This is a genomic window from Pseudomonas sp. NBRC 111119, assembly GCF_001320125.1.
Classification (GTDB): Bacteria; Pseudomonadota; Gammaproteobacteria; order Pseudomonadales; family Pseudomonadaceae; genus Aquipseudomonas; species Aquipseudomonas parafulva.
Window position 1 is genome coordinate 171190 of sequence record NZ_BCAV01000007.1, and the last position, 114714, is coordinate 285903.

The window sequence follows — 114714 nt, forward strand, 5'->3', positions numbered from 1 at the left end:
GGCTGTGCTGTGGGACCTGAGCAACAGCAAGTTCCATATCTTTGGTGCGACCTTCTGGCCACAGGACTTCATCCTGCTGTCCGCATTGTTGATCATCTGCGCGTTCGGGCTGTTTGCCATTACGGTTTACGCAGGGCGCGTGTGGTGCGGCTACAGTTGCCCGCAAAGCACGTGGACCTGGCTGTTCATGTGGTGCGAAAAGGTCACCGAGGGTGACCGTAACCAGCGCATCAAACTGGCTGCAGCGCCGTGGAGCGCCAACAAGCTGGTACGCCGGTTGGCCAAGCACAGCCTGTGGCTTGCGATCGGCCTGGTCACCGGCCTGACCTTCGTTGGCTACTTCACCCCGATACGCCCACTGGCGGCAGAGCTGCTGACCCTGCAACTGGGCGGCGTGGCGCTGTTCTGGGTGCTGTTCTTCACCGCGGCCACCTACATCAATGCCGGCCTGCTGCGCGAGGCGGTGTGCCTGCACATGTGCCCGTACGCGCGGTTCCAGAGCGTGATGTTCGACAAGGACACGCTGGCGGTGGCCTACGACCCGCGCCGTGGGGAACGCCGTGGCCCGCGCAAGAAAGGCAGCAACGCCCACGCCCAGGGCCTGGGTGATTGCATCGATTGCACCCTGTGCGTGCAGGTGTGCCCCACCGGCATCGATATCCGTGACGGCCTGCAAATGGCCTGCATCGGCTGCGCCGCGTGCATTGATGCCTGCGACGGCGTCATGGACAAGATGGGCTATGAGCGCGGGCTGATCGGCTACAAGTCCGAACACAGCCTGCAAGGCGGCACCACCCATTGGCTGCGCCCACGCCTGGCCGGTTATGCGCTGGCACTGCTGGTCATGTTCGGTGCGCTGGGGATGGCCTTGTATCTGCGGCCAATGGTGTCGCTGGATGTGATCAAGGACCGTGGCCTGTTCCGCGAAAACGCCTTGGGCCAGATCGAGAACATCTACCTGTTGAAGATCATCAACAAGACCGAACGCACCGGGCACTACCGCTTGCGGCTGCTGGACGCCGATGGTTTCAGCCTGCAGGGCAAAACCCTGTTCACGGTCGCTGCGGGGGACATGAGCGAGCTGCCGGTGTCGGTGGCGATGCTCGCCGACCGCCCCGTCAGCAGCTCGCAGCCGCTGGCGTTCGAAATCAGCGACCAGGACGACCCCGCCATCAACAGCGTGGCCCACAGCCGCTTCGTCGCCCCCATGAACCGTTGATCCCTTAAACTGATATCACCTTGCCTGCCAGGCTTCGACAGAAGGCCAGAATGAAACGTTACGAACGCTTCGCCGACGACATTGCCGAACTGATCCGCTCCGGGGTGTTGGGCCCCGGCCAGCGCGTCCCGTCGGTACGCTATGCCAGCCAGACCCATGGTGTGAGCCCTTCCACGGTGTTCCAAGCTTATTACCTGCTGGAGCGCCGCGGGCTGATTCGTGCCCGGCCGCGCTCCGGTTACTTCGTCAATGCCCACGCTCCACGGCAGTTCAACGAGCCGCAGGCATTGCAACCGGCCAGCGAGTCCACCGATGTGGACGTCAGTGCGCTGGTGTTCTCGATCCTCGATTCGATCAAGGACCCGCACACCGTGCCGTTCGGGTCGGCGTTCCCAAGCCCCGAACTGTTCCCGCTGCAACGCCTGTCACGCTCACTGGCCAGCGCCAGCCGCAGCATGGACCCGCGCATGGTGGTGACCGACCTGTCACCGGGCAACCCGCAATTGCGCCGGCAGATCGCCCTGCGCTACATGGTCGGCGGCCTGATGCTGCCCATGGAAGAGCTGTTGATCACCAACGGCGCCCTGGAAGCCCTGAATTTGTGCCTGCAGGCAGTCACCCAGCCGGGTGACCTGGTCGCCATCGAAGCCCCCGCCTTCTACGCCTGCCTGCAGGTGCTGGAGCGGCTAAAGCTCAAAGCGGTGGAGATCCCGGTGCACCCGCGTGAAGGCATGGACCTCGGGACCCTGGCCCAGACCTTGGAAAAACACCCGGTCAAGGCGGTGTGGTGCATGACCACCTTCCAGAACCCGGTGGGTGCCAGCATGCCGGAGGCCAAGAAGCAGGCGTTGGTGGAATTGATTACCCGCCACCAGGTGCCGCTGATCGAGGACGATGTCTACGCAGAACTCTACTACGCACAGCAGGCACCGAAGCCGGCCAAGGCCTTCGACACCCAGGGCCTGGTCATGCACTGCGGGTCGTTCGCCAAAAGCCTGGCCCCGGGCTACCGCATCGGCTGGGTGACAGCCGGCCGCTTCGCGCAGAAGATCGAGCGCCTGAAACTGATGACCTCGCTGTGCGCCTCGATGCCCGCCCAGGCGGCGATTGCCGATTACCTGCAGCACGGCGGCTACGACCGCCACCTGCGCAAGCTGCGCTACGCACTGGAGGGCCAGCAAGCCAACATGCTGGCAGCCATCGGGCGCTACTTCCCGGCCCAGACGCGGGTCAGCCAGCCGGCAGGGGGGTATTTCCTGTGGCTGGAACTGCCTGAGCAGATAGACGCACTGAAGCTGTTCCACATGGCCCTGGCCCAAGGCATCAGTATTGCGCCAGGGCCGATATTCTCGCCCACACGGCGCTTCGGCAACTGCATCCGCCTGAACTACGGCAGCCCCTGGGGTGACGATGCCGAGCAGGCCATGGCCACCCTGGGCCGCATCATCGCCTCGTTTTGATACAGGCAGCCCATGGTGGGGTGGCGGCCAGCTATAGTTGTCTGACTTAACCGGCCGGACACTTAGCATGCCAGCAGATAACGCCATGGGCTGTATGGAGCAGCTGCAAGCAAGGTTGCAGGCGCTTGAGGCCGAAAATCACCAACTCAGGCTCAAGGCCGCCAGCTTCGACGCCCTTGCCAAGAACATGAACGAGGGCCTTTGTGTGCTCGAGCTGCTGGAGGATGAATGCGGTCAGTACTACGACTACCGGCACGTGCTGGCCAATGAAGCGTGCGTGCGCCACACCAATCACCCCAAGCACCTTGGCCTGACCGCCCGCGAAACCATCCCCGACGAGGTAGAAAGTTGGCTACCCCATTTTGCAGAAGTGGCCCGGTCCGGCCAGTCTGTGCGCTTTGTGGAGCGGCTTGCCGTGTCGGACCGATGGCTCAACCTGTCGGTGCACCGCCTGGAGCCTGCCTGCAGCAAGCGCGTGCTGGTGATTTTCACTGGCACACCAGGCGAGCAGATGGCGGTTGATCAATTACAGGCGCTTAACAAGGAGCTGGCACAGAAAGTCGGCAGGGCGCAGGCCAACAGTAAATTGCTGGGTGAGTTGGTGGACCATAGTGTCGCCAACGTGTTTGCTGCGGACCGGACCTTCCGCCTGCTGGCCATCAACCGCACGGCGCAGGAGACCTTCATGCGCTGGCGCGGCGTGGTGCCCAAGGTCGGTGAACATATCCCGCGCTTTCTTGCCCATCAGCCTGACATCATCAGCCGGTTGAAACTGTTGTGGCCGAGGATTCTTGCCGGGGAGTCGTTCGTCGACACGGTGGCCATAGGGCAGCCCGACGCCCAGCGCCATTACGAGGTGCGCTACAACCCGCTGCGTGACGCCGACAACGCCATCCAGGGCGGTTTTTTGTTTGACGATGACTCCAGCCCGGTAGTTCGCTGGACTGCGCAGCAGCTCGATACAGCAGGTTTATCAATAGCTTACGCGCGTCCATCATATGCCGGTGCTTTCTGAAATCTGACCCGGTTTGCCCTCGCGCCGCTCCTATCTGGCTCTTGGAATCCGGGTCGTTCCAAGGAGTCATCATGGCAAAAATCAAGCTCACCAAGACCGCCGTAGAGTCTGCGCAACCCCAGGCGAAGGACATCGAACTACGGGATACCGTTGTGCCCGGCTTCCTCTGCAAGATTACCCCGAAGGGCCGCCGGGTGTTCATGCTCCAGTACCGCACGAACTCCGGGCAGCCTCGCAAGCCCTCGCTGGGCCTGTTCGGGGAACTGACCGTGGAGCAGGCCCGCGTCATGGCGCAAGACTGGCTGGCCGAGGTTCGCCGGGGCGGCGATCCCGGCGGTGCCAAGGCCGAGGCGCGCAAGGCACCCACGGTCGAAGCGTTGTGCAAGAAGTTCATGGAGGACTACTCCAAAAAGCGCAACAAGCCCAGCACGCAGCGCGGCTATCAGGCGGTCATCGACCGCTGTATCGTCCCGCTGATCGGCCCTAAGAAGGTGCAGGACGTGAAGCGGCCCGACATTGCCGGGCTGATGGAGAAGCTGGCCTACAAGCCGGCCGAGGCGAACAATGCCTTTGGCGTGCTGCGCAAGATGTTCAACCTGGCCGAAGTGTGGGGCTTCCGCCCGGACGGCACGAACCCGTGCCGCCACGTCCCGATGTATCCGCCCGGCGAGGAAACCCGGCTCATCGTGGACGACGAGCTGGCGCTGATCTTCCGCCAACTGGAGAAGCTGGAGGCGGAAGGGCTGGAGAACTACGTCATCCCGCTGGCGATCCGCCTGCAATTCGAGTTTGCCGGTCGTCGCTCCGAAATCTGCACGCTCGAATGGAGCTGGATCGACCTGGAGAATCGGCGCGTGGTGTGGCCGGACAGCAAGACCGGCGGCCTTTCCAAGCCCATGAGCGCGGAAGCCTATCGGCTGTTCTCGACCGCACCGCGCCGGGACGGTTGCCCCTACGTCCTGCCGTCGCCCAACGACCCGACCAAGCACCTGACCTTTGGCGAGCACTATGGCGGCTGGTGCCGCGTGCTCAAGGCCGCCGGTGTTCCGCATGTCGGTACGCACGGCATCCGCCATCGCTCGACTACCGACATTGCCAATTCGGGCGTGCCGACCAAGGTAGGTATGAAGCTGACGGGCCACAAGACCGTGGCAATGTTCATGCACTACGTTCACACCGAGGACAAGCCGGTGCGTGATGCGGCCGAACTGGTGGCGAGCCGGCGGCAGGCCATCACGGGCGCGCGGCAGCCCCAGGAGGCCATCGCATGAACAGGCGCAAAGCATCTGTTCCTTCGCCCGCAGCGCCGACGGCGCTGCTGGGCGACATTCGGACATTGATCGAAGCGGCGCGCAAGCGCGCCGCTTCGGCGGTGAATAGCGAGCTGTCGATGCTCTACTGGCGCATCGGCCAGCGCATCCATACGCAGGTCTTGGAAGGTCGGCGGGCCGACTACGGCGAGGAAGTCGTGCTGACCTTGGCAGCGCAACTGGTGAAGGAGTACGGCAGCAGTTTTTCGGTCAAGAATCTGCGTCGGATGGTGCAGTTCGCCGTCGCTTACCCGGACGAGCGAATTGTCGTATCACTGATACGACAATTGAGCTGGACGCACTTCATCGCCCTGATCCCGCTGAAAGACCCGCTCCAGCGGGACTACTACGCGCAGATGGCGAGCGCCGAACGCTGGAGCGTGCGGACGTTGCGCGAGCGCATCGACTCGATGCTGTACGAGCGCACGGCGCTGTCCCAAAAGACGGAAGCAACCATCGCGCAGGAACTGGCGACCCTGCGCGATGCGCAGCGCATGACCCCGGCGCTGGTCATGCGCGATCCGTACATCCTCGACTTCTTGGGCCTGCGGGATAGCTGGCAGGAAGGCGACTTGGAAGCCGCGATCATCCGCGAAATGGAAGCCTTCCTGCTGGAGCTTGGCGCGGGCTTTTCCTTCGTTGCCCGGCAGAAGCGCATCCCGATTGACGACGAGGATTTTCACCTTGACCTGCTTTTTTACAACCGCAAGCTGCGGCGGCTGGTGGCCGTCGAATTGAAGATCGGCGAGTTCAAGGCAGCGTACAAGGGGCAGATGGAGCTTTATCTGCGCTGGCTGGACAAGCACGAGCGGGAGCCGGAAGAAGCCTCGCCGCTGGGAATCATCCTCTGCACGGGCAAGAAGCGCGAGCAAATCGAACTACTGGAATTGGACAAGTCGGGCATCCACGTCGCCGAGTACCTGACCACCTTGCCGCCGCGTGCGGTGTTGGGCGAACGATTGCAGCAGGCGACCGAGCGGGCGCGCTTACAGATCGAACAGCGCACGCAGGACACGGAGTAGGCCAAGCAGCATTTGTGCGTCCTGTCGTGCCGCCGTCGGGTTCGCGGGCTGCACCCCGCGTTTCGCTCCGAATCACACTCATCCCGTTTGCCTACCCGCATGCGCCTGATGCCCAGCACACCCAGGTGCATGACGTAGCGCCCTCCTGATTCTGCGCAGGATCAGGCAGACAGGATTTGCCCCGCTATGGCGGCCAGCACAACCACCAGCACCGGCGGCAAGCGTCCATAGACCAGCAGGCCGAAGGCGGCCAAGGCCAGAGCGAAATCGGTGCGTCCGTGGATGGCGCTTGTCCATACGGGGTCGTAGAGCGCGGACAGCAGGATGCCGACCACCCCTGCGTTAATGCCCGCCATTGCAGCCTGGATGCTCGGCCGGTGGCGCAACCGCTGCCAGAACGGTAGCGTGCCGATCAGCACGAGGAAGGCTGGCACGAAGATCACGATCAGCAGCACCAGCCCGCCAAGCCAGCCGTGCAAGGGCCAGTCGGCCACAGTGCCGAGATAGGCCGCGAAGGTGAACAGCGGCCCCGGTACGGCCTGCGCCGCACCGTAGCCGGCCAGGAAATCGGCATTGCCGACCGCGCCGGTCGAGCCGGTGACTGCTTGCAGCAGCGGCAACACGACATGGCCGCCACCGAACACCAGTGCGCCGGCGCGGAAGAAGCCGTCGATCAGCGCAGCCATCGTCGAGCCGCTGGCCGCCGCCCACAACGGCAGACCGAGCAGCAACGCGGCCAGCAAGCCCAACGCTATCGCGCCAGTACGGCGCGACACCGCATACGAGGCCAGATGCGCTGCCGGCAGCGGCGGCAGTTGCAGCCACCAGCGACCGATCAGGCCCGTCATGACGATGGCCGCGACTTGCACCCAGGCCGACGGCAGCAATAGTGTCAGCAACGCGGCCAGGATCGCTAGCGCGGCGCGGGGCCGGTCGGGGCACAGCGTTTTCGCCATGCCCCACACCGCTTGCGCCACCACGGCGACGGCAACCACTTTCAAGCCATGCACCCAACCGGCTTCAGCGAGCGGGTGGTATTCGGAAATGCCGTAGGCGAACAGGATCAGTACGAGCGCTGAGGGCAACGTGAATCCGACCCAAGCCGCCAGTGCGCCCCACCCACCAGCACGGCCCAAGCCAAGCGCCATGCCGACCTGGCTGCTGGCCGGCCCCGGCAGGAACTGGCACAGCGCGACCAGATCGGCGTAGCTGCGATCGTCCAGCCAGCGGCGACGCTCGACGAACTCCGTGCGGAAGTAGCCCAAGTGCGCGATTGGCCCGCCGAAGGAGGTCAGCCCCAGCCGCAGAAAGACCAGAAAAACGCGCCCGGCGTTGTCGCGCTCTGCGGTGGCTGGCTCTGGCATCAAATCGACTCCTGTTTCATGCGCTTGGACAACGCTTCGGCGCTTTCCTTGCGCTCGCTGTACCGATCCACCAGATACGGTGCCGCGTCGCGCGTGAGCAGCGTGAACTTCATCAGTTCTTCCATCACGTCCACAATGCGGTCGTAATAGGCCGAGGGCTTCATGCGCCCGGTTTCATCGAACTCCTGATATGCCTTGGCGACCGAAGACTGGTTCGGGATGGTCAGCATCCGCATCCAGCGACCCAGCACGCGCATCTGGTTGACCGCATTGAATGACTGCGAGCCGCCTGATACCTGCATCACCGCCAGCGTCTTGCCCTGGGTCGGGCGCACCGCTCCGGAGGACAGCGGAATCCAGTCGATCTGCGTCTTCATCAGGCCGGTCATCGCGCCGTGGCGCTCCGGCGAGCACCACACCATGCCTTCCATCCATTGCGCCAGTTCGCGCAGTTCCTTTACCTTCGAATGATCGTCGCCGGCATCGTCCACCAACGGCAGGCCCGACGGGTTGAAGAACCGTGTTTCGCCGCCGAGCGCACGCAGGATGCGCGCCGCTTCTTCGGCGGCAAGGCGGCTGTACGAGCGGTCGCGCAGCGAGCCGTAGAGCAGCAGGAAGCGCGGCGCGTGCGTGGCGCGTTCGGGTGTCAGGAGCCGTTCCTTGTCCGGCTGCTGGAACAGCGTGGCATCGAGGTTCGGCAGGCCGATACGGGTATCAGACACGCTGCCCCTTTGCATCCACTACCGCCTCGCCGTCTTCCTTGTTGAACGCGCCGCGCTGCGGATTCGGCAGAATGTCCAGCACGGTTTCCGAGGGGCGGCACAGCTTCGTGCCCAGCGGCGTGACCACGATGGGCCGGTTCATCAGGATCGGATGTTGCCCGATGGCATCGAGCAACTGATCATCCGTCCATTTTGGGTTGGCCAAGCCCAACTCCGCATAGGGCGTGCCTTTCTCGCGCAGCACCTCGCGCGCGCTCAGGCCCACGTCCGCCAGCAGCTTGACCAGCGTTTCCCGCGTCGGTGGCGTCTTCAGGTACTCAATGACCGTGGGTTCCTCGCCGCTGTTGCGGATCAGGGCCAGCACATTGCGCGAGGTGCCGCAGTTCGGGTTGTGATAGATCGTGATGTTGCTCATGGGTTTCTCTCAGTTCGTTGCGTGGCCGCGCTCGTACCAGCGGCGCGAGCGGTTGACCACGCGCACCACCAGCAGCATCACCGGCACCTCGATCAGCACACCCACCACGGTGGCCAGCGCCGCGCCGGAATGGAAACCGAACAGGCTGATGGCCGCGGCCACGGCCAACTCGAAGAAGTTGCTCGCGCCGATCAGGGCCGACGGGCCGGCGACGCAGTGTTGCTCGCCTGTCTTGCGGTTGAGCCAATAGGCCAAGCCGGAATTGAAGAACACCTGGATCAGGATCGGCACCGCCAGCATGGCAATGATCAGTGGTTGTTGCAGGATGGCTTGGCCCTGGAAGGCGAACAGCAGCACCAGCGTCAGCAGCAGCGCGGCGATGGACAGCGGGCCGATGCGTTCAAGGGCGCGGTCAAATGCGGCCTGGCCCCGGCGCAGCAGCGCCCGCCGCCAGAGCTGCGCGACGATGACCGGGATGACGATGTAAAGCGCCACCGAGATCAGTAGCGTGTCCCACGGTACGCTGATGGCCGACAGGCCGAGCAGCAGGCCAACGATGGGCGCGAAGGCGAACACCATGATGGTGTCGTTGAGTGCGACTTGCGAGAGCGTGAATACGGGGTCGCCGCCGGTCAGCCGGCTCCAGACGAACACCATCGCCGTGCAGGGCGCGGCGGCCAGCAGGATCAGGCCGGCCACGTAGCTGTCGAGTTGGTCGGCCGGCAGCCACTCGGCGAAGACGTGCCGAATGAAGATCCACGCCAGCAGTGCCATTGAGAACGGCTTGACTGCCCAGTTGACGAATAACGTCACACCGATGCCGCGCCAGTGCTGTTTGACCTGGCCGAGCGCACCGAAATCCACCTTGAGCAGCATTGGGATCACCATGACCCAGATCAGCACGCCGACCGGCAGATTGACTTGGGCGACTTCTATGCGGCCGATGGCCTGAAACATGCCGGGCGCGAACTGGCCGAGCGCGATGCCGGCGACGATGCACAGCAGCACCCACACGGTCAGGTATCGCTCGAACACGCTCATGGCGGAAACAGTCGGTGCGCGGCTGGCGGATGCACTGGCGGTCATGGTTGCCTCACTTGCGTCCAATGTCGTGCAGCTCACGCTGCAAGGACATGGCATCGAGGCGCTGGAGCGGCAGCGACAGGAACAGTTCTATGCGCCGGCGCAGCGTGATGGCCGCGTCCATGAACGCCTTGCGCTGTTGTTCCTCGGTGCCTTCGACGGCGGCCGGGTCGGGCACGCCCCAATGCGCCGAGACGGGCTGGCCCGGCCACAGCGGACACGCCTCGCCGGCGGCGTTGTCGCAGACGGTGAAGATGAAGTCGAACACCGGCGCACCGGGAACCACGAATTCGTCCCAGCTCTTGCTGCGGTAGCCCGTGGTCGGCAGGCGCAGGCGTTCCAGCGTGGCGAGTGCCAGCGGATTCACTTCGCCTTTCGGGTGGCTGCCGGCCGACCAGGCACGGAAGCGGCCTTGGCCCAGCTCATTGAGCAAGCCTTCGGCGAGGATGGAACGGGCCGAATTTCCCGTGCAGATGAACAGTGCGTTGTAGGTGGTGTCGGTCATGGCGTCAGCAGTTGCAGTTAGGGGATTCGGAAACCTCGCAGACGCCGCCCTGGCAGCAATGCTCGGTCAGGTAGCCGATCAGGCCGTTCATGTGACCGTACTCGGCGCGGTAGATCAGGTTGCGGCCCTGCTGCTCGATGGAAACGAGGCCAGCGTGGGCCAGTTCCTTCAAGTGGAAGGACAAGGTATTGCGGGCCACGTCGAGCTGATCGGCGAGGACGCTGGGCGTGCGTCCTTCCGGCCCGGCGACGACCAGGGCGCGGAATACACGCAGTCGTTGCGTGTGGGCCAGCGCACTCAGGGCGGAAACGGCTTGATCTTCATTCATTATTCGATGATACAACAATTATAGAATTAATAGAAAGAAGAAAGGAAAACACCGCTTGGTGGCGTCCCGGCGTACCGCCGTCGGGTTCGCGGGCTGCGCCCCGCGCTTCGTGCCGAATCGCGGCCATCCGGCTTTGACCCCTGACGCCTTCGGCCCTGGCGGGCCTGCGCGCTCCGCTTGCACAAAGGCGAGTGTGTGCATTGGGCGGGTGTGGGCGGTCTTGCTGTTCCCTTCACCGTATCACGGCGTTTTCGCCGTCAAGGGCTGCGCGTGCTTGCACGCTTGCGGCCTGGCAGCCGTCCTCGACCCCTGACTGCTTGCGCTGCGCCGTGCTCTCCACGGTTCCGGGCAATTCCGCCCGAGCAACCGGAGCACGATCATGTCGCAACTGTCCTTTTCCTCGTTCGATTCCTCGCTGATGGTGCGTGACGCACAGGGCCGCTACCTGCTGGCGACTGCCGAGCAGATTCTGGAGGCCGCGCGCCAGGCCATCGAGCGCAAGATGCAACGCGGTACGTCGTTCACGTCGCCGGCGGCGGTCAAGGAGTACCTGCGCGCCAAGCTGGCCGGCTTCGAGCATGAGGTGTTCGCGGTGCTGTTCATGGACACGCAACATCGGCTGATCGAATACGCCGAAATGTTCCGCGGCACCATCGACGGCGCATCGGTGTATCCGCGCGAGCTGGTCAAGGAGGCGCTGCGGCTCAATGCGGCGGCGGTCATCATTTCGCACAACCATCCGAGCGGCAATCCCGAGCCGAGCGGTGCCGACCGGGCGCTGACCCAGCGGCTCAAGGAGGCGCTGGGGCTGGTGGACGTGCGCGTGCTGGATCACGTCATCGTGGCGGGCACCGACACCACATCGTTTGCCGAATGCGGCTTGATCTGACCAAGGGGCTTCGGCCCCTTTTTGCTGCGCCCGGCGCGGGCCGGGCGAAAACGCTGCCTCGGATTTCCGAGACAGCGTTTCGGAAATTCATGGCCTGCATGGAGGTATGGGGCGGTCTTGCTGTCCCCTTCATCGTGCCACGGCGTTCTCGCCGTCAAGGGCTGCGCGCGATGGCGCTTGCGTCCTGGCGGCCGTCTGCGACCCCTGACTGCTTGCGCTGCGCCGTGCCCCGGAAGGGTCGGGCAATTCCGCCCGGCAACCTTTCAGGAGTTCACCATGAACAACGCACTCATCACTGCCGAGCAGCGCATCGTGCTGCAGGCCAACGGCCGCGCATCGCTGGAGAACCCGGACTTCGATCCGGCCCCGGTGGTCAAGCTGTTCACGCCGGACGGTGGCGCGACCTGGCTGCTGACCGAGATTGATCCCGACAACCATGACCACGCCTTTGGTCTTTTCGACCTGGGCCTGGGCGAGCCGGAAATCGGCTGGGTCAGCTTGAACGAGCTGGCGACCGTGCGCGGCGGGCTGGGCCTGCCGATCGAGCGTGACCTGTATTTCCGGGCCGAGAAGCGGTTGAGCGGCTATGCGCGCGATGCGCGGCTGGCTGGGCGGATCGTTCTCTGACCTCGCACCTGGAGCGCCGCAAGGCGCTCCTTGCGCTTTCTCGACCATCACAGGAGATCAATGCCATGAGCAGCCATCACGACTACATCATCGAAATCACCGCGCAGCACGATGCGCTCAAGCCGTTCGCGCCGGAAAACGGCCAGCCGCTGCGCTTCAAGATCGGCGACGCGGTGATCTTCACCAACGAGTACGGCGCACAGTTCCGGCTCCGCGTCACCGGGTTCTATCAGCCCACCGGGCTTTCAGGTATGTACGCCCGCGGTGCGCGCTACCTGCTGGACTCGGCATCGCCGTGGATGCCGGTTGCGGAATCCAGCCTGCGTCCTGATGGCTCGGCCTGATGCCTTCGCGCCCCTTCCGGGGCGCTGCGCGCTTCGCTTGCCTCTAGGGGAAAGCCCTGCGGGCTATCCCCACCGCGCGATGCTTGGCACCCCTAAAGACCGCCGAACCGGCTGCGTCGGCTCGGCCAGAAATCCGCAGCCACAGCAGAACCCGCTTCCCGATGCGTGGGGCGTAGTGCGCCTGGTGCTCATCGAACCTTGAAGGCTGGGCGTCCCCGGCCAAGAAACATGGCCGGTCGCGCTGTCGTGCGCGTAGCGCATCGAGCCGCCTGCGGCGTCTCGCCCCTGTCGGGCTTCCATCGTTCCCTCGCTCCGCTCGGCTGACGCCTTCGGCCCGGCTTCCAGATCCGGGCCTGCGCGCTTCGCTTGCCGTGCAGTCAGCGCAAGGGGAAGGCCGTTGCCATGTCCAGCCGTCTCCCCTGACTTCATCACCTTGTCCGCGACTGTAGCCCGCTCCCGCGTGCCATCAAGGCGCGCAGGGCCGTGTCCTCGGCTACGCCTGCGGGCCGCACCACCCCCTGCGCTTGTTTCCTTGACGGCCCCCGTCCGCGCGCTCCTGACCGTCGCGGGCGATGAACTCAGGAAGACGGTGGCAACAGGGCCAACCGGGTTCCTCTCGCCGACCGCACCAAACAGCCGAAAGGCTGGGCTCCGAATCTAGGAATCCGGTGTGCGGTGAACAGCAAACCCTTTTTTCTTTGTCAGGAGAAATGAAATGCAACTCGCATCCCGCTTCGCTTCCCGCTCCCCCTCGCTGCGCAGCGACTACCCGCTGTCCGATGACCAGATTCACCGCGTAGCGCCGTCCATCTTCGCGGACGCGCCGCATGAAAGCCGTTCGCAGCGGTACGCCTATATCCCCACCGCCGCCGTGCTGGCCGAGCTTCGCAAAGAAGGGTTCCAGCCCTTCTTGGTGACGCAAACCCGCGTGCGCGATGAAGGCAAGCGCGAGCATACGAAACACATGCTGCGCCTGCGCCACGCCAGCCAGATCAACGGCGCGGAGGCCAATGAAATCGTGTTGTTGAACTCGCACGATGGCACGAGCAGCTATCAGATGCTCGCGGGCATGTTCCGGTTCGTGTGCAGCAATGGGCTGGTGTGTGGCGACACCGTGGCCGATGTGCGCGTACCCCACAAGGGCGACGTTTCCGGGCATGTCATCGAAGGCGCTTACGAAGTCTTGCGCGGCTTCGACCGGGTGAAGGATTCCCGCGATGCCATGCGTGCGATCACGCTGGACGAAGGCGAGGCCGAAGTATTCGCCCGCGCCGCGCTGGCCCTCAAGTACGACCCCACCGACAACAAGCCCGCGCCCATCACCGAATCGCAAATCCTGATGCCGCGCCGGTTCGACGACCGCCGCCCGGACTTGTGGAGCGTGTTCAACCGCACGCAAGAAAACCTGACCAAAGGCGGATTGCATGGCCGCAGCGCCAACGGACGCCGCCAGCAGACCCGCCCCGTGCAGGGCATTGATTCCGATGTGCGCCTCAATCGCGCCCTCTGGATGCTGGCCGATGGCCTGCGCCAGTTGAAAGCCTGATTCCCCACGCGGCAGGGGCAGGCAGCAGCCCTTGCCGCTTCTTTCGCTGCTGCATCCCTGAACCGTTAGGAGTTATCACCATGAACGCAACCACCTACACCGAAGCCCGCGCCGTCAATGCCGCCGCCGCTATCCCGCTGGAAGCCGCCGACCCGACCAAGAACCTGATTCTGGTTCCGCTGTCGCGGCTGGTGCTGCGCCCCACGGGCCGCAACGTGCGCAAGACCCCGCGCATGTCCATCCCCGAACTGGCCGCGAGCATCCAGCGCGTGGGCCTGCTGCAAAACTTGATCGTGATTGCCGCCGCCGATGGCGAACATTACGAAGTCGTGGCCGGTGGCCGCAGGCTGGCCGCGTTGAAGCTGCTGGCGAAGAAGCACCGCATCAGCAAGGAATGGGAGGTGCCTTGCCTGCTGGTGGCCGATGGCACGGCGCGCACCGCCAGCCTGACCGAGAACGTGCAGCGCGAAGCCATGCACCCCGCAGACCAGTTCGAGGCATTCGCCGCGCTGGTGGCCGAAGGCCGACCCATCGAGGACATAGCCGCCGATTTCAGCGTGTCCCCGCTGGTGGTGCAGCGCCGCTTGAAGCTGGCGAACGTCTCGCCCCGGCTGCTGGCCGACTACCGCGCCGAAGCCGTAAGCCTTGACCAGTTGATGGCCCTTGCCATCACCGACGACCACGCCGCGCAGGAAGCCGCCTTCTACGATGCGCCGACGTGGCAGCGCCAGCCGTCCGCGCTGCGCGACCGCCTCACCGAGCGGGAAATCGACGCCTACCGGCATCCGCTGGTGCACTTCGTCGGGCTGGACACCTATGAAGCCGCAGGCGGTGGCGTGCGCCGTGATCTGTTCGCCGAAGGTGACGCGGGCGTGTATCTGACCGATGCCGCGCTGCTGGACAGGCTGGCGCAAGACCGGCTGGCGGGCATGGCCGCCCAGGTGAAGGCCGAAGGCTGGGCATGGGTGGATGCCACGCCGGGCGTGACCCATGCTGACCTGCACGCTTTCCAACGTGCGCCGAGGGAGCGGCGCGAGCCGACCAAGCGCGAAGCGCAGCGCATCGAGAAGCTGCAATCCAAGATGCAGGAACTGGCCGCAGCCGTGGATGACGCGCTGGACGCCGAGGACGAGGACAAGGCCGATGCACTGCAAGAGGAAGGCGAAGCCGTGGGCGAGCAGTTGCAGGCGCTGGAAGATGGCTTGCAGGACTACAGCCCGACCGCGAAGGCCGCAGCCGGTGCCATCGTCACCATCGACCGCAACGGGCAGGCCGTGATTCATCGCGGGCTGATGCGCGAGGCCGAGGCCAAGGCGCTGCGCACGCTGGAACGCCTGCGCCAAGGTTTCAGCGGCGAGGATGCCGGGAACGACGACGAAGGCGAGGACGGAGACGGCGACGGCGACGGGCAGCCAAAGACCGCCGCCATGTCCGACCGGCTGGCGCAACGGTTGAGCGCCCACCGCACCGCCGCGCTGCAAATCGAAGTCGCCCGGCATCCGCAAGTGGCGCTGGCCGCGCTGGTGCATGGCATGGTGCAGACCGTCTTGCAGGAAAGCCGCTACGGCCACGACTTGCCGCTGGGCGTGAGCCTGAAAATGCAAGACCGGCTGGAAGGCATGGCCCCGGACTGGCCGGAATCGCCCGCCGCCGTGGCGCTGCGCGAACTGCAACAAGTGGCCGGTGAAGGCTTGCCGCAGGACAGCGCCGAACTGTTCGCCGCGCTGCTGGCAAAGCCGCAAGACGAACTGGTGCGGCTGCTGGCCGTGTGCGTGGCTTCCACGGTGGACGTGGTGACGCCTCGCGCCATGCTGCGCCAGCCCGGCGAGGAACTGGCGCAGGCCGTGGGCCTCGACATGGCAGCATGGTGGCAGCCGAGCGCGGAAGGCTACTTCCAGCACGTTCCCAAGGCCGCCATCCTGCAAGCCGTGGGCGAGTACGCGCCAGAGCAGGTTTCCCGGCTGGCGAAGTTGAAGAAGGCCGACATTGCCAGCGAAGCCGAGCGGCTGGCGAACGGCACAGGCTGGATGCCTGCCATCTTCAAGGCCGAAGGCACGCAGGCAGCCACGCAGGCAGAACCGCAGGCAGAACCGCAGGAGCAGGACGACGCCCCGGAGGATTCCGAGGCAATGGCGGATGAACCCGCCGTGGCGCTGGCCGCTTGACCCGCGCCGACAGCAAGCGCCCCGGCCTCGACCGGGGCGCTTCGCTGGAAGGAAAACGCCCCATGACCCGCACTACCACCAGCCGCCCACGCATGGCGGCGATCTATGCCCCCGGCGTGGTACGCGCCCGCCGCTGGCACGGCGACGGCGACGTGCGCGGCTACCGTCCGCCCTCGGGCTGGTCAGCCCGCGCCGACCTCACCGACATTCACCCCATCACGGGCCGCGCCTTGCCGCGTGCCGTGTGGTGGCTCATCGAGACGAAGGAATAACCCGAACAGCACCGCGCCCAGGCCGTTCCGCCCTGGGCGCGGTGAAAAGAAAATCCGGGCGCGGCGGTGGCCGCGCCCGGTGTTCAAGGCCAACAGCCGAATCAGAACGCCGCCGCCTTCGCGGTGGCTCAGGCGGCGGCGTTAGAGCAGCCGAGCATTCGCCCGGCCCATACCTGCGCGCTACGCTTATGTCCAGGGGAAAGCCCTGCGGGCTATCCCCCGCCGCGCAATGCTTGGCGCCCCTTGATGCCGCCGAACCGGCTGCGCCGGATCGGCTCGGCCAGCGCCCCGCCGCGATGGACGGCGTGCCGGCGAACACGCTGGCGCTTGCTGCGGCGGGTTGTGCAAATGCGTGCGGTCCTCAACGCTGGCGGTTCCTGCCTGTCACGTCACGAAGGACGGTTCACGGACAACCCGCCCGACATCGCTATGGAGCTTCCACACCACGCCTCAAGACCGGCACCGCAAGGTGCGGCAGGGGCGTTCTCGCCTGTCGTCGGGTGGTTGACCTGGCCCGCGTCAGCGGGCGAGCCGGAGCAGCCTTCATGCGGGGATGCCGAGCCGGCCCCATCTCCTTTCGGAGCGGTTCGGCCCAAGGCGTCCTTGTCTCGTTGTGAATCCTGGCGGTGGCGCGGCTGCGCCTCGGGCTTCATGACTGCAACCGTCCGGCGAAAACAATTTCCCCGCCGCTGCGCGGCTTCCTCGCGCAGCAAATTCTTTTCGCCTTCCGGTTCTCCACTGCGTTTCGACCGCAAGCGGTGCAGCCAGCCCGTCTCCCGCCAGCCGGATCACAACAAGGACGCGATGGGCGCGAACCTTGTTCAACCGACAGGAGAAAACATCATGGCCAACATCGGCACCTTCACCGCAGACAAAGACGGCTTCACCGGCACGCTTCGCACCCTGACGCTCAATGTCAAGGTCAAACTGGTTCCCAACGACAAGGGCAGCAGCGAGAACGCTCCCGACTTCCGGCTCCAGGCCGCCGGTCACGACATCGGCGCGGCATGGAACAAGAAAAGCGAGGCCGGGCGGGATTACAAGTCCGTGAGCATTGACGATCCTTCGTTCCCGGCGCCGGTCTATGCCCGCCTGATCGAAGGCGAGGACGGCACGCACGACCTGATCTGGTCGCGCAGCAAGCCCCAGGCGGCGTGACCGCCACAGCGCCCCGCCCATCGCGGCGGGGCGCTGTGCTGCTGATCGCAGCACATCACCGCATCACGCACGCGGCTTCGCCGCGTCGCGTTCGCTCAACACCGCCTCTAGCTCCTGGCGCACCTGCGCCAGCAGCTCGTCGGCCTTGCTCGGGCTGTTGCCCGCATAGGCCAGCGTCAGCAGCGTGAGCGGGTGGATCTCCATCACCTCGCACAACTCCGCCAGCTTGTAGAAGGTCGGGCTTTTCAGATCGCGTTCGAGGGTACTCATATAGGTGCGGCTGGACACGTCAGAGAAGGCTTCCTGGCTCAAGCCACGCGCCTTTCTGACCGTCTTCAACGCCTTTGCCAATGAATACCCAGCCGCCACCTATGGTTTCCCTCAAAAAACCAAGATGACAGCCCATTGCGCCCTATAGGACTACAATCTATAGTGTTCATTTGGTGTTGCTATCCGTTTTTGTGCCTTTACGGAAATCCGCATCGGCGGGTTCCAGCAAAGCCACGGAACCGCGTCCGTGCTTGCGCACGAAGGCACAAATCCGGCTCGGCAGTTCTGCGCTTTGGCGCGAAACCGCATCCGTGCATCATTGGATTCGTGGGATTACCGACCATGCCCCAGCCACTCGCCACCGACCCAGAGCGCGCGCAACTGCTCGCCAACGGCGAGGCCCGTGCCGCTGGCCGGGCCATCGACCCGGTGCCCGTGGTGCGGCTGTTCACGCCCGACGCGCATGTGACTTGGCTGCTGGCGGCGCTCGATCCCGCCGATGGCGACACCGCTTGGGGCCTTATCGACCTGGGGATCGGGATGCCCGCGCAGGGCACCGTCAAGCTGTCCGAGCTGGCCGGCATCGTCGGGCCGCGCCAGCAGCCCGTACTGCGCGACCTCTATTTCCGGCCCACGCGCACGCTGTCGGAGTACACCCGCCTAGCCGAGCGAGACGGGGCCATTCCAGATTGACCACCGCCGACTGTGACTTTTTCAGTCTTTTGTCATACCGGGCAAGTCTCAATCGGGATTATTGCGGCATACCCACGCCAGTCTGATCCAAATAGACATGATGCCCCGCGCGGGCTGCGGCAGGCTGGACGATACGGCGTCCCACGGCTGGGGCGCCGCTGCCCCGCCATTGAGACGACTACCGCAACGCGTCGGAGCCAATCGGTCTTGACAGGTCCATCCATCTTTTTTAACCCATGACGTTCTGACGATACCGATGTAGCGCGTAGTTCTTCCGTGGCGGCCAGTCCTGTTCGCAGGGAGGTTGCGTCATGGTCGATCGCAGCGCCGAGCCTTGGTATCCGACTGCCGCGTACCTGTACGCGCTGCATTTGGACGACCTCGCGCTCGCCTGGGAATACCTGCGCAGGCATCCCGACTACCGGCTCGACTGGCTGCGCCGTCATCGCCGGCCGCAGGCGGCACAGGACGCGGCGCATCGCTGGGGCTTGCGCCTTCTGGAAGACCCGGTGCTGGATGTGCGCGACGCGCATCCAGCCTGGCTGCCCGGCCACGCTGCCGTGGTGCAGCTCTATCCCGACGCCGACCCGCCGCTCGATGCGGCGGTCTTTGCGTTCTGGCACATCCCTGGGCACAAGCAACTGCTGCATGACGGCAAAGGGCTGGCGCTGATCGCGCGCAGCCCTGGCCGATGCGTGCGCTTCGTGCTGGCGCCCGGCCTGGAGGACGGCATGGCTGTCGCCTATGCCCACCGCGGCGGCGCTGCCGCGCCGGTGCATGGGCATCTGCCCAGCTCCGACATGGCCGATACGAAGCCCCGGCCGACACTCGCCGCGCTGCTGGAACTGCACACCTTGCAGGCGCTCGACGCAGCCCTGGCGGGCGCGTCCTTGCGCGAAATCGCCGAAGGGCTGTTCGGCGCCGATGCCGTGGCGGCCGACTGGCACGCCGACGGTGATCTGCGCGCCCGCGTGCGCCGTCTGGTACGGCGCGGCGATGCGCTGATGCGCGGCGGCTATCGCCGCCTAGCACAGCTTGCGCCGCTTGAGAAGGGACGTTTTGCAGCCGACGCAAAACGTCCCTGATCGAAAACCCCTCGCTTCTTGAGACTGCCTCCATCCGGTCGCGCTGTGTGGCTGGTCGTTTTCAACCGATGGAGGTTCACACCATGCGTCCCGCTCCCTTGCGGCCTGCCGCCACTGTCTCGACCGCTGCCGCGCAGCCGCAGCGTTACCTCACCAACGACGAAGCCGCCGAGTACCTGCGCCTGTCGCCGCGCACGCTGGAAAAGCAGCGCGTGATCGGCGGCGGCCCACGCTTTCGCAAGTTCGGCCGGCGCGTCATGTACGCCGTGGCCGACCTCGATGCTTGGGCCGCCGACCGCAGCTTCGAGACGACTTCCGATCCCGAGTACGCCGAGCACCACTCGGCGGACAGCCGTGCGCGCTGATCGCTGGCGCGCGTCAGGCCATCGTCATGTCCAGCCCCGCGCTGCCCGTGCGGCAGCGGCCGATGCAAGAGCGCGAACAGCTCGACCTGTTCCGCGCCTTGCCGGGCGACATGGCGCCGCGCGACAGCCAGGACTTGATGGCCTTTCCGTTCTTCTCGCTGGCGAAGTCTCGGCGCGTTGCGCCAATCGACTTCCGGGCCGGCAACGTCACGATCCGCGTGGAGGGCACAGCCGAGCACGGCATCGCCACGATTTGGGATGCCGACATTCTGATCTGGGCCGCCAGCCAGATCGTGGAAGCGCGCGACGCGGGCCTGCGCCCGTCGCGGCTGATGCAGGCCACGCCCTACGAGATCCTGCGCTTCATCGGGCGCGGCACGTCGCTGCGCGACTACCAGCGCCTCAAAGCGGCCTTGGATCGCCTGCAATCGACCACCGTGGCCACGTCCATCCGCGAGACGACAGGCCGGCGCCTGCATCGGTTCTCATGGATCAACGAATGGAAGGAACTGGCCGATGCCAGCGGCACGCCGCTGGGCATCGAGCTGATCCTGCCGGACTGGTTCTATGCGGGCGTGATCGACGCCGCCCTGGTGCTGACCATCGACCCGGCGTATTTCCGATTGACCGGCGGCATCGAGCGGTGGCTGTACCGCCTGGTGCGCAAGCACGGCGGCAGGCAGGAACACGGCTGGCAGTTCGACTTTCAGCACCTGTACCGCAAATCGGGCAGCGTGGCGCGCTACTACGACTTCGCCGCCGACCTGCGGGCATTGGTCGCGCGGCAGTCCTTGCCCGGCTACCACTTGGGCATCGAGCACGTATCCGGGCTTTCGTCGCCGCTGCTCACGTTCCGGCCCGTGCCGTCCACGGCACGGGGATAAGTGCGGGAGAGCCTGTGGACGGACTCGTGCTATCAGGCAACAGAAGTATCGTGCTATCAGGCAACGAACTATCGTGCTATCAGGCAACAAAATCGGCCGCAAACCCGCGCCAGCACTGGGTTTGCGCGCCCTCTAACTTCCCTAACTTAATTTCTCTAACTTTTAGTAGGGAAACGCCGCTGCGGTGGATAACCGCCACGCGGCCATCAACGCAGCAGCAACAGCCGGGCTTTCCAACATGGAGGGCCAAGCCATGATCGTCGCGCTACTCAACCAGAAAGGCGGCGTGGGCAAGACCACGCTCGCCACCCACATCGCTGGCGAACTGGCAATGCGCGGCCAGCACGTCGTGCTGCTGGACGCCGACCCGCAGGGTTCATCACTGGACTGGACGCAACGCAGAAGCCAGCAAGGCTTGCCACGGCTGTTCAGCGCCGTGGGCCTCGCACGCGAGACGCTGCATCAGGAAGCGCCAGAGCTGGCACGCCGCGCCGATCACGTCGTCATCGACGGCCCGCCGCGCATCGCCGCCTTGGCGCGCTCCGCGCTGCTGGCGGCCGAGCGCGTGCTGATCCCGGTGCAACCCAGCCCCTACGACTTGTGGGCCAGCGCCGAGATGGTGGCGCTGATCCGCGAGGCGCAAGTCTTTCGGCCTGCGCTGCGCGCGGCCTTCGTCATCAACCGGCGTGTCAGTACCACCGTGATCGGGCGCGAAGCACGCCAGGCGCTCGCCGACCAGCCGCTTCCTGCGCTGCGCGCGGAAGTGCATCAGCGCATCGTGTTCGCCGACAGCGTGGCCGCTGGCCGGCTTGCACGCGAGACGGCACCGGACAGCGCCGCCGCCCGTGAAATCACCGTCCTGGTGGACGAACTGCTGCGGTGGACGACATGACAGCGAAGCCACCACCGAACGGCAAGCGCGCAGCAAAGCGCGTCGGCATAGGCGCGCGTCCGCCCGCGAATCCGCACGCTGAAGCGTGGATTCGGCAAGGCGACGCCGATGCGCTGGGCAAGGGCGACCTCTACACCGCCCGCCTCACGCTCGACATCACGCCCGCCATGCGGGCGCGCATCAAGGTATCGGCCTTCACGCAAGGCGTGACCGTGGCCGACCTGCTGCGCGGCCTGCTGGAGCGGGAGTTTTCCGAGAACCGCAGGGAGAACACACCATGACCGCATCCACTGCACCTGCTGCCGCGCCTGCCGCTGGCGCGGCCACGGCTGCGCCACAGCCATCATTCAGCGCGCCTTCCGGCCAGCCCGCCAGCGCGCCGCTGACGCGCGTGGCGCTGGCCTACATCGAGGCCCGTTTCAAGCTCTACCTGCGCTTCGGCGAACCCGCGCGCACGCACCAGCTCGACCGCTGGCGGCGTAGCGCGGTGTTCCTGCCGGGTGCGGTGTTCTGCCGCGTGCGCTGGCAGTCCAACGATTTCGGCACCGTGCGCTGGCAGCTCATGGTGATGCAGGCTTGCACGCCGCTGGACGGCGCGCAGCGCATCCCCGGCGTGCAGCCGGGCGCGCGCCTGCTGCTGCACGCCGAGGGCGACGGGCAAGTGCGCGCCGTGCTGGAGCGCATCGACGCCATCGAGGCGCTGGGCATCGCAGCCATCGCCGTCTCGCCCGCGTACTGGCGCACGCTCGCCAACCGGCTTGCTGCGCGCCTGCCGCTGCCCGAATACACCACCGAGCGGCACGCCGCCTGGCTGACCGGGAGGGCGCTGCCATGACCGCCGTTTCCACTGGCGGCACTGCGCCGCGTCCTCGCTCGCACACCCGCTCACGCTTGCGCGCTCGCATCGTGCTCGCGGGCCTCGCCGCCTGCGGCCTCGCTGCGCTGGCCTGGGCGTCCTTCGTTCATCCGCTGCCGCGCCTGATCTACAACCCGTCCGACAGCGTGGCGGTCGGCTGGTATCGCATCGACCCGTTCGACCCACGCACCGCCTCGCTGCCACGTCCCTTGTCCGTGGACAGCATCGTGCTGGTGCCGCTGCCGACCACGGCCGCCGCACTCGCTGCGCAGCGCGGCTATCTGCCGGTGCGCGTGCCGCTGCTCAAACGTGTAGGCGCAGTCGCGCCGCAGCACGTTTGCGTTTTCGATGCGCTGGTGTGGATCGACGGCGTGCCGGTGGCTGCCGTTCGGCCCGCCGACCGGCTGGGCCGCCCGCTGCCATCCTGGCCGCAGTGCCGGCAGCTTCGGCCTGGCGAACTGTTCCTTCTCAGTGTGACCAATCCGGCGTCGTTCGACAGCCGGTATTTCGGGCCGGTCAGCGCATCTGCCGTGATCGGCGTCGCGCGCCCGATCTGGCTGGAGGCCCACCCATGATGGCCGCCGACTCACTGCACGTTGCCGTGCATCTTGTCGTGCCATCGGGCGTGCCGATCCCGTGGCTTTCCTCATGTCGTCGCGCGTGCCGTGCGAGCGCCGATCCTACGTATCGGGCGCCGCACTTCGCGCTGCCTTCCCATGTGCAGGCGTCTTGCCTCGAATGCGCCCGGCCTTTGGCCGTCGCTGCGTTCGCCGGCGCGCTGGCTGCTCGCGCAGCAACGCCGCCGGGCCGCCGCTGCCCGGAGCGTCAGCGAGGGGCAAAGGCGGAAGGCAAGACAAAAGGACGCGGCACCGGGCCGCGTCGAAAGCCAGTCTGCACGTGGGGGTGGTGCGGCACGCAGCGGCTTTGCCGCCGTGCCGCTTGGGGCGCGAGGGTCGCGCCAATGCAGGCATGTCCGCGTGCTTTGCACGACAGGACACGCCGTAGCTTGCGAGGAGCGCAGCCATGACCGACCGCCGCGACGACGATTTCCGCGTGCGCCCCAGAGCCCCGAAGAACCGGGGCAAGGGCCAGGGCCAGAGCTTCGTTTCCAAGGTGCTCAAGCAGGCGGGCAAGGCCAGCGGCGGCAAGTCCTCGATGCGTCATTCCGCAGCCGGCGGCGGCGCACGCGCCGGCCAGCGGCCTGGTTCACGCCTGGGGCGCGGCCACACGGCGGCGCGTTTCGCGGGCGCGAAGCTGACGCCCATGTCGCGGCGCGTGACCATCAAGACGCTGCTGGTCAATCACCAGCGTGCCAGCCCGCAATCGCTCGCCAAGCACCTGCGCTACATCGAGCGCGACGGCGCGGGCCGCGACGGCGAACCGGGCCGGGCCTACGGGCCGCAGACCGACGAAGCCGACCTTGACGCCTTCAAGGAGCGGGCCGCCGACGACCGGCACCATTTCCGCTTCATCGTCTCGCCCGAGGACGGCGCCGAACTGGACGACCTTCGCACCTACACCCGGCATCTGGTGGACCGCATGGAAGCCGACCTGGGCACGCGGCTGGATTGGGTGGCGGTCGATCACTGGAACACCGATAACCCGCACACCCACCTGATCGTGCTCGGACGTGACGACACCGGCAAAGACCTCATCATCGCCGGCGACTACATCGCCCACGGCTTCCGCCATCGCGCCGCCGAACTGGCGACCGAATGGCTGGGGCCGCGCACCGAACTGGAGATCCAGCAGACCTTGCAGCGCGAGGTGGAACAGGAGCGCTGGACGAGCCTCGACCGCACCCTGCAACGCGAGGCCGGCGAGGATGGCCGGGTGCAGATCGAACGCTTCAACGAACCCCGGCTGCAACGCCAGCGCCTGCTGCTGATCGGCCGCCTGCAACGCTTGCAGCGCCTGGGCCTGGCCGACGATACGCAGCCCGGCACCTGGGCCGTCCATGCGGATGCGGAAAAGACCCTGCGCGCCCTTGGCGAACGTGGCGACATCATCCGCACCATGCAGCGGGCCATGCGCGGCGAGCCGCGCGAACTGGCGGTGTTCGAGCCGGGAGACGATGGCCGAACCATCCTCGGGCGCGTTGCAGCGAAGGGGCTGGCCGACGAGCTGCGCGACCGAGGCTATCTGGTCATCGACGGCGTGGACGGCAAGGCCCATTACGTCGCGCTCAACACCCGCGACGAGCTGGCGAACTACCCGGCCGGGGCCGTGGTGGAGGTGAAGGGATCGGCCGACGTGCGCGCGGCCGACAGGAACATCGCCGCGCTGGCGAGCGATGGCCTGTACCGCACCGATCACCACCTGGCGGTGGCACAGGGCCCGGCCGTCCCCGGCCGTGACCCGCAAGAGGTCGTGACAGCTCATGTCCGCAGGTTGGAAGCCCTGCGCCGGGCCGGCATCGTGGAGCGCATGGCCGAGGGGTTATGGAAGGTGCCTGGCGACCTTCCCGAGCAGGGCCGGCGCTACGACGCGCAGCGTCTGGGCGGCGTGGCCGTGGAGTTGAAATCGCACCTGCCCATCGAGCGACAGGTGCGCGTCATCGGGGCCACCTGGCTCGACCAGCAGTTGATTGGCGGCTCGGGCCTGGGTGATCTGGGCTTTGGTGCAGAGGCCAAACAGGCGATGCAGCAGCGCGCCGACTTCCTGGCCGAACAGGGTCTGGCCGAGCGACGCGGACAGCGCGTGATTCTGGCGCGCAACCTGTTGGACACGCTGCGCAGCCGGGAGCTGTCACAGGTCGCCAAGGACATTGCCGCTGAAACCGGCCTGGAGCACCGGCCCGTGACAGACGGCCAGCGTGTGGCCGGCATCTATCGCCGCAACGTCATGCTCGCCAGTGGGCGGTACGCGATGCTCGATGATGGCTTGGGCTTCTCGCTGGTGCCGTGGAAACCCGTGATTGAACAGCGACTGGGGCAGCAACTTGCCGCGACGGTGAGCGGTGGCGGCGTGGCGTGGGAAATCGGACGGCAGCGGGGAATGGGCATTGGCTAATGCTCGAAGAGTCTCAGCCACATAACCCGGCAGGCTGTCTAGAGATATGCCGAGGCAGTTGTGAAATTCTTCGCTGCATATCTTCAACGGGTTGGATCTATGGCCCGGAAGCGGCCATCCAGATAGACGAGTGGATCGGCATATGCAGATGTGAGCACACGCTCGACACTGGCCAGCATTACCGAGTGGGTGCCGACTGCATGGTGTTCAATCAGCTCACAGAACAGCGAAGCCTGCGCCCCTTGCAGATAGGGCAACCCATTGACTTCATCAAATCGCCAGGCTTCATGATCGAAACGGTCGGTCCCCGTGGCGCTACGGCAGTGCACCGCAAGTACCTCCTGTTCTGCGCGGAGTACATTGATGCAGAATCGTCGAGCAGCCAGCAGCGGCCCATGGATACGGGTTTGCTGACCAATGCACACTAGAACCGTGGGCGGCTCCAGTGAGACTGATGTGAATGAACTGGCGATCATTACGTGTCCGTGGCCATCGGGAGCGATCGACGTGATTAGCGTCACCGTGGAGGCCACGCCGCGCATCGCCTGCCTCAATTGGGCAGCAATCAAAGGGTGTTGGGACATGTAGGTGTGCTCAATCATAGGTTACGGGTGCGTTTCACGCTTGGCCCAACCAGGGTGCTTTGTCAGCAAACCCAACATCTCGTCCATCGCGTCATAGGAGCGTTTGAGCGTGCTGTATGGATTCCCCCCGACCAATGTGCCGTCATAGCCGACGGGGCCGGTATAACCGAACGACTTGGCAAGTCCAAGAAGTGCGAAGTTGTCGAGTTCTCCTGCATCGAGCGCCTCGAAAGTGGCAATACGACTCCAGCCAAGTGGGCTGCGGGTTGCGCCGCTGAGAGTCAATTCCCGCATGAAGGGTGTTGACGCCATTAACGCTGGCGTCGGGTCTACTGCCTGATAGCCCTCCGTCGGGCTGCCTGCATTGGTTTCGTAGCCATACCAGTGATAGCTTGGAAACACGATGCCGAGATTCGGATGGTTCACGACCGAGCAGATCTGTGCCGCAATGGAGTAATGATCCATCCAGAAGCCCAGATGAAAATACAGCAGGATGTCAATTCCGCGCCGTGCGCAAATCTCAAGTGCCCGACCAAGGAAGTCCTGCAATACCTTGTCGTCCGGTGCCTTTCGATGATTTGAACCGTGGCCTGCCGTCCTGATTCCAAGATTGACAGCCTTCACGCCTTCCATCTCCTCAAGCATCCGCAAGAGTCCTGCGTTGATGGGATGCTGTGGGCCCTGATCCAGGTCGATCACCACATACACGCTAAAGACCTCCAAACCGAAACGATCTTTCACGGTGGATAGACGCTTTGCGGTTTCCCATCGGCTCCCTGACCAGACGGCATAGGTCAGGCCGTCATAACCGATGTCAGCCAGCATTTCGCATTGGACATCGAAGGCATAGGTACCAGCCGAAGAAGTAAAAGCGAGATCCCAGGCAAAAATTTTATGACCGTGCAGCATCCTGCGCCTCCTCCAAATGGGCAGTAGCGTGCGCCGGAAAGTGCGGTACGACATGCTCGCCAAGTTCCTGAACAATCTCATGCGCCGGACGTGTCGCGTATTTCAGGTTGAGGCCAATATGATTAACCCCAATATCGCGCAAGCGGCTGAAGTAGTCAGTAAAGAATCGGTGACCAGCCCGAAACCCGAGGAAGATGGGCGACGGGGGTTCATCGGGATTCTCCGACAGGTCAATATAGAAGGATTGCGTGAAGGGTTTGAATCTTGGTGTCAGCGACCGCCAATTCTTGATTGTCATGGCTTGCTGCGCGATATTTTGGGGATAGTAAAGCCAGCCATCCCCATGCTCGGCAATCCATTCGACCGACTGGCGTGAATGACCAGTCACCATCACGGGAATGTCTCTCAACGCCGGTTTCGGCAGCGTATCTGCACCCGACAAGTTCACTCGGGGCGTGGAGATTTCCGGGAAGTCCTCACGCCAGGCTTGACGCAACACAGTCAATGCTTCTTGGAACAACGTGGCTCGCGCATCCATTGTCTGACCGAAGGCCGGGAACTCTGTTGGCCGATCACCCGTGGCGATACCTAGCACCAGGCGCTGATTTGACAAGCGGTCGATCGAGGCTGCTGCTTTGGCCACAAGCAAGGGATGACGCAGAGTGGTGATGACGCTGCCAGTTGCGAGCGCGATGCGCGACGTCTGTGCCGTGACGTAGCCCATGAATGGCCACAGGTCATGGATGTGACCCACGTCGCCAAAAGACGGGACATTGAGAAATACGGGTATACGGATTTAATGGTTGGGGTATACGGATTTAATGGTTGATGGGGCACCTTCACCCCATCAATCTGATACCACCCTCAGATGGTTGATAGATCGACTCCGTAGTTGAGTTCCTCTGCGAAGTCCGGCAGTCCGTAACCGATGGTTTTCTTGTAGAAAGGAGAGACCTTCGCAGTCGGTGCCTTCTTCTTGTGCTTCGTGGTGTAGAGCATTCGTGCCCGCATCACCTCGAAGGAGTAACCGCGCCCTTCACGGTTCTTGTCCTTGGCCAGTCGGTTGATGGACTCCGTGTAAGCGTTGGTGACGGGCATGTCCGTCTCGAAGTAGGTCATGGTCTCTTCGCGCCAGTTTCCCACTGCCCTGACCAGATCGCTCCAGACTTCCTTTTGGCCCTTCGGGATGGTGGCTATCCACTCGTCCAGGGCGGCTTCTGCCTGGAGCCGTGTGGTGGCGTCCCAGATGCCGTAGAAGCGCTCCTTGTGCTCGTAGGCGGCCAGCAGTTGCGGGAACGCGCCTGTCCAGGTCTCCATGATGAGGCGCTCCCGGTCTGAGACTTCGTGAGCGCGTTTCAGCAGGATTTTCCGGTCTCCCTTGAGAGTCCGGCTCTGGGACGGTTTCGGCTCCTTTCTGAGGCCCTTGCGCACTCTCTCTAGGGCATCGTTGGCCATGCGCACCACATGGAACTTATCGACCACGATACGGGCCTGGGGCAGCACAGCCTTGACCGCTGCCCGGTAGGGGTTCCACATGTCCATGCTGACGATCTCGACCTTCTGCCGGTCTTTCAGCTTCATCAGGTAGTTGGTCACCACGTCCTGGCGGCGGGTGGCCAGCAGGTCGAGCAGGGTTCGCTCCTCAATGTTGGTCAGAATGCAGCGGTAGCGCTTGTTCAGGTATAGCTCGTCAATGCCCAGGATGCGGGGCGTCTCGAAGCGGTGCCAGCGCCCCAGGAACTCGGCGCGGGCGTTGAAGATGTCGCGCACCGTCTTCTCGTCCAGGCCGGTCTGTGCCGCCACAAAGGTGTAGGGGTGGTTGAAGGATTCCTTCTCCACGTACTCATGCAGCCGCAGTGTCATACGGAATCCGTCCACCATCTCCGGTAGCTGGGGCCTGAATGTTGTCTTGCAGGCCCGGCAGGTGTATCGGCGGCGGACCACCCAGAGAGTGACCCGCTTGCCGTGGATGGGCAGATCACGATAGGGAACGTCACGCTTGCCGAACCGCACGAACTCACCCTGCACGCCGCACCCCTCGCAGGCTACTGGTGTAGGTGCTTCAAGCCGAAAATGTATGTCTTCATTCTGCTCATCAGAATCCACCAACTGGTACCCAGGAAGGCTTAACGAATTAATCATCTCCCGCCTTGATCAGAAAAACAGGTAGGTGGCGTAACCGGCAATCATCGCCATAGCAAAAATGACTGCTAAAAACGCCGCTAAAAGCTTCAGCGTGAACAAAGAGCGCAACAGAATGAGCTCAGTCAGGCTGGCTCCGGCACTGCCGATGATAAACGCTAGCACCGTCCCGGCACCCACGCCTTTGGCCATCAGAGCCGCTGCCAGAGGTATGACGGCTTCAGCGCGAATATACAACGGCACGCCGATGACAGCGGCAACTGGAATGGCAAAGGGATTATCTGGGCCTGCATACTGCTCCAATAAGTCAGTGGGCATGAAACCATAGATCACGCTGCCAATCGCAATACCGATGAGCAGGTAAGGCAACACATCGATAAAGTCCGACCAAGCTTCCCGCCACACACCACTGTACTTCCCTTCTTTCTTAACCGTGACAGTGGGTTGACTGTCACAGCATTCGCTAGACGTAGAGACTGTTGTCTTCCTATCAGCCCCGCAAGAAGCCGTCTTCGGAGTGGTGTCGCAGCTGTTGGTGCCGCAACTCGATGCGGTCGATGTAGCACTGCACGGGCTTGCTGATGAACTACATCCACTGCTCTCTTGTGTCGCCGTCCGGCGCACATAACGCTCGAAGCCAAGCGTGTGAAGCAGCCATCCGGCACCTACCGCGACCACCAAAGCGGCGAGCACATAGATAGCAGTAAGTGTCCATCCAAACGTGGCAACCAGCAGGCCGACGACGATAGGATTCAGCAACGGAGATGAGAAAAGAAACACCATCATCGGCCCAAAACCGGCCCGTGCCCGAATCAACCCTTTCAACATGGGGATAGTCGAGCAACTACAGAAGGGCGTTATAGCTCCTAAACCAGCAGCAAGAAAATAGCCTCGCTTCCCACTGGAAGTCAGTAACGCTTCCACCTTGGATGGTGGGATGTGACGTTGAAGAACTCCGACCAGCAAGCTAATGCCAATGAATAAAACCGATAGCTCGATAGCGAGAAAGGCGAACATGCCTAGAGCGTCTTGGAGTTGAGATGACATTCAATATTACTCCTATATTTCTGGGTCAAAGAGTCCGGCCTGCCGGTCGGCACCTTTGGGTTGTTACGGCTGCGCGGGAGAGGTGTCCCGCCGCAAGCCCGCCACCAGTACAAGAAATCCCTGCACGGCTTTTTCGGAAGCGGCGCGTGGGTCGTCTGCGCTGGCGATCCACAGCGATGCGCCCAGCAGCGCCCCGTTTATCAGGCGGGCCGTCGCCAGGGGATCGACGGGGCGTATGACTGCCTCCTCGATCAACTTCTGGAGGCTGCGGCGCGTGTTCACGATGCACACGTTCTGGCAGAGCCACTGGGAGGGATCGCCCAGAACCGCTGGCCCGTCCAGCAGGACGATCCGCTGGACTTCGGGCTCGACGGCCATCTTGATGTAGCCAATGCACTCCTGAACGAAGCCGTCCCAGGTGGACTCCGCCTCCTCGACGATGACGGCCAGTCGGCCAGATATCTCTGCATCAATCTGGGCGATGACCGCCTCCAGCAGCCCTTTCTTTCCACCGAAGTGGTGATAGAGCGCTCCGCGCGTCAGTCCGGCTTGGGCCGTCAGCTCATCCATTGAACTGTCCGCATATCCCACGGTTGCGAACGCAGCGCGGGCGGCACTGATGAGCTTGGCCCGCGTTTCCTCAATCATCTCTGCACGCTTTTGTGCCATTAGGTCGTCCTCCGATTTTTCACATAAGAAGTGTATGTAAATGATTGACATACGTTGCGTATGAGTGGATGATAAATGGCATACGTCACGTATGTCAAATTTTATCAACCGGGTTTCGCCATCCCTTCGAGACTGAAAACAATGAGCACATTGCCTTACCTTGCGGTCCTGCCTTCCTGGCGCCGCGCCTTGCCGTTAGCTGCGGCGAGCTTGCTGGCGCTGTCCCTAGCTGGCTGCAATAGCGACGCCGCCGACGCGGTCGCCGCCCCTCCACCCACGGTCAGCGTGGCACCTGTGTCGGTGCGCAAGATCGTCCTATGGGATGAGTTCAATGGCCGCGTCGAGGCGGTGGAAAGCGTTGCGCTGCGGCCACGTGTGAGTGGCTACATCGACAGGGTCAATTACGAAGAGGGCCAGATCGTCAAACGTGGCGACGTGCTGTTCGAGATTGACGCTCGCAGTTACCGTGCTGCTCTGGCTCGCGCGGAAGCAGACTTGGCCCGCGCCCGCACGCAGGCCGCACTGGCACGTAGCGAAGCGGCCCGTGCTCAAAAGCTGGCTTCGTTGCAAGCAGCCTCCACCGAGGAGTTGGAGCAGCGCCACGCCGCCGCCGATCAGGCCCAAGCCAACGTGCAGTTCGCCCAAGCCGCAGTCGAGACCGCCAAGTTGGATCTGTCGTTCACCCAGGTACGTTCGCCCATCACAGGCCGCGCCGGACGTGCACTGGTCACGGCAGGCAACTTGGTGAGTGCTGACGGCCAGGCCAGCATCCTGACCACCGTAGTCTCGCTGAACCCGGTGCACGTGCATTTTGATAGCGACGAGCGTACCTATCTGCGCTACGCCCACATGGCTCGCAACGGAGAGCGCCCCGACCAGCGCAGCGAAAGTATCCCGGTGCAGGTGGGCCTGGTCGGCGAGAACGGCTATCCACACGCCGGAAACGTGGACTTCGTGGACAACCGTGTCGATGCGGCCACCGGCACCATCCGCGCACGCGCCACCCTGGTCAATCCCGACGGCCTGCTTACGCCGGGCCTCTATGCCCGAGTGCGCCTGCCGGGTAGCGGCAGTTTCGAGGCCATGCTGATCGACGACAAGGCCATCCTGACCGACCAGAGCCGCAAGTACGTGTATGTGATCGATGAGAACAACACCGCCCAGCGCCGCGACATCACGCTGGGACGCAAGGCCGAAGGCCTGCGCATCGTCGAGGAAGGTCTAAATCCCGGCGACCGCGTGATCGTCAACGGCATCCAGAAGGTTTCTGTCGGCATGCCAGTGACGGCCCAGGACATTGAAATGGCGCCTGCAGGCCGACAAATCGCCCAGGCGAGCGAATGAGCGCGGAGAGCCAGCCATCATGAACTTTGCCCGCTTTTTCGTGGACAGGCCGATTTTTGCGGCCGTGCTGTCCATCATCATTTTCGTGGTTGGGTTGATCGCGATCCCGCTCTTGCCCGTCAGCGAGTACCCGGAAGTCGTGCCACCCAGCGTACAGGTTCGCGCCACGTATCCTGGCGCAAATCCGCGCGAAATCGCCGACACGGTAGCCGCACCACTGGAGGCATCCATCACCGGCGTGGAAAACATGCTCTACATGAAGTCCGTGGCCGGTAGTGATGGCGTGTTGGTGCTGACCGTCACCTTCCGTCCTGGCACCGATCCCGACGACGCCCAGGTCAAGGTACAGAACCGTGTCGCCCAGGCAGAGCCGCGTCTTCCCGAAGCGGTGCGCCAGCAAGGTGTGGTGACCGTCAAACAGTCCCACAACGAAACGCTGGTCGTGCAGTTGCGCTCGCCGGGCGATCGCTATGACGCGCTGTACCTGCGCAACTATGCCGTGCTCCATGTACGCGACGAGTTGGCACGCATCCAGGGGGTGGGCGATGCCAAGATCTACGGCTCTGGCGACTACGCCATGCGCTTATGGCTGGACCCCGACAAAATTGCGGCGCTGGGTATGACCGCCGGCGATGTGGTCGAAGCCGTGCGCGAACAGAACGTCCAGGTCTCGGCCGGTCAACTAGGTGCGCCGCCCAACCCCTCGGGAAGCGACTTCCTCCTGTCCATCAATGCGCAGGGCCGGCTGGTGACGGAAGAAGAGTTCGGCGACGTCATCGTCAAGACCGGATCGCAGGGTCAGGTCACCCGGCTGCGAGATGTGGCGCGCGTGGAAATGGACGCATCCAGCTACTCGCTGATGTCGTTGCTCAACAACAAGCCTGCTGTCGCGATCTCTGTCCTTGAAGCCCCGGGCGCCAATGCCATCGAAATCTCGGATCAAGTCCGCGCGAAGATGGACGAGTTGGCCAAGCGCTTTCCCGAGGGAGTGGAATGGTCGGTGGAGTATGACTCAACTGTCTTCGTGCGTCAGTCGATCAAGGCGGTCGTCAACACTCTGCTGGAAGCCATCGGACTGGTGGTGCTGGTGGTGATCTTGTTCCTTCAGACTTGGCGTGCCTCCATCATCCCACTGCTAGCCGTGCCGGTGTCGGTGGTAGGCACCTTCGCCGTGCTGCTGATGCTGGGCTTTTCCATCAATACGCTCACGCTTTTTGGACTCGTGCTTGCCATCGGGATCGTGGTGGACGACGCGATCGTGGTGGTGGAAAACGTCGAGCGCAACATCGCCGAAGGGCTGGCGCCGCTGGCTGCGGCCCATCAGGCCATGCGCGAAGTCAGTGGCCCCATCGTCGCCATCTCGCTGGTGCTGTGCTCGGTATTCGTGCCTATGGCATTCCTGTCCGGCGTGACAGGGCAGTTCTACAAACAGTTCGCCGTCACCATTGCGATCTCCACGGTAATTTCGGCCATCAACTCGCTGACGCTGTCGCCTGCGCTGGCCGCGCGCCTGCTTCGCCCGCATGGTGCCGCGCCAGACCTGCCCACGCGGGTGCTGGATCGCAGTCTGGGCTGGATATTCCGGCCGTTCAACCGTTTCTTCCTGCGCAGCGCGGATGGCTATGGAAACAGCGTGTCGCGCATCCTCGGGCGGCGTGGTGCGGTGTTTCTCGTCTACATCGCGCTACTGGTGGCGACGGGAGCTGTGTTCAAGGCCGTCCCTGGCGGATTCATCCCCATGCAGGACAAGCTGTATCTCATCGGTGTCATCCAGCTACCCGAGGGTGCATCCCTGGAGCGCACGGAAGCGCTGGTCCGCCGTGTGAGCGACATCGCGCTCAAGACCGATGGCGTCTACAACGCCGTGCAGTTCCCGGGCATGAACGGCTTGCAGTCGACCAACACGTCCAATAGCGGCCTAGTGTATTTCGTACTCAAGCCCATCAATGAGCGCAAGCACACTGCAACCGAGATTGCGGAACAGTTGAACGAGCGCTTCGCTCAGGAGCAGGACGGTCTGGCCTTTGCCATCATGCCGCCCCCTGTCATGGGGCTGGGCGCGGGTTCCGGGTTCTCTCTTTACGTGCAGGATCGCAACCGTGAGGGCTATGCCGCATTGCAGACGGCGACCACCGAGCTGGCGACGGCCATCTCGCAAGAACCGGGATTCCAATATCCGATCAGTTCCTATCAGGCCAATGTGCCGCAGCTTGACGCCGTAGTGGACCGCACCAAGGCGAAGGCACAGGGCGTGGCCGTGACCGATCTTTTCGATACGCTGCAAGTGTACCTGGGTTCGGCGTATGTCAACGACTTCACGCGCTTTGGCCGCACCTTCCGGGTGATGGCTCAGGCGGACGCACCGTTCCGCAGTTCTGTCGAGGACGTGGTCAAACTGCGCACCCGCAACGCCAATGGCGACATGGTGCCCATCGGCAGCATGGTGGACGTGCGCAAGACATTCGGCCCCGATCCCGTCATCCGCTTCAACGGCTATCCATCTGCCGACCTGATTGGTGAGTCAGATCCGCGTCTGGTGTCGTCATCGCAGGCATTGCAGCAAGTGCAATCCATTGCAGACAAGGTGCTGCCGCCAGGCATGCAACTGGAGTGGACCGACCTCAGCTACCAGCAGGTCACGCAAAGCAATACCGCGCTGGTGGTGTTCCCGCTGGCGGTACTGTTGGTCTTCCTGGTGCTGGCGGCACTGTACGAAAGCTGGACGTTGCCGCTGGCCGTCATCCTGATCGTGCCCATGAGCCTGTTGTCGGCCATGACGGGCGTGTGGCTCGCGGGTGGTGACAGCAACATTTTCGTGCAGATTGGCTTGATAGTGCTGATTGGTCTGGCCTCCAAGAATGCCATTCTGATCGTGGAGTTCGCCCGTGAACTTGAGCGCAAGGGGCACAGCATCCTCGATGCCGCGCTGGAGGCATCACGCCTTCGTCTGCGCCCGATCATCATGACTTCCATCGCCTTCATCGCTGGCGTGGTGCCGCTGATGGTCGGTTCCGGCGCAGGCGCGGAGATTCGCCAGGTTATGGGAGTGACTGTGTTCGCCGGCATGCTCGGCGTGACCTTGTTCGGTTTATTCCTGACTCCTGTTTTCTACGTCGCGTTACGCAGGCTCGCGACGCGCAAGCCACGTCGCCAGGCAAATGTCGCCATGGAGGCCACCCATGTCTGACTCCACAAGGACTGATTCCGTCATGCTTCAAACGCCATCCCGCATCCGACCATGCCTACGTCGGATGCCACATCTGGTACTGCTCCCTTTGGTGGCGTTGACGCTGGCAGCTTGCGCAGTAGGGCCGAATTACAAGGCACCTGCCGCGCCCCAGGCAGTGACGTATGCCCGCCAAGACCCCGTTGCCGTGTCCCAGCTTGTACCGGAGGCCGATGCGCAATTCTGGCGGGAACTGGATGACCCGGTGCTGCACTCTTTGGTGGAGAATGCTCTTCACGCCAATCACGACATCCGCATAGCACTGTCGCGCTACGAGCAAGCCAGCGCACTGTCGCGCGAACGTCGCCAAGACTACTATCCGACGCTGGGCGCGTCCGGTGAAATCAGTACCCAGCGCGCCAGTGCTGCACAAGCACCGGATGCGTCCCGCTCCGACCGGGATAACGATCTGCATTCGGCTGGCCTATCCGTGATCTGGGAATTGGACTTCTTTGGCCGAGTGCGGCGCAGCGTGGAATCGCAGCGCGCCGAGACCGAGGCCAGCGCAGCCGACCTGGCGGGCGTACAAGTGGCTATGGTGGCCGAGTTGACCGACGCCTATTTCCGCTTGCGCGGCTTGCAAGTGCAATTACAGGTCGCGCGGGACAACGAAATCAACCAAGCCGATACGCTGCGGCTGATCGAGGTCTTGTTCGAGAACGGCCGGGGCACGTCGTTCGATGCCGACCGCGCCCGCACGCAATTGGCGCTGACACGCTCGCGCATTCCGCCGCTTGAAGCTGAGGCTGCTGTGGCCGCCCACCGCATTGCCGTGCTCACTGGCCGCACGCCTGCGGCGATGGCCGAAGTGCTGGATCACCCCGCAGCCTTGCCTGAGCTGCCCGCCCAGATCAACGCCGGTGCACCGGGCGATCTACTGCGTCGCCGTCCCGATGTGGCTGCGGCAGAACGTAGGCTGGCTGCGGCCACTGCGCGTATCGGCGTAGCCATGGCAGACCTGTTCCCTCGCTTTACGTTGGGAGGGCTGATCGGCACGCAGGCGTTGGGCTTTGGTTCGTTGTTCGAGCGTGATAGTGAAACGCGAATGATCTCGCTCGGTGTGGGTGGTTCCTTCCTAGACGTGGGCCGGGTGCGGTCGCGCATCGCGGCGGCCAATTCAGCCACTGCCGAAAACTTGGCGGTATACGAGCGCACGGTGCTGCGCGCCATGGAAGAAACCGAGAACGCGCTGGTACGCCTATCGCGCGCGCAGACCGAGTACGCCATGCTGGTACAGGCGACCGAGGCCAGCCGCCGGGCAGCCAAGACGGCTCGCCTGCAATTTGAGGGCGGCGCCATCCATGTTTTGGATGTGCTGGAGGCCGAACGTTCACGCTTGGAGTCCGAAGACTTGCTGGCACAAAGCGCCACCCGCAGGGCGACGGCGTTGGTGGCGGTCTACAAGACGCTGGCCGGCGGCTGGTCACACGCCTTGCCCGGACCGCAGGGCGAGGCAGTCGCGCAGCGCCACAAAAGCGGCGACAGGCCTGAACTGGATGAACTCGGTGAGATGAGCGGCTACAACGCTGCGACTCTCAAACGGCCTTTGTACTGACAACAGGAGGCGAAATGGAGATTCGACACTTACGCTGCTTTCTCGCTGTCGCCGAAGAACTACATTTCGCCCGCGCGGCGGAGAGGCTGCACATCGAGCAGTCACCGCTGTCGCGCACTATCAAGGAGCTGGAGGAGAGCCTGGGCGAACAGTTGTTCATTCGTACCAGCCGCAGCACGCGGCTGACACGGGCGGGCAAGCTGTTTCTGGAGCATGTGCCGCGCATCTTCACCGCCTTGCAGCAGGCGCGCGATAGCGTGAATGCAGCCACCAACGGCTTCCACGGTCAGTTGCGTATCGCACTGTCCGACGGCATCACGCCCTCGCGCCTGCCGTCCTTGCTGGCGCTGTGTCGGCAGGAAGAACCCGAAGTCGAGATTCGCCTGTTCGAGGTACCCTTGTCGCAGCAGATCAAGGGACTGCATGACGACCTTTACGACGTGGGCTTTGCCCAGTCCGATGAAGTTGGAGAAGGCATCACTGCCGAAGCCGTTTGGAGCGATGCGCTGATGGTGGCGGTTCCTGCACGTCATCCGCTTTTGAAGCACAAGCGCATCCCGCTGGAAGAAGTGCTGCGCTATCCGCTGGTGTTGTGCGATCCGCACGTATGCGAAGGCCATGCTCGCCAAGTCGAGCGCGTACTGCGCCGGATAGATATGGAGCCGCTGATTGCCGAACGTGTGGCTTCGTGCGATTTGATGATGGCGTTAGTGTCGGCGGGCTTTGCGCTGGGCCTAGCCGGAGCGCCGCATATCGCAGGCAGCCGTGAGCCTGGGATTGTGGCTCGGCCGCTGGCGGGTCGCTCACCCATGCTGACCACTTATGTGCTGCACCGGGAAGGTGGATCCTCGGACGTGCTGTCACGCTTTATCGAGCGTGTGCAGGCCATCGAATCGCCGGACGGCATCAGAGCCACGCCCCCCCTTGAACCCGATTCCCAAGAGGAAGTCGAGTCATGACCATGAAGCAGATCGCCCCATTCCTGTTGGTCGCCGCGCTGTCCGCTTGCGGCCAGTCCGAAACACCGAAACAGGCAACCAATGTACCGACCGTGGAAGAGCTGGTCGCAGATCCTGCGCGCCTGAGGGAGCTGCGCCGCCAGTGCAAGACCGAACGCCCGACGATGGGAGACGTGCTGTGCAACCGGGTGGCCGAGGCGACGAACAAGCGCTTCTTTGGCTATGGAAACACGCCCTACACGCCGCCGAAGTTCTGATTGTTGGCTTTCTGCCGCGAATCTTGATTTTTCTTTCTCGACACGCCGCCGCGCGCTCACGCCTGCGGCGTTTTTACTGGTTTCGCCTCTGCATGACACCATGCTTTTTGCATCACCTTGCTGCCGATAACGGTCTTTGACCGGCACTGAACCGGCACCGATCCTGACGCCTGCGGCACGCCTTTGTGCCGCGTTTTCCACGGGGAATCAGCGCAGGAGAAATCGGAGGCCAGGGTATGCAAGCTCAGGGCGTGTTGTTCGGGCAGATCGCCGCCGTCTTCGGCATCGTGATCGCCGGTGTGTGGGGTGCCACGCAATGGACCGCCGCCGCCTTGGGCTACCAGCTACGCCTGGGCGCGCCCTGGTTCGACTTCCACGGCACGCCGGTCTATTACCCGTGGAAGCTGTTCGAGTGGTGGTTCTTCTTCGACGCCTACGCGCCGCAGGTGTTCGACACCGGCGGCATGATCGCGGCGAGCAGCGGCCTGCTGGCCGTGGTGGTCGCCATCGCCATGTCGGTGTGGCGCTCGCGCCAGGCGCGCAAAGTGACGACCTATGGCTCGGCCCGCTGGGCCGATGTCGCCGACATTCGCAAGGCCGGGCTGACGCAGCCCGCCGGCGTCTTTCTCGGCCAGCATGACGGCCACTACCTGCGGCACGAAGGGCCGGAACACGTCCTGACCTTTGCGCCCACGCGCTCGGGCAAGGGTGTGGGCCTGGTGGTGCCGACGCTGCTGTCCTGGCCGGCATCCGCCGTCATCCACGACATCAAGGGCGAGAACTGGCAGATCACCGCTGGCTGGCGCAGTCGATTTAGCCACTGCCTGCTGTTCAACCCGACCGATGCCAGTTCGGCGGCCTACAACCCGTTGCTGGAAGTGAGGCGCGGCGCGCACGAGGTGCGCGACGTGCAGAACATCGCCGATATCCTGGTCGATCCCGAAGGGGCGCTGGAGAAGCGCAACCACTGGGAGAAGACCAGTCATGCGCTGCTGGTCGGCGCGATCCTGCATGTGCTCTACGCGGGAGAGGACAAGACGCTGCGCGGCGTGGCGAACTTCCTCAGTGACCCGGCTTGCCCGTTCGAGCTGACGCTGCATCGGATGATGACCACGCGGCATCTTGGAGATGTACCGCATCCCGTTGTCGCGTCCGCCGCCCGCGAAGTGCTCAACAAGTCGGACAACGAGCGTTCCGGCGTGTTGAGCACCGCCATGTCGTTCCTCGGCCTGTACCGTGATCCGACCGTGGCCGCAGTCACGTCGCGCTGCGACTGGCGCATCGCCGATCTGATCGCGTCTGCATCCCCTGTGTCGTTGTATCTGGTGGTGCCGCCTTCGGACATCAGCCGCACCAAGCCGCTGATCCGGTTGATCCTCAACCAGATCGGGCGACGGCTCACCGAGTCGCTCGATGGCAGCGACGGCATTGAGCGCCGCCACAAGCTGTTGCTGATGCTCGACGAGTTCTCGGCTCTGGGGCGCCTGGACTTCTTCGAGACGGCGCTGGCCTTCATGGCCGGCTACGGCATCCGCAGTTTCCTGATCGCGCAGTCGCTCAACCAGATCGACAAGGCGTATGGGCAGAACCATTCGATTCTGGACAACTGCCATGTGCGCGTGACCTTCGCCACGAATGACGAACGCACGGCGAAACGGATCTCCGAAACGCTGGGCACGGCTACCGAACTGCGTGCGCAGCGGAACTACGCAGGCCATCGACTTGCGCCGTGGCTCGGCCACCTGATGGTGTCCCGCCAAGAGACGGCGCGGCCGCTACTGACGCCCGGCGAAGTCATGCAGCTTGCGCCAGACGAATCAGTGGTGATGGTGTCCAGCGTCGCGCCGATCAAGGCCAAGAAGTTGCGCTACTACGCTGATGCCAATTTCAAGCAGCGGGTACTGCCGCCGCCTGCGCTAACGGCAGGCCGCTATGCCGATGTGCCGCCTGCACGTCCCGATGACTGGAGCGGTTTGGCGATCCCGGCCGTGCCTGCGGCACAGGCCACGGCATCTGCCGATGACCTGGGTGGCTCCGACGACGGCGGCCCCCGCCGTCAGCCCGAGCTGTCCGAAACCGTCGCCTACGACCCCGAACCCGATTACACGCCCAGCGACTTGGCGCTGCTCGATGACGACGACATGCCCCCGCTGCTTCCCGGCCAGTTCGACCCCGCCCTGCAACGCACGGCGCGGCTGGCATCTCTCGACCCCAACGACGGAATCGACATATGAGCCAATACCGATTGAACCTGTTCATCCAGCACGAGCACGCCAAGCGTCTGGACGAGCTGGCCGCGAAGAAAGGCGTGTCAAAGTCCAGCATCGTCGCCGCTGCCTTGGCGTCCTGGCTGTCACCCGATGCCGGCGACCAGCGTGAGGCCGCCATCGCCAAACGACTGGATCGCCTGTCGCGGCAGGCCGAGCGCCTGGAGCGTGACCAGAACATCCAGATCGAGACGCTGGCGCTATTCGTCCGCTACTACCTGACCGTCAGCACGCCGGTGCCGGAGGCCCATCAGGATGCGGCTCGCGCGCAGGGCAAGGCGCGCTTCGAGCAGTTCGTCGAACAGTTAGGCCGCCACCTGCTGCGTGGCCGCAGCCTGGTACGGGACGTGGTGGAAGAACTGCATCCCCAGGATCGTGAGTTCGAGATGCGCATGGATGACGCGGCCGCGATGGCCGCCGCCCATGAACGCACTGCGGAGCGTGCGTCATGAGTGCCGTTCCTCAAATCCCGCCCGAACCGCGCTCATCCGCTGCAGCATCCCAGGATCGCCGCATCCAGATGCTGCGCACGGCGATGGGGCCGGTGATCGCCGCTGCGCTGGAAGACCCGGACGTGGTGGAAGTGATGCTCAACCCCGACCGGACATTGTGGGTGGATCGGCTGTCGTCTGGCCGTGCGCCGCTCGGCGTCGAACTGCCCGAAGCCGATGGCGAACGCATCATCCGCCTGGTCGCCGCCCATGTCGGTGCGGAGGTGCATCGCGGCCAACCGCTCTTGACCGCCGAACTGCCTGAAACCGGCGAACGCTTCGAGGGCATCCTGCCGCCCGCCGCACCCGGCCCGGCCTTTGCGCTGCGCAAGCGTGCCGTGAGCATCATCGGTCTGGATCGCTATGTGGCTGATGGCATCCTGACCACTGGGCAGGCCGAGTTTCTGCGTCATGCCGTGCGCGAGCGGCACAACATCCTGATCGCCGGAGGCACCAGCACCGGCAAGACCACGCTGGCCAATGCCTTGCTGGCCGAGATCGCCGCCACCGGCGACCGCGTGCTGGTGCTCGAAGACACCATCGAACTGCAATGCGCGGCCCGCGACCATGTGCCGCTGCGCACCCGCGCCGGCGTCGTGTCCATGACCGAGCTGGTGCGGGCCACGATGCGCCTGCGGCCCGACCGCGTGATCGTCGGCGAAGTGCGCGGCGGCGAAGCGCTGGATCTGGTGAAGGTCTGGGGCACCGGCCACCCCGGCGGCATCGCCACCATTCATGCCGGCTCCGCGTTGGGCGCGCTGCTGCGCCTGGAGCAACTGATCCTCGAAGTGGCGGTGAATCCGCCCCGCGCCCTGATCGCCGAGGCGGTCAATGTCGTGATCCACATCGCAGGCCGCGGCCGCAAGCGCCACGTCGAAACCATTTCCCGCGTCGTCGGTTTCGACGGCGCGGGCTACCGCCTGGCGGATGCGCTGGAAGCGACGCTTCCCGAGCTGCCGCCGGTTCCTCTTACAGCCGCTGCCGCTACGCCTTCCTCGATCCCTGAACAACCTGGAGAACTGCCATGACGCACGTTGATGCTTTCCGTCTTTCTGTAAACCCGCTTTCCCCGCTGCCCATGCTGGCGCGTTTGCATCGCCTGGCCCGACCCGCAGGACAAGGGTTGCTGCTCGCGGTGTTGATGCTGTTGCTGGCGGGCACGGCGCAGGCCGCCGGTTCCTCAATGCCGTGGGAAGGCCCGCTGCAATCCATTCTCGAATCCATCCAGGGGCCGGTAGCCCGCATCGTCGCAGTGATCATCATCATCGCCACCGGCCTGGCGTTGGCCTTCGGCGATACCAGCGGCGGCTTTCGCAAGCTGATCCAGATCGTCTTCGGCCTGTCCATCGCCTTCGCGGCTTCGAACTTCTTCCTGTCGTTCTTCAGCTTCTCCGGCGGGGCCGTCGTATGAGCACGGCCAACGATCTTCCGGGCTTCGAGGTGCCGCTGCATCGCTCGCTGACGGAACCGATCCTCATGGGCGGCGCGCCGCGCACCGTGGCGATCGCCAACGGCACGCTGGCCGCCGCCGTCGGGCTGGGCCTGCAACTGTGGATTCCCGGCGTGGTGCTGTGGATCACCGGCCATTCGCTGGCGGTCTGGGGTGCGCGCGTCGATCCGCAGTTCATGCAGGTCTTCGCCCGGCACATCAAGCACAAGCCGCTGCTGGACGCATAGGGAGAAGCCGACATGTTGAACCTTGCCGAATACCGCCAGCGGCCCGCGCTGCTGGCCGACTGGTTGCCCTGGGCCGGGCTGATCGCGCCGGGCGTGGTGCTGAACAAGGATGGCTCGTTCCAGCGCACGGCACGCTTTCGTGGGCCGGATCTGGACAGCGCCACGCAAGGCGAGCTGATTGCCACGTCGGCGCGGCTGAACAACGCACTGCGCCGCCTGGGATCGGGCTGGGCCTTGTTCATCGAAGCCGAGCGCTGCGCAGCGGCGGGCTATCCACGTTCCGATTTCCCCGAGCCGTTGTCCTGGCTGGTGGAGGAAGAACGCCGTGCAGCCTTCGAGGAATCCGGCCACCACTACGAGAGCGCCTATCACCTGACGCTGGCCTACCTGCCACCAGAAGAATCCCGCGCCCGCGCAGCCAAGATGCTCTACGAGAACGCGCCGGGCGACGGCGTGGACTGGCAGGGTCGGCTGGAAGCCTTCGTAGCTGAAACGGATCGCGTGTTCGACCTGCTCGACGGCGTGATGCCGGAGATTGCCTGGCTGGATGACGCGCAGACACTGACCTACCTGCACGCCACGGTGTCCACGCGGCGCTACCGCGTCGGCGTGCCCGATGTGCCATTCCACATCGACGCGTTGCTAACTGACTCGCCGTTGGTCGGTGGTCTGGCACCCATGCTGGGCGACCAGCACCTGCGCGTGGTGTCGGTGCGGGGCTTTCCGACTTCGACTTGGCCGGGGATTCTGGACGACCTAAACCGCCTGGGCTTTGGCTACCGCTGGAGCACGCGCTTTCTATGCCTGGACAAAGCCGAGGCAGAAAAGGAACTGGGCCGCCTGCGCCGCCAGTGGTTCGCCAAGCGCAAGAACGTCGTCGCGCTGCTGCGCGAAACCATCTTCCAGCAGGAAAGCCCGCTGGTCGATACCGACGCCAACAACAAGGCGGCCGACGCCGATGCGGCCTTGCAGGAGCTGGGCAGCGATCAGGTGGCTTTCGGCTACCTGACGGCCACCGTCACCGTCATGGATGCCGATTCCGCTGTGGCCGACGAGAAGCTGCGCATGGTGGAGCGCGTCATCCAGGGGCGCGGCTTCGTCACCATCCCCGAGACCTTGAACGCAGTGGATGCCTGGCTGTCGTCGATCCCTGGCAACGCCTATGCCAACGTGCGCCAGCCCATCGTCTCGACGCTGAACCTGGCGCACATGATGCCACTGTCCGCCGTGTGGGCCGGTCCGGAGAGGAACGCGCATCTGGATGGCCCGCCGCTGATCGTCACCCGCACCGATGGCGCGACGCCGTTCCGGCTGGTGACGCACATCGGCGATGTGGGCCACACGCTGGTGGCCGGGCCGACCGGCATGGGCAAGTCGGTGTTGCTCGCGACGCTGGCAATGCAGTTTCGCCGCTATCCCGGCTCGCGCATCTTCGCCTTCGACATGGGCCGCTCGATGCGCGCCACCATCCTCGGGCTGGGCGGTGAGCACTACGACCTGGGCAACGATGGCGCAATTGCTTTCCAGCCGCTGGCCCGCATCAATCAGGAGGGCTACCGCACCTGGGCCGCCGAATGGCTGGAAGGCCGCTTGCTGCACGAAGGCGTCGCCATCGGCCCGGACGAGAAGGCGGCGATCTGGTCGGCACTCGGCAGCCTTGCCGGTGCGCCCGTCGAACAGCGCTCGATGACGGGCCTGTCGGTGCTGTTGCAATCGAACGCACTGCGCCAGGCGCTCGCGCCCTATGTGCTGGGCGGCGCCCACGGCAAGCTGCTGGACGCGGATTCGGATCGCCTTGGCTCGGGTTCCGTGCAGTGCTTCGAGATGGAAGAACTCATGCACAGCAAGGCGGCGGTGCTGGCCGTGCTGGGCTACCTGTTCGCCCGCTTCGATGAACGCTTCGACGGCGCGCCCACGCTGCTGATCCTCGATGAAGCCTGGTTGTTTCTTGATGACCCGGTGTTCGCCGCCCGCATCCGCCAATGGCTCAAGACACTGCGCAAGAAGAATGTCGGCGTCATCTTCGCCACGCAGTCGCTGGCCGACATCAAGGATTCGAGCATTGCCCCGGCGGTGATCGAAAGCTGCGCCAGTCGGATTTTTTTGCCCAACCCGCAGGCGGCCGAGCCGCAGATCCGCACGATCTACGAGGGCTTCGGGCTGAACGCGCGCCAGATCGAGATCGTGGCGACCGCGCAGCCCAAGCGCGACTACTACTACCAATCTCGCCTGGGCAATCGCCTGTTCGACCTCGACCTGGGGCCAGCCACGCTGGCCTTTGCCGGGGCTTCCACCCCGCAAGACCAACGCGACATGGATCGCGTGCTGCTGGACGCAGGCACACCGGGCTTCGCCGGTGCCTGGTTGCGCCATCGTGGCCTCGATTGGGCCGCTGATCTGCTGCCGTCCTCGCCGGCGGCAGCGTCCTTCCTCGCTTCTCAACCCCTGGAGGTTTGACCATGAAGACCCAACCCCGTTTGCTGTCCGTCTCACTCGCCGCCGTGCTGTCGGCATCGCTGCTAGCCGTTCAGCCTGCGTCCGCGCTGACGGTGTTCGATCCGTCGAACTTCGTGCAAAACACGCTGACCGCCGTGCGCACGCTGGAGCAGATCAACAACCAGATCAACCAGCTTCAGAACGAAGCACAGATGCTGATGAACCAGGCCCGCAATCTGGAGAAGCTGGACTTCAACATCGTCAATCGCCTGCGCTCGACGCTCGCCACGACCGAACGCCTGATCGCCGAGGCTCGCGGCCTGGCCTACGACGTGCAGAGCATGGATGCCACCTTCGCCCGGCTGTACCCGGAGCAGTACGCCGCGACCGTCAGCGGCGACCAGATGCTGCGCGATGCGCAGGAGCGCTGGAAGAACACCTTGAATGGCCTGCATACCGCAATGCGGATGCAGGCGCAGGTGTCGCAGAACCTGGCGCAAGACGAAAGCGCACTCTCAGATCTGGTCAGCCAGAGTCAGTCCGCCACCGGCGCGCTGCAAGCCATGCAGGCGACCAACCAGCTTCTGGCCTTACAGGCCAAGCAGTCGATCCAGGCGCAGCAGCTCCAGATCACGCAGGAACGCGCCGCCGCGCTGGAACTGGCACGCCAAGCAGCGGCTGTCGAGCGCGGCCGTGAAGTAACGCGCCGATTCCTGGGCGATGGCACGCCATACACGCCGCAGCGCGTGGATTTCTACGGCAACTGACAGGGGCTGCCATGAACGACGTGACGGTCATCGACCGCTTCCTCGACACCTTCTCGCGCTACATCGACTCGGGTTTTGGGCTGCTGCAGGGCGAAGTCGCGTTCCTCACCGCCACGCTGATCGTCATCGACATGACCATCGCCGGGCTGTACTGGGCGATGAGCCATGCCACCGGCCAGGGCGATGAAGTGATCGCCAAGCTGCTGCGCAAGGTGCTGTACGTCGGTGCCTTCGCCTACATCATCAATAACTTCAACTGGCTGGCCAGCATCGTCTTCCGCTCGTTCGCGGGCCTGGGCCTGACGGCCAGCGGCTCGACGATGAGCATGGGCGAATTCCTGCAACCGGGACGCCTGGCCAAGACCGGCATCGACGCGGCAGCGCCGATCCTTGAGCAGATCAGTGACATGGCGGGCTTCCCCGAGGTGTTCGTGAACATGACGCCCATCGTGGTCATGTTCCTGGCCTGGGCGGTGGTGATCCTGTGTTTCTTCGTGCTGGCGATCCAGCTTTTCATCACCTTGATCGAGTTCAAGCTGACCACGCTCGCGGGCTTCGTACTGGTGCCGTTCGCGCTGTGGAACAAGACCAGCTTTCTCGCCGAAAAGGTGCTGGGCAACGTAGTGTCCTCGGGCATCAAGGTGCTGGTGCTGGCCGTTATCGTCGGCATTGGCTCGGGCCTGTTTGCCGAGTTCCAGGTACATCCGGCCGAGCCGTCCATCGACCATGCGGTGGTCATCATGCTGGCCTCGCTCACGCTGCTGGCGCTGGGAATCTTCGGGCCGGGTATCGCCACCGGGCTGGTCTCCGGCGCACCGCAGCTTGGCGCAGGCGCGATGGCCGGTGCTGCGATTGGTGCCGCAGGCGCGGCGGTTGCCGTAGGTGCTGCGGCCACCGGCGTGGGCGGTGCGGTGATGGCCGGGGCGCGCATGGCACCGGCTGCCGCCAAGCTCGCCGGGGCTGGCGCGCGGGCCGCAACCTCGGCGGCTGGCAGCGCGAAGTCGGCCTTTCAGGCCGGTTCCGCCGCTGCGGGCGGCGGAGCCAAAGGCGCGATGGCAGGGCTGGGCAATGTCGCCAAGGGCGGCGCACAGACCGCTGGTCAGCGCGCTGGTGCAGGCATCAAAGCGGCGGCAGCCAAGGCGGCCGCGCCATTCAAAGCAGGCTGGCAAGGCTCTGGCGCCGATGGCGGCGCAGGCGGTAGCACTGCCGGTTCCGGGCAAACCGCCGCTGGCGATGCCAACGCGCAGAAGCAGGAACAACCCGGCTGGGCCAAGCGCCTGCAACGTCGCCAACAACTCACCCAGGCCACCACCACGGCCGCGCACACGCTGCGCGGTGGCGACGGCGGCGGTTCGGGCCAAGGCCCGAGCCTGCGCCCCGATGAATGACCCGATAGCTGACTTTCAAGGAGAACTCCATGCGATTCAAACGACCGCAGGTGCGCTATGCCGATACGCCGCAGCCTGCCACTCCGTATCAAGCCGCTGCCCAGGTGTGGGACGAGCGCATCGGCTCGGCCCGCGTGCAGGCCAAGAACTGGCGGCTGATGGCCTTTGGCTGCCTGGTGCTCGCGCTGCTGATGGCCGGTGGCCTGGTGTGGCGCTCAGCACAATCCATCGTCACGCCCTATGTCATCGAGGTCGATCAGTCCGGCCAAGTGCGCACCGTGGGCGAAGCGGCCACGCCGTACCGACCCACCGATGCGCAGACGGCGCACCACATCGCGCGCTTCGTGACGCTGGTGCGCTCGCTGTCCATCGACCCCATCGTCGTGCGCCAGAACTGGCTCGATGCCTACGACTACACCACCGATCGGGGCGCGGCGGTGCTCAACGACTATGCGCGGGTGAATGACCCGTTTGCCCGTATCGGCAAGGAGTCGGTGACGGTGCAGATCACCAGTGTGGTTCGCGCCAGTGAGGCGTCGTTCAACGTGCGCTGGACGGAACGCCGCTACGTCAATGGCGCGGCTGCCGGGCTGGAGCGATGGACGGCGGTGGTGTCCATCGTGCAGCAGACCCCGCGCACCGAAGAACGCCTGCGCCGCAACCCGCTGGGCATCTACGTCAATGGCCTGTCGTGGAGCCGTGAACTGGATTCTTCTGAAGGAGCCAAACCATGAATGCACATTTCCGTAAAGCCGCATTGCCGGTGATCTTGCTGGCATCGACTGTCCTGTTTGCGGGCTGCGCCACGCAGGGCAAGCCGCCGCCGGTGATCTCGCTCGATGAACCGGTGCAAGCGCAGCCATTGCCCGAGCCGCCCAAACCCATCGAAGTGGTGGCCGTGCCCGAACCGTTGGCATTGCCCGCGCAGTTGAAGCCGCTGCCGGACGTGGATGCGGCCCCGGCGGCACTGGAGCCTGCTGACGAGAAGGTGCGCGTCTCCCGCGCCAATGCCGAGGCACGGATCGCGCCGACCCGCGAGGGCTACGTCAATGCGATTCAGGTCTGGCCCTTCACCGATGGCGCGCTGTACCAGGTCTATGCGTCGGTGGGTCGCGTGACGGTGATCGCGCTCCAACCCGGCGAGGAACTGGTGACGGTCGCTGCGGGCGACACGGTGCGCTGGATCGTGGGTGACACCTCCAGCGGCAGCGGGGCCGATTTGCGCGTCAATGTGCTGGTCAAGCCTATTCGTTCCGGCTTGAAGACCAATCTGGTCATCACGACCAGCCGCAGGACGTACCTGCTGGAACTGACCTCGACCGACAAGGCATGGATGGCGTCGGTGTCCTGGGACTATCCCAAGGATCGGATGCTGGCCTTGCAGCGCCAGGCGCAAGCCGCCAACGCGGCCGCGCCGGTCGATGCGGGCCTGTCGTTGGAGAACATCCGATTTCGCTATGCAATCAGCGGCAGCAATCCACCGTGGAAGCCGCTGCGCGCCTTCGATGATGGAGAGAAGGTCTATATCCAGTTCCCGGCAGGCATCGCCCAGGGCGAACTGCCCCCACTGTTCGTCATCGGTGCGCAGGGGGATGGGCAACTGGTGAACTATCGCTTCCGCTCGCCGTACTACATCGTGGATCGCCTGTTCGGTGCGGCCGAACTTCGCCTGGGCGCCGACAAGGGCGACGTGGTGCGCATCGAGCGCACGGATGGCATTGCCGGGAGGAACTGAGTATGAGCCAGGATGACATTCCCGACCTTGCCACGCCTCAGGCGGACAAGGTGGCTCCCGAGGCGGTGGCGCTGCGCGCCCAACCGCGCCCGGTCACGCGCCTGAACCGGCGCACGCTGGCGATCCTCGCCGGCTGCTTGTCGGTTGGCGTGATGGGCGCACTGATCTGGTCGCTGCAGCCGCAGCAACGCGGCGCGGGTGAATCCACCGAGCTGTACAACGTGGATCGCGTGTCCAAGTCGGAGGGACTGGATGCGCTGCCAACGGACTATTCCAAGCTGCCACCGCTGCCGCCCGACGTGCCGGAACTGGGGCCTCCTTTGCCTGGCGACCTGGGGCCAGCCATCGTGAACTCGCAGCAGCCGGTCGCCGCCACCTATGCCGCGCCCGGCTACGACCCCAACGATGCGCTGCGCAAGGAAGAAGAAGCGGCGGCAGCTTCATCGGTGTTCTTTCGCACTGGCTCCCCGCAGGCTGCGCCCGTGGCGCAGTCGCAGGTCGCCGCCGCACCGGGCTTCGCTGCCAATGCCGCTTTCGATCCCCTGGCCGCTGGCCCGGCCTCGACGGCGGCCCAGCCTGCTGATCCGACTGCCGTGCAGAACCGGCAAGACCAGAAAGAGGCGTTCCTGACAGGCGGTTCTACGGAAACCCGTAACTCCGGCAACCTGCAAATACCCACCTCGCCGTATCAAGTGATGGTTGGAACGGTCATTGCTGGGGCACTGGTCACGGGCATCAAGTCCGACCTGCCGGGCGATGTGATCGCCACGGTGACGGAACCGATCTACGACACGGCCACTGGCAAGTTCCTGCTGATCCCGCAGGGTTCGCGCATCTTGGGCAAGTACAACAGCCAGGTCAGCTATGGCCAGAGCCGCGTGCAGGTGGTGTGGAACCGCATCATCCTGCCGGATACGTCTTCGCTCACGCTCGACAACCTGATCGGCACCGACCCGGCAGGTTATGCGGGTCTGGAAGACGATGTGGACTGGCATTGGGATCGGATCTTTGCCGGTGCCGTGCTGACCACGCTGCTGGGCGTCGGTGCCGAACTGGCCGCACCCGAGAACCGCCAGGACGGTGATCGCGTCATCATCGCCGGGCGCGACAGCCTGCAGGACACCGTGAACCAGGTCGGCCAGGAAGTGACCCGGCGCAACCTCAACATCCAGCCCACGCTGACCAGCCGCCCCGGCTTGCCGGTGCGCATCATCGTGAACCGTGATCTGGTGCTGCGGCCCTATCAGCCGCTGTTCTTCATCAAGGGGACTTCACGATGAGCACAACCAGGAAACTACGGCTGGGGCCGCTGCCCAAGATCGAGAGCGTGAAGCTGACCTTCGCCTGCCCGGCCAGCTTGAAAGCCGATCTCGACCGCTACGCCGCACTGCATGCGCAGGCGTATGGCGAGGCGGTTGATGCCACGACGCTGATCCCGCACATGCTGGAGGCGTTCATGGCGGGGGATCGAAACTTCAAGCGGCTCTCAAAGTGAGGGAATGACACGAGAGCAGCTTAGGCAATCAGCGATCAGGATGGTTGCCCATCAATAGGCGCGTTGCTCGGTTGCAGTCTAATACTTTGGAGCACCTGGATTTCCTGGTTTCCGCTGTAGTCCTGTTGACTCCACGAGGGCACCGATGCGTAGTGCCGAAAAGTTTGCTTGAATTCCTCTTCCTCGAAGAATCCCAAAAGGTTTCCATCATCTCTCTCGGAGAAAGGCAGGGCATAGACGTACATGTAGCACCCCAGTCGGAATTCACACAAGACATGGGGCATCTTCGAATGAGGCTCCTTGCGGATGTACAAAGTGATCTGGGCCGATGGGTCGGGAGGGAGCATTACCACTGCAGCGGCTATCTTCGGCAAAGGAGCTTCGGAAGATTCGCCATAGCGTACCCAACGGATCGTTTTCGCCAGTGCAGGAAGTTCTTGTTCTGGAATAACAGATAGGGCGATCTTGCTCAGAGCGCGGTAGAAACTCTGTGGGACTATGGGTTTTCCCGTTCCTAGTTGCGCAGTCAGTACGCCGGAAGCATCCTCAGAGATTTTCTCGGATACAACGACCATCATCTTGTCGTTGTTGCCATCACGGAACAGCCTGCCCCCTGGGAATTTAACAGTAGGCAATGACCCGCGAGCTTCAATGCCGAGAAACACCCGCTGGATATTGAGAAGCTCGACAAGGGTGGGCTCGATCTTGTCTCCGAAATACTGATTGCAATCGTCACATTCGTCAGCGAGCTTGAGGTACTTGTTGCCCAGTGCGGCTGGAATGGCATGGGCCTCCTTATTGAATTGTGCTCCAGTCTTCCTTGAGTTGCCACAAAATCGACAAGTTCTGTCTGCCTTCTTGGCATTGCCGATGTTGAAATGTTTGTCGGTTCGAGGCATGCACAAGTCATATTTCTCAAGCAAGCGCCCGAAGACCTGCAAGTGTTCATCTAGAGGTTGCTCTTGCGGATGATTGAGCTGGTGCAGTACCTGCTCATAGCGAAATTGCTCAGCCGTTGAGGACGGCGGCGTTGGCAGGAGCAGGAAGAACTCCCCGTCAGGCATGTCGTCGAGCATCTTGCGCAAGCGGAACAGATGTGGCGTTTTAGCCGCATGCCGATCGACGTAATCGTGGACCTTGTTCCTGAGTTCTGGCGTTGCGCACTGGATTGTGTCGATCGAAACCTTTGGAGGCTCGACTTTGCCAAAGATTGACGCAAAGTCGATCACTGGCCCGGCCGCTTCGGGGGTAAAAGTGACGATCAAGCCACTCGTCCCGCGCTCAGTCATGAACGTCCAATGAAAGCCATGACTAACGCCTGTCTCGGTAAATAGCACACCCGCCGCTTCCAACGCTTGACGGATGGCAAGCGCGTTGTTTGGTATAGGACTGCGCTGCCCGCGTTCGAAGTCAGCGATCGTGGAGATTGCAACCCCTGCCTTGGCGGCGAGATCTTGCTGCGACCAGCCGAGCAAGCTGCGCGCGGCACGAACTTGCTCCGGTCTTGGAATGGTTTCTGATGCCATAAAACACGATGTCAGTTAAAAAATATGACATCAATTATTCTATGAAAGAGTTTGGGAGTCAAGCCATGGGTCAAGCTGGGATGTGAAGAACTGGGCTATGCTGACAACCTGCTGTTCGCAATGTCCATCGGTTTTCGATACCGATGCAACGCGACATGGCTTGCCACTGCGACGCTCCTATGTGGCTCCTAGACCACGAAGTCGCACCTCTGCAAAGCAGCCTAAGAACGAGCTAACCTGCTGTCTCATATACAGTTTCAAGTTTTGCGTGAGCCGCATAAAAGACTTGACACCGGCCCTTTTTTGTTTGCCTATGACATCACCGAGCGCGTTGCCGAGCAGGCGCGCCTGCGCCAGGTCGAAGAAACCCTGCGCCATTCACAAAAGCTTGAGGCAGTCGGCCAGTTGACCGGGGGTATTTCCCATGATTTCAACAACTTGCTGGGCAGTATTACCGGCGCGCTGGAAATTGCCGCACAACGTCAGGATGAGGGCCGTTACCCCGACGCCTCGCGGCTCATCGGCCTGGCCAGGCAGGACACCCAGCGCGCTGCGGCCCTTGTACAACGGCTGTTGACCTTTGCACGCCAGCAAACCCTGATGCCGCAACCTGTGGACGTGCACCAACTGGTCGTTGGCATGCACGACCTGATCAAAAGTTCGCTGCACGCCAACATCGATTTCGAGGACAGCACCTGCCCAGGCCAGTGGTTGATCTCCATAGACCCACCGCAGTTGGAAAACGCATTGCTCAACCTGTGCATCAACGCCCGCGATGCCATGCCGCTGGGTGGCCGGTTGTCCATCCGCAGCACCAATACGGCGGTCGATGCACTGCAAGCCCAACGCCTGCACCTACCCGCCGGCGATTATGTGCAGATACGGGTCAGCGACAGTGGTATCGGGATGCCCAATGAAGTGCTCGAACGCGCTATGGAGCCGTTTTTCACCACCAAGCCGCTGGGCCAGGGTTCTGGGCTTGGGCTGTCGATGGTGTATGGCTTCATCCGCCAGTCCGGCGGCCAGATGAACATCAAGAGTGTGGTGGGGTCCGGTACCTGCATCGATATCTACCTGCCCAAGGACAACGAGGCGACCCTGGCAATGGCGGTTGCGCCTGTACCTGCGCAACCCCTTTGCCCTGCGCCTACCCACCTGATCATGTTGGTGGAGGACGAGCACACGTTGCGCCTGGTGATCGAGGAATTGCTCGATCACCAGGGGCACACGGTCTATACCTACTCCAGCGGGCGGGATGCGCTGGCCGCCCTGCAGGGTGGGCTGCAGCCGGCCTTGCTGATTACCGACATCGGCTTGCCCGGCGGCGTAGACGGTAAGCAGCTGGCGATGGCAATGCCCAGTGACGCAGCGGTGCTGTACATCACGGGCTACAGCAGCGAGCAGGTCAGCCTTCCGCCTTCGCAGCGCGGCGCCATATTGTGCAAACCCTTCGCCCTGACGGCGCTTAGCGAACAGGTCAGGCTGCTACTGGCAGACCGGGGGCCGATCAGCGGCCGCCACTGAGGTCCACGAAAGTGCCTGTCGAGTAGGAGGCCTTGTCTGACAGCAGCCAGAGGATTGCCTCTGCAACCTCCTCAGGCTGCCCACCGCGGCCCATGGGCAGACTGTGCTCAAGTTTGCTGACCCGCTCGGGGTCGCCAGACAGCGCGTGAAAGCCGGTGTGTATATAACCCGGCCTAACCCCGTTAACCCTTACACCCTCCCCCGCGAGTTCCTTGGCCAGGCCAATGGTGAAGGTGTCCAGCGCACCCTTGGAGGTGGCGTAATCCACGTATTCGTTTGGGGAGCCCAGGCGTGCTGCCATGGACGACACATTGACGATCGCGCCCCCGTGCCCGCCATGGCGATGCGCCATGCGCAGGACCGCGTGCTTGGCACAGAGCATGGGGCCGACCACGTTGGTTTTCATTATTTTGAGCAGGCGGAATTCCGACATGTCCTCCACGCGGCTCTGCTGGGCAATGGTGCCAGCATTGTTGACCAATGCGGTGACCGGGCCGAGTTCATGGTCGACACGCCTGAACAGCTGGATGATTTCGTCTTCGACGCTGGCATCGGCGCGCACGGCAATGGCCTTGGCGCCCAGGGCAAGGACCTGGCCAAGGATGGTTTCGGCGGCCTGGTCGTCGGCATGGTAGTTGATGCAGATGCGGTAGCCGTGCCGAGCGGCAAGCAGCGCGGTGGCAGCGCCTATGCCGCGGCTGGCACCGGTGATGACGATGACGTTGTCCATGAGATCACCGTAGGGTTGAGGGGGGGGGGGAAAGCTTCAAGCTTCAAGCATATTCGATGTGGGTTGGGGCGGCGGGCTCCTGGGAGGCCTCAGGCCCGTCAATGCCCACCAGCCCCCGGCCCCGCTTTCGCCGTAAACGGCGGCTTGGCGAACCATACCAACAAGATCAGGCCCGCAAACACCCACGTCATCAACGTAAAGTAATCCACCGTCGACATCATGTAAGCCTGGCCATTGAGAATTTGCTCCAACTGGGCATAGCTGTGCAAATCCGCCCCTCCCAACCGCTCGAGCGCATGCCGCGTGGCCGGGTCGAACTGGCTGATGTGCTCACTCAGATAAGCATGGTGCTGGTCCGCCCGACGGATCCATATCCAGGTGGTCAACGACGCCGCGAAGCTCCCCCCCAGCGTGCGCAGGAACGTCGCCAGGCCCGACCCATCGGCGATCTGGTGCGGCGGCAGGTCAGACAACAAAATGCTCAACGTCGGCATGAAGAACAACGCCACCCCAATCCCCATGAACAGCTGCACCAGCGCCACGTGCTGGAAGTCCACCTCGCTGGTGAACCCCGCCCGCATGTAACAGCTGGCACCGATGGCCAGAAACGCCAGCCCCGCCAGTACCCGCAAATCAAAACGGTGCGCATACTTGCCCACGAACGGCGACATGATCACCGGCAACAGGCCAATAGGCGCCACCGCCAGGCCCGCCCAGGTCGCGGTGTAGCCCATCTGCGTCTGCAACCATTGCGGCAAGATCAGGTTGATACCGAAGAACCCCGCATACCCCCCCACCAGCACGATAGTGCCCACCCGGAAGTTGCGGTGCACAAACAGGCGCAGGTTGACCACCGGATGCCGGTCGGTGAGCTCCCAGATGACGAAAATCGCCAGGAACACCACCGAAATCAGGCTGCCGATGATGATGAACGATGACTCGAACCAGTCCAGGTCATTGCCTTTGTCCAGCACCACCTGCAACGCCCCGACACCTACGATCAACGTCAGCAGGCCGATATAGTCCATCGGTTGCCGGCTGGTCACCACCGGCCGGGTGCGCATTTGCTGGCGCACCACTGCCGCCGCGAACAGGCCAATAGGTATATTGATGAAAAAGATCCACGGCCAGCTGTAACTGTCGGTGATCCAGCCACCCAGTATGGGCCCGGCGATGGGCGCCACCACCGTGACCATCGCCAGCAGGGCCAGTGCCATCCCCCGTTTGGCCGGTGGGTACACTGCAATCAGCAACGTCTGGGTCATCGGATACAACGGCCCCGCCACTACCCCCTGCAGCACCCGGAAGCCCACCAGCTCAGGCATCGACTGGGCAATGCCGCACAGAAACGACGCCAGCACGAACAGCAGCGTCGCCCACAGGAACAGCTTCACCTCGCCGAACCGGCGGCTCAGCCAGCCGGTGAGTGGCAGGGCAATCGCATTGCTCACCGCAAACGAGGTGATGACCCAGGTGCCCTGCTCGTAACTGACCCCCAGGTTGCCGGAAATGGTCGGCAAGGCAACGTTGGCGATGGTGGTGTCAAGCACCTGCATGAACGTTGCCAGCGACAGCCCGATCGTGGTCAGCAACAGGCTGGGCGGGGTGAACTGGGCCGCGGCGTTATTGCTCATCGCTGGGCCGTCTTACCAGGTGCGCTGTTGTCACGGATCAGTTGGGCGATCAGCTTGTCTGCCTCTCCCAACTGGCGATCGTAGACTTGCGTGGTGTAGCTGGCCTGCTGCGGCGGTTGCTGGGCCAGGGCGGGGCCGCTCTGGTCATGCAGATCGACCTCGGCGACCGTGGACAGGCCGATGCGCAGCGGGTGATCCCTGAGTTGTTCGGGGTTGATGTGAATGCGCACCGGCACACGCTGAACGATCTTGATCCAGTTGCCCGTGGCGTTTTGTGCGGGCAGCAGCGCAAAGGCGCTGCCGGTGCCAGCGCCCAGGCTGTCCACAGTGCCTGTGTAGGTGACCGCGCCACCATACAGGTCGGCGCTGATTTCCACCGGCTGGCCAATGCGCATCTGGCGCAGCTGGGTTTCCTTGAAGTTGGCATCGATCCATACCTGGTCCAGCGGTATCACCGCCATGGTGGCGGTGCCCGGCTGCAGGCGCTGCCCCAACTGCACGGTGCGCTTGGCCACATAGCCGGTGACCGGCGCCACCAGTGTGGTACGGGCATGGTCCAGGTAGGCCTTGCGAAGGTCGGCGGCGGCGGCCATGACCTCGGGGTGCGAAGCCACCTCGGTGTCGTCCACCAGCGCCGTGCTGGTGCTGAGCTGCTGGCGGGCACTGCTGACCGCGGCCTGGGCCACGCTCAGGTCGTCGCGGGCATGGGACAGCTCTTCAGCGGCGATGGCGCCGCTGTCAGCCAGCACCTTGCGCCGGTTGAAATCCTGTTGGGCCTTGCGCAGTTCGGCCTGGCGGGTGTCCAGTTGGGCCTTGAGCGAATCGACGTTGCTGTACAGGCCGCGCACCTGGCGAACGGTGCGCGCCAGGTTGGCCTGAGCAGACTGCAACGCGACCTCGCTGTCGGACGGGTCGAACTGCAGCAACACCTGGCCGGCGTGCACCAGGTCACCGTCATCGGCCCCGATGCTGGTGACAGTGCCTGTGACCAGTGGTGTGATCTCCACCACGTTGCCGTTGACGTAGGCGTCATCGGTGCTCTCGTACCAGCGGCCAACCAGGCTGTACCACGCCCAGGTCCCCAGGCCAGCCACTATGACTAACAGCAACAGGCCCAATAGCCAGACCTTGCGCTTGCGCGACGACTGGGGCGCTTCGGGAGGGTTCTGGGTGTCTGTGGAGGTTTCCATGACGGTACCTTGAAGAAGAGGTGGCAGGTTTCAACGGTCGCCAAAGCGACGGACCGTCAATGGGTCGCCAGCGTTCAGCAGAATCTTGGCCAGCAGGCTTTCGAGCGTTTTCAGCTCGTTGGGCGCCAGCACGCCGCACAGCTCGTTCATGGCCGCGGCGCCAATTTCCGGCAGGCGGTCGGCCAGGCGCTGGCCGTCCTCGGTCAGGGCGATGCGCACCTGGCGACGATCGTCCGGGCAGCGCGTGCGCATCAGCAGCTCCTTCTGCTCCAGCCGGTCGAGCATGCGGGTCATCGACCCGCTGTCCAGCCCCAGGTAGCGGCACAACTCAGCCGGGGTATCGACCTGATACTGGGTCACGATGATCAGCACCTTGAACTGTGCAGCCGTGACGCCTTCCGACTCGAGGTGCCAGTCGAGGATGCGGTCCTTGAGAATGGCCGATCGGCCCAGCAGCATGCCGATGGCACAGGTCTGGAAATTTTCTGGTGAAAAATGAGCCATGGGTGGTCGCTCGAGCAATTATGTGAAAATATTACTGCCTAGGCAGTTAATGTCAAAGCCTTGATTAGTGAGCTACGCAAATTTCATCTTTGCGGGTGCGCTCGGATAGCTTCTTATACCCCTGCATGCGATGGGCTTTTTCCACGCGAAGGGTTCTCAAACGCGGTAAATATCGTCAGATTCGGCGAAAAAACGAAATAAATGATTTTGATTCGCCATTACTCCGGTTCTCGTCTAGCCCAGCGCAAGGTTAGAATGCGCAAAACCCGGAGCTGCAATGAACCAAGACCTCCCCAATAAACGCCCTGATGACGCCATCACCGATGCCGCGGCGCACTGGTGCATGCGCCTGCATGCCGATGATTGCCAGGCCGCCGAGCGGGAGGCATTCGCACACTGGCTGGCGGCAGACCCACGGCACGCTGTGGAATACCAGGCAATGCTGGAGATCTGGGAAACCGCCGACCTGCTGCCCCGCAGCCAAGAAGTAGCGGCATCACCCAACCGGTCAGGCCGGCCAGCCCGTGTACGCCGCTGGCGAACCCAGGCCTGCGCGGCGGCTATCGCGCTGGCGGTGCTGCCGCTGGCCGGGTGGATGGGCTGGGAACAAGGCTGGCTGCCCAACCATTACCAGCACCTCGAGGCTGGCGATCGCATGCAGACCGTGCAGTTGAGCGACGGCAGCACGGTGCAGCTCAACCTCAACACCGAACTGACCTACCTCAACTTCAAGGACCAGCGTCAAGTCACCCTCAAGCGTGGTGAGGCGTTCTTCAGCGTGCAACACGACACCAGCCACCCGTTCATCGTACGTGCGGGGAACGGCCAGACTCGCGTCACCGGCACTCAATTCAATGTATGGAAGTATCAGGATCACGTGAAGGTGACCTTGGTGGAAGGTTCGGTGCTGGTATCCAGCGACGGCAGCGGCGGCTACCGCCTGGGCCCAGGCATGCAGGCCAATTACCGCCAGGGCGACTTCGAGCCGCAACTGGAGCAGCCTGATGACTTTGCCAACACCCTGGCCTGGCGCAGCGGCAAGCTGGTACTGGACAGCATCAGCCTGGAGCAGGCGCTGCCCATGATCAACCGCTACCTGGACAAACCGTTGCGCCTTGCCGATGCCGGTACGGGGCACATCCGCATCAGCGGCGTCTACAACACCCGCGAAGTCGGGCAACTGGTCAATAACCTGCCCAAAGTGTTGCCGGTTTACCTGACCCGCAGCAAGGATGGCAGCACCGTGCTCAACCGCATTTCGCCACCCCCGCGCAAGGGCTAACGCCCTCCCCTACAACGTCATTGCCGCCAGCCAGCCGAATGCCAGCAGCGGCAAGTTGTAGTGGATGAAGGTCGGCACCACCGTGTCCCAGATATGATGGTGCTGCCCGTCCACATTCAGCCCCGAGGTTGGGCCCAGGGTCGAGTCGGAGGCCGGCGAGCCAGCATCCCCCAAGGCCCCGGCGGTGCCCACGATGCACACCGTGGCCAGTGGGTCGAACCCCAACTGCACACACAGCGGCACGAAGATCGCTGCCAGGATCGGCACGGTGGAAAACGACGAGCCAATGCCCATGGTGACCAACAGGCCAACCAACAGCATCAGCAGGGCACCGATACCCTTGCTGTGATCGATCCACTGCGCCGCCGCTTCCACCAGGCTCTGCACTTCCCCGGTGGCCTTCATCACATCGGCAAAGCCCGACGCCGTAATCATGATGAAACCAATCATGGCCATCATCTTCATGCCTTCGGTGAACAGGTCATCGGTATCCCGCCATTTGACGATGCCCGACAGCGAGAAAATCAGGAAGCCGGCCATGGCCCCGATGATCATCGAGTCCAGCACCAGCTGCACGATGAAGGCGGCGACAATCGCCACCCCGGCGACCAGCAGCGTCATGGGGTTGTACTGCACGCTCACCTGCTCCACCTGCTCGATGCGCGCCAGGTCGTAGTCACGTTTCTTGCGGTAGCTGATGAACACTGCCGTCAACAGGCCTACCAGCATGCCTGCCGCTGGGATGGCCATGGCATGGGTGACATTGAGGCCAGTGATGTCCACGCCGGCGCGGGCCACGTTGGCCAGCAGAATCTGGTTGAGGAAGATGTTGCCAAACCCCACGGGCAGGAAGATGTAAGGGGTAATAAGGCCAAAGGTGATGACGCAGGCAATCAACCGGCGGTCGATGCGCAGGCGGGTAAGCACATACAGCAGCGGCGGCACCAGCAGGGGGATGAAGGCAATATGAATGGGCAGGATGTTCTGCGAACACACGGCAACCACCAGCATCAGGCCGATCATCAGCCACTTTACCTTGCCGCCATTGGCATGCCCCTGCCGGTCGATCATGGCCAGTGCCCGGTCGGCCAGTGCGTGGGCCAGCCCGGATTTGGCAATGGCCACGGCAAAGGCGCCGAGCAAGGCATACGACAACGCCACCGTGGCCCCTCCCCCCAGGCCACCGTTGAAGGCCTTGAGGGTACCGTCGATGCCCAGGCCACCGACCAGCCCGCCCACCAGGGCACCGATGATCAGGGCGATGACCACGTGCACGCGGGACAGGCTGAGTATCAGCATGATGCCGACCGCGGCGATCACTGCATTCATGTTGGCTTACCTCATAACGACGGAAAAAAAGCGCGCACTCTGAAGCAGTGAGCCGCAGATGTCAAAAACGCCATGTTGCGGCGTTTTACCCGCGGCCCTTCGGTTAAATTGAACGTTTGAATAAAGAAAGCGCTATTGACGCCGATAGCCCTGTGGGGCTGCGAAGCGCCCCTTCGAAGCCATAACCCTTACTCCTAGAAAAGGGAAACGCCCCATGCCTTTGCGACAACTTTCCATCCAGTGGAAGATCACCCTGCTTGCCGGCCTGTGCCTGGCAGGCATCGTCACCCTGCTCGTCGGCCTGTCGCTGTACCGCATGGACCACAGCTCCGACCTGGTGAAGGCCAGCAGCATGCAGATGCTGACCGAGTCGGCCCAATCGCGCATCGAATCCCAGGGTGAAGTACAGGCACTGAACATCCGCCGCCAGTTCATGGATGCCTACCAATACGGCGCCGGGTTTGCCCGCCAGGTGCTGTTCCTGCGCGAGCAGGCGGAAAAGCGCTTCCTTGATGCGTTCGACCTGCGTGAGGACATGACCCGCCAGGTACGCGCCGCGCTGCAGGCAAACCCTGAACTGCTCGGGCTGTCACTGGTGTTCGAGCCCAATGCGCTGGACAACAAGGACAGCCTGTTTGCCGGCAAGCCGGAGCTGGGCAGCAACGAAACCGGGCGCTTTGCCCTGTACTGGTCGCAGCCGCGCGCCGGTCAACTGACGTCCATGGCGCTCCCGGAGCACGACATGGCCGACACCGACATCGGCCCCAGCGGCCAGCCCGCCAATACCTGGTGGGTGTGCCCGCGCACCACTGGCAAGGTCTGCGTGGTGGAGCCCTACTTCTACGACATCGACGGCCAGCAGGTGCTGATGACCAGCATCGTGTTCCCGCTTACCGTAGACGGCAAGATCATCGCCACGCTCTCGGCCGACATCAACCTGAACAGCTTGCAGGCGCTGAGCCAGGAAGCCAGTGCCAGCCTCTATGAAGGCCGTACCACGGTGGGCATCCTCAGCCCTGTGGGCTTGCTGGCCGGCTACAGCGCCGACGCCAGCAAACTGGCCCAGCGCTTCGACCAGGTGGATACCGCCAAGGGCGCCGAACTGGTACGCAAGCTGGCCGATGGCAAGATGGTCATTCTCAACGACCGCCAGCGCCTCAAGGTGCTGGCGGCCTTCCGCCCCATCCCCGACGCCAAGCCCTGGGGTGTGCTGCTGGATGTGCCGGAGAACGCCCTGACCGGCCCGGCCGAAGCCCTGCAGCAGGAACTGGATGCGCTGAATACCAGCGGCACCCTGCTGGAACTCGGCCTGGGCCTTGCCGCCGCGATTCTGGGGTTGCTGCTGGTGTGGCTGATGGCTCGCGGGGTGACCCGGCCGATTCTGGGCGTGGCCGCGATGCTCAAGGACATCGCCAGCGGCGAGGGTGACCTGACCCGCCGCCTGACCTACCAGAAGCAGGATGAACTGGGGGAGCTGGCCGGCTGGTTCAACCGGTTCCTGGACAAGTTGCAGCCGACCATCGCCGAGGTGAAGGAGTCGGTGCATGCTGCCCGTTCCACCGCCGACCAGTCGTCGGCCATCGCCACTGAAACCAGCGCCGGGATGGAGCAGCAGTATCGCCAGGTCGATCAGGTGGCCACCGCCTCCCACGAGATGAGCGCAACCGCCCAGGATGTGGCGCGCAGCGCTGCGCAGGCCGCCCAGGCTGCACGCGAGGCCGACCAGGCCACCCGCGAAGGCCTGGCGGTGATCGAGCGCACCACTCACAGCATCGATGCCCTGGCATCGGACATGAGCGGCGCCATGGCCGAGGTGCAAGGCCTGGCGCAGAACAGCGAGAAGATTGGCTCGGTGCTGGAAGTGATCCGCTCCATTGCCGAACAGACCAACCTGCTGGCGCTCAACGCCGCCATTGAAGCCGCGCGCGCCGGCGAGGCCGGGCGTGGCTTTGCCGTAGTCGCCGACGAAGTGCGCAACCTCGCCCAGCGCACCCAGCAGTCGGTGGAGGAAACCCGCCAGGTGATCGAAGCGCTGCAGGACGGCACCCGTGAGGTGGTAGGCGCCATGGACAATAGCCATCGCCAGGCCCAAAGCGGTGTGCAGCAGGTGGGCCAGGCGGTTACCGCGCTGCAGCGCATTGGCCAGGCGGTCACGGTGATCACCGACATGAACCTGCAGATTGCCTCGGCCGCTGAAGAGCAAAGCGCGGTGGCCGAGGAAATCAACAGCAACGTGGCAACCATTCGCGACGTCACCGAATCGCTGTCTGGCCAGGCCAACGAATCAGCGCGCGTGAGCCAATCGCTCAACAGCCTGGCCAACCAGCAACAGGCGCTGATGGACCAGTTCCGCGTCTAAGCCTGCCAGGGCTGTTCATCCCTTCGTCTACACTTGCCCCATTCCCAAGGTGCCGTAGACGACGAGGTGTTCATGAAGAAAGGCCCAACGCTGCTATTGGGGGCGCTGCTGGCGCTGGGGCTGGCCAGTGCAGACAGTGCAGCGGCAGCGCAACCGCAAGCGCCGATCCACTTCGGCGCCATTGGCTGGGAAAGCGGCGCATTCACTACCGAATTGCTGCGCGTGATCGCCGAGCGCGGTTACGGCCATGCCACCGACACCCTGCCCGGCAGTACCGTCAGCATGGAAGTGGCCCTGGCCCGCAATGACCTGCAAGTGATCGCCGAAGAATGGGCTGGCCGCAGCCCGGCCTGGGTCAAGGCTGAGCAGGCCGGGCAGGTGTTCGCACTGGGCGACACCGTGAAGCATGCCGAGGAAGGCTGGTGGGTACCGGCCTATGTGGTCGAAGGTGACACTGCTCGCAACATCAAACCCCTGGCGCCACAATTGCGCAGTGTCGAAGATCTGAAACAGTACCCTCAGGTGTTCCGCGACCCCGAGGCGCCAGGCAAGGGGCGCTTCCTCAACAGCCCCAGCGGCTGGACGTCTGAAACCGTCAACAGCCAGAAGCTCAAGGCCTACGGCCTGAACGACCTGTACAGCAATTTCCGCAGCGGCTCTGGCGCAGCGATGGATGCCGAAATCGGCTCGGCGATCCGCCGTGGCCAGCCGGTGCTGTTCTATTACTGGAACCCTACCCCGTTGATGGGCCGGTACAAGCTCATTCGGCTACAGGAACCGCCCTTCGACGCCCAGGCCTGGGCAACGCTCACCGATGCCGCCAACCCGGCGCCCAAGGGCAGCAGTTCATTACCGGCCAAACTGTCGATCGGGGTGTCCAAGGCGTTCCGTGACAACTACCCCGACCTGGTGAAGGTGTTCGAGCAGGTCGATCTGCCCATTGACCTGCTTAACCGCACCCTGGCAAGCATGAGCGAGAAACGCACACCCCCACGAGAAGCTGCACTGGCGTTCATGCGCGACAACCCGGCAGTGTGGAAAGCGTGGCTGCCCGCGGACATCGCGGCCAAGGTCGAGGCCAGCCTGTGAGTGAGGGCTTTCCACAAGCGTTGCAGTTCTCATTTGCCGACGGCATCAACAGGCTGGTGGACTGGCTGGTACTGAACTATGGCGACCACCTGCGCGCGGTGTCCGACCAACTGCTGCAGGTGCTGGTCGGGTTGGAAAACCTGCTGCGTTTGGTGCCCTGGTGGCTGCTGCTGTTACTGGTGGGCTTGGTGGCATGGCACGCCACCCGCAGCGGTGTACGAAGCCTGGTGCTTGTGGGGTTGCTGGCGCTCATCGGCATGCTCGGGCTGTGGGACAAGCTGCTGCAAACCCTTGCCCTGGTGCTGGTAAGCACCGGCCTGTGCGTGCTGATCGGCGTACCGCTCGGCATTCTGCTGGCCGCACGCCCACTGGCCCGGCGGCTGATCATGCCGGTGCTGGACGTGATGCAGACACTGCCGGCGTTCGTCTACCTGATCCCGGTGCTGATGCTGTTCGGCCTGGGCAAAGTGCCTGCGGTGTTCGCCACCCTGATCTACGCCCTGCCACCGCTGGTGCGCCTGACCGAACTAGGCCTGGCCCAGATCGACCCTTCGCTGTTGCAAGCCGCACACGGGCTGGGCGCCAGCCGCTGGCAGCGGTTGCGGCGCATCGCACTGCCGTTGGCACTGCCGAGCATCATGGCCGGCCTCAACCAGTCGGTGATGATGGCCCTGTCGATGGTGGTGGTGGCCTCGATGATCGGTGCACGGGGGCTGGGCGAGGACGTGCTGGCGGGCATCCAGACGCTGAACGTTGGCCAGGGCATGGAAGCGGGGCTGGCCATTGTGGCGCTGGCCATGGTGATCGACCGCATCAGCCAGGCTTACGGCCGCGGGCGGCGCTGACGCAGCGACCAAAGCGTTCTTGGCGTTTCTAAAGCCTGCGCGCAACCGGTACGCTATGCGCCGTACCCGGCCACGGATCACCGAACATGCTGCACTTGCTGCTGACCACGCTGTTGCCGATCATTCTGTTGATCGCCTTGGGCACCTTTCTGCGCATCAGGGGGTTCCTGGCCGACGGTTTCTGGCCGGGTGCCGAACGCCTGAGCTACTACGTATTGCTGCCCTCGCTGTTTCTACATGGGCTGGCCACCGCCAACCTTGATGGCGTGCCGGTGTTGGGCATGGTGGCGGTGTTGATGCTCTCGACCGTGGCCGGCGCAGGGCTGCTGATGCTGTACCAAGGCATCAGCCAGCACGACGGCGCTGACTTCACGTCAGTCTTCCAGGGTGGCGTGCGCTTCAACAACTACATTGGGGCGACCCTGGCCGCCGGCATTTACGGCACGGCCGGCATTGCCTTGGCGGCGGTAGCCAACGCGGCCATCGTGCCCCTGGTCAACTTGCTTTGCGTGCTGGTGTTTGCACGCTTCAGCGCGCGCCACAGCTCGCCCCTTACGGTGCTGCGCGCGATCTTCGCCAACCCGCTGATCATCGGCTGCGCTGGCGGGCTGCTACTGCGGGTTACCGGCCTGGGCCTGCCCGCCGGCATCGAGCCGACGGTCAAGGCGCTGGGCCAGGCCGCGCTGCCACTCGGGCTGTTGTGCGTGGGCGCGGCGCTGGGCGGCGCGCGCGTGGGCCAGCAGGTGCGGCCTGTAATGGCCGCGTCGGGCTTCAAGTTCCTGGTCATGCCGACCTTGGCGTGGGCGTTGTGCCGGCTGCTTGGCCTCAGTGGCCAGGCGGCGGTGGTCGCGGTGCTGTTCCAGGCGCTACCCACCGCATCGTCCTCCTACGTCATGGCCAGGCAGATGGGCGGCAACGCACCGCTGATGGCAACCATCATTGCGCTGCAGACAGTAACGGCTGCAGCGACCCTGCCTTTGGTGTTGATGCTGACGCTGGACTAAACCGCTGGGCCGACGCTTAAGGGAACGTGCTACCACGCTGAATCGTTGCGCAAGCTCGGCCGCCTTCAGATCACCCAATCGCACTTTTGCCTCTGGCTGCGGTCCATTGCCGCTTAGGGTAAAACGCACGGCACATCGGTGCATGCCAACCCGTTCACTGGGTTGCACAGGCTCGGGCGTAAACCACCGGGCTTGTGTAGGATGAGCAGCGCGAACCACGACGCTGCCAGTTACAGGGAGATCCACATGCGCGTCCTGCCATCCGTTGCTGCCTTTTCGCTGGGCCTGCTTATCTCGACTGGAGCGCTGGCGGTAACCGGCGAAGAGGCGCAACTGATCGACTCGATCAATGTCTACCGCAGCACGGCACAGTCCTGTGGCGCGGAAGCTTCGCTGGAGCTTCCCCCGCTCAACAGCGATACACGCCTGGCGTTGTCGCCTGAGGGCACCCGCGACCTGCAGCAAGCCATGACGCGCGCCGCCTACCCCATGGTCAACGTGCAGGCCATCAGCCTGTCCGGCCCGCGCGATGCCCGTGCGGCCATGCATGCCATCGAAGAAAGCTTTTGTCAGGTGGTGCTCGACCCGCAGTTCGTGGACATCGGCGTCAGCCAGGAAGGGCGAGACTGGCGGATCGTGCTGGCGCGCCCTCTGCTAAGCGGTCGCCTGGGTGACTGGCAGGCCGAAGGGCAGAAGGTACTGCAGGCAATCAATGCAGCACGCCAGCAGCCGCGCCAGTGCGGTGGCCAGCCGTTCGCCGCCGCGCCGCCACTTACCTGGAACGCCGTGCTGGCTGGGGTGGCTGCCAACCATACGCGGGCCATGGCCAACCAGAACTTCTTCGACCATATCGACAAGGATGGCCGTACACCGGGTGATCGCGCCGAACTGGCCGGGTACCTGTACCAGCAGATTGGCGAGAACATCACCGCTGGCCGCGACACTGCGCAAAAGGTGGTTCAAGGCTGGCTCGACAGCCCTGGGCATTGCGCAACCCTGATGAACCCGGACTTCCGCGACTTGGGCGCCGCCTATGCCACCGACCCGAAAAGCGATGCTGGCATTTATTGGACCGGCCTGTTCGGCACCCCCCAGTAATCGGGCCAGGCCGGCCTGACAGGCGTCAGGCCTACCCACCTCCTGCGCGCAACTGCTGCGCCGTACAAGCAAAACGCTTGAGCACGCATTTGCCCAGGTGGCTGGCGTCCCCCAACCCCACCTCGTAGGCGATCTGCGCCAGGCTGTGGCTTGACTTGAGCAGGCGCCAGCGCGCCTGTTGCAGACGCATCTCGTGCCACCAGGCCTTGGCACTCATGCCCTGGCTGGCCTGGAACTGCCGGTCCAGTTGCCGCCTGCTGATCCCCAGTTCAGCCGCCAGGTGCTCCACAGGCAATGGCGTGCCCAGGTGATGGCGCATCAGCGCCTGCGCGCGTGCCACCAGCCGACCTGCGCCGGGCCCAGGCTCCAGCGTTCGCAGTGCGTGGTGGCTGTCTCGGGGTTCGTCCATCAGCATGTCTGCCAGCCCTTTCAACGCTCGGGCTCGCCCACACGCTTTTGCCAGCAAGGCTACAACCAGGTCGACAACCGCGGTCCCCCCCGCGCAGGTGATGCGGTCGCCATCGATGCAGAACAGCTGCTCCGGGAGCATCTGCAGGTGAGGGAACGCAGCGCGAAACTCAGCTTGATGGCGCCAGTGAATCACCGCCCTGTGCCCTTGCAGAAGGCCGCACGCTGCCAGCAAAAAAGCTGCGTTGTCCACGCCCACCAACTTCACCCCTGCCCTGGCGGCTTTTTTCAGCAGCCCTGCGTAGTCTGGCGCCTTGGCCGCCGTTGCCATGGCGCCTCGGCCACCCAACAACACCAGGTAGTCAAAACCAGACAATTCCAGCTGATCGACTGCACCCTCCACCTGCACCACTGCACCGCAGCTGGAGGCTACCGGCTCTGCCGTCAGCCCGGCTACTGTCCAGGCGCAATAACGCTGGCGGCTGTAATCCTCGTCGTCAGCGCTGAAACGCAGCTTGTCGAGCAGAGCGCCGAAAGGCAGCAGGGCAAAATCGGGCATCGGTACGATCAGCAAGCGAATGTCGGGGTGCATACAGACTGTCCAGATATGACCATGGAATGACCAGATACTACCCTGCACTCGTCATCAAGGCCTCCTAAACTGGCGCTCTTCCCGGCAACTAGCGCTCGCAGCATGGCAATCGAAACCTGGCTTATCTACCTGCTGGCCAGTGCTGGGCTGGCAGTTACCCCTGGGCCCAACAGCCTGCTGGCCCTCACCCACGGCGCACTCTATGGCGCACATCGCACCCTGTTCACCATTCTCGGCGGCGTGGTGGGGTTCGTTGCGCTGATCGCCTTGGCCATGTTCGGCATCGGTGCGCTGTTGCAGGCATACCCGTCAGCGTTGCGCGGGCTGAAATGGGCGGGCGGTGCCTACCTGGTGTGGCTGGGCATTCAGCTGTGGCGCGGCCCGGGGCTTCACCTCGCAGCAGCCGGGCATGGGGCAGTACAGGGCAATGGCAGCCTGTTTCGCCAAGGCCTGCTGTCGGCCCTGGCCAACCCCAAGGTACTGCTGTTCTACGGCGCCTTCTTGCCACAGTTCATCGACCCGCAGCGCGGCCTGCCCGTGCAGTTCGCGGTGATGGCAGCTACCTTTGCCAGTGTCGAGCTTGCGGTGGAGTACCTGTTGGCCCGCTTGGCGTTTCGCATCCGGCCGTGGCTGAGCCAGGGCGGCGCCGGGTTCAACTGCTGCTGCGGTGGGCTGTTCGTGGTGATTGGTTTACTGCTGCCGCTTGGCGCCTAGCTATCAACGGGTTCTACGAAAGTCTACATCTGGATTCAATAACGTTTTTAGCCGCAAGTTAACCCATATTTGCGGATCATTTGCCGGTATTTGGCAGCATTTTATAAGTTCCAGACCTGCGACAATCAGCCTCAGAATATTTTGTACCAACTTGTTAATTAGCAAGCTAAGCGTTTAAACTCGGCGCATTCCACCTGCTGAGATCCCTGGCATGACACACACACCGCGCACTTCTGGCGCCTCAACTTTCGTCCTGGGCGGGCTGGGCATCATCATTGCCCTGCTTGGCCTTCTGCTGGCCGCCGGCGGCTTCAAGCTCGCCGGCCTGGGCGGCTCCTGGTACTTCCTGATCGGCGGCCTGGCCATGGCCCTGGCCGGCATTCTCATCGCCCGGCGCAAGCGGGCCGGGGCCTGGCTGTATGCCGTGTTCCTGCTGGGGACCGTGCTGTGGGCCGTGGCGGACGCCGGCCTGGTGTTCTGGCCGCTGTTCTCGCGCCTGTTCATGTTCGGCGCCATCGGCGCGGTCGTCGCCCTTGCCTACCCGATGCTGGCACGGGCCAGCGGTGCCAGCGCAGGGCGCAGCGCCTACGGCGTGGCGGCGGTCATGGGCGTAGTGCTGGCGATCGCCGCCGGTAACATGTTCGTCGCCCACCCCAGCGTTGCGCCCACTGGCGACGGCCCTGGCCTGACCCCGGTGGAGCCCGGCACCGCACAGAAAGACTGGGCCCACTATGGCAATACCGAAGGTGGCAGCCGCTTCGCAGCGCTGGACCAGATCCGCCGTGACAACGTCGACAAACTGAAAGTGGCGTGGACCTACCACACCGGCGACGTGGCCATCAGTGACGGCAACGGTGCCGAAGACCAGCTCACCCCGTTGCAGATTGGCAACAAGGTGTTCATCTGCACCCCACACAACAACCTGATCGCGCTGGATGCCGACACCGGCAAGGAGCTGTGGAAGAACGCCATCAACGCCCAGTCCAAGGTCTGGCAGCGCTGCCGTGGCATGGCTTACTTCGACGCCACCACGGCCGTGGCACAGCCTACCCAGCCCAACAGCACCCCGGTCAGCGTCGCCAGCGTGCCTGCGGGTGCCAACTGCCAGCGCCGCCTGCTCACCAATACCATCGACGGCCGCCTGATTGCCGTGGATGCCGACAACGGTGAGTTCTGCCAGGGCTTTGGCAACAATGGCCAAGTCGACCTCAAGGCTGGCCTGGGCGATGTACCGGACTCCTACTACCAGCTGTCCTCGGCGCCGCTGATGGCCGGCACCACGGTGGTGGTTGGCGGGCGTGTTGCCGACAACGTACAGACCGACATGCCAGGCGGTGTGATCCGTGGCTTCGACGTGTACACCGGGGCCATGCGCTGGGCGTTCGACCCGGGCAACCCGCAAGACCGTCAGGCGCCACAGGGTGACAACACCTACGTGCGCAGCACCCCCAACAGCTGGGCGCCGATGTCCTACGACCCGGCGATGAACACCGTGTTCCTGCCCATGGGGTCGTCCTCCACCGACATCTACGGTGTGGAGCGCAACAAACTGGACCACACCTATGGCGCTTCGGTCCTGGCCCTGGACGCGACTACCGGCAACCAGAAGTGGGTCTACCAGACTGTCCACAACGACCTGTGGGACTTCGACCTGCCGATGCAGCCAAGCCTGATCGACTTCACCAAGGACGACGGCCAGTCGGTGCCTGCGGTTGTGATCGGCACCAAGGCCGGGCAGATCTACGTGCTGGACCGCGCCACCGGCAAGCCGCTGACCCAGGTCGACGAAGTACCGGTCAAGCCGAGCAACATCCCCAACGAGCCTTACTCGCCAACCCAGCCTAAATCGGTGGGCATGCCGCAGATCGGTGCGCAGACCCTGACCGAGTCGGACATGTGGGGGGCCACCCCGTACGATCAACTGCTGTGCCGCATCGACTTCAAGAAAATGCGCTATGACGGCCTGTACACCGCGCCAGGCACGGACCTGTCGCTGAGCTTCCCCGGTTCGCTGGGCGGCATGAACTGGGGCAGTATTTCCACCGACCCGGTGCATGGCTTCATCTTCGTCAACGACATGCGCCTGGGCCTGTGGATCCAGATGATCCCGTCGCAGAACCAGGGCAAGGCAGCTTCCGGTGGCGAGTCGTTGAACACCGGCATGGGCGCGGTACCGCTCAAAGGCACGCCGTATGCGGTGAACAAGAACCGCTTCCTGTCAGTGGCCGGCATTCCGTGCCAGGCTCCCCCGTTCGGCACCCTCACCGCCATCGACATGAAAACCCGCCAGGTGGCCTGGCAGGTCCCGGTTGGCACCGTCGAAGACACCGGCCCACTGGGCATCCGCATGCACCTGCCCATCAAGATCGGCCTGCCGACACTCGGTGGCACCCTGTCGACCCAAGGCGGGCTGGTATTCATTGCCGGCACCCAGGACTTCTACCTGCGCGCCTATGACAGCAGTAACGGTAACGAGATCTGGAAAGCACGCCTGCCGGTGGGTAGCCAGGGTGGCCCGATGACCTATGTATCGCCCAAGACCGGCAAGCAGTACGTGGTGATCACCGCCGGCGGCGCACGCCAGTCGACTGACCGGGGCGACTATGTGATCGCTTACGCCCTGCCTTGAGACCGTGTCGCCCTTGGCGCGGGTGAGCCTGTCCCTACAAGGAGCAGGCGCCCCCAACCCCACAGCCGGCCCGGTGCGCCGGCTTGTACAGGCGGGTGTGCTACCTGCCTGTGTGAGGGCGGTTTTACCCGCCAAGAGGCCCTGAAAGACTCCCCGAGACCCCCGCAATGCTATCCGCAACCCGCATGACTCCTGCTTTGCTGCTGGCCCTGGCCAGCACCCCTGCCCTCGCTGACGGCGACCTGATGACCCGCAGCACGCTAACAGGCGACTGGGGCGGCCTGCGCCATCAGCTTGAGGCAGACGGCATCCGCTTCACCGCCGACTACAGCGGTGAAACCGCCTACAACGCTCACGGCGGCCTGCACCGCTCGGCGCGTTACTCGCAAAACGTCAAACTGGGCGTCCAGTTTGACCTGTCCAAGCTGTATGGCCTGGTCAATGGCGGTAAGGTGCAGCTGACCATCAACGATCGCCGGGGCAACAGCGCCTCCGAAGACCTGGTAGGCAACCGACTGCCGATTCAGGAAAACTACGGCGGCCTCTACACCCGCCTGACCGAACTGAGCTACGAGCGCACCCTGTTCACCCCGGCGCTGAACGTGAAGCTTGGCTACATGGCCATGGGCAACGACCTGGGCGGCCTGGACAGTGGCATTTTGTGCAACTTCATGAATGCCGGTTTCTGCGGCCACCCGCTGAACATGTCCGGTGGTAGCGGCTGGACCAACTACCCCAACGCCCGCCTTGGCGTGCGCGTGAAGTACGACCTGTCGCCCGCCTGGCAACTGCGGGTTGCCGCCTTCAACGTCGACCCGGAAAGCAACGGCAATTCCAGCCGGGCCTGGCACCTGGGGCCCAAGCACACTACTGGCACCGTGGTCCCGGTTGAGCTGGTCTACAAGCTTCAGGGCGAGCTGCCCGGCGAGTACAAGCTGGGTTACTACTACGACAGCTCCGACGCCAAGCGTATCGGCAGCGACAGGCAGGTGGCGGGCCGCGGCGGCCATTACCTGCTGATCGACCAGGCCGTGTGGAACGACCTTGGCCTGCCAGGGCGCAGCCTGCATGCGTTTGGCCAGTACTCGGCGTCCAGCAAGGCGGCCTCGCCCTTCACCAAGTGGTATGGCGCAGGCGTGGTGTTGTATCAACCGTTCCAGGGGCGCCCGCGGGATACCGTGGCCCTGGGCTACGGCCGTGCAGTGCCCAACCCACGCAGCCGGGACGTCCAGCAAGCGGCTGCCTTCGATGCCGGGCGCCCCTACCCGGACATCGACAGCGCCGAGCAGTTGATCGAGCTGAGTTACGGCTACCAGGCCACGCCGTGGCTGAACCTGCGGCCGGATGTGCAGTACATCATCGAGCCAGGCGCGTTCTCTGGCAAAGCCATCGACAACGCCCTGGTGGTCGGGCTGCAGGTCAAGGCCAGCTTCTGACAGGCACCTGGCGCAGGTAGGCCACCAGCCTGGCCAACATCGCGTCACACGCCCGCAACTGCTCGACGCTGACGAACTCGTCGGGCTTGTGGCCCTGGTCCATGCTACCAGGGCCACACACCACGGTCGGGATACCGGCCTGGTCGAACAGCCCTCCTTCCGTGCCAAATGCCACCGTACCGAAAGCCTCCGAGCCACTGAGCAACGCCAGCAACTGCGCCGCCTCGCTGTCTGCCGGGGTCGCCAGCCCAGGGTAGGCACTCAAGGGTTGCAAGCGGATAGCGCTCTCGCGGTTGACCTTGCGCATCCGTGGCAGCAACTCGGCGTCGGCATACTGCTGCAACTCGCTGGCTACCGTGGCGGCATCGAAGCCTGGCAAGGCCCGCACTTCGAAATCGAACTCGCAATGCGCCGGCACGATATTGAGCGCCGTGCCCCCTTTGATCACGCCGGTCTGCACCGTGGAGAACGGCGGGTCGAAACGGCAGTCATGCCGTTCGGGGCTGGCCAGCGCCTCACCCAAGTCACCCAGTTTGCCAATCAGCTTGGCCGCATATTCGATGGCATTGACCCCGTACGGAGCGTACGCCGAGTGGCAGGCTGCACCCTGCACCTGGCAGCGCACGGCCAGCTTGCCCTTGTGCCCAAGCACCGGCTTGAGTTCGGTAGGCTCGCCGATCAGGCATAGCCGAGGCTTGAGCGGGCGCTGTTCAAGGGCGGCCAGCATGGAGCGCACCCCCAGGCAGCCCACCTCTTCGTCATAGGAAAACGCCAGGTGCACAGGCATGCGCAGCGGCTCGGCCAGCAATGCCGGGACAGCCGCCAGCACCGAGGCGATGAAGCCTTTCATGTCGGCGGTGCCCCGTCCATAAAGCCGGCCGTCGTGCTCGCTGAGCGCGAACGGTGCCACCGTCCAGGCCTGGCCATCGACCGGCACCACGTCGGTATGCCCCGACAGCACGATACCCGCGACGTCTGTGGGGCCGATGGTGGCGAACAGGTTAGCCTTGGTGCCCTCTGTGTTGAGGAACAGCTCACTGGCAACGCCCAGTCTGGCCAGGTAGTCGCGCACGAAGCCAATCAGGTCCAGGTTGGAGTCGCGGCTGACCGTGGCAAAGCCCACCAACCGGGCCAACAGCGCGCGGCTGGCGAACTCACTCATCGCCCGCCACCCCGTAGCTGGGGGCTGCGGTCGGGTCCAGGGCGCGGGTCACATAGTCTTGCATCTGCGGGCGATAGGCCTGCCACAAGCCCTGCAGGGCGCCGATGGGGTCGTTGTCGGCCCAGTCTACCCGCAGGTCCACCAGCGGCCAGGTCAGCTCGCCGGCAACCTTGAGCGCGGCAGAATGGACCGGCCCGGCTTCACCGCCTGCCGCCATCGCCGCGTGCATGGCGTCCAGCAGGCGGTCAGCCAGGTGCCCGCTGGCCTGCTCGAATGCCTGCACCATGGCCTCTATCACGGCGGCCGAGGCCAACAGGTTACCGGCTGCCGCGCACTGCTCCCCGGCCACGGCATGATGGGTGCCAAGGGCTTCACGCCCGGTGAACAGCGCCACCTGGCCGTGGCTGTCGATCACCGTCACCTGGCGATACTCACTCCAGCCATTGGCGCTCAGCACCTGGTCCAGGGCGGTGGCCGGGGGCAGTTGCCCGCGCTCAAGGGCGTCGAGAATCTGCGACCCGAGGGCCGGCAAGGTGACGTTCTGCGTAGCAACCGCGCCTACCCCAGCCCTGACCCAGGGGCAGCGGGCACCGACCGCGATGCTGGAAGAACTGATGGCGATACCGACCTGGCCGGTTTCCTGGCAGCGCCCGATGATGGAGAAGGTCATGGCATGGATCCTGTTGTGCTATGCGGTTGGAAGGCATTCTGCGAGCAAGCCCGAGGCCCAGGAAACCACCTTTTTCCGAGGCCTTGAGCAACAAAAAACTAACCCTTCGCCCCCCCGCTGGCACGCCCGAACGGCCGCCATGCACTGTGCACCCCCGGCCCGCCGGGGCCTTCGCCAATTTGTCGGCAAGCACCAGCTAAATACTATTTTCGCCATTGTCCGGGCATCCCTAGTCTGGCCCCAGGTAAACGGCGGTCTTCCAACCGACCTGACAAAAACCGCCTGAACAAGGGCTCGGACATGACACTGAACAACCTCGAAATCGACACCCTCGTCGTCGGCGCCGGCCAGGCCGGTGTGGCCATGAGCGAACACCTGAGCAAGCTGGGCGTGCCGCACCTGGTACTGGAACGCAACCGCATCGCCGAAGCCTGGCGCACCGGCCGCTGGGATTCGCTGGTGGCCAACGGCCCGGTATGGCACGACCGCTTCCCGGGCCTGGCGTTCGACATGGACGCTGATGCCTTTGCCGGCAAGGACCAGGTAGCCGACTACTTCGAACACTACGTACGCAAGTACAACCTGCCGGTGCGCACCGGCATCGAGGTGCGCAAGGTAGTGCGCAACAGCGACCGCCCCGGCTTCACCATCGAAACCAACGAGGGCGTGATCCGCGCCAACCGGGTGGTGGCTGCCACCGGGCCGTTCCAGAAGCCAGTGATCCCGGCCATCGCCCCCAAGGACACCAACCTGCATCAGATCCACTCGGCGGCCTACTTCAACCCGCAGCAACTGCCTGAAGGTGCCGTGCTGGTGGTGGGCGCCGGGTCGTCCGGGGTGCAGATTGCCGAAGAACTGATGCGCGCCGGGCGCCAGGTGTACCTGTCGGTGGGGGCCCATGACCGCCCACCGCGCGCCTACCGCAACCGCGACTTCTGCTGGTGGCTGGGGGTGCTGGGCGAATGGGATGCCGAAATCGCCAAGCCTGGGCGCGAACACGTCACTATCGCGGTGAGTGGTGCCCGTGGCGGCCATACCGTCGATTTTCGCGCCCTTGCCCACCAGGGCATGACCCTGGTCGGCCTGACCCAGTCGTTCAGCGATGGCGTAGCGCACTTCCAGGACAACCTTGTAGAGAACATCAACCGCGGCGACGAGAATTACCTGGCCCTGCTCGACGCTGCCGATGCCTACGTAGCGCGCAACGGCCTGGACCTGCCCGAAGAGCCCGACGCCCGCAAACGCCTGCCCGACCCGGCCTGCATGCGCACCCCGCTGCGCCAACTGGACCTGGCCGAGGCCGGTGTGGCCACCATTATCTGGGCGACCGGCTACGGCGTGGACTTCAGCTGGCTGCAGGTGGACACCTTCGATGCCAACGGCAAGCCCCAGCACCAGCGCGGTGTCGCCCGCGAGCCCGGCGTGTACTTCCTCGGCCTGCCCTGGTTGTCGCGCCGTGGCTCCTCGTTCATCTGGGGCGTATGGCACGACGCCAAGCACGTCGCTGGCCACATCGCCACCCAGCGCACCTACCTGGCCTACCGCGACCGCGAGCAGCGCGCCGCTGATGACCAGCCACACCCCAAGCTCAGCACCGTCAGCACCCTAGGAGCCCACTGATGCCTACCCACACCCGCATCCGCATGTTCAACACCAAGGTCACCTACCCCAACCAGACCCTGGACAACGACCTGTGCCAGGCGGTGCGCGCCGGCAACACGGTCTATGTTCGCGGCCAGGTAGGCACCGACTTCGAAGGTAACCTGGTAGGCCTGGGCGACCCCCGGGCGCAGGCCGAGCAAGCCATGAAGAACGTCAAGCAATTGCTGGAAGAAGCCGGTTCCGACCTGTCGCACATCGTCAAGACCACCACCTACATCACCGACCCGCGTTTCCGCGAGCCGGTGTACAGGGAAGTCGGCAAATGGCTGAAGGGGGTGTTCCCCATTTCCACCGGCCTGGTGGTTGCTGGGCTTGCCCAGGCCGAGTGGCTGATGGAGATCGACGTGATCGCCGTCATTCCCGACCCGGCCTAGCAGCCGCCGGGGCTCAGAAACCCACGGTGGCCGACAGCAGGTAGGTGCGCGGGGTGGACAAGGTGAGCCCCGGCTCGGCGTCATCGGGCGCACCGGCCGAGCTCCAGTAGCGGTCGTCCAGCACGTTCTCGACACTGGCGCGCAGGGTGACCTGCGTGGCGTCCACCTTGAAGGCATAGCGGGCACCCAGGTCGTAGCGCTCCCAGCCGTCGATCTTCTTGCTGTTGTTCTGGTCCAGGTACTGGGAGCTGGAGTGGGTGCCGCGCGCTGTCAGCGTCAGGCCGTCCACCCCCGGTACGTCCCATTCGGCGCCCAGGTTGACGTTGTATTCCGGAGTGGCGGGGGCGCGGTTGCCGTCATAGGCGCCGCCCACGGTATCGGTCAGTTCGCTGTCGATGTACATCACACCGCCCAGCAACCGAACCCCGTCCAGCGGCTCGCCGAACACGCTCAGCTCGATGCCACGGTTGTTGCGCTTGCCATTGGCACCGAACACGCGGGAGCCGGGGTTGGTTTCGTAGGCGGGCTGGCGGATACGGAACGCGCTGGCGGTGAACGCGACCTTGCCCAGGTCGTATTTGGCGCCCACTTCAACCTGGCGGCTGGTGAACGGCGGGAAGATTTCATCTTCGTTGATGGAGGTCGAAGGTGCGATCTTGCCCTGGCTCAAGCCCTCCATGTAGTTGGCGTACAACGACAACTGGTCGGTGACTTTCAACAGCACACCGCCCGACGGCGAGACCTTTTCTTCGTCGTAGGCTGTGTCGCCTTTCACACCATCGCTCCAGTCGTCCACCTGCACGCGCTGCCAGCGCAGGCCCAGGGTGACCAGCAGGTTGTCGTCGAAAAAGCCCAATGTGTCGGCCAGGGCCACGCCCGAGAAGCGGTTCTCGGTGTAGTCCTTGGAGTCGCGCCGGGTGGGTGTGCCAGGGGCCGGTAGTGCGACCGGGTTGTACAGGTTGCTGGGCGACGACGCATAGCGTGCGCCATCGTTGGTGAAGTCCATGTAGTAGTAGGTGGCGGCCAGGTTCACCTCGTGGCTGACCGGGCCGGTGTGGAACCAGTTGCGTAACCCGGCCATGGCCGTGCGCACCGACTCGTCACGGGTAAAGTCACGTGGCTGCACAGTGAAGTCGCCCGCATCGTTGATGATCGACACGTTGTGGCGCAGGAAGTCATGGTTGCTCTTGCGCGCGCCCACAGCGCCGTAGGCCAGCAGCGATTCGCTGATGTCGTACTCGGCATGCACGGCACCGAAGGTGTCGTTGGTACGCGCCTTGCTCCAGGCCTGGGCGTAGTTGCGGTGCACATCGCTGGCCTTCGGCACCTTGGCGCGCGCGCCTACCAGCACCCGTTCCTGCGGGGCGTCGGTATCGCGCTCGGTATGGCCCAGGTCGGCCGACAGCCGCAGGCGGTCACCGCGAAAATCCAGGCCCAGCACGGCCATTTCACGGTCGACGCTCTGGTGGTCCCATTCGGTGTCGCCCGATTGCTTCACACCGTTGAAGCGCACGCCAAACTGCTGCCCTTCACCGAAGCGCCGGCCAATGTCCACCGCGCCGCCTGCCTGGCCTGCCGAGGCATAGCTGCCGGTGAACTCGGTGATGGGCTTGTCGGTGGCGCGCTTGGGCTGCACGTTGATGCCGCCCCCTACGCTGCCACGCGGGGCGATGCCGTTGATCAGCTGGCTGGGGCCCTTGATGATGTCCACCCGGTCGGCCATTTCCATGTCGATGGAATAGGTCGGCAGCAGGCCGTACAGCCCGTTGTAGGCCACGTCGCTGTTGAACAGGCTGAAACCGCGAATGGTGAACTGCTCGAAGCGCCCGCCCGCCGGGTTGGTGGTACGTACCGAAGGGTCGCTGGCGACCAGCTCACCCAAGGTGCGCGCCTGCTGGTTCTTGACCAGGTCGCTGGTGTAGCTGGTGATGCTGAACGGCGTTTCCATGAAGTCCCGCGCCCCCAGCAGGCCTTGGGCCCCCTGCCGCGCCACCTGGCCGCCGGCATAGGGCTGTGCGTCGTTGCCGGCGGGCAGGCCACTGACGATGCTGGTGGGGGCGATTTCCAGGGCAGCGCCCGCTTGCGGTGCCGGCATGAGGGTAAAGGCGCCCTCGCCGACCGGCAGCAGTTGCAGGCCACTGCCGCGCAGCAGGTGCATGAAGCCTTCATCCACGCTGTAGCGACCAGACAACCCCTCGCTGTTCAAACCACGCACCAGCGCAGGGTCCAGCGAGAGGCTCACGCCAGCCTGGTCGGCAAAGCCGGTCAAGGCCGCGCCAAGGCTGGCGGCAGGTACTTGGTAAGCCCGGCGCACGGGCTCCTCGGCCCAGGTGGGCAGGCTCAGCAGCAGGCTCATGGCAAACAACGGACGCACGGCGCGCACCAGCGGGCGCACACGGTTGGACTTTACTGCACGCATCTGAAAAAGCTCCCCTTCATGGTCTTCTACCGGTAATGACCGGTGAGCGAAAAAAAGGGGACAGCCTCATGCGGAATTTTCGCGTGGGGCCAGGGTGACCCAATAACGGGTGCGGGCCTGCACCTGCACCGGCAGGCTGGCGGCGAGCAGGGCCAGTACCTGGTCCGTGTCGTCCAGGCGGAAGGTGCCGGTGACCCGCAACCCGTCGATGGCCGGTGACCAGCGCAGCACGCCGGGGCGATACCGGCGCAGCTCGGCCAGCAGTTCGCCCAGGCGGCGATCATCCAGACGCAGCACGCCCTCGCGCCACCCCAGCAGCCAGGGTTCCACAGTGGTCACGGCATCCACCCCGCTACCGAGCAGGGTAGCCTGCTGGCCAGCTTCGAGGACAACGGGCGAGCCATGCCCGGGCTGCAGGCGCACGCGGCCACCCGTCACCGATACTCGGCAACCTGGGTCCAGCAGGCGCAGACAGACATCGGCCGCGCCTAACCCTTGGCCTCCCAGCTGTACCTGGCCGGTAGGCACCTGCACCCGCAGGTCGAGGTTGCCAGGGGTCTTAACCGCCACCTCTCCCCGCCTGAGTGTGATGCGCCGGGCTGGGCCGTCGACATCCACGGCGCTGTCGGTGTTCAACTGCACCGACGTGCCATCGGCCAGCCGCAATTCGCGGCGTTCGCCCACCCCGGTCCGTACGTCCGCGGCCCAGGCGTCGATAGGCAGTTCGCGGCTGATCAACCAGGCCGACGGTAACAGCACCGCCACGCCCAGTGCCTGCTTGAGCAACGCACGGCGGCCAGCATCCGGCCGGTCCAAGGTTGCCATGGCCAGGCTGCCGGGCAAGCTGCTGAAGCGCTGGCGCAGCAGCAGTGCCTTCTGCCAGGCGTGCTCATGGGCCAGGTTACTGGCCCGCCACTGCTCAAGGCGCAACAGGTCCGCATCGCTGGCGCTGCCCGAGTCCAGCAGCGACAGCCAGCGCGCGGCGCCACGCAGGGCATCGCGCATTTCGGAGGGGTGCGAGTTCATTCCAGCTCGGCCAGCAGGCAATGTTCGTAGGCCTGAGCCATGTAGCGCTTTACCGAACGCTCGCAGACGCCAAGGCGCACGCCGATTTCGGCATAGCCCAAGCCCTCGAGCTGGCTCCAGAGAAACGCCTTGCGCACCGCAGGCTTCAAGCCATCGAGCAGTTCGTCCAGCGCCTGCAGGGTTTCCAGCAAGACCCAGCGCTGCTCGGGCGAGGGCACGTGTTGCTCGGGCAGGTGTGCCAGGGCATCCAGGTAGGCCTGTTCAAGGCTGCGGCGCTGATAGAAGTTGCTGAGCAGGCGCTTGCCCACCGTCAACAGGTAGGCACGCGGTTCGTGAATGTCGGCAAGCGGCTGAGCGCTGGCCAGTACGCGCAGAAAGGTGTCCTGACTGAGGTCGGCAGCATCCCAGGCATTACCCATGCGCCGGCGCAGCCAGTTTTCCAGCCAGCCGCGATGCTCGCGGTAGAACGCAGGCAGGCTGGGCGTGGGCGGCGGCGCGGCATCGATCATGGGGATGGCCCTGCAGTGGAAGTAAATAGGATTAATTCTAATTTACATCGCACAGCAGGACCAACCCCTTTATCACCTGTCAGGCAATGGCGGCGTCCACCAGCACCTGGGCTTCTTGCACCAGGCGCTGCAGGTGCGCTTCATCGATGAAGCTTTCGGCGTAGATCTTGTAGATGTCCTCAGTGCCTGATGGCCGTGCTGCAAACCAGCCATTGGCGGTCATCACCTTGAGGCCACCAATGGCCTGGCCGTTGCCCGGCGCATGGCTCAGCACCTGCACGATCGGCTCACCGGCCAGTTCCGTGGACTTCACCTGCTCGGGCGCCAGCTTGCTCAGTAGCGCCTTCTGGCGGGCATCCGCCTTGGCCTCTACCCGGGTGGCGTAAGGTTTGCCGAGGGCTGCAGTCAGGTCCGCGTAGGCCTGGCCTGGGTTACGGCCGGTACGGGCAGTCATTTCAGCCGCCAGCAGCGCAGGGATCAGGCCATCCTTGTCGGTCGCCCAGACCGACCCATCGCGGCGCAGGAACGAGGCCCCGGCGCTTTCTTCGCCACCAAAACCCAACGCGCCGTCGAACAGCCCCTGGGCGAAATATTTGAAGCCCACCGGCACTTCGTAGAGCTCACGGCCCAGCCGCTCGGTGACACGGTCGATCAAACCGCTGGACACCACGGTCTTGCCCACCGCTGCGTCGCTGCGCCATTGCGGGCGGTGGCGATACAGGTAATCGATGGCCACGGCCAGGTAATTGTTGGGTTGCAGCAGCCCTTCAGGGGTGACGATACCGTGGCGGTCGTGGTCCGGGTCGCAGGCGAAGGCCACGTCAAAACGCTCGCGCAGGCCGATCAGGCCCTGCATGGCGTAAGGCGAGGAAGGGTCCATGCGGATCTGGCCGTCCCAGTCCACGCTCATGAAGCGGAAGGTTGGGTCTACCTCGGTGTTCACCACTTCCAGGTCGAGCTTGTAGTGTTCGGCAATGGCCGACCAGTAGCGCACCCCTGCCCCACCCAGCGGGTCGACGCCCAGGCGCAGCTTGGCGGCCCGGATCACGTCGAAGTCGATCACGTTCTCCAGGTCGGCCACGTAATGGCTGACATAGTCGTGGCGGTGGGTGGTCGGCGCCAGCAGCGCCTGGGCATGGTCAATGCGCTTGACCCCGGCAAGGTCCGCCGCCAGCAGTTCATTGGCCTTGTTTTCGATCCACTTGGTGACGTCGCTGTCGGCGGGCCCACCGTGGGTGGGGTTGTACTTGAACCCACCGCTTTGGGGCGGGTTGTGCGACGGGGTAATGACGATGCCGTCGGCCAGGCCCTGCTCGCGCCCGCGGTTGTAGCACAGGATGGCGTGGGAGATGGCGGGTGTCGGGGTGTACTCGTCGTCCTTGGAAAGCATCACCTGCACGCCGTTGGCGGCCAGCACCTCCAGGGCGCTGGCGGCAGCAGGTGCCGACAGGGCATGGGTATCGGCGCCAATGAACAACGGGCCGTCGATGCCCTTTTCCTGGCGATACAGGCAGATGGCCTGGGTGATCGCCAGCACATGGTACTCGTTGAAGCTCAACTCGAAAGAGGTGCCTCGGTGCCCTGAGGTGCCAAAGGCTACCCGCTGGGTCGCCACGGCCGCATCCGGGCGGCCGGTGTAATAGGCCGTGAGCAGGCGGGGGATATCAACCAGCACGCTGGCCGGTGCCGGCTTGCCTGCCAAAGGACTGAGCGTCATGCATAAACCTCGAGTTCAACGAATGGTGGGTGTTGGAACGTGCAGTGTACTGAGAGTTGCATGGCGGTGCGATGGGGCCAGTCAACAAACAACCTGGCAACCCGCCAGCTTCTGGGCGGTCTAGAGTGAAGCTCATCAGCCACTGCCTGCGAGGCCCCATGGCATTTCATCGTCTTACCCGTACCCACCCCAGGCTGACCATCGCCGCCATCGTCGGCCTGCTGGGTGGCTGGTTGATCCCAGGCGGCGACAGCGTGCAGCGCATTCTGACCGGCTGGAACCTGGGGGTATGGCTGTACTTGGTACTGGTGCTGTGGTTGAGCTGGAACGCCAGCCCGGACAAAGTACGCAAGGTGGCCCGCACCGAGGACGAAAACGCCGGGCTGGTGTTGCTCACCGTGTGCGTGGCCGCCATTGCCAGCCTGGTGGCAGTGACGTTCCAGCTGGTTTCGAGCCGTGGCTTGCACGGCGACGCCCTGGCGGTGCACTACCTGTACACCGGGCTGACGATTGCCGGCTCCTGGCTGCTGATCGGCTGCATCTTCAGCCTGCACTATGCGCGGCTGTTCTATGCCGGGCAGCACCCCGAGCCGCCGCTGCGGTTCGCCGACAACGAATGCAGGCCTGACTACTGGGACTTCCATTACTTCTCTTTCACCATCAGCGTGGCGGTGCAAACATCGGACGTGGGCGTGGCCGGGCGCAACCTGCGCCGGGTGGTGCTGGCCCACTCGTTGGTGGGGTTCGTGTTCAACACGGCCATCCTGGGGTTCACCATCAACATCGCGGCAGGGCTGTTGAATTGAGGCTACCGCCTGTCCGAAAACCTCATGCGGGCGAGGAATGGAGCGCTGCCTCATGGCGCCCAGAATTCGAGGCATCTGGGCCAGGAAAACGTTTGCCCCGCGCCGGCTGTTCAGGCCGTCGGCATCCCCGTCTGTGACCTGGGTCATCCATTGATACATTTGTCATATTGGTGAACGAGAATCGCTCGGTGCAAGTGCTATGGTTACCTTCCCAGCGGTCGAATGACGCGGCCGCCCATCACCATCGTCCAGGCAAGGACAAGGAGGCTGGCATGAACAAGATGACGTTCCCCAACGCCTGCCAGGTGATGCGCTGGCACTTCCATCCGCTTGGCTTCGAAGCCAGTATGGATGCGCCTCGCAGCATGGTCGCGCGGCTGTTCGACCGTGGCACCGGTGTCACACTGCTGGCCATTGCCGGCATCCCCTGCACGGCCATCATGGCGGCAGCGGACGTCGAGCGCATCATCGAGGCGGTCGAAGCCGAAATCGATGCCTTCCAGCCAGCCTTCACACTGCGCGACGCAGGCTAGCCGACCGCAGCCAGCGCCGGGCCCATGGCCTGCAAACCGCTCATGAACTGCTCGGCCGGCACCGGCTGGCCCAGCAGGTACCCTTGCAGCGAATCACACCCCAGGCGCGTAAGAAACGCCTGCTGCCCCCCGGTCTCTACCCCTTCTGCAACGATGCGCAGGCCTAATGCCTGGCCCAACGCCACAATGGCAGAAACGATGGCCGCATCCTCGCTGTCCTGCTCCAGCTCACGAACGAAGCCACGGTCGATCTTCAATTCGTTGGCCGGTAGCCGCTTGAGGTACAGCAAACTGGAGTAGCCCGTACCAAAGTCGTCGATAGACAGGTCTACCCCCATCTCGGAAAGCCGTCGCAGCACGGCCAGGCTGACGTCGGCGTCGTGCATGGCGGTGGTTTCCGTCACTTCCAGGGTCAGGCAGTTGGCCGGCAGGTGGTTGCGCGCCAGGGCGCTGGCCACGCTGTCAACCAACCCCGCATGGCAGAACTGGATGGCCGACAGGTTCACCGCAATACGCCAGCCGACATGCCCTTCGTTCAACCACTGGCGCATCTGCCGGCAGGCCTCATTCAGCACCCACTCACCAATGGGCAAGATCAGCCCGGTCTTCTCCGCGAGGCCAATGAAGCGGTCGGGCAACAGCAGGCCGTGTTGAGGATGTTCCCAGCGCAACAAGGCTTCGGCACCGATCGGCTGGCAGGCCCTGGCGTCGAACTTGGGCTGATAATGCAGACGCAACTGCCGGCGCTCCAAGGCATGGCGCAGGTCCTGCAGCAGTTGCAACTGCTGGCGGGCGTTGCTGTTCATCGACACGTCGAAAAAACTGTAGCCGTTCTTGCCCGCGCTCTTGGCGTGGTACATGGCAGCGTCCGCATTGCGCAGCAGTTCGTGTTGGTCAAGGCCATTGCCGGGGTACAGCACAATGCCCAGACTGGCCGACAATTGCAGCTCGTGGTCGGCCACCTGGAAGGGCCGGGACACCAGGTTGACCTGCTTGACCGCCACATCCATGGCATCGGTTGGGGTCTGCAGCTCCACCAGCAGCACGAACTCGTCGCCGCCGATACGTGCCAGGGTGTCCTGGCTGTGCAAGTGACCGCGCAGGCGAGCGGCCACCGCCTTGAGCAACAAGTCGCCAATGTGGTGGCCAAAGGCATCGTTCACCGGTTTGAAACCGTCCAGGTCGATGAACATCAGCGCAAAGCACCCGCCCTGCTCCGCCACCTTGGCAATCGCCTGCTCGATCCGGTCCGCCAACAGGCTGCGGTTAGGCAACGCGGTAAGGGTGTCGTGCAGCGCCAGTTGGGTGAGCTCCTGGTTGGCCAGGGTCAGCGACCTGGCCAGCTCCGCGGTACGTACTTCAAGGCGGGCATCCAGCACCGACGTCAGCAAGGCGACCGCCAGCACAGCCAGGGTGGGGATCAATACCAGGTAGACCAACCCGTCGCCCTGCAGCCCACCAGGCAAGGCGCCACAATAGCTACCCGCCGGGAAACTTGCAGCGGCCATGCCGGTGTAGTGCATGCCGACGATCGCCAGGCCCATCACCACCGCCGCCAGGCCCCGAACCTGCCTGACATACGGCGTTTGCCTGCGCAGCCGGAAGGCGATCCACAACGCGGCCGCCGACGCCACCACGGCAATCAGCAGCGATGCCATGAACAGTGAGGGGTCGTAGTCGATCCCCGGCAGCATGCGCAGCGCCGCCATGCCGGTGTAATGCATGCTGGCAATGCCGCCGCCCATGATCAGCGCCCCGAACGCCAGCTGTAGCCAGGGCAGGTGTGGCTGGCTGACCAGCCACAGGGCAAAGCCTGAGGACAGCACTGCAATCAGCAGCGACAGCGCGGTCAGGGGCAAGTCATACCCCAGGTCGACCGGAAGGCTCAGGGCAAGCATGCCCACAAAATGCATGGACCACACCCCGGTCCCCATGGCCAACGCGCCGCCCGCCGTCCATAAGGCAGCCGCACGGCCTTTGGCCGTGGCGATGCGGCCGGTGAGGTCAAGGGCGGTATAGGACGCCAGGATTGCCACGCACAGCGAAATCAACACCAGCGAAGAGGAATAGCTAGCGGTCAGCATTTGAGTTTCCGGAGACGGGCCGGGGCGGCCCGGAAAAAGCTGACGATTGTACTCAAGCTTTGGCGAAACGCACGGGGTTTTTGCTAACGAAAAGGGGCCGCCCGGTGGGTCATTCCTGCTCGCTGAACGCCTGCTGCGCCTGCCAACCGCCCCCCAGTGCCGCCACCAGTTGCACACTGGCCACCAGGCGCCCTTGCAGCAGGTTCAGCGCACTGCGTTCGTTGCTCAGGGCGGTAGCCTGTACGTTGACCACATCCAGGTAACCGATCAGCCCCGCGCGGTACTGGTTCTCGGTCAGGCGCAGGGATTCGCGGGCCGCTTCCAGGGCTTCCTGGCGCACTACCGCTTCGTCACCATACACCTTCAACTGCACCAGCAGGTTTTCCACCTCCTTGAAGCCGTCCAGCACCGTCTGCCGGTACTGCGCCACGGTCTGGTCATACACCGCCACGGTACGGTCGACCTCGGCGCTGCGCTTGCCGGCATCGAACAGTGTGAGCGCCAGTTGCGGGCCCACGGACCAGTAACGGTTGGGCAATTCGATCCAGTTGCTGAAGCTGCTGCTGGAGTACCCGCCGTTCATGCTCAGGCTCAGGTCTGGGAAGTACGCGGCACGGGAAACGCCGATATTGGCGTTGGCCGCCATCACGTTGCGCTCGGCGGCTGCGATGTCGGGGCGCCTTTCGAGCAGCTGTGACGGCAACGCCACGGGTATCTGCGGCAAGGCCGGGATGTCCTTGCTATCGGCCAAGGCAAACTGCGCTGGCGTCTTGCCCAGCAACACAGCGATGGCGTTCTCGAACTGGGCACGCTGCCACGCCAGGTCGATCAGGTCGGCCTGAGTGCTCTTGAGCTGGGTACGCGCCTGGGCCACGGCATCGGGGCCGGCAATACCAGCACGGTACTGGTTCTGGTTCATGCGCAGCGACCGCTCATAGGCGGCGACGGTGGCCTCCAGCAAGCGCTTCTGTTCATCGATCACCCGCAGTTGCAGGTAGTTCTGCACCAGCTCGGACTGCTGGCTCAGGCGCATGGCCGCAAGGTCAGCCAGGCTGGCGTCGGCGCTGGCTTCGTTGGCATTGAGTGTTTCGCGCAACTTGCCCCACAGGTCGATCTCCCAACTGACGCCCAGCTGAGCGTTGTAGGTATTGCGGATGCCGCTGCTGTTGGTAGACAAGCTGGAACTGGAACTGCCGGTGCCCTGGGCCGAGCGGTTCTTGTTAACGCTCAGGTTCAGGCTGGGGAACAAGCCGGCGCGGCTGCTGCGCACCAAGGCCTGGGCCTGGCGATACTGGGCTTCGGCCTGGGCAACGCTCTGGTTATTGCTGTTGAGTTCCGCCACCAGCGCATTGAGCCGGGTGTCGCCGTAGATCTCCCACCAGGCACCCCGGGCGATGGCATCGCCAGGCTTGGCGAGGGTCCAGCCGTCGGCGTGCTTGAATTGCGCCGTGCCGGCAAGTTCAGGGCGATGGTAGTCGGGCGCCAGGGTGCAGGCGCTGAGCAGCGCCACGCTGAACGCGGCACCCAGCAGGCGCGAGCCGCGCCCGCGGGTCAGCACCTGCAAGGCACGGTGCAGTGGAGTCTTGGCAAAAGTCATAGCGGAGTTTCCAGTGCCGCGTCGGTGCGCACACCGCGCCAACGGTTGAAGCGGTGGCGCAGGCGGTCCAGGTACAGGTAGACCACCGGCGTCGTGTAAAGGGTCAGAATCTGGCTGAACACCAGGCCGCCGATGATGGTCAGCCCCAGGGGCTGGCGCATTTCCGCGCCTTCGGCCTGGCTCAGCAGCAACGGCAGCGCACCGAGTATGGCGGCCAGCGTGGTCATGAGGATTGGCCTTAGGCGCAGCAGGCAGGCCCGGCGGATCGACTCTTCGGGCGACAGGCCCTGGTGCCGCTCCAGTTGCAGCGCCAGGTCGATCATCAGGATGGCGTTCTTTTTCACCACGCCGATCAGCAGGAACAACCCCAGCAGCGAGATCAGGCTGAACTCGCCACCGGTCAGGTACAGCGCCAGCAGCGCGCCGACGCCGGCCGACGGCAAGGTCGACAGGATCGTCAGCGGGTGAATGTAGCTTTCGTAGAGAATGCCCAGCACCAGGTACACCAGCACCAGCGCACCGAGAATCATGAAGGGCTGGCCTTGCTGGGTTTTGGCGAAGGCATCGGCAGTGCCACCCAGCTTGGCGATCACACCCTCTGGCAGCCCCAGTTTCGCCACGGCACGCTCCACGGCGGCCAGCGCCTGGTCGGGGCTGAACCCTTCGGCCACGTCGAAGGCGATGTCCTCGGAGGCGAACTGGTCTTCGTGGCTGACACGGTCGTTGGCCAGGCTGTTCTCGTAATGCGCAATGGTCGACAGCGGCACCCGCGCGCCGTTTGCAGTGATGACCTGCACCTGCTCCAGGGTGCTGGGGTCCCAGGCATACTTGGGGTTTATTTCCAGCACCACCTGGTACTGGTTGAGGCTGTCGTAGATGGTCGAGATCTGCCGCTGGCTGTAGGCGTTGTTCAGCACCGTGGTGACCATCTGCATGTCGATGCCCAGGCGCTTGGCCTGGTCCCGGTCGACCACCAGGGTCACCTGCTGGGTGCCGGCACCGTCGTGGGCGTCGATCGCCGTCAGTTCAGGCAAGGCGCGCAGCGCCGCGACAACCTTCGGGAACCACAGGCGCAGGGCAGCCAGGTCGCCGCTCTGCAAGGTGTACAGGTACTGGGAAGAGCTCTGGTCCCTGCCGCCCCCGCCCAGTTGCAGGTCTTGGTCGGCCATCAGGAACAACCGCCCGCCCGGCACCTTGGGCATTTCCTTGCGCAGCCGCTCGATGACCTTTTGCGCATCGAGCTTGCGCTCGCCGATGGGCTTCAGGCGCACCAGCACCATGGCGTTGTTGGTGCCACTGTTGCCGCCGATAAAGCCGGCTACGCTCTGCACCGCCGGGTCGGCGAGCAAGGCGCGGCGATAGGTTTCCATCTTTGGCTGCATCACGCTGAACGACAGGCCGTCATCCCCCCGGATGAAGCCCATCAGCTGACCGGTGTCCTGTTGCGGCATCAGGGTCTTGGGCACCACCACGTACAGCGCGATGTTCACGCCGATGGTGGCCAGCAGGCTGAGCAAGGTCAGGCGGCGATGGCGCAGGGCCCAACCCAGGCTGCGGTCGTAGGCGCCGACCATGCGCTGGTGCACCGCCTCGCTCCAGCGCTGCAGGCGGGTTTGCTCGGCCTGGTGCGGCTTGAGCCAGCGGGCGCAGAGCATGGGGGTGAGGGTCAGCGACACCAGCAGCGAGACCATGATCGCCGCCGCCAGGGTGATCGAGAACTCCTGGAACAGGTTGCGCACGATGCCACCCATGAACAGGATGGACACGAACACGGCTACCAGCGACACGTTCATCGACAGCAGCGTGAAGCCGACTTCCTTGGCCCCCAGAAACGCCGCTTTCATCGGTGGCTGGCCGCCCTCGATGTGGCGGGAAATGTTCTCCAGCACCACGATGGCATCGTCCACCACCAGGCCAGTGGCCAGGATCAGCGCCATCAGTGACAGGTTGTTGAGCGAGAACCCGCACAGGTACATCACCGCGAAGGTACCTACCAGGGACACCGGCACCGCCAGGCTGGGGATCAGCGAAGCGCGCAGGCTACCCAGGAACAGGTACACCACAAGGATTACCAGTACCACGGCAATCAGCAGGGTGTGTTCGGCCTCCTTGAGGGTGGCCTTGATCACCGGTGAACGGTCCATGGCCACGTTCAGTTGCACGCTTGCCGGCAGCAGCGACTGCAAGGCGGGCAGTTGCGCCTTGATCTGGTCCACGGTCTGGATGATGTTCGCGCCGGCCTGGCGGTTGACCACCAGCAGTACCGCGCTCTGATCGTTGAAGAAGCCACTGTTGTAGCGGTTTTCCACGCCATCGGTGATGGTCGCCACATCGGACAGCCGCAGGAGGGTGCCATTCTGCTGGCGGATCACCACCGGCCCGTAATCCTGCGCACGCTCCAGCTGGTCGTTGGCGCGCACCTGCCAACTGCGCTCGGCATCCTCGACGAAGCCCATGGGCCGGCGCTGGTTGGCGTTGGCGACCGCAGTACGCACCTCGTCCAGCGACAGGCCGTACTGGCTGAGCAACTGTGGCTCCACAGAAATACGCACGGCCGGCAACGAGCTGCCGCCAATCTGCACCTCCCCTACCCCAGGCACCTGGGCCAGGCTCTGGGACAGGATCGTGTCGGCCAAGTCGTACAGCTGGCCTTTCTGCAACACATCCGAGGTCAGCGACAACACCATGACCGGTGCCTGGGACGGGTTGATCTTCTTGTAGGTGGGCATGCTGCGCATGCCGCTGGGCAACAGGTTGCGGGTGGCATTGATGGCCGCCTGCACTTCGCGGGCCGCGCCATCGATGTCGCGCCCAAGCTCGAAACCGATGATCACCCGGGTAGAGCCTTGGTTGGAGCTGCTGGTGAGCGTGGTGACGCCCGCGATACTGCCCAGCTTGCGCTCCAGCGGGGTCGCGACTGTGGATGCCATCACCTCCGGGCTGGCACCGGGCAGGTTGGCCGACACCACGATTACCGGGAAGTCCATCTGCGGCAACGGCGACACTGGTAGCAGGCCGAAGCTCACGGCGCCCAGCAGCATGATGGCCAGGCTCAGCAGCATGGTGGCCACTGGCCGGCGAATGAAAGGACCAGAGAGGTTCATCGGCCACTCCCGGGCACTGGTGTCAGGGCGTTCATGCCGGCTCCTGCACCGGGCGCTGCCTGCCGAAACGGCGCGCCAGGCGGTCGAAGTACAGGTAGATGACTGGCGTGGTGAACAGTGTCAGCACCTGGCTGACCAGCAACCCGCCGACCATCACCAAGCCCAGCGGCTGGCGCAATTCGGCGCCGGAGCCCGTGGCCAGCATCAGCGGCACTGCGCCGAACAGCGCGGCCAGGGTGGTCATCAGAATGGGCCGGAAACGCAGCAGCGCCGCTTGATAGATAGCGTCCCGTGGGGCCATGCCCTGATGCCGCTCCGCCTCCAGGGCGAAGTCGATCATCATGATGGCGTTTTTCTTGACGATCCCGATCAGCAGGATGATGCCGATGATGGCGATCATGCCCAGGTCGTTGCCACTGATCAGCAAGGCCAACAGGGCCCCAACCGCCGCAGAGGGCAAGGTTGAAAGAATGGTCACCGGGTGGATGTAACTCTCGTACAGCACGCCCAGCACGATGTACATGGTCACCACCGCCGCCAGAATCAGCAGCAAGGTGCTGGACAGCGAAGCCTGGAACGCCTGCGCGGCGCCCTGGAAACGGGTTTGCACGCCCAAGGGCATGCCGATGGCCTGTTGCACCTGCTCGATCACCTGCACCGCTTCGCCTAGCGAGGCGCCATGGGCCAGGTTGAACGACAGGGTCACCGCCGGGAACTGGCCGATATGGGAAATGGCCAGCTGTGCCTGGCGTTGCTCGATGCGCGCCAGCGCCGAGAGCCGCACCTGGCCACCCTCGCTGGCCTTCACGTGAATCGACTCCAGGGCCTGCGGGCCGATCACCGCGGCGTCCTCGGCCTGCAACACCACCCGATACTGGCTGGCCTGGGTGTAGATGGTGGAAATCTGCCGCTGGCCGAAAGCGTCATACAGTGCGTTGGTGATCTGCGACACGCTTACGCCCAGGCGGCTGGCCAGGTCCCGGTCTATGACCAGGTACACCTGCAGGCCTTGGTCCTGCAGGTCGCTGGCCACGTCGGCCAGTTCCGGGCGTTGCTGCAAGGCCTGCACCAGCTTGCCGCTCCACTGGCCCAGCAGGTCGGCATCCGGTGAAGACAGGGTGAACTGGTACTGGGTACGGCTGACCCGGTCCTCGATGCTCAGGTCCTGCACCGGCTGCATGAACAGGCGGATGCCCACCAGCTTGTCGAGCTTGGGCTGCAGGCGGCTGATCACCTCGCTGGCGGTAACGTCACGGTCACCGTGGGGCTTGAGGTTGATCAGCAAGCGGCCGCTGTTGAGGGTGGCGTTGTCGCCGTCCACGCCAATGTAGGACGACAGGCTCTGCACCGCAGGGTCCTGCAGGATAACCCGGCTCAAGGCTTGCTGCCGCTCGCTCATGGCGGCGAACGAGGTGGACTGTGGCGCCTCGGAGATACCCTGGATAACGCCGGTGTCCTGCACCGGGAAGAAGCCCTTGGGCACCACCATATACAGGATCACGGTGAGCGCCAGGCTCGCCACGGCCACCAGCACGGTCAGCGGCTGGCGCTTGAGCACCCATTGCAGGGCATTGCCGTAGTGCTTGATCAGCCAGTCGATCCAGGCGCCGCTGGCACGGTAGAAGCGCCCCTGCTCCTCGGGCGTGGGCTCGCGCTTCAGCAGCCGTGCGCACATCATCGGGGTGAGGGTTAGCGACACCACGAGGGAAATCAGGATTGCCACTGCCAGGGTGATGGCGAATTCCCGGAACAGGCGGCCCACCACATCGGCCATGAACAGCAGCGGGATGAGCACGGCAATCAGCGAGAAGGTCAGGGAAATGAGGGTGAAGCCGATCTGCCGGGCACCCTTCAGGGCCGCCTGCATCGGCGTTTCGCCTTCTTCGATGTGCCGGGAAATGTTCTCCAGCATGACGATGGCATCATCCACCACAAAGCCGGTGGCGATGGTCAGGGCCATCAGGGTGAGGTTGTTCACCGAGAACCCTGCCAGGTACATGACCCCGAAGGTGCCGACCAGCGACAACGGCACTGCAATCGACGGGATGAGGGTTGCGCTGACCCGGCGCAGGAACAGGAACGTCACCATCACCACCAGGGCGATGGCGATCAGCAGTTCATGCTGCACGTCGCGCACGGCGGCGCGGATCGTCTGGGTGCGGTCGGTGAGCACTGACACGTCCAGGCCGGCAGGCAGGTTGTCGGTGATCGACGGCAGCAGGCTCTTGATGCGGTCCACCACCTCGATCACGTTGGCACCGGGCTGGCGCTGAATGTTCAGCAGCACCGCGTGGTTTTCGTTAGCCCAGGCGGCCAGGCGCTCGTTTTCGGCGCCGTCGACGATTTCGGCGACGTCTTTCAGGCGCAGGGGCGCGCCGTTCTTGTACGTGAGGATAAGGTTGGCGTATTCGGCGGGCGAGCGCAGCTGGTCGTTGGCGTCGAGCATGGACACCCGCGTAGGGCCGTCAAAGTTGCCTTTGGGCTGGTTGACGTTGGAGGCGCCAATGAGGGTGCGCACGTCTTCCAGGTTGAGCCCGTTGGCAGCCAGGGCATCGACGTTGACCTTGATGCGCACAGCCTGGCGCTGGCCACCGGCGATGCTCACCATGCCCACCCCGCTGATCTGCGCCAGCTTTTGCGCGACGCGGGTATCGACCAGGTCGTTCAGCTTGGGCAGCGGCATGGTCTTGCTGGAAATGGCCAGGGTCAGCACCGGGGTGTCGGCGGGGTTGACCTTGTTGTACACCGGCGGTGCCGGCAGGTCGCTCGGTAGTAGGTTGCTGGCCGCGTTGATGGCCGCCTGCACCTGTTGCTCGGCGACGTCCATGTTCATGTCCAGGTTGAAGCGCAGGGTAAGCACCGAAGCGCCACCGGAGCTGGTCGACGCCATTTGCTCAAGGCCCGGCATCTGGCCGAACTGCCGTTCCAGCGGTGCGGTGACCGCGCTGGTCATCACCTGTGGGCTGGCGCCAGGGTACAGCGTCATGACCCTGATGGTGGGGTAATCCACTTGCGGCAAGGCAGACACCGGCAGCAGGCGGTAGGCAATCAAACCGGCCAGCACGATGGCCAGCATGCTCAGGGTGGTGGCGACCGGCCGCAGGATGAACAGGCGCGAGAGGTTCATGCGCCCGCCTTGCCTGCCGTGTCAGCGGACTGCGCCGAACCCTTGGTGTCCTGGCCCTGCAGGTGCTGGCCAGGCGTGGCCGGTACCTTGGCGCTGTCGTCGACCACATCCACCTTGGTGCCTTCACGCAGGCGGTCGGTGCCCTCCAGCACCAACCGGTCCCCGGCGGCGAGGCCTTCGAGCACCACGCTGTTCTCGCCGTCGCTGGGGCCCACTTTCAGCTTGCGGATGTTCACGGTGTTCTCGGCATTGACCACATAGGCAAACGTGCCGTCGGTGCCAAACTGAATGGCCGCGGCAGGCGCCATTACCACTTGCTTGAGTGTGTCGGCCAGCAAGCGCACGTTGACGAACTGGTTGGGGAACAGGGCCATGTCCTTGTTCTGGAAGCGGCCCTTGAACTTCAAGGTGCCAGTGGTAGTGTCGATCTGGTTGTCGATGCTGCCCAGCACACCGGTAGCCTGCAGCTTGCTGTCACTGCGGTCCCAAGCCTCCACGGGCAGGCTGGCGCCGCTGCGGTAGCGCTCCAGCACCGTGCCCAGCTCGGTTTCAGGCAAGGTGAACGCGACGTTGATCGGCTCGGTCTGGGTGATGATGACCAGCGCGGTGGAGTCGTTGGCCGCCACGAGGTTGCCGAGGTCGAGCTGGCGCAGGCCGACGCGGCCACTGATGGGCGCGCGAATCTGGGTGAAGTCGAGGTTCAGCCGGGCGTCATTGACCTGCGCCTGGTTGGTCTTGACCAAGCCCTGGAACTGCGCCACTTGTGCCTGAGCGGTATCGAGCGTCTGCTTGGCGATGCTGTCCTCGGCGAACAGGCCCTTGTAGCGGGCCAGGTCAACCTGGGCGTTCTGCAACTGGGCCTGGTTTTGCGCCAGCGTACCTTCGGCTTGTTGCAGGGCAATGCGGTAGGGGCGCGGGTCGATCTCGGCCAGCAGGTCGCCTGCCTTGACGTGCTGCCCTTCCTTGAAATGAATCTTCACCAGCTCCCCGGCCACGCGGCTGCGCACGTTGACCGTATTCGTGGCCGTTACCGTGCCCAACGCTTTGTAGTACAGCGGGAAATCACCCACTTTGACGGGTTCGACACGTACCGGTACCGGGTCGCTGGAACCACCGAAGCCAGGGCGCCCGCCCTGCCGACCGGCGTCTTTACCGGGCGCGCTCGAGGCTGGCCAGAGCCACCAAGCCAGGGCTGCGATCAGCAACACGATCAGCAGGCCGACGAGCCAGCGACGGGAGGAGCGGGATTTGGGCGCTTGCATGGGTTGAACGAGCCTTGTTCGGAGTGACGACTTGGAGAGGATGAACGATAAGCACTATCGACGGCTAAGCAAAGGGCCTTTACCAGAGGTTTACCTTTGCCTGACGTTGGCAAGGCCCTGAACTTTAAATGAAAACGGCCCGGAAAGCGTTCCGGGCCGTTACAGGGTGTTGCGTGTGGCGCAGGGTGGCAGCACAAGCGCAGCCACCCTGCCCTGCCCCTTACTTCAGGGCAGCCAGCGCGGCCTCGTAGTTGGGTTCGTTGCCGATTTCGGCAACCAGCTCGCTGTGCAGCACCTTGTCATTTTCATCCAGCACCACCACAGCGCGGGCGGCCAGGCCGGCCAGCGGGCCGTCAGCGATGGCTACGCCGTACTGCTCCAGGAACTCGCGGCCACGCAAGGTCGACAGGTTCTTCACGTTTTCCAGGCCCTCGGCACCGCAGAAGCGCGCCTGGGCGAATGGCAGGTCGGCGGAAATGCACAGTACAACGGTGTTGTTCAGGTCATTGGCCTGTTGGTTGAACTTGCGCACCGAGGTCGCGCAGGTTGGCGTGTCAACGCTTGGGAAGATGTTCAGCACCTTGCGCTGACCAGCGTAGTCTTTCAGCGACTTGTCAGCCAGGCCTTCGCCGACCAGGGAGAACGCCGGCGCCTGGGCACCAGTTTGTGGCAGGTTGCCGTTGACCTGGACCGGGTTACCTTTGAGAGTCACTTGAGCCATGACGAAATCCTTTGTGGAGGGTGTGTAAAGGACAGTGAGTTAAGCATGAAGGCAGCCGAGTGCCTATGGGTTGGCTTGAAAATGTTCGATAGCCGCACAAAGGGTACGGGCAAAAAAATGCCCGGGCCGCTTGTCGCAGCCCAGGCACGGTTACAGCGTGCTGGTTAGCCCAGCAGGCCGTACACCACCGAGGTGAGCGCCACCAGGCCGATGACCGTGACAAACACGTTGGACAACGCCCCACTGTACTTGCGCATGGAAGGCACGCGGCGGATGGCGTACATCGGCATCAGGAACAGCAGCACGGCGATCACCGGGCCGCCCCACGACTCGATCATGCCGAGAATGCTCGGGTTGAGCGTGGCAACGATCCAGCACACCACCAGCATCAGTGCGGCCACCACACGGTCCAGCGCCGTGCTGCCCAGGCGCGCACCCGACTTGGCGAAGATGCCTTTCAGGCCTTCGCTGGCGCCGATGTAGTGCCCCAGGAACGACTTGGCGATGGCAATGAAGGCAATCAGTGGTGCCGCGAACGCAATGGTCGGGTTGCTGAAGTGGTTGGCCAGGTACGACAGAATAGACAGGTTCTGGGCCTTGGCTTCGGCCAACTGTGCGCTGTCGAGGGTCAATACGCAGCTGAACACGAAGAACAGCACCATCGCCACCATCAGCAGGTGGGCACGTGCCAGGATCTGGCCGCTGCGGGCGTCGGCATGCTCACCGTAACGGCGCTTCTGGTCGACGGCGAAGGCCGAGATGATCGGTGAATGGTTGAACGAGAACACCATCACCGGTATGGCCAGCCAAACGGTGTGCAAGAACGCCGACCCGCTCGGCACCTGGTGGGCGCTGTCGAGGATGCCGCCCGTCCAGTGCGGCACCAGGTACAGGCCCAGCAGCGCCAGGGCGACGATGAAGGGGTACACCAGCAGGCTCATGATACGGACCGTGGCCTGCTCGCCGCAGCGCACGATCGCCAGCAGGCCAAGGATCAGCACCAGCGAGAGCACGGCACGCGGCGGTGGCGCCATGTGCAGTTGGTGCTCCATGAAGCTGCTGACGGTGTTGGTCAGGGCAACACTGTAGATGAGCAGGATGGGGAAAATGGCGAAGAAGTACAGCACGGTGATCAAGGCACCGGCCTTGATCCCGAAGTGTTCTTCGACCACCTCGGTGATGTCCCCGCCGTTGCGCCCGGACAGCACGAAACGGGTCAGCCCGCGGTGGGCATAATAGGTCATCGGGAAGGCCAGTGCGGCCAGCACCAGCAGCGGCCAGAAGCCGCCCAAACCGGCATTGATGGGCAGGAACAGGGTTCCGGCGCCAATGGCTGTGCCGAACAGGCCCAGCATCCAGGTAGTGTCGTGACGCGACCAGTTGCCAAGGGTGGCGGCGGTCGATTCTGCATGGCGTTGCTGAACGCCTTGGGCCTGCTCATTCATTCCGGGTGAAGCTCCACTCGCAAGACTGTAACAGGCTGAGAATGGCGAAATGTCGGCTCCGCCCAACTCAACCGGAAAAGAGGGGCGCGATTGTGCACTGAAAGGTTGCACTTGCGAAGCCTTTTTCGGAGGGGCGGTTGCACTTGTCTGTACAAGCGCAGTAGCGAGCGGCTCTGATCGTGCAGACTTCAGAGCCGCCCGCCGCAACGTTACTTCTGCACGGCAGCAAACGCCTCGGCAACGCGCTGCAGGTTCGCCGGGCGCAGGCCAGACATGCATACACGGCCGCTGTCGATCAGGTAGACACCGAACTCGTCACGCAGCCTTCGTACCTGCTCGACGCTGAAGCCGGTGTAACTGAACATGCCACGCTGGCGCAGGAAGAACTGGAAGTCCTGGCCGGGCAACAGCACGGCCAAGGCATCCACCAGGGCCTGACGCATGTCGAGGATACGCTTGCGCATGACCTCTACTTCGGCCACCCACTGGGCATTGAGCGCGGCATCACCGAGCACACCGGCCACCAGTTGGGCGCCGAAGCTGGGCGGGCTGGAATAGTTGCGGCGAACCGTGGCCTTGAGCTGGCCAAGCACGCGCTGGGTGGTGGCCTGGTCTTCGCAGACCACCGACAGCCCGCCTACACGTTCGCCATACAGCGAGAAGATCTTCGAAAACGAATTGCTGACCAGGCACGGTACACCGGCGCTGGCCATTTCACGGATGGCGTAGGCGTCTTCTACCAGGCCTTCGGCAAAGCCTTGGTAGGCAATGTCGAGAAACGCGATCAGTTGCCGTGCCTTGACCACTTCAACCACCTGCTGCCATTGGCGCTGGTCGAGGTCAGCACCGGTTGGGTTGTGGCAGCACGGGTGGAGCAGGACGATGCTGTGGGCCGGCAGGCCCTGAAGGGTGGCCAGCATGCCGTCGAAATCGACGCCGCGGGTGTTCTGGTCGAAGTACGGGTAGCTGTTCACCTTGAAACCCGCACCCTCGAAGATGGCGCGGTGGTTATCCCAGGTAGGGTTGCTGACCCACACTTCGGCCTTGGGGAAATAGCGCTTGAGGAAGTCGGCGCCAACCTTCAGTGCGCCGGAGCCCCCGACGGTCTGCACGGTAGCCACGCGCCCGCCCGTGACCGCCGGGTGGTCGGCACCGAACAGCAGTGCCTGGATAGCCTGGCGATAACTGGCCAGGCCTTCCATCGGCAGGTACAGCGATGCTTCATGGTCCTGCCCGGCCAGGCGCTTTTCGACGGTATCCACGGCAGCCAGCTGCGGCACCACGCCGGCCTCGTCGTAATAAAGGCCAATGCTCAGGTTGACCTTGTCGGCGCGGGGGTCGGCCTTGAAGGTTTCCATCAACGAGAGAATCGGGTCGCCGGCGTAGGCATCGACATGTTTGAACACAGCGTGCAGCTCCTTGGATCAGGACAGTTCGAAAAGGCAGGCCTGAGCATACCCGGAGTGCGTGCTCAGGAACATCCACTATCGTGCACGGTTGTGTGTGCACCCCTGCATGTTTTCGCTGCGCTTTCGCTCGCGAGGAGGCCGGGTCAGTCAAGCAGGGCTTTCAGCCCCTGCAACTCCTGCTTGGTCATGGCCACCCCTTCCCGCTCGGCCACTTCGCGCTCACGGTAGCGCCGCTCGCCCGGCATGCGCATCAAGCCCGCCGCCTGCATCTGCTCAACCAGCACCCGGCTGCGCTCGGCAAACGGTCGGCCTGCGCCCAGGCCTGGGTTGATGACGATAATCAACTGGCCAGTCCAAGGGGTCTTGGCGCCCGGATGCTCTGCCCAGTCGAATTCCCACGAAAAATGCCCACCGGTCAGGCCCGCAGCGAGCAACTCCACCATCATCGACAGGGCCGAGCCTTTGTGCTCACCAAAGGGCAGCAAGGCGCCCCCGTTCAGTACTTCCTTGGCATCGGTTGTAGGGGCGCCTTGGCTGTCAACGCCGATCCCCGAGGCCAACGGCTGCCCTGCGGCGGCGGCAAGCTGGATATCACCATGGGCCATGGCGCTGGTGGCCATGTCGAAGACGATCGGCGGATGCCCCGCGCAGGGCGCGGCGAACGCGATGGGGTTGGTGCCGAACAGCGGCTTGCGCCCGCCATGGGGCACCACGCAGGTCATGCTGTTGACCACGCTCAGGGCGATCAGGCCCTGTTCGGCGAACGGCTCTACATCAGGCCACAGCGCTGCAAAATGGTGGGAGTTGTGGATGGCAAGCACGGCGATACCGGCCGTCTGCGCTTTTTTCACCAGCAGTTCCCGCGCAGCGGCAAGCGCCGGTTGCGCGAAGCCGCCCCCGGCATCGACGCTGACGTACCCAGCTGCCAGGTCGCTGACCTGAGGTGTGGCGCGGCCGTTCACCCAGCCGCTGGCCAGGGTCGATACGTACCCGGGCATGCGGAAGATGCCATGGCTATGGGCGCCATCACGCTGGGCGCTGGCGCAGTTGCTGGCCAGTACCTGCGCCACCGCCTGGCTGCACCCGTGGCGTTCGAAAATGCCCTGCAGCAGTGCCTGCAGCTCGGTAAACGGAATGCGCGCAACGGCGCCGCCTGAGGGTGCGGACATCAGAACCTCCTGGTAGGTATTGTCAGGCCATGCTGGCGCGGCGCAGCGCGTGGGTCAATGCACCGGCATGGCTTCTTTGCACGGCTGCAATGAGCCGACTGCATCGTTAAATATTATTGACCACCATAGCTGGCAAACCCTCACAGGCACAGGGTTACGATCGTTTTCACACCGCCTCGACCCGTGATTACGGGCGGCACGCGCCTTAACGGTCGTTTGACATATTGAACGGCTCTGGCACTCTAGCCACAGGCCCCGACCGGCATCGTCGCCCATGACGAGCCGGCAGTGCTCGGGGCCACAGGCTGCACCCAGGGCCCCGCGCCGTGCGCCTGCACAACAACGACAGGTTCAGCCTGTCCCAAGGTGACATATGTCCAACAGCAACATTGGCAACAAGCAACCCTCCCTGCGCAAGCCCGTCGTCCTGATGACCATGGGTACCCAAGAGCGCAAAGGCCATGACTATCAGGTCATGACCCACAAATACATCACCCCGCTGGTCGAGTTCGCAGGCTGCGTCCCCGTGCTGGTACCTACCTGCTGCGGTACCGATGCCCTGGACACCTACCTGGACATGGCCGACGGCGTCTATCTGACTGGCGCGGGCAGCAACATCGACCCGGCGCTATATGGCCAGCAGAACGAAACACCGGGCAAAGGCCAGGACCCGAACCGTGACCTGTTCGATATACCCCTGGTCAAAGCCGCCATCAAGCGTGGGCTGCCCATCTTCGGCATCTGCCGTGGCATGCAGGAAATCAACGTCGCCCTGGGTGGGGACATCTACCAGAAGGTGTACGCCGAACCCGGTTTCAACGATCACCGGGAAAACCCGGAAGACCCGGTTGAAGTGCAATACGCCCAGGTACACGGGGTGAAGATTCAGCCAGGCAGCTGGCTGCAGCACACCTTGGGCACCGATGAAATTCGCGTGAACTCTCTGCACGGCCAGGGCCTGCGCAATTTGGGTGAGGGTATAGAGGCCATTGCCCAGGCTGAAGACGGCCTGGTGGAGGCCATCCATGCACCGAGCCTTTCGCCCTTCCTGTTCGCCGTGCAATGGCACCCGGAATGGCAGGCGGCGAAAAACCCTGATTCGATCAAGATCTTCCAGGCGTTCGGTGATGCATGCCGCGCCCAGGTACGCAAAGCACAAGGCAAGCGTCAGCAGGCTGCCTGAGTACTTGCATCCTGCTCGGACATGACCAAGGGGCGGCGCAATGCCGCCCCTTTCATTTGATTCTCTTCCACGCCCATAGACATACGATCACCTGACCACAGGTGAAGCCGCGTGATCCAGTTACTCCCATCCATCCCGCGCAGATTCACCGAGCGTTCTAAAAGACGCGCGCTCCCCGCCTCAGAAAATCTAAACGAAGGACTGGTCATCGTTTAGGTTGTACGATAACTTACCTCTCACAAACAGCACCCCTTTCACTCAAGCGTCTGGATGCCAATAACAATGAACCCACAAGAACTGAAATCCATCCTCTCCCACGGCTTGCTCTCCTTCCCCGTCACCGACTTCAACGCCAATGGCGACTTCAACCAGGCCGGCTATGTCAAGCGCCTGGAATGGCTGGCCCCGTATGGCGCCAGCGCGCTGTTCGCTGCGGGTGGTACTGGGGAATTCTTCTCCCTGGCAGCCAGTGAATACAGCCAGGTCATCAAAACTGCCGTGGACACCTGCGCCACGTCGGTACCTATTCTGGCCGGCGTCGGTGGTGCCACCCGCCAGGCCATCGAATATGCACAGGAAGCCGAGCGCCTGGGGGCCAAGGGCCTGCTGCTGCTGCCGCATTACCTCACCGAAGCCAGCCAGGATGGGGTAGCCGCCCATGTTGAAGCCGTGTGCAAATCGGTCAACATCGGCGTGGTGGTCTATAACCGCAACGTCTGCCGCCTCAATGCCACACTGCTCGAGCAACTGGCCGAGCGTTGCCCCAACCTGATCGGTTACAAGGACGGCCTGGGTGATATCGAGTTGATGGTGTCGATTCGCCGTCGCCTGGGTGAGCGTTTCAGCTACCTTGGCGGCCTGCCGACCGCCGAAGTGTACGCCGCAGCCTACAAGGCGCTGGGCGTACCGGTGTATTCATCGGCGGTGTTCAACTTCATCCCCAAAACCGCGATGGACTTCTACCACGCCATCGCCCGCGAAGATCACGCCACCGTCGCCAGGCTGATCGACGACTTCTTCCTGCCTTACCTCGACATCCGCAACCGCAAGGCCGGCTATGCCGTGAGCATCGTCAAGGCAGGCGCCCGTATTGCCGGTTACGACGCAGGCCCGGTGCGTACACCGCTGACCGACCTGAGCGCCGACGAGTATGAAATGCTGGCAGCCTTGATGGACAAGATGGGGCCACAGTAACCCCGTTAGCGGCCTGCCAGCGCCGCACCCGGAGCGAGCACGCCCCGCTCCGGCTACATCTCAATACCCCGCACAACAATAACTAGTGGGAGTACAACCGCATGCAAGCGACGAAGAAGACGCATGTGCGCTACCTGATCCTGTTCATGCTGTTTCTGGTGACCACGATCAATTACGCAGACCGCGCCACCATTGCCATCGCAGGCTCCAGCCTGCAGAAAGACCTCGGCATCGACGCCGTCACCCTGGGTTATATTTTCTCCGCATTCGGCTGGGCCTACGTGGCCGGGCAGATCCCGGGGGGATGGTTGCTGGACCGCTTCGGCTCGAAGAACGTCTATGCCTTCAGTATCTTCACCTGGTCACTGTTTACCCTGCTGCAGGGGTTTGTCGGCGGCTTGCCAGTGGCCTGGGCCGTGGTCACCCTGTTCACCCTGCGCTTTCTGGTCGGCTTTGCCGAAGCGCCGTCGTTTCCGGGCAATGCGCGGATCGTCGCGGCCTGGTTCCCGACCCAGGAACGAGGCACCGCCTCGGCGATCTTCAACTCGGCGCAGTATTTTGCCACTGCACTGTTCGCGCCGTTGATGGGCTGGATCGTATTCAGTTTCGGCTGGGAGCACGTGTTCGTGGTCATGGGCGCCCTGGGCATCGTGTTTTCCATGGTGTGGCTCAAGACCATCTACAACCCGCGCCAGCACCCGCGTATCAGCCCTGCCGAACTGGAGCACATCGAGCAGAACGGCGGCCTGGTGGACATGGACCAGAAGCGTGGCAATGACGGCCCTAAATGGGGTTACGTAAAGCAACTGCTCACCAGCCGCATGCTGCTGGGTGTGTACCTGGGCCAGTACTGCATCAACGCCATCACTTACTTCTTCCTGACCTGGTTCCCGGTGTACCTGGTGCAGGAGCGCGGCATGACCATTCTGAAGGCGGGCTTCATCGCGTCGTTGCCGGCCATCTGCGGGTTCATTGGCGGGGTACTGGGCGGGGTAATCTCGGACTGGCTGCTGCGCCGCGGCAACTCGCTCACCTTCTCACGCAAACTGCCCATTGTCTGTGGCCTGCTGCTGTCAACCACCATGGTGTTCTGCAACTACGTTGACGCCGAATGGATGGTGGTGGGCTTCATGACCCTTGCCTTCTTCGGCAAAGGCATTGGCGCACTGGGCTGGGCGGTGGTGGCGGACACCTCGCCCAAGCAAATCGCCGGGCTGTCCGGCGGGCTGTTCAACACCTTTGGCAACATCGCTTCGATCACCACCCCCATCGTTATCGGCTACATCATCAGCGCCACCGGCTCGTTCAAGTGGGCACTGGTGTACGTAGGGGCCAATGCACTGGTGGCGGTATTCAGCTACCTGGTGATCGTCGGCCCCATCAAGCGCATCGAGCTGCGCGAAGATCCACCCAAGCCACGCCCAGAGCCTGCGGCCAATCCGCAACTGGCCAGCCCGCCGCACTGAGTGAACACGCCCGGGCCGGCCAATGCCGGCGCGGGCGGATGTACAAAAGCCTGAGAACCTGAACAGTAGGGCCCGAACATGCAGCTGATCGAACACTCCGAATCGCCCCGCTACGTACGCCTGCACGACGACGACAATGTCGTGGTGGTGGTCAACGACGGTGGCCTGGGCGAAGGCGCACGCTTTGCCGATGGCCTGACCCTGGTCGAAGCCGTGCCGCAGAGCCACAAGGTGGCCACCGTGCCGATTGCCCGAGGCGAAGCGGTGCGGCGCTATGGCCAGGTCATTGGCTATGCCCTGGAGGACCTGCGCCAGGGTAGCTGGGTGCAGGAAAGCCAGCTGGCCATGCCGGCCGCGCCCGAGCTGGCCAGCCTGCCCCGCTGCGACGCCGTACCCCAGCCGCAGCCGCCCCTGGAAGGTTATACCTTCGAAGGCTACCGCAACCCCGACGGCACGGTCGGTACCCGTAACATCCTCGGCATCACCACCACCGTGCAGTGCGTCACTGGGGTGCTGGAGCATGCGGTGAAGCGTATCCGCGACGAGTTGCTGCCCCGCTACCCCAACGTGGACGACGTGGTCGCCCTCACCCACAGCTACGGCTGCGGCGTGGCGATCAATGCCCGCGATGCCTACATCCCTATCCGCACGGTGCGTAACCTTGCACGCAACCCCAACCTGGGTGGCGAAGCGCTGGTCATCAGCCTGGGGTGTGAAAAGCTCCAGGCCGGGCAGGTGATGCACGACAACGACCCTTCCGTCGACCTGAGCGAGCCCTGGCTGTACCGCCTGCAGGACGCAAGCCTGGGCTTCAGCGAAATGATCGAGCAGATCATGGCGCTGGCCGAAACCCGCCTGAAAAAACTCGACCAACGCCGGCGCCAGGCTGTACCGGCCAGTGAGTTGATTCTGGGCATGCAGTGCGGTGGCAGTGATGCATTCTCGGGCATCACCGCCAACCCGGCGCTAGGCTACGCGGCAGACCTGCTGGTGCGGGCCGGCGCGACCGTGCTGTTTTCGGAGGTGACCGAGGTACGTGACGCGATCTACATGCTGACTTCCCGGGCCCAAGACCCTCAGGTTGCCGATGCCCTGGTACGCGAAATGGACTGGTACGACCGCTACCTGCAACAGGGGGCAGCCGACCGCAGCGCCAACACCACACCGGGCAACAAGAAAGGTGGCTTGTCGAATATCGTCGAGAAAGCACTCGGCTCGATCGTCAAGTCTGGCAGCGGCGCGATCCAGGGGGTACTCGGCCCCGGTGAGCGCGTCAATGGCAAGGGCCTGATCTTCTGCGCCACCCCAGCCAGTGACTTTGTTTGCGGCACCCTGCAACTGGCTGCCGGCATGAACCTGCATGTGTTCACCACAGGCCGCGGCACGCCCTATGGCCTGGCGATGGCGCCGGTGGTGAAGGTGTGCACCCGCACCGAGCTGGCGCAGCGCTGGCCGGACCTGATCGACATCGACGCCGGGCGCATCGCCACGGGGCGCAGCAGCATCGAAGCGCTGGGCTGGGAGCTGTTCCACTACTACCTGGATGTCGCCAGCGGGCGCAAGCGCACCTGGGCTGAACAGCACCGCCTGCACAACGACATCACCCTGTTCAACCCCGCACCCATTACCTGACCCTTCCCCTCTAGGAGTTCCAGATGCCGGACATTCTTGGCCACAACTTCATCGCCGGGCAGCGCAGCGCCGCCGGCCTACAGCGCCTGCAGAGCCTGGACGCCACAACGGGCGAGCCCCTGCCCTACAGCTTTGCCCAAGCCACGGACGCCGAGGTGGACCAGGCGGCCAAGGCCGCACAGGCCGCATTCGTAACGTTCCGCCAATTGACGCCCGCCCGCCGCGCCGAATTTCTCGACGCCATCGCCGCAGAGCTGGACGCGCTGGACGACGCCTTCGTCACCATCGTGTGCCGTGAAACGGCGTTACCACCTGCCCGCATCCAGGGCGAACGGAGCCGCACCAGCGGGCAGATGCGCCTGTTTGCCCAGGTGCTGCGCCGGGGCGACTTTCTCGGCGCGCGCATCGACCTGGCCCTGCCAGATCGCCAGCCACTGCCGCGCGTGGACCTGCGGCAGATGCGCATCGGCGTAGGCCCTGTAGCCGTGTTCGGCGCCAGCAACTTCCCGCTGGCATTCTCTACCGCAGGGGGTGACACGGCCGCTGCGCTCGCGGCAGGCTGCCCCGTGGTGTTCAAGGCGCACAGCGGCCATATGGCCACTGCCGACCTGGTCGGCTGCGCCATTGAGCGCGCGGCGGCCCGCACCGGTATGCCCAAGGGCGTGTTCAACATGGTGTTCGGGGCTGGCGTGGGTGAACCGCTGGTCAAGCACCCCGCCATTCAGGCGGTGGGCTTCACCGGCTCGCTCAAGGGTGGCGATGCCCTGTGCCGCATGGCCGCCGAACGCCCGCAACCGATTCCGGTGTTTGCCGAGATGTCCAGCATCAACCCGGTGATCATCCTGCCAGGTGCGCTGGCCAAGCGTGGCGAAGCCATTGCGCGCGAGCTGGCCGGGTCGGTGTGCATGGGGGCTGGGCAGTTCTGTACCAACCCGGGGTTGGTGATAGGCCTGCAATCGCCTGCCTACAGCCAGCTGCTTGCGGACCTTGGCGGCCACCTTCAGCAACAGGCCGGCCAGACCATGCTCAATGCCGGGGGCTTGCGCAGTTACGTCAGTGGCCTGGAACACCTTCACGCCCATGCCAGTATCGAACACCTGGCCGGCCAGCCGCAGACGGGCAACCAGGCGCGGGCGCAGTTGTTCAAGGCCGAAGCCCGCCTGCTGGTAGAAGCGGACCCGCTGCTGCAGGAAGAAGTGTTCGGCCCGACGACGGTGGCGGTAGAGGCGCGTGACAATGAGCAGTTGCGCAGTGCCCTGCACGGCCTGCGGGGTCAGTTGACCGCGACGTTGATCGGCGAGCCAGAGGATTTTGCCGCGTTTGCCTGGCTGGTGCCGCTACTTGAGGAAAAGGTCGGGCGCATTCTGGTCAACGGCTACCCCACCGGCGTCGAAGTCTGCGACGCCATGGTGCACGGTGGGCCATACCCGGCCACCTCGGATGCCCGGGGTACGTCCGTGGGGACCTTGGCAATCGACCGGTTCCTGCGGCCGGTGTGTTACCAGAACTACCCGCAGGCGCTGCTGCCCGAAGCGCTGCGTGACGACAACCCACTGGGGTTGCGTCGGCTGGTGAATGGGGAGTGGTGTGAGGGAGGCCTTGAGCAATAACTGAGGCCGTTGGGGGCGGGTGAAATTGCGCCGCCCGGTAGATCGAGCGCCGCCCCCTTTACCCCTCGTTCCCCTGCACCCGTTCATGCACATGGCGCAGCCGCTCACGGCTGTTGCTCAGGTGCATGCGCATCGCCATCTTCGCCCCCTCGCTGTCCTGCCGCGCAATCGCCTCAAAGATTGCCTCGTGCTCATGCATCAACCGGCTCATGTAATGGGGCTGGTCATCGTGGGCCAGGCGCGCGGAGTTCAGGCGCGTGCGCGGGATGATGCTGGTGCCCAGGTGATGGATGATGTCGGCAAAATAGTGGTTGCCGCTGGCCTGGGCGATGCGCAGGTGGAACTGGAAGTCCGCTGACACCGCATCCAGGGCATGGGCCGCGCCCTCATTCAGCTCGTCCAGCGCCGCGCGCATGCCGGCCAGTTGCTCGTCACTGCGCCGCTGCGCTGCCAGGCTGGCCGACTCCACTTCCAGGGCAATGCGCAACTCCAGCACTGCCAGCACCTCGCGCAGGGTGACCACCGTGGCCGGATCGATGCGCAAGCCCGCGGCAGGCGAGGCGTCCAGCACGAAGGTGCCGATACCATGACGGGTCTCGACCTGGCCGGCAGCCTGCAGGCGCGAGATAGCTTCACGCACGACGGTGCGGCTTACGCCCTCCTCGGCCATGATCTGCGACTCGGTCGGTAACTTATCCCCGCGCTTCAGCTGGCCACTGCGGATGCGCTCGGTCAATACCGTGACCAGTTCCTGCGCCAGGCTACGCGGCTTGCGCCGGGCCCGTGCCTGTGGCTGTTGCTCTGACATGCCCTGTACTTCACCTTGAATGACAGCCACCATGATAGCGCAGGCAGTTGTACGATCACATACGCCTGACACGCTATCGGCGCTGGCACTGTACCTGCGCATTTTGCTAGGGTCCCAGGTTTCCACGGACGGAAGTGTACTGCATGAAACTGCTCGATCGATCACTGCTCACCTGCGGCCTACTCATCCCGTTTTGGCTGGCCATCGGGGTATGGCTGACCGCCAAGGCGTACCCCGGGTACAGCCACCTGCAAATGGCCATGAGCCAGCTGGGCGCCACCGGGGCGCCCACCCAGCAGTGGTCACCTCTGCTTAACAACTTCCCATTGGGCGTACTGTTCATGTTGTTCGCCTGGGGCCTGGCGCGACGCTGGCAGCATTCGAAACTGGCGCTGCTGAGCGCCGCATTGGTCTTGCTGCACGGCCTGGGCAGTTTCGGCACGGGGGTATTCCCCTGCGACCAAGGCTGCACGCCTGTACAGCCGTCCACCGCGCAACAACTGCATAACCTCTCCGGGCTGATGATGTTCGTCACCCTGACGCTGGCTAGCGCGCTCTGGGCCTGGCTAGGCATGCGCTTGGCAGGCTCGCGCACCCTCGCCTGGTTCTCACTGGCGTGCACCGTGCTGGCAGTTTTCACTGTGGTTTTGATGGGCCAGGCCGCTCAGCAAGGTGAGCTGTTCGGGCTCTATCAGCGGCTCAACTATGGTGAGGCGGTGCTCTGGGTGGCGGGCCTAGCTATCGCCAGCCTGAACGCAACTGAGGGCAAAGTGCTGGCCCCTGTACGAATTATCTGAAGGCAAACTTCTTTTCTCTTCAGATGCTTAGGACAGCAACATGCGAGTATTTCTAGCAATGGCGGCAGGGTGCCTGTTGGCCTCAGCTACCATGGGCGCGCAGGCTCGGCCGTTGACCCAGAATGATCGCCACACTTGCAAATGGGGTGCGCAGATTGCAGCCGAGGCGCAGAAGGCGAAGCTTTCAGGGGTAACGCTGTATGCCTCGCGCAAAAAGCTGCAGGTGCGCAGGTTCGCCAAGCCCTGGATGCGCATGACCGCCTTCGGGATTACGGAGCAGACGTTCAACAGCCGCTCCAGGCTCAAGCCTGCGGCCATCGGGCAAACCTACTATGAGCAGTGCGTGCAGCATGCTGTTGCTAGAAAATAACTTCCTAATCATGGGGTTATGGCTAGAAGTTAATGCCGATTATCATTTTAGGAATCAGCGTTGAGTGCTGCATTGGGGCGCCCAGCGGTCGCCCCGCGCATTAAGAATCTGTCAGCAGCCGGTCAGCGTTACCGGGCGGCGTTCCCCGGCGAAAAAAATCGGGCGAAGGCGCACACCAATCACGTTCCCCAGGTAAGCCGCGACCAGCCAGAGCCAGCCGTGCAGGCTACCCGAGGCAATGCCGCTGAAGTAGGCGCCGATGTTGCAGCCATAGGCCAGCCGCGAACCGTAGCCGAGCAACAGCCCGCCGATCACTGCTGCTACCAGTGAAGGCAATGGGATTTTCAGGCTAGGTGCGAACCGCCCCGCCAGCCCTGCTGCCAGCAGTGCCCCCAGCACGATGCCCAGGTCCATGACCGTGGTGATGTCCTGCCACAGTGGGGAGGCCAGGGCCTTGGCGTTGGCAGGCGCTTGCCAGAACACCCAGGTACCCACCTGCACGCCTGCCGCGTCCAGTACCTTGGCCCCCCACAGGGCGAAGGCAGATGTAATACCCCAGGGCCGGCCTGCTAGCGCCAGCGTGGCATAGTTGAGCAGCGCCAGGGCAATGGCGCCCCACAGCAAAGGCCACGGGCCTCGCAGGAACCGCCGCAAGCCTTCATGCTCGCTGGGCACGGGCTTTTCAAGCGCACCGTGCCGGCGTTTTTCCAGCACCACCGTGGCCCATGCAATCAGCGCAAACACGGCCACGCTCACCACCAGGGCGGGCGCGAGCCCCCAGGCCTGCACGATCGACGTGGCCGGGAACGATGGCAGGGCGAACCACCAATCCGCGTGGTGGGTAGCCGTCACCGAACCGATGATGAAGAACAGCAGCGTGACCAGCATGCGCGCGTTGCCACCCCCTACGGTGAACAGTGTGCCCGAGGCACATCCGCCGCCGAGCTGCATGCCAATGCCGAAGATGAACGCCCCGAACACGACCGAAACGCCCGCAGGCGCTACCAGCCCATTGACAGGGTTGCCAAACAGGGTGCCCGCCGACAGCGCCGGGAAGAACAGCACCACGGCCAGGGCCAGCATGACCATCTGTGCCCGCAAGCCTGCACCACGGCGTTCATTGATGAACACCCGCCACGCTGAGGTAAAGCCAAAGGCGGCGTGGTACAAGGTCAGGCCCAAGGCAGCGCCAACCAGCAGCAACAGTACCTGCTTGAACCCTGCGTTCAAATCAAGGAACCAGGCGCCGGCTACCAGCAGCCCGAGCGCAACAAGGGGTGCGCCCAGTCGGCGCGGTTCAGGTGAAGCGGTTGCAGAAAGACCCATCGAAATACTCGGATAACAGTCAAACGGCCGGTGAGTATACCTTCAAGCGGCCGACAGGTCGCGGCTGCAGTGGCGTAGCGCTACCCCCGCAACCCGTATTTGTTAAGCTGATGGCCGCCACCTTCACAGCTGATGGCTATTCGCCCCATGGATGAACTTCGCAGAATCGACCTCAACCTGCTGCTGGCCTTGCACGCCCTGCTGAGCGAAAAGCATGTGACGCGCGCAGCCCTGCGCCTGCACCGCAGCCAACCGGCAGTCAGCCACGCCCTCGCCCAACTGCGCAAACACTTCAATGACCCGCTGCTGATACGCCAACAGGGCAAGATGGTGCTCACGTCCCTGGCGCAGACCCTTGAGCAACCGCTGGAAGACGCCTTGGGCAGCCTGAACGGCCTGTTGGCCGCCCCGCATTTCGACCCGGCGCTGGCCCAGCGCCGCTTTCGGCTGTCGTTATCGGACTACGCCTCGCGCATCATCCTCCCGCCGCTGGTACGCCATGTGCGTCGCGTTGCCCCTGGGGTCGACCTGGCCATCAGCCAGGCCAGCCGCGAAACGATGCTTGCCCAGTTGCTGGACGGCGAACTGGACCTGGCACTCGGGCTGTTCCCGGAATTGCCGCAAGCGATCACCGCCCAGGCGTTGTTCCAGGATACCTTCGTCAGCGTGGCAGACCGGCGCGTGCTGCCACCCTCAGGTGGCCTCACACTGAACGACTGGTTAACGCGCCCTCATGTGCTGTTGGCCATGCGCCCGGACGCTTTCGATGAGATCGAGCGCACCCTGGCCGAACAGGGTTTGCGGCGGCGCATTGCCCTGGCCTTGCCGCACTGGAGTGCAGCAGTGGAGGTATTGACAGGTACCGACATGGTGTTGACTGTGGCTCAGCGTGCCGTGGGGTGCCTGCAACAGCAACCGTACCTGCAGGCGTTCCCCCCGCCCCTGAACATCGCGTGCTTCGACTACCAGCAGGCGTGGCACACACGCAAGAACAACGACCCGGGCCATCGCTGGCTGCGCGAAAGCGTGTGGGCGTGCAGCCAACCTGGCGCCTGATCAGCCATTGGGCTGTTTGATCACCGTGTCGGTTTTGGGGAGTGGACCTGTGGCCCAGCCACCCTGCACCAACAACACGCCGCCCAGAATCAGCAGCAAGCCGGCTACCCGCCCCCAGCCAAGGGGCCTGCCGGCCAGCCCCATCCACCCGAAATGGTCGGCCACCACGGCCATCATCATTTGCCCCGCAACCACCAGCACCAGAAAGCCTGCCGCCCCTAATTTGGGCGTCAGCGCTGCTGCACCGGCCACGTACAAGGCACCCAGCACGCCACCGATCCATAGCCACCACGGCCCCTGCAGTGCCCTGCCTACCTCTGGCGCCGGCACGCGCAAGATCAACAGTGCCGCAATCACTACGATGCCGCTGACGGTGAGCGACGCGAACGCCCCCCACAACCAATGGCCCAGTGCGCGGCCCGCAGCGGCGTTACCGGCCGCCTGAAACGGCAGCATGGCGCCTGCAAGCACTGCCAGGGCTACCGGCACCGCCACCATGAGCATGGTTTTACTGAACATGACCTTCCTCCATCATCAAACACGTGACGACAGGATGGAGTGATCGATGGGGCTTATGGAAATCGAAACTATGCACGGCTGGCATTCGCCATTTAAATACTGGCCATCATCTGGAGTGGCATGGATCACATTCAGAACGTTGCATGCCATGGGCAAACCATGGGCATGCAACAAAGGCAATGACTGGCCGTATCAGTTACGCGTTACCCGCCATACGGTGTTGGCCAGATCGTCAGCGATGATCAACGCCCCCCGCGGGTCCACGGTCACACCCACTGGCCGCCCGCGAGTCTTGCCATCTTCGCCGCGGAAGCCAGTGGCGAAGTCGATCGGCTCGCCCGCCGGCTTGCCATTGCTGAACGGCACGAAGATCACTTTGTAGCCCACAGGGTTCGGGCGGTTCCAGCTGCCGTGTTCGCCCACGAACACGCCATCGGTGAAGCCTTCGCCCATGGCGGCTGTGGAGAAGTCGACCCCAAGGGCTGCCACGTGCGAGCCCAGGCTGTAGTCCGGTTTGATGGCTGCGGCAACTTTGGCAGGGTTCTGCGGCCGCACCCGGTCGTCTACATTCTGCCCCCAGTAGCTGTAGGGCCAGCCATAGAAACCGCCTTCGCGCACCGACGTCAGGTAGTCCGGCACCAGGTCGGGGCCCAGTTCGTCACGCTCGTTCACTACGGTCCACAGCTGGCCGGTGCCTGGCTGGATGGTCAGCGCCGTCGGGTTGCGCAGGCCGGTAGCGTACGGGCGGTGGGCACCGGTCTGGGCATCCACCTGCCAGACCATGGCGCGGTCGATTTCAACCTCAAGGCCGCGTTCGGTGATGTTGCTGTTAGAGCCGATGCCCACATACAGGTAACGCCCGTCTGGGCTGGCGGTGAGTGCCTTGGTCCAGTGGTGGTTGATCTCGGCGGGCAGGTCGGTGACCTTGGCAGGTGCGCCCTCGGCCTTGGTCTGGCCGTCCTTGTAGTCAAAGCTCACCAGCGCATCCTGGTTGGCCACATAGACCTTGCCGTTTGCAAATGCAAGGCCATAAGGGGCGTTGAGGTTTTCGGCAAACACTGTCTGCATTTCATAACGCCCGTCACCATCGGCATCGCGCAGCAGCGTCAGGCGGTTGCCACCCTTGACCTGGGTATTGCCTTTGGCCTTGATCTGGCTGGCGATCACGTCCTTGGGCTTGAGCTTGGCCGCGCTACCGCCCCGCCCTTCAGCGACCAGGATGTCGCCATTGGGCAGCACCAGGGTTTGCCGCGGGATCTTCAGGTCGGTGGCGATGGCCGTGACGCTGAAGCCGTCTGGCACGGTCGGCTTCTGCTGGCCCCACGCAACCGGCTGGGCGATCTTCATGCTCGGCAGCAGGCCGCGCTGGGGTTCAGGTAGTTTTGGGTCCGGGCCATGGGCCTGGGTGGGCTCGCCATCGCCGCCACAAGCGGCCAGCAGCAGCGAAAAGGACAACAGGCTCAGTGCATGTAGACGTTTCATGCTTCACCTCGCGCGCGCAGGTTGCTCAACCCGAGAAAGGCCGCCACCACGGCAAGCACGGTCACGATCACCGACAGTACCAAGCCCGACGGCATCACGGCCCAGGCATCCTTGGCATGCTCGAACGCGTTGACCAAGCCCAGCGACCAGGTCACCAGCAACAACACGAAATACAGGGTCGGCCGGCCGGCTTTCTGCCGCGCCCGCACCAGGTTGACGAAAGCGAACAGCAACGCCAGCCCGCAGAACACCAGGCCACCGGCGATAAGCCAGGCGGCGAAATTGCTCCACTGGATCTGGTAGCTGTTGTAGTAGGCGATGTCGCTCAGCATGGCGCCAAGGAACAACGGCACGCTGCCTGCCAACAGCAGCGCGTGCAGCGGGCCGGGCCTGCAGCGGTAGAGGGTTTGGTCGGTTACGGTCACGGTGCCTCCTTTTCATTCGGTGACCCAGCTCTGACGGGCAAAAGCCCACAGGGGCGCGCAAGGTGCGCTAAACCAATGAGCACCCTGGAGCGGTGATAGTTCACCGCTTCAACCGTTTGAAACATCCTGCAAGAGATTTGCAGCCAATGACCCTCGGCCACGCGGGGCCTGCCCCGCCGCGCATGGCCTCACACCCTCAGGCCATGCGGGCCCGCGCTGCGTGCAGTTTCTTGTAGCTGTCGAGCAGCCGCAGGTGGCGGTCCAGGCCTTCGAGCTTCATGCTGGTCGGGGTCAGGCCGTGGAAGCGTACGCTGCCGTCGACAGACCCCAGCACCGCGTCCATGCGCGCGTCGCCGAACATGCGCCGGAAGTTGGTTTCGAAGTCGGCCATTTCCAGGTCGTCGTCCAGCATCACCTCCAGCACCACGTTCAGCGCCTGGTAAAACAGGCCCCGCTCGACGGTGTTGTCGTTGAACTGCAAGAACGCCTCGACCAGCTCCTTGGCATCCTCGAAGCGTTGCACAGCCAGGCAGATAAGCAATTTGAGCTCGAGAATGGTCAGCTGGCCCCACACCGTGTTGTCATCGAACTCCACGCCGATCAGCGTGGTGATGGTGGTGTAGTCATCCACCTCACAGTTGTCCAGGCGCTTGAGCAACAGCTTAAGGGAGCGGTTGTCGAGGCTGTGCAGGTTGAGAATATCGGCCCGGAAGCTCAGGGCGCGGTTGGTGTTGTCCCAGATCAGGTCTTCCACGGGGTAGATTTCCGAGTACCCAGGCACCAGGATGCGGCAGGCGGTGGCACCGAGGTTATCGTACACCGCCATGTACACCTCTTTGCCCAGGTCGGCCAGGATGCCGAACAGGGTGGCGGCTTCCTGGGCGTTGCAATCCTCGCCCTGGCCCGAGAAGTCCCACTCGACGAATTCGAAGTCGGCCTTGCTGCTGAAGAAGCGCCAGGACACCACACCGCTGGAATCAATGAAGTGTTCGACGAAGTTGTTCGGCTCGGTCAGCGCGTGGCTTTCGAAGGTCGGCTGCGGCAGGTCATTGAGGCCCTCGAAGCTGCGGCCCTGCAGCAGCTCGGTAAGGCTGCGTTCCAGCGCCACCTCCATGCTCGGGTGTGCACCGAACGAGGCGAACACGCCCCCTGTGCGCGGGTTCATCAAGGTCACGCACATTACCGGGAACTCACCCCCGAGCGAGGCATCCTTGACCAGCACCGGGAAGCCCTGCTCCTCCAGCCCCTGGATGCCAGCCACGATGCCGGGGTAACGGGCCAGCACCTCTGCCGGCACATCCGGCAGGCACAGCTCGCCTTCGAGGATCTCGCGCTTCACGGCCCGTTCGAAGATTTCCGACAGGCACTGCACCTGGGCTTCAGCCAGGGTATTGCCTGCGCTCATGCCGTTGCTCAGGAACAGGTTTTCGATCAGGTTGGACGGGAAGTACACCACCTGTTCATCGGACTGGCGCACGAATGGCAGTGAGCAGATGCCCCGCGCCGTGTTACCTGAGTTGGTGTCGTACAGGTGCGAGCCGCGGAGCTCCCCATCGGGGTTGTAGATGGCCAGGCAGTATTCGTCGAGGATTTCCCCTGGCAGCGCGTCACGCGGGCCGGGCTTGAACCATTGCTCGTTCGGGTAATGCACAAACGGCGCATTGGCGATGTCTTCGCCCCAGAACTGGTCGTTGTAGAAGAAGTTGCA

101 protein-coding genes and 1 pseudogene (2 of these 102 cut by a window edge) are annotated in these 114714 nt (G+C 64.0%); 61 read left to right on the top strand and 41 right to left on the bottom strand.

The features are described from left to right. The 5 genes from ccoG to APH25_RS03545 form a co-directional block, all read left to right on the top strand. Window positions 1-1219, top strand: the 3' portion of a protein-coding gene (ccoG, locus tag APH25_RS03525; RefSeq protein ID WP_060481096.1) for a cytochrome c oxidase accessory protein CcoG. Its footprint begins 185 nt before the window's first position; 1219 of the gene's 1404 nt are visible here — the last part of the coding sequence; its start codon lies beyond the left edge, outside the window; its stop codon occupies window positions 1217-1219. Between the two features lie 50 nt (window positions 1220-1269). Beyond that, the gene (gene mapR / locus APH25_RS03530; RefSeq protein ID WP_060481097.1) at window positions 1270-2679 is read left to right on the top strand and encodes a GntR family transcriptional regulator MpaR; all 1410 of its coding nucleotides are present in this window, start codon (window positions 1270-1272) and stop codon (window positions 2677-2679) included. A gap of 67 nt (window positions 2680-2746) precedes the next feature. Further along, the gene (locus APH25_RS03535; protein WP_082428200.1) at window positions 2747-3694 is read left to right on the top strand and encodes a PAS domain-containing protein; all 948 of its coding nucleotides are present in this window, start codon (window positions 2747-2749) and stop codon (window positions 3692-3694) included. 71 nt (window positions 3695-3765) lie between these two features. Beyond that, window positions 3766-4965, top strand: a complete 1200-nt coding sequence (locus APH25_RS03540) for a site-specific integrase (protein ID WP_023121658.1) — start codon at window positions 3766-3768, stop codon at window positions 4963-4965. Next, window positions 4962-6026 carry a YhcG family protein gene (locus APH25_RS03545; RefSeq protein WP_023121657.1) on the top strand — a complete coding sequence of 355 codons (1065 nt, stop codon included), beginning with the start codon at window positions 4962-4964 and terminating at the stop codon, window positions 6024-6026. Before APH25_RS03540 ends, APH25_RS03545 begins: the two co-directional genes overlap by 4 nt. 161 nt (window positions 6027-6187) lie before the next feature. Here APH25_RS03545 and chrA read toward each other — a convergent pair whose 3' ends face one another. The 6 genes from chrA to APH25_RS03575 are packed head-to-tail and all read right to left on the bottom strand — an operon-like array spanning window position 6188 to window position 10443. Continuing rightward, window positions 6188-7390: a chromate efflux transporter gene (gene chrA / locus APH25_RS03550; protein WP_023121656.1), complete on the bottom strand. Its 1203-nt coding sequence runs from the start codon at window positions 7388-7390 to the stop codon at window positions 6188-6190. Beyond that, complete coding sequence (gene arsH / locus APH25_RS03555; protein WP_023121655.1) at window positions 7390-8127, bottom strand: arsenical resistance protein ArsH; 738 nt, start codon at window positions 8125-8127, stop codon at window positions 7390-7392. Before arsH ends, chrA begins: the two co-directional genes overlap by 1 nt. Next, window positions 8105-8527, bottom strand: coding sequence for an arsenate reductase (glutaredoxin) (gene arsC / locus APH25_RS03560; RefSeq protein WP_023121654.1), 423 nt, complete (start codon window positions 8525-8527; stop codon window positions 8105-8107). The genes arsH and arsC overlap by 23 nt, the downstream gene beginning before the upstream one ends. Window positions 8528-8536: 9 nt before the next feature. Beyond that, the gene (gene arsB / locus APH25_RS03565) at window positions 8537-9613 is read right to left on the bottom strand and encodes an ACR3 family arsenite efflux transporter (protein ID WP_023121653.1); all 1077 of its coding nucleotides are present in this window, start codon (window positions 9611-9613) and stop codon (window positions 8537-8539) included. Window positions 9614-9620: 7 nt separating this feature from the next. Further along, entirely contained in the window at window positions 9621-10115 is a 495-nt protein-coding gene (locus tag APH25_RS03570) for an arsenate reductase ArsC (protein ID WP_023121652.1), read from the bottom strand. 4 nt (window positions 10116-10119) lie between these two features. Next, window positions 10120-10443, bottom strand: coding sequence for a helix-turn-helix transcriptional regulator (locus APH25_RS03575; RefSeq protein ID WP_023121651.1), 324 nt, complete (start codon window positions 10441-10443; stop codon window positions 10120-10122). Window positions 10444-10822: 379 nt separating this feature from the next. On the opposite strand from APH25_RS03575, the gene radC reads away from it, so the two are divergent. From radC to APH25_RS03610, 7 genes are all read left to right on the top strand, one after another. Next, on the top strand, window positions 10823-11332 hold the full coding sequence (gene radC, locus APH25_RS03580; protein WP_023121650.1) for a DNA repair protein RadC: 510 nt from the start codon (window positions 10823-10825) through the stop codon (window positions 11330-11332). A 276-nt stretch (window positions 11333-11608) separates the two neighbouring features. Then, a complete protein-coding gene (locus APH25_RS03585; RefSeq protein ID WP_023121649.1) occupies window positions 11609-11959 on the top strand; it encodes a DUF2958 domain-containing protein in 351 nt (116 codons plus the stop codon). A gap of 65 nt (window positions 11960-12024) precedes the next feature. Next, on the top strand, window positions 12025-12303 hold the full coding sequence (locus APH25_RS03590) for a hypothetical protein (protein WP_023121648.1): 279 nt from the start codon (window positions 12025-12027) through the stop codon (window positions 12301-12303). A gap of 715 nt (window positions 12304-13018) precedes the next feature. Then, window positions 13019-13849: a DUF932 domain-containing protein gene (locus APH25_RS03595; RefSeq protein WP_023121647.1), complete on the top strand. Its 831-nt coding sequence runs from the start codon at window positions 13019-13021 to the stop codon at window positions 13847-13849. A gap of 80 nt (window positions 13850-13929) precedes the next feature. Continuing rightward, window positions 13930-16014 (top strand): ParB/RepB/Spo0J family partition protein, encoded by a 2085-nt coding sequence (locus tag APH25_RS03600; RefSeq protein ID WP_023121646.1) that lies wholly within the window; start codon window positions 13930-13932, stop codon window positions 16012-16014. 62 nt (window positions 16015-16076) lie between these two features. After that, entirely contained in the window at window positions 16077-16286 is a 210-nt protein-coding gene (locus tag APH25_RS03605; protein WP_023121645.1) for a hypothetical protein, read from the top strand. Between the two features lie 843 nt (window positions 16287-17129). Next, on the top strand, window positions 17130-17444 hold the full coding sequence (locus APH25_RS03610; protein WP_023121644.1) for a DUF736 domain-containing protein: 315 nt from the start codon (window positions 17130-17132) through the stop codon (window positions 17442-17444). Window positions 17445-17507: 63 nt separating this feature from the next. On the opposite strand, the gene APH25_RS03615 is transcribed toward APH25_RS03610, so the two are convergent. After that, complete coding sequence (locus APH25_RS03615) at window positions 17508-17813, bottom strand: helix-turn-helix domain-containing protein (RefSeq protein WP_023121643.1); 306 nt, start codon at window positions 17811-17813, stop codon at window positions 17508-17510. Window positions 17814-18056: 243 nt separating this feature from the next. Between APH25_RS03615 and APH25_RS03620 the strand changes: the two genes are divergently transcribed. From APH25_RS03620 to APH25_RS03660, 9 genes are all read left to right on the top strand, one after another. Continuing rightward, entirely contained in the window at window positions 18057-18407 is a 351-nt protein-coding gene (locus APH25_RS03620; protein ID WP_023121642.1) for a DUF2958 domain-containing protein, read from the top strand. 311 nt (window positions 18408-18718) lie between these two features. Beyond that, window positions 18719-19492 (top strand): DUF2285 domain-containing protein, encoded by a 774-nt coding sequence (locus APH25_RS03625; protein ID WP_023121641.1) that lies wholly within the window; start codon window positions 18719-18721, stop codon window positions 19490-19492. 83 nt (window positions 19493-19575) lie between these two features. Then, a complete protein-coding gene (locus tag APH25_RS03630) occupies window positions 19576-19857 on the top strand; it encodes an AlpA family transcriptional regulator (RefSeq protein WP_003107109.1) in 282 nt (93 codons plus the stop codon). A gap of 26 nt (window positions 19858-19883) precedes the next feature. Beyond that, window positions 19884-20741 carry a replication initiator protein A gene (locus APH25_RS03635; protein ID WP_023121640.1) on the top strand — a complete coding sequence of 286 codons (858 nt, stop codon included), beginning with the start codon at window positions 19884-19886 and terminating at the stop codon, window positions 20739-20741. 253 nt (window positions 20742-20994) lie between these two features. Beyond that, window positions 20995-21633, top strand: coding sequence for a ParA family partition ATPase (gene parA, locus APH25_RS03640; RefSeq protein ID WP_023121639.1), 639 nt, complete (start codon window positions 20995-20997; stop codon window positions 21631-21633). Further along, window positions 21630-21914, top strand: a complete 285-nt coding sequence (locus APH25_RS03645) for a hypothetical protein (protein ID WP_023121638.1) — start codon at window positions 21630-21632, stop codon at window positions 21912-21914. The genes parA and APH25_RS03645 overlap by 4 nt, the downstream gene beginning before the upstream one ends. Next, window positions 21911-22468: a DUF2840 domain-containing protein gene (locus APH25_RS03650; RefSeq protein WP_023121637.1), complete on the top strand. Its 558-nt coding sequence runs from the start codon at window positions 21911-21913 to the stop codon at window positions 22466-22468. The genes APH25_RS03645 and APH25_RS03650 overlap by 4 nt, the downstream gene beginning before the upstream one ends. Continuing rightward, window positions 22465-23064: a S26 family signal peptidase gene (locus APH25_RS03655; protein WP_033457388.1), complete on the top strand. Its 600-nt coding sequence runs from the start codon at window positions 22465-22467 to the stop codon at window positions 23062-23064. Before APH25_RS03650 ends, APH25_RS03655 begins: the two co-directional genes overlap by 4 nt. A 448-nt stretch (window positions 23065-23512) precedes the next feature. Further along, window positions 23513-25501 (top strand): relaxase/mobilization nuclease and DUF3363 domain-containing protein, encoded by a 1989-nt coding sequence (locus APH25_RS03660; RefSeq protein ID WP_021204044.1) that lies wholly within the window; start codon window positions 23513-23515, stop codon window positions 25499-25501. Window positions 25502-25584: 83 nt separating this feature from the next. On the opposite strand, the gene APH25_RS24825 is transcribed toward APH25_RS03660, so the two are convergent. The 6 genes from APH25_RS24825 to APH25_RS03690 form a co-directional block, all read right to left on the bottom strand. Further along, window positions 25585-26085, bottom strand: a complete 501-nt coding sequence (locus tag APH25_RS24825) for a flavin reductase family protein (protein ID WP_037510038.1) — start codon at window positions 26083-26085, stop codon at window positions 25585-25587. 21 nt (window positions 26086-26106) lie between these two features. Next, window positions 26107-26994: a sugar phosphate isomerase/epimerase gene (locus APH25_RS03670; RefSeq protein WP_004350834.1), complete on the bottom strand. Its 888-nt coding sequence runs from the start codon at window positions 26992-26994 to the stop codon at window positions 26107-26109. Further along, complete coding sequence (locus tag APH25_RS03675; protein ID WP_306303116.1) at window positions 26978-27790, bottom strand: TIGR03571 family LLM class oxidoreductase; 813 nt, start codon at window positions 27788-27790, stop codon at window positions 26978-26980. Before APH25_RS03675 ends, APH25_RS03670 begins: the two co-directional genes overlap by 17 nt. 68 nt (window positions 27791-27858) lie before the next feature. Continuing rightward, window positions 27859-29136: an ISL3 family transposase gene (locus tag APH25_RS03680; RefSeq protein WP_022960607.1), complete on the bottom strand. Its 1278-nt coding sequence runs from the start codon at window positions 29134-29136 to the stop codon at window positions 27859-27861. Between the two features lie 12 nt (window positions 29137-29148). Continuing rightward, window positions 29149-30183, bottom strand: coding sequence for a permease (locus tag APH25_RS03685; RefSeq protein ID WP_009586987.1), 1035 nt, complete (start codon window positions 30181-30183; stop codon window positions 29149-29151). A 63-nt stretch (window positions 30184-30246) separates the two neighbouring features. Beyond that, window positions 30247-30852 carry a TetR/AcrR family transcriptional regulator gene (locus tag APH25_RS03690; protein ID WP_023047514.1) on the bottom strand — a complete coding sequence of 202 codons (606 nt, stop codon included), beginning with the start codon at window positions 30850-30852 and terminating at the stop codon, window positions 30247-30249. 141 nt (window positions 30853-30993) lie between these two features. Between APH25_RS03690 and APH25_RS03695 the strand changes: the two genes are divergently transcribed. From APH25_RS03695 to APH25_RS03775, 17 genes are all read left to right on the top strand, one after another. Then, the gene (locus APH25_RS03695) at window positions 30994-32196 is read left to right on the top strand and encodes an efflux RND transporter periplasmic adaptor subunit (RefSeq protein ID WP_008294933.1); all 1203 of its coding nucleotides are present in this window, start codon (window positions 30994-30996) and stop codon (window positions 32194-32196) included. 19 nt (window positions 32197-32215) lie between these two features. Further along, on the top strand, window positions 32216-35383 hold the full coding sequence (locus APH25_RS03700; RefSeq protein ID WP_022960604.1) for an efflux RND transporter permease subunit: 3168 nt from the start codon (window positions 32216-32218) through the stop codon (window positions 35381-35383). A gap of 64 nt (window positions 35384-35447) precedes the next feature. After that, on the top strand, window positions 35448-36977 hold the full coding sequence (locus tag APH25_RS03705; RefSeq protein ID WP_022960603.1) for an efflux transporter outer membrane subunit: 1530 nt from the start codon (window positions 35448-35450) through the stop codon (window positions 36975-36977). A 14-nt stretch (window positions 36978-36991) separates the two neighbouring features. Next, the gene (locus APH25_RS03710; protein ID WP_004350822.1) at window positions 36992-37936 is read left to right on the top strand and encodes a LysR family transcriptional regulator; all 945 of its coding nucleotides are present in this window, start codon (window positions 36992-36994) and stop codon (window positions 37934-37936) included. Window positions 37937-37938: 2 nt separating this feature from the next. After that, window positions 37939-38193, top strand: coding sequence for an EexN family lipoprotein (locus APH25_RS03715; protein WP_024718240.1), 255 nt, complete (start codon window positions 37939-37941; stop codon window positions 38191-38193). Window positions 38194-38429: 236 nt separating this feature from the next. Continuing rightward, window positions 38430-40427 carry a conjugal transfer protein TraG gene (locus APH25_RS03720; RefSeq protein ID WP_008294936.1) on the top strand — a complete coding sequence of 666 codons (1998 nt, stop codon included), beginning with the start codon at window positions 38430-38432 and terminating at the stop codon, window positions 40425-40427. After that, on the top strand, window positions 40424-40912 hold the full coding sequence (locus APH25_RS03725) for a ribbon-helix-helix protein, CopG family (protein ID WP_008294937.1): 489 nt from the start codon (window positions 40424-40426) through the stop codon (window positions 40910-40912). Before APH25_RS03720 ends, APH25_RS03725 begins: the two co-directional genes overlap by 4 nt. Then, window positions 40909-41979 (top strand): P-type conjugative transfer ATPase TrbB, encoded by a 1071-nt coding sequence (gene trbB, locus APH25_RS03730; protein WP_022960601.1) that lies wholly within the window; start codon window positions 40909-40911, stop codon window positions 41977-41979. Before APH25_RS03725 ends, trbB begins: the two co-directional genes overlap by 4 nt. Continuing rightward, window positions 41976-42362, top strand: coding sequence for a TrbC/VirB2 family protein (locus tag APH25_RS03735; protein ID WP_031312683.1), 387 nt, complete (start codon window positions 41976-41978; stop codon window positions 42360-42362). The genes trbB and APH25_RS03735 overlap by 4 nt, the downstream gene beginning before the upstream one ends. Next, window positions 42359-42628, top strand: coding sequence for a VirB3 family type IV secretion system protein (locus tag APH25_RS03740; RefSeq protein WP_034066724.1), 270 nt, complete (start codon window positions 42359-42361; stop codon window positions 42626-42628). Before APH25_RS03735 ends, APH25_RS03740 begins: the two co-directional genes overlap by 4 nt. Window positions 42629-42640: 12 nt before the next feature. After that, window positions 42641-45085 carry a conjugal transfer protein TrbE gene (trbE, locus tag APH25_RS03745; RefSeq protein WP_023049253.1) on the top strand — a complete coding sequence of 815 codons (2445 nt, stop codon included), beginning with the start codon at window positions 42641-42643 and terminating at the stop codon, window positions 45083-45085. 2 nt (window positions 45086-45087) lie between these two features. Further along, window positions 45088-45831: a P-type conjugative transfer protein TrbJ gene (gene trbJ / locus APH25_RS03750; RefSeq protein WP_023049254.1), complete on the top strand. Its 744-nt coding sequence runs from the start codon at window positions 45088-45090 to the stop codon at window positions 45829-45831. Window positions 45832-45842: 11 nt separating this feature from the next. Then, window positions 45843-47219, top strand: a complete 1377-nt coding sequence (gene trbL, locus APH25_RS03755; RefSeq protein WP_003462906.1) for a P-type conjugative transfer protein TrbL — start codon at window positions 45843-45845, stop codon at window positions 47217-47219. Window positions 47220-47248: 29 nt separating this feature from the next. Beyond that, the gene (gene trbF / locus APH25_RS03760; protein WP_003462903.1) at window positions 47249-47953 is read left to right on the top strand and encodes a conjugal transfer protein TrbF; all 705 of its coding nucleotides are present in this window, start codon (window positions 47249-47251) and stop codon (window positions 47951-47953) included. Beyond that, on the top strand, window positions 47950-48954 hold the full coding sequence (gene trbG / locus APH25_RS03765; protein WP_003462900.1) for a P-type conjugative transfer protein TrbG: 1005 nt from the start codon (window positions 47950-47952) through the stop codon (window positions 48952-48954). Before trbF ends, trbG begins: the two co-directional genes overlap by 4 nt. 2 nt (window positions 48955-48956) lie before the next feature. Continuing rightward, on the top strand, window positions 48957-50234 hold the full coding sequence (locus APH25_RS03770) for a TrbI/VirB10 family protein (RefSeq protein ID WP_003462898.1): 1278 nt from the start codon (window positions 48957-48959) through the stop codon (window positions 50232-50234). Then, the gene (locus tag APH25_RS03775; RefSeq protein ID WP_003462895.1) at window positions 50231-50449 is read left to right on the top strand and encodes a DUF2274 domain-containing protein; all 219 of its coding nucleotides are present in this window, start codon (window positions 50231-50233) and stop codon (window positions 50447-50449) included. Before APH25_RS03770 ends, APH25_RS03775 begins: the two co-directional genes overlap by 4 nt. 35 nt (window positions 50450-50484) lie before the next feature. Here APH25_RS03775 and APH25_RS03780 read toward each other — a convergent pair whose 3' ends face one another. Then, complete coding sequence (locus APH25_RS03780) at window positions 50485-51975, bottom strand: multiprotein-bridging factor 1 family protein (RefSeq protein ID WP_003462893.1); 1491 nt, start codon at window positions 51973-51975, stop codon at window positions 50485-50487. Between the two features lie 303 nt (window positions 51976-52278). Between APH25_RS03780 and APH25_RS03785 the strand changes: the two genes are divergently transcribed. Next, window positions 52279-53499 carry an ATP-binding protein gene (locus tag APH25_RS03785; protein WP_060481099.1) on the top strand — a complete coding sequence of 407 codons (1221 nt, stop codon included), beginning with the start codon at window positions 52279-52281 and terminating at the stop codon, window positions 53497-53499. On the opposite strand, the gene APH25_RS03790 is transcribed toward APH25_RS03785, so the two are convergent. The 4 genes from APH25_RS03790 to APH25_RS03805 form a co-directional block, all read right to left on the bottom strand. Then, window positions 53483-54229: an SDR family oxidoreductase gene (locus APH25_RS03790; RefSeq protein ID WP_060481100.1), complete on the bottom strand. Its 747-nt coding sequence runs from the start codon at window positions 54227-54229 to the stop codon at window positions 53483-53485. The genes APH25_RS03785 and APH25_RS03790 overlap by 17 nt on opposite strands. A gap of 98 nt (window positions 54230-54327) precedes the next feature. Then, window positions 54328-55863, bottom strand: a complete 1536-nt coding sequence (locus APH25_RS03795) for a DHA2 family efflux MFS transporter permease subunit (protein WP_028633849.1) — start codon at window positions 55861-55863, stop codon at window positions 54328-54330. Further along, window positions 55860-57053, bottom strand: coding sequence for an efflux RND transporter periplasmic adaptor subunit (locus APH25_RS03800; protein WP_028633848.1), 1194 nt, complete (start codon window positions 57051-57053; stop codon window positions 55860-55862). Before APH25_RS03800 ends, APH25_RS03795 begins: the two co-directional genes overlap by 4 nt. A 30-nt stretch (window positions 57054-57083) precedes the next feature. Then, entirely contained in the window at window positions 57084-57557 is a 474-nt protein-coding gene (locus tag APH25_RS03805; RefSeq protein WP_028633847.1) for a MarR family winged helix-turn-helix transcriptional regulator, read from the bottom strand. A gap of 277 nt (window positions 57558-57834) precedes the next feature. Here APH25_RS03805 and APH25_RS03810 point away from each other — a divergent pair, with 277 nt between their 5' ends. Next, entirely contained in the window at window positions 57835-58839 is a 1005-nt protein-coding gene (locus APH25_RS03810; RefSeq protein WP_060481101.1) for a FecR family protein, read from the top strand. Between the two features lie 9 nt (window positions 58840-58848). On the opposite strand, the gene APH25_RS03815 is transcribed toward APH25_RS03810, so the two are convergent. Further along, window positions 58849-60168 (bottom strand): Na+/H+ antiporter family protein, encoded by a 1320-nt coding sequence (locus tag APH25_RS03815; RefSeq protein WP_060481102.1) that lies wholly within the window; start codon window positions 60166-60168, stop codon window positions 58849-58851. 535 nt (window positions 60169-60703) lie between these two features. Here APH25_RS03815 and APH25_RS26180 point away from each other — a divergent pair. The 6 genes and pseudogenes from APH25_RS26180 to APH25_RS03840 all read left to right on the top strand — a co-directional run. Then, window positions 60704-61669, top strand: a pseudogene (locus APH25_RS26180) (HAMP domain-containing protein); the annotation flags it as partial. A gap of 102 nt (window positions 61670-61771) precedes the next feature. Beyond that, window positions 61772-62527, top strand: coding sequence for a methyl-accepting chemotaxis protein (locus APH25_RS26185; protein WP_371262495.1), 756 nt, complete (start codon window positions 61772-61774; stop codon window positions 62525-62527). Between the two features lie 72 nt (window positions 62528-62599). Next, the gene (locus APH25_RS03825; protein ID WP_060481104.1) at window positions 62600-63616 is read left to right on the top strand and encodes an ABC transporter substrate-binding protein; all 1017 of its coding nucleotides are present in this window, start codon (window positions 62600-62602) and stop codon (window positions 63614-63616) included. After that, on the top strand, window positions 63613-64461 hold the full coding sequence (locus tag APH25_RS03830) for a proline/glycine betaine ABC transporter permease (protein WP_028633842.1): 849 nt from the start codon (window positions 63613-63615) through the stop codon (window positions 64459-64461). Before APH25_RS03825 ends, APH25_RS03830 begins: the two co-directional genes overlap by 4 nt. A gap of 86 nt (window positions 64462-64547) precedes the next feature. After that, window positions 64548-65465, top strand: coding sequence for an AEC family transporter (locus tag APH25_RS03835; RefSeq protein WP_060481105.1), 918 nt, complete (start codon window positions 64548-64550; stop codon window positions 65463-65465). Between the two features lie 246 nt (window positions 65466-65711). Beyond that, entirely contained in the window at window positions 65712-66563 is an 852-nt protein-coding gene (locus APH25_RS03840; RefSeq protein ID WP_028633840.1) for a CAP domain-containing protein, read from the top strand. Between the two features lie 31 nt (window positions 66564-66594). Here APH25_RS03840 and APH25_RS03845 read toward each other — a convergent pair whose 3' ends face one another. After that, complete coding sequence (locus APH25_RS03845; protein WP_060481106.1) at window positions 66595-67563, bottom strand: GlxA family transcriptional regulator; 969 nt, start codon at window positions 67561-67563, stop codon at window positions 66595-66597. A 102-nt stretch (window positions 67564-67665) separates the two neighbouring features. On the opposite strand from APH25_RS03845, the gene APH25_RS03850 reads away from it, so the two are divergent. From APH25_RS03850 to APH25_RS03860, 3 genes are all read left to right on the top strand, one after another. After that, entirely contained in the window at window positions 67666-68277 is a 612-nt protein-coding gene (locus APH25_RS03850) for a LysE family translocator (protein WP_060481107.1), read from the top strand. Window positions 68278-68488: 211 nt separating this feature from the next. Then, the gene (locus tag APH25_RS03855; protein ID WP_060481108.1) at window positions 68489-70906 is read left to right on the top strand and encodes a glucose/quinate/shikimate family membrane-bound PQQ-dependent dehydrogenase; all 2418 of its coding nucleotides are present in this window, start codon (window positions 68489-68491) and stop codon (window positions 70904-70906) included. A gap of 167 nt (window positions 70907-71073) precedes the next feature. Further along, entirely contained in the window at window positions 71074-72342 is a 1269-nt protein-coding gene (locus tag APH25_RS03860) for a carbohydrate porin (RefSeq protein ID WP_060481109.1), read from the top strand. On the opposite strand, the gene argE is transcribed toward APH25_RS03860, so the two are convergent. Together argE and APH25_RS03870 are read right to left on the bottom strand one after the other, a co-directional pair. After that, window positions 72326-73504 (bottom strand): acetylornithine deacetylase, encoded by a 1179-nt coding sequence (gene argE, locus APH25_RS03865; protein ID WP_060481110.1) that lies wholly within the window; start codon window positions 73502-73504, stop codon window positions 72326-72328. The genes APH25_RS03860 and argE overlap by 17 nt on opposite strands. Next, window positions 73497-74174, bottom strand: a complete 678-nt coding sequence (locus APH25_RS03870; RefSeq protein WP_060481111.1) for a DUF1028 domain-containing protein — start codon at window positions 74172-74174, stop codon at window positions 73497-73499. Before APH25_RS03870 ends, argE begins: the two co-directional genes overlap by 8 nt. A 300-nt stretch (window positions 74175-74474) precedes the next feature. Here APH25_RS03870 and APH25_RS03880 point away from each other — a divergent pair, with 300 nt between their 5' ends. Both APH25_RS03880 and APH25_RS03885 read left to right on the top strand, forming a co-directional pair. After that, window positions 74475-75794, top strand: a complete 1320-nt coding sequence (locus APH25_RS03880) for an NAD(P)/FAD-dependent oxidoreductase (protein ID WP_028633833.1) — start codon at window positions 74475-74477, stop codon at window positions 75792-75794. Continuing rightward, on the top strand, window positions 75794-76210 hold the full coding sequence (locus APH25_RS03885; RefSeq protein WP_028633832.1) for a RidA family protein: 417 nt from the start codon (window positions 75794-75796) through the stop codon (window positions 76208-76210). Before APH25_RS03880 ends, APH25_RS03885 begins: the two co-directional genes overlap by 1 nt. Before the next feature lie 13 nt (window positions 76211-76223). On the opposite strand, the gene APH25_RS03890 is transcribed toward APH25_RS03885, so the two are convergent. The 4 genes from APH25_RS03890 to pgm form a co-directional block, all read right to left on the bottom strand. Then, window positions 76224-78629: a TonB-dependent receptor gene (locus tag APH25_RS03890; protein WP_060481113.1), complete on the bottom strand. Its 2406-nt coding sequence runs from the start codon at window positions 78627-78629 to the stop codon at window positions 76224-76226. A gap of 66 nt (window positions 78630-78695) precedes the next feature. Further along, a complete protein-coding gene (locus tag APH25_RS03895; protein ID WP_060481114.1) occupies window positions 78696-79655 on the bottom strand; it encodes a FecR domain-containing protein in 960 nt (319 codons plus the stop codon). Then, window positions 79652-80164, bottom strand: a complete 513-nt coding sequence (locus APH25_RS03900; RefSeq protein ID WP_060481115.1) for a sigma-70 family RNA polymerase sigma factor — start codon at window positions 80162-80164, stop codon at window positions 79652-79654. Before APH25_RS03900 ends, APH25_RS03895 begins: the two co-directional genes overlap by 4 nt. 79 nt (window positions 80165-80243) lie before the next feature. After that, window positions 80244-81881: a phosphoglucomutase (alpha-D-glucose-1,6-bisphosphate-dependent) gene (gene pgm / locus APH25_RS03905; protein WP_060481116.1), complete on the bottom strand. Its 1638-nt coding sequence runs from the start codon at window positions 81879-81881 to the stop codon at window positions 80244-80246. A 158-nt stretch (window positions 81882-82039) separates the two neighbouring features. Here pgm and APH25_RS03910 point away from each other — a divergent pair, with 158 nt between their 5' ends. Together APH25_RS03910 and APH25_RS03915 are read left to right on the top strand one after the other, a co-directional pair. After that, window positions 82040-82687: a DUF1345 domain-containing protein gene (locus APH25_RS03910; RefSeq protein WP_028633827.1), complete on the top strand. Its 648-nt coding sequence runs from the start codon at window positions 82040-82042 to the stop codon at window positions 82685-82687. A gap of 272 nt (window positions 82688-82959) precedes the next feature. Next, entirely contained in the window at window positions 82960-83220 is a 261-nt protein-coding gene (locus APH25_RS03915) for a DUF1652 domain-containing protein (RefSeq protein ID WP_028633826.1), read from the top strand. On the opposite strand, the gene APH25_RS03920 is transcribed toward APH25_RS03915, so the two are convergent. From APH25_RS03920 to APH25_RS03960, 9 genes are all read right to left on the bottom strand, one after another. Continuing rightward, a complete protein-coding gene (locus APH25_RS03920; RefSeq protein WP_060481117.1) occupies window positions 83217-85304 on the bottom strand; it encodes a bifunctional diguanylate cyclase/phosphodiesterase in 2088 nt (695 codons plus the stop codon). The genes APH25_RS03915 and APH25_RS03920 overlap by 4 nt on opposite strands. A gap of 109 nt (window positions 85305-85413) precedes the next feature. Further along, window positions 85414-86901, bottom strand: a complete 1488-nt coding sequence (locus APH25_RS03925) for an efflux transporter outer membrane subunit (protein ID WP_060481118.1) — start codon at window positions 86899-86901, stop codon at window positions 85414-85416. Then, entirely contained in the window at window positions 86898-90005 is a 3108-nt protein-coding gene (locus APH25_RS03930) for an efflux RND transporter permease subunit (RefSeq protein WP_060481119.1), read from the bottom strand. Before APH25_RS03930 ends, APH25_RS03925 begins: the two co-directional genes overlap by 4 nt. 31 nt (window positions 90006-90036) lie before the next feature. Further along, entirely contained in the window at window positions 90037-93132 is a 3096-nt protein-coding gene (locus APH25_RS03935) for an MdtB/MuxB family multidrug efflux RND transporter permease subunit (RefSeq protein WP_060481120.1), read from the bottom strand. Next, complete coding sequence (locus APH25_RS03940; protein WP_060481121.1) at window positions 93129-94394, bottom strand: MdtA/MuxA family multidrug efflux RND transporter periplasmic adaptor subunit; 1266 nt, start codon at window positions 94392-94394, stop codon at window positions 93129-93131. Before APH25_RS03940 ends, APH25_RS03935 begins: the two co-directional genes overlap by 4 nt. Before the next feature lie 220 nt (window positions 94395-94614). Continuing rightward, window positions 94615-95115 (bottom strand): thiol peroxidase, encoded by a 501-nt coding sequence (tpx, locus tag APH25_RS03945; protein ID WP_028633820.1) that lies wholly within the window; start codon window positions 95113-95115, stop codon window positions 94615-94617. 164 nt (window positions 95116-95279) lie between these two features. Further along, complete coding sequence (locus tag APH25_RS03950; protein ID WP_060481122.1) at window positions 95280-96560, bottom strand: serine/threonine transporter; 1281 nt, start codon at window positions 96558-96560, stop codon at window positions 95280-95282. 209 nt (window positions 96561-96769) lie between these two features. Then, the gene (locus APH25_RS03955) at window positions 96770-97966 is read right to left on the bottom strand and encodes an amino acid aminotransferase (RefSeq protein WP_060481123.1); all 1197 of its coding nucleotides are present in this window, start codon (window positions 97964-97966) and stop codon (window positions 96770-96772) included. Window positions 97967-98112: 146 nt separating this feature from the next. Further along, window positions 98113-99138 (bottom strand): Ldh family oxidoreductase, encoded by a 1026-nt coding sequence (locus APH25_RS03960; RefSeq protein ID WP_060481124.1) that lies wholly within the window; start codon window positions 99136-99138, stop codon window positions 98113-98115. Between the two features lie 373 nt (window positions 99139-99511). Here APH25_RS03960 and APH25_RS03965 point away from each other — a divergent pair, with 373 nt between their 5' ends. The 5 genes from APH25_RS03965 (at window position 99512) to APH25_RS03985 (ending at window position 106223) form a co-directional block, all read left to right on the top strand. Continuing rightward, window positions 99512-100321, top strand: a complete 810-nt coding sequence (locus APH25_RS03965) for a gamma-glutamyl-gamma-aminobutyrate hydrolase family protein (protein WP_028633816.1) — start codon at window positions 99512-99514, stop codon at window positions 100319-100321. 282 nt (window positions 100322-100603) lie between these two features. Then, entirely contained in the window at window positions 100604-101515 is a 912-nt protein-coding gene (kdgD, locus tag APH25_RS03970; RefSeq protein ID WP_060481125.1) for a 5-dehydro-4-deoxyglucarate dehydratase, read from the top strand. Window positions 101516-101616: 101 nt separating this feature from the next. Continuing rightward, window positions 101617-102981: an MFS transporter gene (locus tag APH25_RS03975; RefSeq protein ID WP_028633814.1), complete on the top strand. Its 1365-nt coding sequence runs from the start codon at window positions 101617-101619 to the stop codon at window positions 102979-102981. A 78-nt stretch (window positions 102982-103059) separates the two neighbouring features. Beyond that, window positions 103060-104613: a galactarate dehydratase gene (garD, locus tag APH25_RS03980; RefSeq protein ID WP_060481126.1), complete on the top strand. Its 1554-nt coding sequence runs from the start codon at window positions 103060-103062 to the stop codon at window positions 104611-104613. Between the two features lie 23 nt (window positions 104614-104636). Continuing rightward, window positions 104637-106223 (top strand): aldehyde dehydrogenase (NADP(+)), encoded by a 1587-nt coding sequence (locus tag APH25_RS03985; RefSeq protein ID WP_060481127.1) that lies wholly within the window; start codon window positions 104637-104639, stop codon window positions 106221-106223. Window positions 106224-106281: 58 nt separating this feature from the next. On the opposite strand, the gene APH25_RS03990 is transcribed toward APH25_RS03985, so the two are convergent. After that, complete coding sequence (locus tag APH25_RS03990) at window positions 106282-107031, bottom strand: FadR/GntR family transcriptional regulator (RefSeq protein WP_060481150.1); 750 nt, start codon at window positions 107029-107031, stop codon at window positions 106282-106284. Between the two features lie 143 nt (window positions 107032-107174). Here APH25_RS03990 and APH25_RS03995 point away from each other — a divergent pair, with 143 nt between their 5' ends. Together APH25_RS03995 and APH25_RS04000 are read left to right on the top strand one after the other, a co-directional pair. Next, window positions 107175-107828, top strand: coding sequence for a DUF998 domain-containing protein (locus APH25_RS03995; protein WP_060481128.1), 654 nt, complete (start codon window positions 107175-107177; stop codon window positions 107826-107828). A 40-nt stretch (window positions 107829-107868) separates the two neighbouring features. After that, window positions 107869-108198, top strand: a complete 330-nt coding sequence (locus APH25_RS04000; protein ID WP_060481129.1) for a hypothetical protein — start codon at window positions 107869-107871, stop codon at window positions 108196-108198. 111 nt (window positions 108199-108309) lie between these two features. On the opposite strand, the gene APH25_RS04005 is transcribed toward APH25_RS04000, so the two are convergent. Continuing rightward, on the bottom strand, window positions 108310-109524 hold the full coding sequence (locus tag APH25_RS04005; RefSeq protein ID WP_060481130.1) for a YeeE/YedE family protein: 1215 nt from the start codon (window positions 109522-109524) through the stop codon (window positions 108310-108312). Between the two features lie 147 nt (window positions 109525-109671). Here APH25_RS04005 and APH25_RS04010 point away from each other — a divergent pair, with 147 nt between their 5' ends. Then, entirely contained in the window at window positions 109672-110580 is a 909-nt protein-coding gene (locus APH25_RS04010) for a LysR family transcriptional regulator (RefSeq protein ID WP_060481131.1), read from the top strand. Here APH25_RS04010 and APH25_RS04015 read toward each other — a convergent pair whose 3' ends face one another. The 4 genes from APH25_RS04015 to APH25_RS04030 form a co-directional block, all read right to left on the bottom strand. Continuing rightward, a complete protein-coding gene (locus APH25_RS04015; protein WP_060481132.1) occupies window positions 110581-111099 on the bottom strand; it encodes a DMT family transporter in 519 nt (172 codons plus the stop codon). Between the two features lie 192 nt (window positions 111100-111291). Beyond that, window positions 111292-112581, bottom strand: a complete 1290-nt coding sequence (locus APH25_RS04020; protein ID WP_060481133.1) for a sorbosone dehydrogenase family protein — start codon at window positions 112579-112581, stop codon at window positions 111292-111294. Further along, window positions 112578-113006, bottom strand: a complete 429-nt coding sequence (locus APH25_RS04025; protein ID WP_060481134.1) for a DUF2231 domain-containing protein — start codon at window positions 113004-113006, stop codon at window positions 112578-112580. The genes APH25_RS04020 and APH25_RS04025 overlap by 4 nt, the downstream gene beginning before the upstream one ends. 196 nt (window positions 113007-113202) lie before the next feature. Next, window positions 113203-114714, bottom strand: the 3' portion of a protein-coding gene (locus tag APH25_RS04030) for an OsmC domain/YcaO domain-containing protein (RefSeq protein ID WP_060481135.1). Its footprint extends 675 nt past the window's final position; the window shows 1512 of its 2187 coding nt (coding positions 676-2187); its start codon lies beyond the right edge, outside the window; it ends in the stop codon at window positions 113203-113205.

Excerpts from the sequence above, each read along its gene's own strand:
- APH25_RS03740 (WP_034066724.1), top strand. The coding sequence starts at position 42,359 with ATGAGCACGGCCAACGATCTTCCGGGCTTCGAGGTGCCGCTGCATCGC.
- APH25_RS03685 (WP_009586987.1), bottom strand. The coding sequence starts at position 30,183 with ATGTCATCTCAACTCCAAGACGCTCTAGGCATGTTCGCCTTTCTCGCT.
- APH25_RS03600 (WP_023121646.1), top strand. The coding sequence starts at position 13,930 with ATGAACGCAACCACCTACACCGAAGCCCGCGCCGTCAATGCCGCCGCC.
- APH25_RS03590 (WP_023121648.1), top strand. The coding sequence starts at position 12,025 with ATGAGCAGCCATCACGACTACATCATCGAAATCACCGCGCAGCACGAT.
- APH25_RS03930 (WP_060481119.1), bottom strand. The coding sequence starts at position 90,005 with ATGAACCTCTCTGGTCCTTTCATTCGCCGGCCAGTGGCCACCATGCTG.
- argE (WP_060481110.1), bottom strand. The coding sequence starts at position 73,504 with ATGAGTGAGTTCGCCAGCCGCGCGCTGTTGGCCCGGTTGGTGGGCTTT.
- radC (WP_023121650.1), top strand. The coding sequence starts at position 10,823 with ATGTCGCAACTGTCCTTTTCCTCGTTCGATTCCTCGCTGATGGTGCGT.
- APH25_RS03690 (WP_023047514.1), bottom strand. The coding sequence starts at position 30,852 with ATGGCACAAAAGCGTGCAGAGATGATTGAGGAAACGCGGGCCAAGCTC.
- APH25_RS03535 (WP_082428200.1), top strand. The coding sequence starts at position 2,747 with ATGCCAGCAGATAACGCCATGGGCTGTATGGAGCAGCTGCAAGCAAGG.
- chrA (WP_023121656.1), bottom strand. The coding sequence starts at position 7,390 with ATGCCAGAGCCAGCCACCGCAGAGCGCGACAACGCCGGGCGCGTTTTT.
- APH25_RS03815 (WP_060481102.1), bottom strand. The coding sequence starts at position 60,168 with ATGAATGCAGTGATCGCCGCGGTCGGCATCATGCTGATACTCAGCCTG.
- APH25_RS03670 (WP_004350834.1), bottom strand. The coding sequence starts at position 26,994 with ATGCTGCACGGTCATAAAATTTTTGCCTGGGATCTCGCTTTTACTTCT.
- APH25_RS03645 (WP_023121638.1), top strand. The coding sequence starts at position 21,630 with ATGACAGCGAAGCCACCACCGAACGGCAAGCGCGCAGCAAAGCGCGTC.
- APH25_RS03850 (WP_060481107.1), top strand. The coding sequence starts at position 67,666 with ATGGCAATCGAAACCTGGCTTATCTACCTGCTGGCCAGTGCTGGGCTG.
- APH25_RS03705 (WP_022960603.1), top strand. The coding sequence starts at position 35,448 with ATGCCACATCTGGTACTGCTCCCTTTGGTGGCGTTGACGCTGGCAGCT.
- APH25_RS03655 (WP_033457388.1), top strand. The coding sequence starts at position 22,465 with ATGACCGCCGTTTCCACTGGCGGCACTGCGCCGCGTCCTCGCTCGCAC.
- APH25_RS03790 (WP_060481100.1), bottom strand. The coding sequence starts at position 54,229 with ATGGACAACGTCATCGTCATCACCGGTGCCAGCCGCGGCATAGGCGCT.
- APH25_RS03775 (WP_003462895.1), top strand. The coding sequence starts at position 50,231 with ATGAGCACAACCAGGAAACTACGGCTGGGGCCGCTGCCCAAGATCGAG.
- APH25_RS03880 (WP_028633833.1), top strand. The coding sequence starts at position 74,475 with ATGACACTGAACAACCTCGAAATCGACACCCTCGTCGTCGGCGCCGGC.
- APH25_RS03800 (WP_028633848.1), bottom strand. The coding sequence starts at position 57,053 with ATGGAAACCTCCACAGACACCCAGAACCCTCCCGAAGCGCCCCAGTCG.
- APH25_RS03795 (WP_028633849.1), bottom strand. The coding sequence starts at position 55,863 with ATGAGCAATAACGCCGCGGCCCAGTTCACCCCGCCCAGCCTGTTGCTG.
- APH25_RS03680 (WP_022960607.1), bottom strand. The coding sequence starts at position 29,136 with ATGATTAATTCGTTAAGCCTTCCTGGGTACCAGTTGGTGGATTCTGAT.
- APH25_RS03810 (WP_060481101.1), top strand. The coding sequence starts at position 57,835 with ATGAACCAAGACCTCCCCAATAAACGCCCTGATGACGCCATCACCGAT.
- APH25_RS03975 (WP_028633814.1), top strand. The coding sequence starts at position 101,617 with ATGCAAGCGACGAAGAAGACGCATGTGCGCTACCTGATCCTGTTCATG.
- APH25_RS03700 (WP_022960604.1), top strand. The coding sequence starts at position 32,216 with ATGAACTTTGCCCGCTTTTTCGTGGACAGGCCGATTTTTGCGGCCGTG.
- APH25_RS03695 (WP_008294933.1), top strand. The coding sequence starts at position 30,994 with ATGAGCACATTGCCTTACCTTGCGGTCCTGCCTTCCTGGCGCCGCGCC.
- APH25_RS03575 (WP_023121651.1), bottom strand. The coding sequence starts at position 10,443 with ATGAATGAAGATCAAGCCGTTTCCGCCCTGAGTGCGCTGGCCCACACG.
- parA (WP_023121639.1), top strand. The coding sequence starts at position 20,995 with ATGATCGTCGCGCTACTCAACCAGAAAGGCGGCGTGGGCAAGACCACG.
- APH25_RS03610 (WP_023121644.1), top strand. The coding sequence starts at position 17,130 with ATGGCCAACATCGGCACCTTCACCGCAGACAAAGACGGCTTCACCGGC.
- APH25_RS03660 (WP_021204044.1), top strand. The coding sequence starts at position 23,513 with ATGACCGACCGCCGCGACGACGATTTCCGCGTGCGCCCCAGAGCCCCG.
- APH25_RS03650 (WP_023121637.1), top strand. The coding sequence starts at position 21,911 with ATGACCGCATCCACTGCACCTGCTGCCGCGCCTGCCGCTGGCGCGGCC.
- APH25_RS03780 (WP_003462893.1), bottom strand. The coding sequence starts at position 51,975 with ATGGCATCAGAAACCATTCCAAGACCGGAGCAAGTTCGTGCCGCGCGC.
- garD (WP_060481126.1), top strand. The coding sequence starts at position 103,060 with ATGCAGCTGATCGAACACTCCGAATCGCCCCGCTACGTACGCCTGCAC.
- trbJ (WP_023049254.1), top strand. The coding sequence starts at position 45,088 with ATGAAGACCCAACCCCGTTTGCTGTCCGTCTCACTCGCCGCCGTGCTG.
- APH25_RS03770 (WP_003462898.1), top strand. The coding sequence starts at position 48,957 with ATGAGCCAGGATGACATTCCCGACCTTGCCACGCCTCAGGCGGACAAG.
- APH25_RS03935 (WP_060481120.1), bottom strand. The coding sequence starts at position 93,132 with ATGAACCTCTCGCGCCTGTTCATCCTGCGGCCGGTCGCCACCACCCTG.
- APH25_RS03540 (WP_023121658.1), top strand. The coding sequence starts at position 3,766 with ATGGCAAAAATCAAGCTCACCAAGACCGCCGTAGAGTCTGCGCAACCC.
- APH25_RS03825 (WP_060481104.1), top strand. The coding sequence starts at position 62,600 with ATGAAGAAAGGCCCAACGCTGCTATTGGGGGCGCTGCTGGCGCTGGGG.
- APH25_RS03900 (WP_060481115.1), bottom strand. The coding sequence starts at position 80,164 with ATGATCGATGCCGCGCCGCCGCCCACGCCCAGCCTGCCTGCGTTCTAC.
- APH25_RS03595 (WP_023121647.1), top strand. The coding sequence starts at position 13,019 with ATGCAACTCGCATCCCGCTTCGCTTCCCGCTCCCCCTCGCTGCGCAGC.
- APH25_RS03910 (WP_028633827.1), top strand. The coding sequence starts at position 82,040 with ATGGCATTTCATCGTCTTACCCGTACCCACCCCAGGCTGACCATCGCC.
- APH25_RS04020 (WP_060481133.1), bottom strand. The coding sequence starts at position 112,581 with ATGAAACGTCTACATGCACTGAGCCTGTTGTCCTTTTCGCTGCTGCTG.
- kdgD (WP_060481125.1), top strand. The coding sequence starts at position 100,604 with ATGAACCCACAAGAACTGAAATCCATCCTCTCCCACGGCTTGCTCTCC.
- APH25_RS04000 (WP_060481129.1), top strand. The coding sequence starts at position 107,869 with ATGCGAGTATTTCTAGCAATGGCGGCAGGGTGCCTGTTGGCCTCAGCT.
- APH25_RS03885 (WP_028633832.1), top strand. The coding sequence starts at position 75,794 with ATGCCTACCCACACCCGCATCCGCATGTTCAACACCAAGGTCACCTAC.
- APH25_RS03925 (WP_060481118.1), bottom strand. The coding sequence starts at position 86,901 with ATGACTTTTGCCAAGACTCCACTGCACCGTGCCTTGCAGGTGCTGACC.
- APH25_RS04015 (WP_060481132.1), bottom strand. The coding sequence starts at position 111,099 with ATGTTCAGTAAAACCATGCTCATGGTGGCGGTGCCGGTAGCCCTGGCA.
- trbL (WP_003462906.1), top strand. The coding sequence starts at position 45,843 with ATGAACGACGTGACGGTCATCGACCGCTTCCTCGACACCTTCTCGCGC.
- APH25_RS26185 (WP_371262495.1), top strand. The coding sequence starts at position 61,772 with ATGGAGCAGCAGTATCGCCAGGTCGATCAGGTGGCCACCGCCTCCCAC.
- APH25_RS03545 (WP_023121657.1), top strand. The coding sequence starts at position 4,962 with ATGAACAGGCGCAAAGCATCTGTTCCTTCGCCCGCAGCGCCGACGGCG.
- APH25_RS03920 (WP_060481117.1), bottom strand. The coding sequence starts at position 85,304 with ATGCTGACCGCTAGCTATTCCTCTTCGCTGGTGTTGATTTCGCTGTGC.
- APH25_RS03715 (WP_024718240.1), top strand. The coding sequence starts at position 37,939 with ATGAAGCAGATCGCCCCATTCCTGTTGGTCGCCGCGCTGTCCGCTTGC.
- APH25_RS03840 (WP_028633840.1), top strand. The coding sequence starts at position 65,712 with ATGCGCGTCCTGCCATCCGTTGCTGCCTTTTCGCTGGGCCTGCTTATC.
- APH25_RS03855 (WP_060481108.1), top strand. The coding sequence starts at position 68,489 with ATGACACACACACCGCGCACTTCTGGCGCCTCAACTTTCGTCCTGGGC.
- APH25_RS03585 (WP_023121649.1), top strand. The coding sequence starts at position 11,609 with ATGAACAACGCACTCATCACTGCCGAGCAGCGCATCGTGCTGCAGGCC.
- APH25_RS03915 (WP_028633826.1), top strand. The coding sequence starts at position 82,960 with ATGAACAAGATGACGTTCCCCAACGCCTGCCAGGTGATGCGCTGGCAC.
- APH25_RS03630 (WP_003107109.1), top strand. The coding sequence starts at position 19,576 with ATGCGTCCCGCTCCCTTGCGGCCTGCCGCCACTGTCTCGACCGCTGCC.
- trbB (WP_022960601.1), top strand. The coding sequence starts at position 40,909 with ATGAGTGCCGTTCCTCAAATCCCGCCCGAACCGCGCTCATCCGCTGCA.
- tpx (WP_028633820.1), bottom strand. The coding sequence starts at position 95,115 with ATGGCTCAAGTGACTCTCAAAGGTAACCCGGTCCAGGTCAACGGCAAC.
- APH25_RS04010 (WP_060481131.1), top strand. The coding sequence starts at position 109,672 with ATGGATGAACTTCGCAGAATCGACCTCAACCTGCTGCTGGCCTTGCAC.
- APH25_RS03805 (WP_028633847.1), bottom strand. The coding sequence starts at position 57,557 with ATGGCTCATTTTTCACCAGAAAATTTCCAGACCTGTGCCATCGGCATG.
- APH25_RS03940 (WP_060481121.1), bottom strand. The coding sequence starts at position 94,394 with ATGCAAGCGCCCAAATCCCGCTCCTCCCGTCGCTGGCTCGTCGGCCTG.
- APH25_RS03995 (WP_060481128.1), top strand. The coding sequence starts at position 107,175 with ATGAAACTGCTCGATCGATCACTGCTCACCTGCGGCCTACTCATCCCG.
- APH25_RS03605 (WP_023121645.1), top strand. The coding sequence starts at position 16,077 with ATGACCCGCACTACCACCAGCCGCCCACGCATGGCGGCGATCTATGCC.
- APH25_RS03890 (WP_060481113.1), bottom strand. The coding sequence starts at position 78,629 with ATGCGTGCAGTAAAGTCCAACCGTGTGCGCCCGCTGGTGCGCGCCGTG.
- APH25_RS03870 (WP_060481111.1), bottom strand. The coding sequence starts at position 74,174 with ATGACCTTCTCCATCATCGGGCGCTGCCAGGAAACCGGCCAGGTCGGT.
- APH25_RS03835 (WP_060481105.1), top strand. The coding sequence starts at position 64,548 with ATGCTGCACTTGCTGCTGACCACGCTGTTGCCGATCATTCTGTTGATC.
- arsC (WP_023121654.1), bottom strand. The coding sequence starts at position 8,527 with ATGAGCAACATCACGATCTATCACAACCCGAACTGCGGCACCTCGCGC.
- APH25_RS24825 (WP_037510038.1), bottom strand. The coding sequence starts at position 26,085 with ATGTCCCAACACCCTTTGATTGCTGCCCAATTGAGGCAGGCGATGCGC.
- APH25_RS03725 (WP_008294937.1), top strand. The coding sequence starts at position 40,424 with ATGAGCCAATACCGATTGAACCTGTTCATCCAGCACGAGCACGCCAAG.
- arsB (WP_023121653.1), bottom strand. The coding sequence starts at position 9,613 with ATGACCGCCAGTGCATCCGCCAGCCGCGCACCGACTGTTTCCGCCATG.
- APH25_RS03845 (WP_060481106.1), bottom strand. The coding sequence starts at position 67,563 with ATGCACCCCGACATTCGCTTGCTGATCGTACCGATGCCCGATTTTGCC.
- mapR (WP_060481097.1), top strand. The coding sequence starts at position 1,270 with ATGAAACGTTACGAACGCTTCGCCGACGACATTGCCGAACTGATCCGC.
- APH25_RS03895 (WP_060481114.1), bottom strand. The coding sequence starts at position 79,655 with ATGAACTCGCACCCCTCCGAAATGCGCGATGCCCTGCGTGGCGCCGCG.
- arsH (WP_023121655.1), bottom strand. The coding sequence starts at position 8,127 with ATGCAAAGGGGCAGCGTGTCTGATACCCGTATCGGCCTGCCGAACCTC.
- APH25_RS03735 (WP_031312683.1), top strand. The coding sequence starts at position 41,976 with ATGACGCACGTTGATGCTTTCCGTCTTTCTGTAAACCCGCTTTCCCCG.
- APH25_RS03990 (WP_060481150.1), bottom strand. The coding sequence starts at position 107,031 with ATGTCAGAGCAACAGCCACAGGCACGGGCCCGGCGCAAGCCGCGTAGC.
- trbF (WP_003462903.1), top strand. The coding sequence starts at position 47,249 with ATGCGATTCAAACGACCGCAGGTGCGCTATGCCGATACGCCGCAGCCT.
- trbG (WP_003462900.1), top strand. The coding sequence starts at position 47,950 with ATGAATGCACATTTCCGTAAAGCCGCATTGCCGGTGATCTTGCTGGCA.
- APH25_RS03720 (WP_008294936.1), top strand. The coding sequence starts at position 38,430 with ATGCAAGCTCAGGGCGTGTTGTTCGGGCAGATCGCCGCCGTCTTCGGC.
- pgm (WP_060481116.1), bottom strand. The coding sequence starts at position 81,881 with ATGACGCTCAGTCCTTTGGCAGGCAAGCCGGCACCGGCCAGCGTGCTG.
- APH25_RS03570 (WP_023121652.1), bottom strand. The coding sequence starts at position 10,115 with ATGACCGACACCACCTACAACGCACTGTTCATCTGCACGGGAAATTCG.
- trbE (WP_023049253.1), top strand. The coding sequence starts at position 42,641 with ATGTTGAACCTTGCCGAATACCGCCAGCGGCCCGCGCTGCTGGCCGAC.
- APH25_RS04005 (WP_060481130.1), bottom strand. The coding sequence starts at position 109,524 with ATGGGTCTTTCTGCAACCGCTTCACCTGAACCGCGCCGACTGGGCGCA.
- APH25_RS03950 (WP_060481122.1), bottom strand. The coding sequence starts at position 96,560 with ATGAATGAGCAGGCCCAAGGCGTTCAGCAACGCCATGCAGAATCGACC.
- APH25_RS03625 (WP_023121641.1), top strand. The coding sequence starts at position 18,719 with ATGGTCGATCGCAGCGCCGAGCCTTGGTATCCGACTGCCGCGTACCTG.
- APH25_RS03985 (WP_060481127.1), top strand. The coding sequence starts at position 104,637 with ATGCCGGACATTCTTGGCCACAACTTCATCGCCGGGCAGCGCAGCGCC.
- APH25_RS03960 (WP_060481124.1), bottom strand. The coding sequence starts at position 99,138 with ATGTCCGCACCCTCAGGCGGCGCCGTTGCGCGCATTCCGTTTACCGAG.
- APH25_RS03965 (WP_028633816.1), top strand. The coding sequence starts at position 99,512 with ATGTCCAACAGCAACATTGGCAACAAGCAACCCTCCCTGCGCAAGCCC.
- APH25_RS03620 (WP_023121642.1), top strand. The coding sequence starts at position 18,057 with ATGCCCCAGCCACTCGCCACCGACCCAGAGCGCGCGCAACTGCTCGCC.
- APH25_RS03860 (WP_060481109.1), top strand. The coding sequence starts at position 71,074 with ATGCTATCCGCAACCCGCATGACTCCTGCTTTGCTGCTGGCCCTGGCC.
- APH25_RS03635 (WP_023121640.1), top strand. The coding sequence starts at position 19,884 with ATGTCCAGCCCCGCGCTGCCCGTGCGGCAGCGGCCGATGCAAGAGCGC.
- APH25_RS03710 (WP_004350822.1), top strand. The coding sequence starts at position 36,992 with ATGGAGATTCGACACTTACGCTGCTTTCTCGCTGTCGCCGAAGAACTA.